The organism is Amycolatopsis regifaucium (assembly GCF_001613935.1).
GTDB classification, from domain to species: Bacteria; Actinomycetota; Actinomycetes; order Mycobacteriales; family Pseudonocardiaceae; genus Amycolatopsis; species Amycolatopsis regifaucium.
This window is the reverse complement of record NZ_LQCI01000034.1, coordinates 1-115,015: the sequence shown is the minus strand read 5'-3', so window position 1 is coordinate 115,015 and position 115,015 is coordinate 1. Positions and strand designations below refer to the sequence as shown.

Genomic DNA, 115,015 nt, shown 5'->3' with positions numbered 1-115,015 from the left:
CCTGTTCGTCACCGGGTACCCGATGGCGAAGCGGCCGTTCTACACGCATCCGGACCCGGGGCGACCCGGGTTTTCGAACAGTTTCGACCTGCTCTTCCGCGGGCTGGAACTGGTGACCGGCGGCCAGCGGCTGCATCGGCACGACGACTACGTCGCCGCGCTGGCCGCGCGAGGGGAGTCCGGCGAACCGTACCGGGACTACCTGGACGTCTTCGCCCACGGGATGCCGCCGCACGGCGGGTTCGCACTCGGTCTCGAACGCTGGACCGCCCGGTTGCTCGGGCTGCCCAACGTGCGACAGGCGACGCTTTTCCCGCGAGACCTGCACCGGCTGACCCCGTGAAAGCCGCGGACCGGCCCCTCGCGATGAGGTGCCGGCCCGCGTGGGGTGAGGTTCAGCGGGTGAACGCGCTCCTGGCGGCCAGGTCGGCCAGCAGGGCGCGGCCCTTCTCGGCGTTGCGCGGCTGGGCCAGGACGTCGTAACGCCGGGCGACCAGCTGGCTCTGCGAGATGAACCCGCGCTTGTTCTTCGACGTCGCGTACCCCAGCGCGCCGAACAACAGGTTGAACCCGATACCGCCGACGAGGCCGACGAAGATCGGCACCAGCCCGGCGCCCGGGTTCAGCAGGCTCAGCACGAGGCCGAGGAACATACCGAACATCGCGCCCGACAGCGCCGAGCTGGTCAGTACCTTGCTCCAGCCCAGCCGCCCGGCGATCCGCTCGACCAGCATCGGTTCGACACCGACGATCGTGACGTCGGTGATCGGGAAGTCCGTTCCCGCGAGGTGGTCGACGGCACGCTGCGCTTCGGAGTACGACTCGTACGAGCCGATCGGCCACCCGCTGGGCAGCGTCGGGAGCTGAGCCCGTCCCTGAGGCTCGGTGAACGTGGTCTGCTGCGTGAATGCCTGTGTCATTCCTTCTCACCTCTCTTGATCCGTACAACGTTCCGGATGTGCGGATCTCCTCCCGATTCGGCGGGATTCACAGCATCTTCTCAGCCGGGCATCACAGACAATCCGCCCAGGGATCAATTGCAGTCCGCAATGGATAACGAAATAGACCATTAACCGGGTTGACCGAGCCGGATCGGCCCGGTAGGAAGAAGCCGCAAAGGTACCGCTTCGAACCTTTAGGTGAGGCTGATGGCGAACAGGCGCGGCATGCTCACGCTGGATCGGCTCCGGGAACTGGTCGAGGACGGCACCGTCGACACGGTGCTGATCGCGATCACCGACATGCAGGGCAGGCTGCAGGGCAAACGCTGTGCCGCCGAGTACTTCCTCGAAGAGGTCGTTCCGCACGCCACCGAAGCGTGCAATTACCTTCTCGCGGTCGACGTCGACATGAACACCGTCGACGGTTACGCGATGTCTTCTTGGGAGACCGGTTACGGCGACTTCGTCATGCGCCCGGACTTCGAGACACTGCGCCTGCTCCCGTGGCAGGAAGGCACCGCCCTCGTCCTCGCCGACCTCGAACGGGTGCAAGGCGGGGCCGTGGCCCCTTCGCCCCGTCAGATCCTGCGCGGGCAACTCGACCGGCTCGCCGCGCGCGGTCTCGCCGCCTACGTCGGCACCGAACTGGAGTTCATCGTCTTCGACGACACCTTCGAGTCCGCCTGGGACAAGCGCTACCAGGGCCTCCGCCCGGCCAACCAGTACAACGTCGACTACTCGATGCTCGGCACCTCACGGATCGAGCCGCTGCTGCGCCGGATCCGCAACGACATGGGCGGCGCTGGGCTGTACGTCGAGTCGGCCAAGGGCGAGTGCAACCCGGGCCAGCACGAGATCGCGTTCCGGTACACCGACGCGCTGACCACCTGCGACAACCACAGTGTCTACAAGACCGGGGCCAAGGAGATCGCCGCGCTGGAGGGCAAGAGCCTCACGTTCATGGCGAAGTACAACGAACGCGAGGGCAACTCCTGCCACATCCACATCAGCCTGCGCTCGGCCGAGGGCGAGGCCGTGCTCGCCGGTGACGGTCCCGGCGGATTCTCCCCGCTGATGGAGCACTTCCTCGCCGGGCAGCTCGCCGGGTTGCGGGAGCTGACCTACTTCCTCGCGCCGAACATCAACTCCTACAAGCGTTTCGTCCCGGGCAGTTTCGCACCGACGGCCGTCGCGTGGGGCACCGACAACCGCACGTGCGCGCTCCGCGTCGTCGGCCACGGCGAATCGCTCCGCACCGAAAACCGGGTACCCGGCGGCGACGTGAACCCGTATCTCGCCGTGGCCGCGCTGATCGCGGCCGGATTGCACGGTATCGAAAACGAACTTGAGCTGGAGCCGGAGTTCCAGGGCAACGCCTACGGCTCCGGCAAGCCGACCGTGCCGACCACCCTGCGGGAGGCCGCCGCGCTGCTGGACCAGAGCACGCTCGCCAGGACCGCGTTCGGGGACGAGGTCGTCGACCACTATCTGAACGCGGCGAGAGTCGAACTCACCGCCTACGACGCCGCCGTCACCGACTGGGAGAGGATCCGTGGCTTCGAACGGCTGTGAACCCGTCATCGGTCTCACGTCCTATCTGGAGCCCGCGAAGTTCCTCGTGTGGGAGACGGAGGCGGCGCTGCTGCACCGGGTCTACGTCGACGGGATAGTCGCGGCGGGCGGGATCCCGGTCCTGCTGCCGCCGGTGAGCGACGCGCACGACAGGCTGGTGTCCGCTGTGGACGGTCTCGTGCTGGTCGGCGGCGCCGACGTCGATCCGGCGCGGTACGGCCAGGAGCAGCATGCGACGACCTATCTCCGGCCGAACCGGGACGCCTTCGAGTTCGGTCTGCTGCGGTCCGCGTTGGCCGACGGCAAGCCGGTGCTCGGCGTGTGCCGGGGGTTGCAGGTGCTCAGCGTCGCGCTCGGCGGGACGCTCACCCAGCATCTCCCGGACACTTTGGACACTCACGATCACCAGCCCGCGCCCGCGACCTTCGGCACCACTACGGTGACCCTTGCCGAGGGCAGCCGGGTCGCCTCGATCCTCGGCACCGAGACCAAGGTGCCGTGTTACCACCATCAGGCGATCGACAAGCTCGGCGACGGGCTGGTCCCGGTCGGCTGGGCCGCCGACGGGACCATCGAGGCGGCCGAACTGCCGGGCGACGGGTTCGTCCTCGGTGTCCAATGGCATCCCGAACAGAATCCGGACGACATCAGGCTCTTCGAGGCGCTGGTGAACGCTGCTAAGGAGCGAGCATGACCACGTTCGAGGTGCTCAACCCCGCCACCGAAGAGGTGGTGAGGTCGGTCGAGCTGACCTCGGCCGAGGAGACCGACGCGGCGATCGCCCGCGCACAGGCGGCGTTCCCCGCCTGGCGTGCGGTGGCCCCCGGCGACCGGGCCCGGCTGCTGCGCCGCTTCGCCGACGCGGTCGACGCCGACATCGAGAACCTCGCCCGGCTGGAAGTCGCCAACTCGGGCCACACGATCGGCAACGCGCGCTGGGAGGCGGGCAACGTCCGCGACGTGCTGACGTACTACTCGGCGTCACCCGAACGGTTGAGCGGCAAGCAGATCCCCGTGCCCGGCGGCGTGAACCTGACGTTCCACGAGCCACTCGGCGTGGTCGGGGTGATCGTGCCGTGGAACTTCCCGATGCCCATCGCGGGCTGGGGTTTCGCGCCCGCGCTCGCCGCCGGGAACACCGTCGTGCTCAAACCGGCGGAACTCACCCCGCTCACCGCGATCCGCCTCGGGGAACTCGCCCGCGAGGCGGGAATCCCCGAGGACGTATTCCAGGTTCTTCCCGGCAAGGGATCCGTGGTGGGACAACGTTTCGTGGACCATCCCGCGGTACGCAAGGTCGTCTTCACCGGTTCCACCGAGGTCGGCAAGCGGATCATGGCGGGCTGCGCCGCGCAGGTGAAGCGGGTGACGCTGGAACTGGGCGGCAAGAACGCGAACATCGTGTTCGCCGACGCAGACCTGGAGAAGGCCGCGGCCACGGCGCCGTACGGCGTGTTCGACAACGCCGGGCAGGACTGCTGTGCGCGGTCGCTCATCCTGGTGCAGGCCAGCGTGTACGAGAAGTTCATGGAACTGCTCGAACCCGCCGTGAACGGCGTCGTCGTCGGGGATCCCCGGCTTGAGATGACCGAGATGGGGCCGCTGATCTCGGCCGGGCACCACGCGAAGGTCTCGTCCTACGTGGACGACTCCGCGCCGGTGGCGTTCCGGGGAAGCGCGCCGCACGGGCCGGGCTACTGGTTCCCGCCGACCGTCGTCACCCCGCCGGATCTGCGGCATCCGCTGGCCGCCGACGAGATCTTCGGCCCGGTCGTCGCGGTGGTCCCGTTCGACGGGGAGGCGGACGCGGTGACCATGGCCAACCACACCGAGTACGGCCTGTCCGGCTCGATCTGGACCCGCGACGTCGGCCGCGCCTTCCGCGTCGCACGCGGCGTCGAAGCCGGAAACCTGTCGGTCAACTCGCATTCGTCCGTCCGGTACTGGACGCCGTTCGGCGGGTTCAAGCAGTCCGGACTCGGCCGCGAACTCGGCCCGGACGCCGTCGACGCCTTCACCGAGATCAAGAACGTCTTTATCAGCACGGAGGACTAGAGCAATGGTGCAGCGTTTCGAGGGCCGCGTCGCGGTCATCACCGGCGGCAGCAGCGGTATCGGACTCGCCACCGCCCGCAGGCTGGCCAGCGAGGGCGCGAAAGTCGTCATCGGCGACATCTCCGCCGAGACGGCCAAGGTCGCGGCCGACGAGGTCGACGGCCTGTTCGTGCAGACCGACGTCACCGACGCCGAGCAGGTCGAAGCCCTGTTCCAGACCACTGTGGACACTTTCGGCTCGGTCGACGTCGCGTTCAACAACGCCGGCATCTCCCCGCCGGAGGACGACTCGATCCTCACCACGGGTATCGAGGCGTGGGAGAAGGTGCAGAAGGTCAACCTGACCTCGGTGTACCTGTGCTGCAAGGCCGTGCTGCCGCATATGCGACGGCAGGGCAAGGGCTCGATCGTCAACACGGCGTCGTTCGTCGCGGTGATGGGCGCGGCGACGTCGCAGATCTCCTACACCGCGTCCAAGGGCGGTGTGCTGGCGATGAGCCGGGAACTGGGCGTGCAGTTCGCGCGGGAGAACATCCGGGTCAACGCGCTGTGCCCGGGCCCGGTGAACACGCCGCTGCTGAAGGAACTGTTCGCGAAGGACCCCGAGCGGGCCGCGCGGCGACTGGTGCACGTGCCGGTCGGCCGGTTCGCGGAACCGGAGGAGATCGCGGCCGCGGTCGCGTTCCTGGCCAGCGACGACGCCTCGTTCATCACGGCTTCGCAGTTCCTGGTGGACGGCGGGATTTCGGGCGCCTATGTCACGCCCCTGTGATCCCGCATTTAGTCCTCTACATGCGGGCTCTGGGGTTTCGGGGTCGTGAGTCAAACCGCACATACGTCAACGGCGCGCCGTGTCTCAGTGGGCGGTATTTGACTGCAACCCGGTCGCGAAGGCCTCCTTCGCTACCGTCAGGGTAAGCAAGGGGGCCTTCACGGCAACGAGCCGATCGCGTGCCACACGCCGCATTTAGTCCTCTACATGCGGAAGCGGGTCCTTCACGCGCTTCGGTCGCACCGGGCCGCGGCGAGTCGTCACTCGTCCCGGTGGCCGGGATGGCGCGCCGCTGACCTGCGCTGTAGGTCTGGGAGCGGGAGCCGCCCGGCTCCCGCGTCCCGGAACAGCGGAGGCACGGAAATGACCCGGCAGATGAGCACCGCCATGCGTGACTGCATCGACCTGTGCAACGAGTGCCACATCCGGTGCGAGGAGATGATGACGCGCTGCATGGAGGTCGGCGGCGCCAAGCTCGGGATGATGATGGTGACCTGCGCGGAGATGTCCCGGATGAGCGCCGACATGATGATGCGCTGTTCGGCCATGGTCGCCGACCTCGAAATGATGCGCATGTGCGCGAAGATGTGCGGGCTGGCCTCCCAGATGATGCGCATGTGCGCCCAGGAGTGCGCCAGGACCGGTGACGCCGAACTCGCCGACGCCGCCGACATGATGACGCGCTGCGCCGAGCTGTGCGGCACCATCACCGCCGAGATGATGATGGAGAACGCCTGATCGCCCCGGCCGCGCCCGGGCACGTCGGGTGTCCGGGCGAACCGCGCAAGTGACGTGCCCCGCCTGAAGTAGACGCGCGCCGAACACGCCAGGTACGGTGTGCGCACAACTACAGACAGGGCCGTTGAGCTGGAGCGGGAGAGCCCTCACGAACGTGGTGGGGCACCGAAGGAGCAAACTCCCCGGAATCTCTCAGGTATCCACTACCGCTTCCGCGAGGCCACTCTGGAAAGCAGGCGCGCAAGTGCGTCTCACCCAAGGTGAAAGCCGCATCACCGTGCGGTGAAACTCTCAGGTGCCATGACAGAGGGGGAGTTCCCGGCGCACCGGTCTATCCGGCGCCTGACCCAAGGAGCTCCCTTGACCAGTACGTCCTTCGACGACCGGCACATCGGCCCCTCGGAGTCCGAGCAGGCCAAGATGCTCGCCGAGGTCGGCTATGGCAGCCTCGACGCCCTGGTGCAGGCCGCCGTGCCGTCCGCGATCAGGGTCACCCGTGACCTCGAACTGCCCCCGGCCGCGTCCGAAGAGGACGCCATCGCCGAGCTTCGCGCGCTCGCCGCGCTCAACAAGCCGATGACGCAGATGATCGGGCTCGGTTTCCACGACACGGTCACCCCGGCGGTCATCCGCCGCAACGTGCTGGAGAACCCGGCCTGGTACACGGCGTACACGCCGTATCAGCCGGAGATCTCGCAGGGCCGTCTCGAAGCCCTCCTCAACTTCCAGACCATGGTCTCCGAACTGGCCGGTCTCGCCACCGCGAACGCCTCCCTGCTCGACGAGTCCACCGCCGTCGCCGAGGCCGTCATGCTGATGCGCCGCGTGTCGAAGGCGAAGTCCAACAAGGTCGTCCTCGACGCCGAGTGCCTGCCGCAGACGATCGCGGTCGTGCGCACCCGCGCCGAGGCGATGGGTGTCGAGGTCGAGGTCCGCGACCTGCTCACCGGCCTGCCCGAGGAGTTCTTCGGCGTCGTCGTCCAGTACCCGGGTGCCTCCGGTGTGCTGCGTGGCGCGGGCTTCTACTCCGCCATCTCCGAGACCGCGAAGGCCGCCGGCGCGCTGTACACCGTCGCCGCCGACCTGCTCGCCCTCACCCTGGTCACCGCGCCGGGTGAGTTCGGCGCGGACATCGCCGCCGGTTCCACGCAGCGCTTCGGCGTCCCGCTCGGTTACGGCGGGCCGCACGCCGGATACCTGGCCGTCCGCGCCGGGCTGGAGCGTTCGCTGCCGGGCCGTCTCGTCGGGGTCTCGGTCGACGCCGACGGCAACCCCGCGTACCGCCTCGCCCTGCAGACCCGTGAGCAGCACATCCGTCGCGAGAAGGCGACGTCGAACATCTGCACCGCGCAGGTCCTGCCCGCCGTGCTGGCCGCGATGTACGCGGTCTACCATGGTCCGGACGGCCTCAAGCGCATCGCGACGCGCGTCCACGAACTCGCCGCCGGGCTGGCCGGCGCCCTCCGCGAGGGCGGCGTCGAGGTCGTCCACGAGGGCTTCTTCGACACCGTTCTCGCCCGTATGCCCGGTCAGGCCGAAGCCGTCGTCGCCGTGGCCCGCGAGAACGGCATCAACCTCGGCCCGGTCGACGCCGACCACGTCCGCATCGCCGTCGACGAGGTCACCACGCCCGCGATCATCGCCAAGGTGCTCGACGCCTTCGGCATCGACACCGCCGCCACCGGCGCCCGCGCGCTGCCCGCCGGCCTCGAGCGCGAGAGCGAGTACCTCACGCACGAGGTCTTCCACTCGCACCGCTCCGAGACCGCGATGCTGCGGTACCTGCGGAGCCTGTCCGACCTGGACTACGCGCTCGACCGCGGCATGATCCCGCTCGGTTCCTGCACGATGAAGCTCAACGCCACCACCGAGATGGAGCCGATCAGCTGGCGCGAGTTCGCGGGGATCCACCCGTTCGCCCCCGCCGACCAGGCCGAGGGCTACCACGTGCTGGTCGAGCAGCTGGCCGGCTGGCTGGCCGAGGTCACCGGCTACGACAAGGTGTCGCTGCAGCCGAACGCGGGCAGCCAGGGCGAGCTCGCCGGTCTGCTGGCGATCCGCGCCTACCACCACGCCAACGGCCAGACCGAACGCGAGGTCTGCCTGATCCCGTCGTCCGCGCACGGCACGAACGCCGCCTCCGCCGTCATGGCCGGGATGCGCGTCGTCGTGGTCAAGTGCACCGACGAGGGCAACGTCGACCTCGACGACCTGCGCGCGAAGGTGGACGCCCACCGCGACAGTTTGTCAGCCATTATGGTTACATATCCGTCCACCCACGGCGTCTACGAGCACGGCATCGACGAGCTGGCCAAGATCGTCCACGACGCGGGCGGCCAGGTCTACGTCGACGGCGCGAACCTCAACGCCCTGCTGGGCCTGGCGAAGCCGGGCGAGTTCGGCGGCGACGTCTCGCATCTGAACCTGCACAAGACCTTCTGCATCCCGCACGGTGGCGGTGGCCCCGGCGTCGGCCCGGTCGCGGTCCGCGCGCACCTCGCGCCGTACCTGCCGAACCACCCGCTGCTGGAGAAGGCCGGTCCCGCCACCGGTGTCGGCCCGATCAGCGCCGCCCCGTACGGCTCGGCGTCGATCCTGCCGATCTCCTGGGCCTACGTCCGCATGATGGGCGCGGGCGGGCTCACCGCCGCGACGCAGGTCGCGGTCCTCGCGGCGAACTACGTGGCCAAGCGCCTCAACCAGCACTATCCGGTGCTTTACACCGGGCAGGACGGCCTGGTCGCGCACGAGTGCATCCTCGACCTGCGCGGGCTCACCAAGGACACCGGCGTCAGCGTCGACGACGTCGCGAAGCGCCTGATCGACTACGGCTTCCACGCCCCGACCATGTCGTTCCCGGTCGCGGGCACACTGATGGTCGAGCCGACCGAATCCGAGGACCTCGGCGAGATCGACCGTTTCTGCGACGCGATGATCGCCATCCGCGCGGAGATCGACGCCGTCGCGCAGGGGCGCTGGTCCGCGGACAACAGCCCGCTGCGCAACGCCCCGCACACCGCGGAGACCCTGGTCGGCGCCTGGGATCTCCCGTACGACCGCGAACTGGCGGTGTACCCCGCGGGAGTGAATCGCAAGGCCAAGTACTGGCCTCCGGTGCGCCGCATCGACGGTGCGCGCGGGGACCGTAACCTCGTCTGCTCCTGCCCGCCGCTCAACGCCTACGAGAACTGAGGCACTTGATGTCGAAAGAGACGTCCCTGCACGGAGTCCACAAAGGACTGGGTGCGCTGTTCACCGACTTCGCGGGCTGGTCGATGCCGATCCGCTACAGCAGCGAACTGGCGGAGCACAAAGCCGTCCGCGAGGCGGCCGGGCTGTTCGACCTCTCGCATATGGCCGAGATCGAGGTGACCGGTCCGCAGGCCGCCGAGACCCTCGACTACGCGCTGGTCGGAAACCTGTCCGGGGTCAAGCCGGGCCGGGCGCGCTACACGATGATCTGCGACGAGAACGGGGGCGTGCTGGACGACCTGGTCGTCTACCGCCTCGCCGACGAGAAGTTCCTGGTCGTCGCCAACGCGGGCAACGCCGACGTGGTCGCGGAAGCGCTGGCCGGGCGGGTTTCCGGCTTCGACGCGGTCGTCGAGAACAAGTCCGAGGACGTCGCGCTGATCGCCGTCCAGGGCCCGAAGGCCGTCGAGATCCTCGGCGCGGTCACCGACGCCGACCTCGGCGCGCTCAAGTACTACGCGAGCGTCCCGGCCGTCGTAAAGGGTCACGACGTCCTGCTCGCCCGCACCGGCTACACCGGCGAGGACGGCTTCGAGTTGTACGTCCCGGCAGGCGAGGCGCCCGCCGTGTGGCGCATCCTCACCGACGCCGGCGAGCCGCACGGTTTGCTCCCCGCCGGTCTCGCCTGCCGCGACACCCTGCGCCTGGAAGCCGGAATGCCGTTGTACGGCAACGAACTCAGCCTCCAGCTGAGCCCGTTCGAGGCCGGCCTCGGCCGCGTCGTCAAGTTCGAGAAACCCGGTGACTTCGTCGGCAAGGCCGCGCTCGAGGAATTGTCCAAGAAGGACGTTCCCCGCGTGCGCGTCGGGCTCAAGGGCTCCGGCCGTCGCGCGCCGCGCCACGGCTACACGGTCCTCTCCGGTGAAACCGAGATCGGCGAGGTCACCAGCGGTGCCCTTTCGCCCACCCTGGGCTACCCGATCGCCATGGCCTACGTCGACCGGGAACACAGCGAACCCGGCACCGAGCTCTCCGTCGACATCCGGGGTCGTATCGAACCCGTCGAGGTCGTCGCCCTCCCCTTCTACTCCCGCGCCTGAAAGGCCCTCGAACGATCATGAGCATCCCCCAGGACCTGAAGTACACGAAGGAACACGAGTGGCTGCGCGTCGAGGACGGCGTCGCCACCGTGGGCATCACCGCCTTCGCCGCCGAGTCACTCGGTGACATCGTGTTCGTCCAGCTGCCCTCGGTCGGTGACACCGTCACCGCGGGCGAGGTGTTCGGCGAGGTCGAGTCGACCAAATCCGTCAGCGAGCTGTACGCGCCCGTGGACGGCGAGGTCGTCGAGGTGAACGAGACCACAACGGACACCCCCGAGGTCATCAACTCGGATCCCTACACCGAAGGATGGCTACTGAAGGTGCGTCTGTCCGGCGACGTGCCCGCCCTGCTCGACGCCCAGGCGTACGCCGTCTTGACCCAGGAGAACTGACATGTTCAACGCTGCCCTGTCCGAAGTGGACCCCGAGGTCGCCGCGGCCGTCGCCGCCGAACTCGACCGGCAGCAGTCGACCCTGGAGATGATCGCCTCGGAGAACTTCGCCCCGGTGGGCGTGCTCGAGGCGCAGGGTTCGGTGCTGACCAACAAGTACGCCGAGGGCTACCCCGGCCGCCGGTACTACGGCGGTTGCGAGCACGTCGACGTCATCGAGCAGCTGGCGATCGACCGCGCGAAGGCCCTGTTCGGCGCCGAGCACGCCAACGTCCAGCCGCATTCGGGTGCGCAGGCCAACGCCGCCGCCATGGTCGCCGTGCTCAACCCCGGTGACACCATCCTCGGTCTCGACCTCGCCCACGGCGGTCACCTGACCCATGGGATGAAGATCAACTTCTCCGGCAAGCTCTACAACGTCGTCGCCTACCATGTCGACAAAGAGACCGGGATCGTCGACGTCGAGGAGATCGAGCGGCTCGCCAAGGAGCACAAGCCGAAGCTGATCATCGCGGGCTGGTCGGCGTACCCGCGTCAGCTCGACTTCGCCGAGTTCCGCCGCATCGCCGACGAGGTCGGCGCGAAGGTCATGGTCGACATGGCGCACTTCGCCGGTCTCGTCGCCGCCGGGTTGCACCCGAGCCCGGTGCCGTACGCGGACATCGTCACCACGACCACGCACAAGACCCTCGGCGGCCCGCGCGGCGGTATCATCCTGTGCCGCCAGGAACTCGCCAAGAAGATCAACTCGGCGGTGTTCCCCGGCCAGCAGGGCGGCCCGCTGGAGCACGTCATCGCCGCCAAGGCCGTCGCGCTGAAGATCGCCGCGAGCGAGGAGTTCCGCGAGCGTCAGCAGCGGGTCCTCGAAGGCGCGAAGATCCTGGCCGACCGCCTTTCGCGCACCGACTGCGCCGAAGCGGGCGTCCGCGTGCTGACCGGCGGTACCGACGTGCACCTGGTGCTCGTCGACCTGGTCAACTCCACTTTGGACGGTCAGCAGGCCGAGGACCGGCTGCACTCGGTCGGGATCACGGTCAACCGCAACGCCGTCCCGTTCGACCCGCGCCCGCCGATGGTCACCTCGGGCCTGCGGATCGGGACCCCGGCGCTCGCGACCCGCGGCTTCGGCGCCGAGGACTTCGCCGAGGTCGGCGACATCATCGCCGAAGCGCTGCGCCCGGACTTCGACGAGGATCTGCGCCAGACGCTGTCCGCCCGCGTCGAACTGCTGGCGAAGAAGCACCCGCTGTACGCGGACCTCAACCGATGAGCGCCGTCCCCGAGGGGCGCAAACTTCTCCGGCTCGAAGTTCGCAACGCGCAGACCCCCATCGAGAAGAAGCCACCGTGGATCAAGACCCGCGCGCGGATGGGCCCGGAGTTCACCGAACTCAAGGGCCTGGTCAAGCGTGAAGGTCTCCACACCGTGTGTGAAGAAGCGGGCTGTCCCAACATTTACGAGTGCTGGGAAGACCGTGAGGCGACCTTCCTGATCGGTGGGGATCAGTGCACGCGGCGGTGTGACTTCTGTCAGATCGACACGGGCAAGCCCGCGGCGTTGGATCGGACTGAGCCGCGCAAGGTGGCGGAGTCGGTGCAGGCGATGGGTTTGCGGTATTCGACGGTTACCGGTGTGGCGCGGGACGATCTGGAGGACGGTGGCGCGTGGTTGTACGCGGAGACCGTGCGGCAGATTCACGCGCTGAACCCGGGCACGGGTGTCGAGTTGTTGATCCCGGACTTCAACGCCGACCCGGACCAGCTGGCCGAAGTCTTCGGTTCGCGTCCCGAGGTGCTCGCGCACAACGTCGAGACCGTGCCGCGGATTTTCAAGCGGATCCGTCCCGGTTTCCGCTACGCGCGGTCGCTGGAAGTGATCACGCGGGCTCGTGAGGCTGGTCTGGTGACGAAGTCGAACTTGATCCTCGGCATGGGTGAGACTCCGGACGAGGTCGCACCCGCGATGCGGGATCTGGTTGACGCGGGCTGCGAGATCTTGACGATCACCCAGTATCTGCGGCCGTCGCCGCGGCATCATCCGGTGGACCGGTGGGTGAAGCCGGAGGAGTTCGTGGAGCACTCCAACGCCGCCGAGGCGATGGGTTTCGCCGGTGTCATGGCCGGGCCACTGGTCCGGTCGTCTTACCGGGCCGGGCGGTTGTTCGCCCAGACCAAGGCTCACCGTGGTGAGCCGCTGTCGGAGAACCTCGCCCACCTCGCCGCCGAAGGCCCCGCGGCACAGGAAGCCAGCTCACTGCTGGCCAGATAGGAAGGAGGGCAGATCAATGGCGATCAGCGTCTTCGACCTGTTTTCGATCGGCATAGGCCCCTCCAGCTCCCATACGGTGGGCCCGATGCGGGCGGCGTTGACCTTTGTGGACGGTCTGGCCGCCGACGGCGACCTGGTGGCCACGACGCGCGTCCAGAGCGAGCTTTTCGGCTCACTGGGCGCGACCGGGTTCGGGCACGGCAGTGACAAGGCCGTGTTGCTCGGGCTCTCCGGGGAGCGTCCGGAGGAGATCGACACCGACACGGTGCCGGGCAAGATCGCCGAGATCCGGGAATCGGGCAGGCTGCGGGTGCGGGGCGAGCACGAGATCGTGTTCGTCGAGGACACCGACCTGACCATGCACCGGCGGAAGTCGTTGCCCGCGCATCCGAACGGGATGATCTTCCGCGCGTTCGACGCCGACGGGAAGGTGCTGCGCGAGCGGACCTACTACTCCGTCGGCGGCGGGTTCGTCCGCGACGAGTCCTACGAGACCGACACCGTCGTCGTCGAGGACTCGACCCGGCTGGAATTCCCGTTCCGCACCGGCGCGGATCTGCTGACCCACTGCGAGAACACCGGGCTGCCGATCAGCGAGATCATGCTGCGCAACGAACTCTCCTGGCGTACGCGTGAGGAGGTCCGTGAAGGCCTGCTGGAGATCTGGCAGGTCATGGTGGAATGCGTGCGCAACGGCTGCGAGCACGAAGGCGTCCTGCCCGGTGGGCTGAAAGTGCCCCGCCGCGCGAAGGCGTTGCACGAGAAGCTGCTCGCTGAGGACGGCGTCGGAGACCCGCTGTACGCGATGGACTGGGTGAGCCTGTACGCGCTGGCGGTCAATGAGGAGAACGCCGCGGGTGGCCGCGTCGTCACCGCGCCGACCAACGGCGCCGCCGGGATCATCCCCGCCGTCCTGCACTACTACCAGCGGTTCATCCGCGGGTCCTCGGACGACGGCATCGTGACGTTCATGCTCACCGCGGGCGCGATCGGCTCGATCCTCAAGCAGACGGGCTCGATCTCCGGCGCCGAGGTCGGCTGCCAGGGCGAGGTCGGTTCGGCCAGCGCGATGGCCGCCGCCGGGCTCACCGAGGTCCTCGGCGGCTCGCCCGCGCAGGTGGAGAACGCCGCCGAGATCGGTGTCGAGCACCATCTGGGGCTGACCTGTGACCCGGTCGGCGGGCTGGTGCAGATCCCGTGCATCGAGCGCAACGCCGTCGGCGCGTCCAAGGCGATCCACGCCGCGCGGATGGCGATGCGCGGCGACGGTTCGCACGTCGTGACGCTGGACAAGGCGATCAAGACCATGCGCGAGACCGGCGCCGACATGAGCGTCAAGTACAAGGAGACCGCGCGCGGCGGCCTGGCCGTCAACGTCATCGAGTGCTGACCTCGGCAGACAGCGAACAGACAGCGGAGGCCGCTAGAAAACCCTGGATACATTCGCACTGATCTGGGGTGAAAATGCGAAAGATCGTCATGGGAATCCTGGCCGTGCTGCTCGCGGGCGGGGGCACGGTCCTGGCCTCCGCACCCGCGCAGGCCGGCCAGCTCAACGGCGTCTGCGAGGACAGCGAGCTCTGCGTTTACCGGGACTCCTATCGTTCCGGAGGTATCGCCGACTTCGAGTGGAGCGTCACCGACTACTCGCAGTGGACCTTCTACGGCTCCTCGACGACGGTGAACGACAACGTGTCCTCGATTCACAACGAGGGCAACATACTCCGCGTCCGGATCTGGGAACACGCGAACTACGGTGGCCGGCTCCTCGACGTCATCGGCCAGAACACCGTGAAGGACACCCTGCCCGGTTACGACAACACGGCCAGCTCCCACCAGTACTTCACCGGGTGATGAGCTCTCGTAGCCGGTTGTCCCTCGTCGCCGGTGTGGTGCTGGTGGTGGCGGGATGCGCGGCGACCGCACAAAGCGCGCCGCCTCCCGCCGAGCCCGTACCGGCGCGAGTGGACACCACCGATCTCAAACGGTTCGCCTTGCCCTTGGACGCTTACGCGCCGAGCCGCGCGGAAAACACCGCAGTCGGAAAGGCGCGGTTCGCCGCGTTCAAGAACTGCATGCTCGGTTTCGGTTTCGACATCGGGCAGCTACCGGAGATCCCGCCTGAAACCGCCGGGGTGAACGAATTCCGCTACGGCCTCACCGACGAGGTCAAGGCGCGGGCATCCGGGTACACGGCGGCCCCGCCGCCCAAGCCCCCGCAGCCCGACATCCCCCCGGAAGGGCGTCCGATCGCCTCCGGCAAGGGTGAGCGCACCTACAAGGACAAGCCCGTCCCCGAGGGAGGCTGCCAGGGCGAGGCCGGGCGCAAGGTCGCGGAGGGGGCCGCCCACGACGAGAGGCTTGTGCTGCGCCTCGGCGACGAGGCGGGGAAGCAGGCCGAAGCCGACAGCCGGGTGAAGGCGGCTTTCCAGGCCTGGAGCGCGTGCATGGCGCGGGCCGGCTTCGACTACGCCGATCCGTGGAAGCCGAACGACAATCCCGAGTTCCAGGGGCAGGAGGCCGGCGCGCGGGAGATCGCCACGGCCACGGCGGACGTGCGGTGCAAACGCGAGGTGGACCTCGTCGGCGTCTGGGCGTCCGTGGAGGCCGCGTACCAGGAACGAAAGATCGGCGAAAACGCCGAAGCATTGAAGAAGGTGAAGGAGGCTATCCGGACCATGCTCGGCAACGCCGCCCGGATCACCGGCGCGAAATGAGGAACATGCGAAAGCGCGTCATCCCGGTCTGACCTCTTCGAGCACGCCAACCAAAGCGGCAGGGACGGCGCGTCACCGTGAAAGCCTTAAACTCACACCGTGGAGTCGAGCACGGTCGTGAACGCGGGTGACGCGCTGTTCCGCCCGGTGCGCGCGGGCAACGCCTTCGAGGAAACCGTCGAAAGGCTGCTCCAGGCGATCCGGCTCGGGGTGGTGGGCGCGGGGGAGCGGCTGCCTTCGGAACGGGAACTCGCCGACCGGCTCGGCGTCAGCCGGGTGACGCTGCGGGAAGCGATCCGCGCGCTGGCCGACGCCGGCTACGTCGAATCGCGGCGCGGGCGTTATGGCGGCACGTTCGTCAACGACGTCCTGCCCGATCCGCCCGTCGCCGACGCGCGGAAGATCGACACCGCCACCCTGGAGGACGCGATCGGCCTGCGGCACGTCCTGGAGACCGGCTCCGCCGAGATGGCGGCGTCACGTTCCCTCACCCCGGCCGACCGGCAGCATCTGACCAGCACGCTCGCCGAGGCCGCCGCCGCTGATGTCGGCGATTACCGGCGCAAGGATTCACGGCTGCATCTCGCGATCGCCGAGGTCACCGCCTCCGGTTCGCTGACCATGGCGATGGCCGACGCGCGGACGCGGGTCAATCAGCTGCTCGACATGATCCCGCTGCTCGAACCGAACCTCGAGCACTCCAACGCCCAGCACGAGGCCATCGTCGACGCGATCCTCGCCGGGGATCCCGAAGCGGCTCGCCGGGCGATGGCCGAGCACGTCGAAGGCACCGCTTCACTGCTTCGCGCCTTCCTCGCCTGACTTCCGTCCGCCGCCCCCACTTCGCGTTTCGTCCTCTGAATGCGGTGGTTCGTGCTGCCAACTACCGCATTCAGAGGACGAAACGCGGGGGAAGCAGGACACGATCCGGTGATTTTCTCACAACCTTTTCCTCCGGTCGGCCGTCTTACCCGGCGTGGAGAACCCGGATGACGAAACCGCACCCGAGTCGATGACCACGGCCACCCCGGCGCCGGAAGGGAAGAAACGCAGGTGGCGCCGGATCGCCGCCTGGACGTTCGGCCTTCTGATCGGCATCCCGGTCGCCGCGTTCGGGATCGCGTATGTCCTGCTCGACGTCCGCAGCCCCCAGGAGGTGCTCGCGGACCTCGACAAGACCGTCGTCCTGCAGAACGCGGACGGTTCCGAACTGCTCAAGGTGGTCCCGCCCGGTGGCGACCGGCTGTTCGTGCCCTACGACGCCATCCCACCGAAGCTGCGCGACGCGATCGTCGCGACCGAGGACCCGACTTTCTGGGACAACGAGGGCTTCGACCTCACCGGACTCGGCCGCGCGCTGGTGACCGGCGTCGGCGGCGGTTCGGGGATCACCCAGCAGTACATCAAGAAGTCCACCGGCAACGAGGACGCCACACTCACCCGCAAGTTCTCCGAACTGGTGCTCGCCACGAAGATCACCCAGCAGCAGACCAAGAAGGAGATCTTCGAGAGCTACGTCAACATCATCTCGTTCGGCCGCGGCACCTACGGCCCGGCGTCGGCGATGAACGCCTACTTCGGCCGCAAGCTCGACAACTCGATGACGTGGAGCGAGGCGGCCTTCCTCGCCGGGATGATCCAGTCGCCTTCGGTGCACGACCCGTACGCCTCCACCCACGAGCACGCCATGAAGCGCTGGTCCTATGTGGTGAACAAGCTCGTCGCCCGCGGTTACGTCAGCCAGGCGGAAGCGGTCACGATGACCTATCCGGAGGACGCGATCCAGGCGCCGTCGGAAACCCGCGCCGGCCGCGTCACCTACGAGAAGTACCACATCAAGCAGCAGGTCCTCGCCGAGTTGGAGCAGGCGGGCTACCCCCTGGACCGGCTCCGCGGTGGCGCGATGAAGGTCGAGACGACCATCGACCCGCGTGCGCAGGCCTCGGCCGAGAAGGTGGTCAAGGAACGGCTGCAAGGGCAGCCGGAGCACTTCCGCGCCTCGCTGGTCGCGGTCGAACCCGGGACCGGTGCCATCCGCGCCTACAACGGTGGCGGCTGGAGTGTGCACGATTACGCGGGCACTCCGTACGGCACCGGCTCGGCCTTCCACCCTTTCACGCTCGCCGCCGGGCTCAGGCAGGGCGTCAACGTGGACGAGCCGCTGAAACCACCCGCACAGGTCGACTTCCTCGGTGAGACCTTCAAGTTCCAGGACCAGTGCGGTGAGGCCGGGAAATGCACGTTGCGCGAGGCGCTGGCACGGGATGCCCAGGGCCCGTTCGTCGACCTGGCGAAGAGGCTCGGCGCGGAAACGGTCCGGAACGGCGCGCGCGCGGCGGGTATCCCGGAGGCCGTCGACGGCGCGGTGACCCTGCGCGAGAAGGACGGGTTCCTGATCGGACCCGGTATCGCGGCCGGCCGCTATCCCTTGCGGCCCAGCGACATGGCCGGTGCCTACGCGACCTTCGCCGCCGAGGGCGTGCGCGCCACCCCGCATCTGGTGTCGAAGATCCGGGACGAGCACGGCGAAATCGTGTGGGAGCGGCCGCCGGACAAGGCGCCCGGGTTCGACGATGACGAGGCGCTGAGCCGCCGGATCGCCGGTACGATCAGCAGCGTGCTGAGCACGGGGCTGCAGGATCGCCCGGCGGCGCTGAAGACCGGCGACTTCCGGTTCAACAAGACCGACGACAACGCCGGCGGCTGGGCGGTCGGTTACACGCCACAGCTTTCGACAGCGGTCTGGGCCGGCTCGGACGAACCGCGCCGGATGCGGGACGCCGCCGGGGAGAAGCTGACCGGCAGAACGATCCCGGCCGAGCTGTGGCAGCGCTTCATGAACGGCTATCACCAGGGACTTCCGCTGCGGTGGCCGGAACTCGTGCAGACCCAGGTGGCTCCGGCACCGACCCGGTGAGCGCGGAGGTACCTACGCGTTGCTGGTGTGAAGTACATGATGGCCCCCTTCCTTGCGCTAGGCGCAAGGAAGGGGGCCATCATGTACCTGGGGCACGGTGGGCACGCTTACCGAACGCCTCGCACCAGGCGCGGGCCAGAACTTGGCCGGGTCAGGACTTCACGAGCGCGATGGTCAGCCCGTCGTAGCCCTTCGCGCCGACGGTCTGGAACGCCGTCGCGTCGACGCGTGGTTCGGTGGAGATCATCTCGTGCAGCCGCCGGATCCCCTGGATGTTCGGGTCGTCGCTGGCGGCGTCGGCCACCGCGCCGCCGCGGACGACGTTGTCGACCACGATCACGCCGCCGGGCCGGACGATCTTCAGCGCCGCCTCGAAATAAGCGGGGTTGTTGACCTTGTCGGCGTCGATGAACGCCAGATCGATCGGGCCCTCGACCGACGGCAGAAGGTCCAGCGCCTTGCCGACGCGAACGTCGACCAGTCCGCCGAGCCCGGCCCTGCCGATGTTCTCCCGCGCGACGGCGGCGTGCTTCGGGTCGAACTCGAGCGTGACCAGTTCGCCTTGCGGCGGCAGGGCACGCGCGAGCCAGATCGTGCTGTAGCCGCCGAGCGTGCCGATCTCCAGGATGGACCGCGCGCCGATCATCCTCGCCAGCAGGTTGAGCAGCTTTCCTTGGTTCGGCGCGACGGCGATCGAGGGGAGCCCGGCCTCTTCCGAAGCCTTCAGCGCGGCTTCGAGAGCGGGATCGGACGGGACGAGCACCCCGGACAGGTACTCGTCCACTTCGGACCACAGTTGCTGTGACATGGCACCTCCGCCGCCAATCTACCGCGATCAGGCGGCGCGGCGGCCGGCCTTCGGGATCACCAGCGGCGTCCCGGTTTCGGGGCACGGCATGACCCGGCACGGCAACTCGAAGATCTTCTCGACGTTGTCGGCGGTCACGACTTCTTCCGGCGCCCCGGTCGCCAGGACCTCCCCGTCCCGCATCGCGATCATGTGCGTCGCGTACCGGGCCGCGTGGTTGAGATCGTGCAGCACCGCGACCAGGGTGCGGCCCTGTTCCCGGTGCAGTTGCGCGCACAGGTCGAGGATGTCCATCTGGTGTGCGATGTCCAGGTAGGTCGTCGGCTCGTCGAGCAGCAGGAGGTCGGTCTCCTGCGCGAGCGCCATCGCCATCCAGACGCGCTGCCGCTGGCCGCCGGACAGTTCGTCGACCAGCCGCTCGGCGAGGTCGTCGACCCCGGTGGCGCGCATGGACTCCGCGACCACGGTGGCGTCCTCACGGGACCACTGGCGCAGCAGGCGCTGGTGCGGGTACCGGCCGCGCGCGACGAGGTCGGCGACGGTGATGCCGTCGGGCGCGATCGAGCTCTGCGGCAGCAGGCCGAGCCGCCGCGCGACCTCCTTGGCGGGGAACGAGCTGATCACCTGGCCGTCGAGAAACACCGAACCTTGGCGGGGCTTGAGCATCCGCGCGAGCGCGCGCAGCAGGGTCGTCTTCCCGCAGGCGTTCGGGCCGACGATGACGGTGAACGACCGGTCGGGGATGACCACCCCGAGGTCTTCGGCCACGGTCCGGCCGTCGTAGGCGAGCGTCAGCGCGTCCGCGTGCAGGCGGGACGTCGTGCTCTGCTCGGTGAGGGTTTCCACGGTCTTCACGCAGGTTAGGCTAACCTAGGAGTCTGCCGTCGTGGTGTTCCGTAGGTCGCAGTCGGCTCACAACCTCCGCCGATGACATCATGAGGCGTGGAGGACTACCGGATAGTCGCGGACGAGATCTCCGCCGATGTCGAGGCCGGCAGGCTTCGCCCGGGTGACCGGCTGCCCCCGCAGCGCAGGTTCGCCCGCGAACGCGGAATCGCGAACTCGACCGCCGCCAGGGTGTACGGCGAACTCGTCCGCAGAGGCGTCGTGGTCGGCGAGGTCGGCCGCGGCACGTTCGTCCGCGCCGCGAGGCCGCCGCTGGAGCCCGCCCTCGCCGAGCCGGGCGGCGCGCTGATCGACCTCGAACTCAACTTCGCCGTCCTCCCGGAGCAAACCGCGCTGGTCGGGAAGGCGCTGGAGCCGTTGCTGCGTGAAGACGTCCTGTCGGCGGCACTGCGTCCGGGGAGTGTCACCGGCTCGAAGCAGGCCCGGGACGCCGTTGCCGGGCTGTTCGCGAAGGACGGTTGGACGCCGGAGATCCTCTTTGCCGGTAGCGGTCGTGAGGCCATCGCGGCCGCCATCGCCGCCTTGGTGCCGATGGGGGAACGGCTCGCCGTCGAGGCGATCACCTATCCGGTGGTCAAAGCCCTCGCCGGACGGCTCGGCGCGCAGCTGGTGCCCATCGAGACCGACGACCAGGGTCTGGTGCCCGAAGCGCTGGAAGCCGCGCACGCCGCCGCACCCGTCCGCGCGCTCTACGTCCAGCCCACGTTGCACAACCCGCTCGGGTCCACAATGGACGAAGGGCGGCGTGCCGCGCTGGCGGAAACCGTGCGACGGCTGGACATCCCGGTGATCGAGGACGGGATCTACACCTTCCTCCGGCCCGAGGTCCGCCCGTTCTCGACGTACGCGCCGGAACGCACGGTGTTCACCGACAGTATGTCCAAACGGCTCGCCCCCGGACTGACCACCGGCTTCCTCGCCGTGCCGCCGGAATGGACGGAGCGGCTCGCCGCGGCGGTGCGCTCGGGCGGCTGGGTCGCGCCCCGGTTCGCCGTCGAAGCCGCCACCCGGTGGATCACCGGCGGCACCCTGGAAACGGTCGAGCGGGCCAAACGTCTCGACGCCGCCGAACGCCAGCGGGTGACGGCGGCACGGCTGGCCGGGTTCACGCTGCGCGCGGATCCTCGGGCGTATCACTGCTGGTGGGAACTCCCCGAGCATTGGCGTGCCGAGACTTTCGTCGCCGCGGCCGCGCGACGCGGGATCGCGGTCACCCCGGCGGCCGCGTTCGCCGTCGTCCCGGGGCACGCGCCGAACGCGGTGCGGCTCGCGGTGTCGTCGCCGCCCCTCGACACGTTGGCGGCGGCTTTGGACGTCCTCGCCGGGCTCGCCGCCGGACGTCCCGAAGACGGCGGCGTCGACTGACGCCCGCGTTTCGTCCTCTGAATGCGGTACTTGCGCGTGCGCCTACCGCGTCGAGAGGACGAAACGCGTCAGGAGCGCGGGCGCGGAGCCCACTTGCCGATGAAGCTGCCGCAGGTGACGGTCTGCCCGGTGAGCCGCGACCGCAGCGCGTCCTCCAGTCCCAGGTAGTCGAAGATCGGCGCATCGGCCGCGACTTCGGCGGGCACCGGACCGCCCTTGGTCAGCGTCGGCATGCTCACGGTCTGGAACAGCACCAGGTAGTCGCCGTCGCGGTTGAGGTCGTCCGCGGTCGTGAGCATCCGTTGTGGAGCGTCGGCGACGATCTCCAGCGGCAGCGGCCATTCCAATGGGAACGGATTGCGCAGGCCGAACGCGGGATAGGCGAACGGGTTGTCCGGCAGGACCGCCGTGCGGGCCGCCGGGAACCGCGAGACGCAGTCCCGGATCTGGGATACGTAGGTGAAAGTGCCGGGGTTGGTCCGGATGCCGCGCATCGACGGTGTCACCGTGCCGAGGTCACCGGTCAGCTTATCGTGCGCCATGTCGAGGTACGCGGCTTCGTCGTGGTGCGCGACCACGGCCCAGCCCGACGCCAGCACCGCGACCAGTCCCGCCGCGGTCGCGCCCGCCAGCCGGATCCGGCGAGGAGGCGCGGGCATCGGCGGCAGCGCGTCCGTCAGCAACAGGACCGCCGTCAGAGCCAGCGTTCCGGTGAACAGCGTCGGAGTGTCGTTCCCCCACGACAGGCTCGTCATGAAGCCGGTCGCGAAGACCAGCGCGCCCATCCGCGGGAACCGCCGCGTCACCACCCAGTTGACCGGCAACGCGACACCGAGGATCCACCAGAGGACGTCCGCCCAGCGGGACGCGCCGGTGAAGTGTCCATCCACGACGGTGCCGACCACCACCGCCACACCGGCCAGGAGCAGCAGCCGGGCGAGGACCGCGCCGGTGAGTCCGGCGCGGTCGCGGAAGATCATGAGCAGAGCGAGAAGCACGCCCGCGATCGCGAAGAAGGTCAAGCCTCGCACCGGTGGCAGCAGGAGGGTCTCGGGATTTTCCACCCACAGCCCGAGAAGTCGTTCGCCGTACGCGGGGAGGCCGCCGGTGAGCTGCTCGGCCATCGCGCCGAGCCCGCCGTCGAACGCGACGATTCCGAAGTAGAAGAGGAGAAACGCCCCGAGCGCCGGCAGATCCCCGGCCAGCCGCCGCCACCAGCGCCCGGTTCGGAAAGCGCCTTCCCGTGTCGAAGGGTGCGACAGCAGCCAGCACAGCGCGATCACCGGCACCGGCGCGAAACTCTGTTTGACGAACACCGCGGTCCCCAGCAGGACCAGCCCGAGCCGTCGTGGCCACGCCTTGCCGTTGCGCAGTCCCGAATCCAGTGCCCAGGCGCCACAGGCGGTCAGGAAGATGCCGTCGATCGTGTGCCACGCCATCAGCGGGAAGGCGTTGAGGTTCAACAGCGACGCGGCCGCCGTCAGGCCGGTGAGCCCCGGCCCCCAGTCGCGGACGCGGCGCCGGGTGACCAGGACGGCGAACGCGATGGTCGCCAGGATGATCTCCAGCATGCTGAGCACGCTGGAGACGAAGAACAACGGTCCCGGCAGGACGAAGTCGACGACGTGCAGGAAAGCCGAACCCAGCGGCCGGGCGGAGATGATGTCGGAGTGCGGCACCTCACCGTGCAGGACCCGCCACGCCTGGGCGAGGATGAAACCCTGGTCCGAGGGATGGAAACCGAAGCGCCCCACGCGGAGTTCGGTGGCGACGGCGAGCGCCAGAACCCAGGCCACGTGCAGGGAAAGCCGCAGCACTGTCCTGGACGGACGGACCACCGCCGAGTCCGGTCCGGTCGGCAGCGGGGGACTGGCGACTTCCACACTGCCCCTTCCCGGCTCGTCCCTACCTCGGCCCGTGCCCGCCGACCCCGGCGTATCGGAAACCGATGGTAGCGGCCGGGGGCCTTCCCCGATCGAGCCCGGCCGCGGGGAAGTCAGGGACGGCGGCGCCACACCAGCTTCGTGACCGCGCCCGCGACCGACGCGAGCGGAGCCTTCCTGGGCAGGCCACGGCTTTCCGGGGCCGATTCCGGCATCGCGCGGTAGACGAGATGCGCGAAGAACCGGGTCGTCTTGGGTGCGACGAGCGTCACCAATTCGGCGGCCTTGCCTTCGGGCAGATTCAAGATCTCCGGTCGTTCTTCGAGCGCCTTCACCACGAGGCCGGCGGCGCGCTCGGGCGAACTCGCCGGCATGCCGCGGTAGGAGCCGGTCGGCGCGATCATGTCCGTGCGCACCAGTGGCATCCGCACGGAGGTGAAGGTGATCCCGTCGGAAAGCGTTTCCCGGCCGGCGGTCAGCCCGAACTCTTCCAGCGCCGCCTTCGAGGCCAGGTAAGCGGAAAACCGCGGGGTGTCGGTCTGCAGTCCTTGCGTGGTCACGTTGACCACGTGGCCGAAGCCGCGTTCCGTCATCGACGGCAGCAGGCCGAGGATCAGCCGCACGGGGCCGAAGTAGTTGATCGCCATCGTGCGCTCGAAGTCGTGGAACCGTTCGGTGGACAGCGAAAGCGAGCGCCGGATCGAGCGGCCCGCGTTGTTGACCAGCATGTCGACCGCGCCGTGCGCGGCGAGCACGTCCTTGACCAGAGCGTCGACCGCGTCGCCGTCGGTGAGGTCGCACGGATACGCGGACGCCTTCCCACCCGCCGCGACGATCTGTTCGCGGACCTCTTCGAGCTGGTCGGCCCGCCTGGCCACCAGGATCACTTCGGCGCCCTTCGCCGCGACGGCCAGCGCGGACGCGCGTCCGATACCCGAAGAGGCGCCGGTGATCAGCACCTTGCGGCCGTCGAGCGGTTCGGGCCCCGGACGGCGGCGGCCGCGATCGGGGTCGAGATGCCCGAGCCAGTACCGGTAGAGCGGCCCGGCGTACTCGTTCAACGGGGGCAAGGTGATTCCGCTGCCTTCGAGCGCGGCCGTGGTCGCGCTCGTGTCGAAGTCGACGTCCATGCTCAGATGTGGCAGGACTTCGAGCGGGATGCCGAGTTCCTTCAGCACCGCCGCCCGGGCCGAACGGCCGCCGGGAACCCGGTCCACACCGGCCGCCGCGGACTTCGCGAGGCGGGTTCCGGCGCGCTTGAGCGCTCCGGACGGTCGCGGCGGAAGGACGGCGGAGATCTTCGGCGCGCCCGCGGCCCGCGCGAAGGCGTTGTAAACCTCGTGCAGCGGCTGGGGACGCGGCGACGCGAGGTGGTACGTGCTGCCACTGGGCGCGTCGACGTGCATGAGGTATTCCATCGCTTCGACGACGTAGTCGACCGGCACGATGTTCGTGGCGCCGAGATCCGGGGCGGCCAGCGGAAGGCGGCGAGGCAACGCGGCGAGGCGCGAGATCGCTGGCAGGAAGTAGTACGGGCCGTCGATCTTGTCCATCTCGCCGGTGCGCGAATCACCGGCGACGGCGGACGGCCGGTACACGCGGAACGGCGTTTTCCCGTGCCGTCGCACGAGTTTCTCGGCCTCGAACTTCGTCGCGTGATACGGCGACGCGAAGCTCTGGCCGAGGTCGAAGTCGGCTTCGGTGAACCGCCCGGAGTACTGCCCGGCGACCGCGATCGAAGAGACGTGGTGGAAGAGCCCGGCGTTCGCCGCGGCGGCGAACTCCAGGACGTTGCGGGTGCCGTCGACGTTGGCGGCGCGGTTGGCCGCCTCGTCCGCGGTGAGGTCGTAGATCGCGCCCAGGTGCACGACGTGGTCGAGGGGTCCCACCTTGGCGGGGTCGATGCCCAGCGTGGGTTCGGTCAGATCGCCGGTGACGGGAATCAGCTTCTCATGGCTCGGGAGCTTCCCGCGTGAGGTCTCTCTCACGAGCACGTGGACGGCTACGGTCTCAGGTCGCCGCAGTAGGCGCGCGACCAGGCGTTTTCCCAGAAAACCCGTCGCGCCCGTCACGAAGTAGGTGGTCATGGCCTGCTCCTTCCCGAACGGAGCAGACTCTACCTACTCGGAAGTAGGAACGGTAGTTGTCATTCGTGGTGGTCCGGATGTTCGCCCACCGCGACCACGGCGTCGCGGAGCGCGGCGCGCAGGCGCCCCACGTCCAGCGGCCCGAGTACGGCGGCCTCTCCGGGTGGCGCCACGAGCACGATCTTGTCCGCGCTCACGAACACCGTCACGTCCCTGCGCCTGCCTGCCAGATCCCGGCAGCCGACCGACCATTCGTCGCGGGGTGCCAAGGTCCTCATCCTCCCGTTTCCCATGATCTCCCTTTCTCGTCCGAGGCTGGGACGAGGCGGTCCGGAGGCCGTGACGCGGATAACCCGACGTTCCTACTGATGGGTTAACCGATCCTTCGGATCGTGATCGACTTCCGGCTTCGCTGGGCCGGACGAGGCGGAACGGGAGTAGCGTCCGAGGGAAAGCCTGCTTGGGAGGTCATCGATGTCCGAACCCAGGAAGATCGTCATCGTCGGAGCCGGTCTCGCGGGCGCGACGGCCGCGGGAACGCTGCGAGAACGTGGCTACGCGGGCGAGATCCTGCTGCTCGGCACCGATACGCACCGCCCGTACGAATTACCGGCGTTGTCCAAAGGGCTTTTGCTGGGCAACACCGACGAACCCGATTGGGTGCACGACGCGGGTTTCTACGAAGAGAAGGACATCGCGCACAAGAGCGGGGCGACCGCGACCAGGATCGAACTCGGCGCGCGCCTCGTGGTCGACGACGCGGGCGGCGAGCACCGGTTCGACCGGCTCGTGCTCGCGACCGGCTCCCGGCCACGGTCGCTGCCGGTCCCCGGTGGTGATCTGCCGGGTCTGCGGACCCTGCGCACCCTCGATGACGCGCTGGCACTGCGTTCGGCGTTCAAGGACGCCGAACGGGTGGTGATCGTCGGTGCCGGCTGGATCGGGACCGAGGCCGCGGCGGCCGCCAGGGAACACGGTGCCGAGGTGACCGTGGTCGACCAGGTCGGCTCGCCGCTGCTCGCGGTGCTGGGCGAGCAGATTTCCGGGGTATTCGAAGCCCTTCACGCCGAACACGGCGTGAAGTGGCGACTGGGGGAAGGCCTCGCCGGATTCACCGGCGGTCCGGACGGCGTGACCGGTGTCCGCCTGAAGAGCGGTGACGAGCTTCCGGCGGACGTCGTCCTGGTTGCCGTCGGCGCGGCGCCACAAGTCGACCTCGCGCACGCGGCCGGCTTGGAGCTGTCCGACGACGGTGGTGTCTGCGCCGACGCCGGACTGCGGACCGCGGCGCCCGACGTCTACGCCATCGGCGACATCGCCGCGCATTTCCATCCGCGCTACGGAAAACGCGTCCGCGTCGAGCACTGGGCGAACGCCAAGTGGCAGGGCGAGCACGTCGCCGGGAACCTGCTGGGGGAGAACGAGCCTTACCGGAAGAGCCCGTACTTCTTCTCGGACCAGTATGACACCAACACGGGTGGCCCAGCGATCGGCTGTGAGTACCGAGGACTAGCCGACCTTGAGCGCGATCACCTGGTGGTGAGGGGTGACCTCAAGGCGTTCAACTTCACGGCGTTCTGGGTGAGCCCTGACGGGGAAGTACACGCCGCTATGAACGTCAACCAATGGGATGATGGCGACGCGTTGAAACGCCTGGTCGATTCGCGTGTGAAGGTCACAGATGACGCCTTGAAGTCGGGGAGCCTCGCTGACCTTGGCTAGCCGTCCAACTCCGTGAGCTTCAATCTCCGCTCAGCCCATTCACTCTCACGCCATGATGTAGGCATGGCAGCGATTGCGTCACGGGCGACGCGTGCTGCCTGCTTGTCGTCGCCGAGTGCGTGGAGGACGAACGCACGCTGACCTTCGAAAAACGACGGGACATACCAATAGGAGGATGCAGGTAGTTCGTCGCTGTCCTCGGGTAGGCGATTTACGAGACGATCGGCATCACTCAGAACCTTCACCGCCTCACGCTTGACCCCATCACGCGCCAACAGCTCGGCGCGCTGAAACTCCGTGTAGGTGCGGAGGCCGATGTTCACGCGGTCATCTCGTCCTGCCGCAGCGTTCAACGCTTCCGCGCTACGTAGGTCGTTGCGCCGCAGGTTGCGATATGCCGAGAACGACAGTGCCATCGCCAGGCGTTCAGGGTCATCGGCCTCAAGGGCTAGCACAGACGCCCGATCGAGGTGACGCTTCGAATCGTCCCAACGCTCAAGCGGGATGCTCAACCACCCAAGGTATTGCTCAAGCTCAGACAACAGCCCTACGGCGTCCGGGCGAACGTCACCACGTGCGTTATCCGCGAGGCGCGTAACCATAGAGCGCTGAGCCTGCACAGTTGAGAGGACGTCGGCGGCACTGGTGGCATCTTCCAAGCGCCTAACGCTGGCTAGAACGTCGGCAATCGCTGCAAGGGCCTTGTGATCGGTGTGAACGTGTCCTGAGAGGGCCTGAGAGACGCGCTCAGCGTCCTTCGAGGAGACGAAACCTAAGTCTGACTCGTTGGCGTCGAGGGTGGCGCACAGAGCGGCGCGGATGATGGGGGACGGGCGGTGAACGATGCCGCGTTCGAGCTTCCCGAGGTGATTGCTGTCGAACGCTGAGAGGCGACCCTTCGGATCGTTCGCCGTAATCCAGTCCCGCACCAGGGCGGCTAGTTCGTCACGGCCCATCGACGTGCCAGGGTGAAGGCGCGACGACATGCCCTCACGTGCCAGACGAAGACGGTCGTTCGCGCTGGTGGACACAGGTCCGAGGATACAGCTTCCCCAACCTTCCCTCACGCCTTCCCTGTGCAGACTGTCACCTAGGTTCGACGCTCTGCGCATGCTCCCTATACCGAACCCTTGGGGGCCGCTGATCAGCATCGGGGTGTTGATCGTGCTGCCTCTGTCCGTGCTCATCGTTCCGGCCGTCCGTGATCGCTTGGCAGAGAGGAGGCGCAACCATGGCACTCGCGTTCGTCCGGCTACGGCCCGGCATCGTTGGTGAGACGAAGCGCACGACACATCTCGTGGAAGTCGTTGCAGAGACAGGGAAACTCATGTTCCTGCCCGGCTTCGGATACCCGACGTTGTGCACGCTTTACTTGCAGCCCAACAGTTTCGATATCCTAGATGGCGTGCAAGGCATGCCGTGTGATCGCTGCCTGCTCAAGTCCCCGTCCCCTGAGCCTCCACCCGCGTTGGTGTTGGACGAAGCTTCCTAATCCATACAACAAAAACCCTGTCACCTGAGCGTGTTCATGGCGCTAGGTGGCAGGGTTTTTGTTTGCACACATGGGGTTTGGCGAGAGGAAAGGACCGCATCCCACGGTGCGTGGCACAGGACACGTGACAGGGAGGAGGTGAACATGTCCCGTGCTTTGTGCCTGAATCGTCGGGGATTCGAGTCAGGCACATGGCGCAAGCGCATCAAAGGGCAAAGGATCAAACCCCTGAGCGCTCAAGCACCCGTCTTACTGAATCGTGGTTCCGGACCAAACAGGGAACTCAACGCCTCCCGGCAAATCACGGGCTTCATTGGCAGGGATCAAACGTCCATCCTGCTCAGTCCAATTTAGTGCCTGACCGTTCAATTCGTTCTCAACTGCGTGCCGAGCATCAAGCGGGTGTACACAAAAGAACACGTTGAAGTTCTTTAGGTACGTGGCCATCTCAACGGAGACAACGGGGACGTTCGGGAGGTTGCGCGCGATCTCAACCAACATAGGTGACTGTACGCCCGTGAAGTCGTAGAACGGGATCAGGTCCTTAACGGCCTGCAACTCGCGCTGCTTTCCAACACGCACAGGCGCGAGGAATTCCACAAGCTCAGTCAAGAGGGCGACAAGCTCAGTGAGCGCCGGAACGGCAACGCGAAGACGCTTTAGGCCGTCGATTGAGTCGCGCTCCTGCCTGTCCCATAGGGCAGGGTTCATGGTGAAGGCATGTGGAACGGCGCAAACGTCCGTGGTCAGCTTGTCCAACTCCTTGTGAAGCTTTACGGCAATGGCGTCGTACATTACTGCTGTGTGCTCAACTAGCGCGTTGTACAGGTCAAGGTCAAAGACATTGCGAGCATTCTGCATCTGCTGCTGAGCACCCGGAGAAGAAACGGAGGCAGCGCGGACAATGCGATCCAACAGCGCAGGCGCATCCTTCGCTGCTACGGCCGCTAGTTCAGCATTTGTTGGCGGAGTGGCTAGGTTGTTTAGGGACTCGGCGCGCTTCAACTTATCGACCAATGTAGCCGATAGCTTAAAGCCCAATTCCTTGTAACGCAAAAGGATGGAGTTCGTGCGTGTCGTGCGTAGGATGATTTCGGGGGTCGTCATTTTGGTTGTGTCCTTTGCTGTGTGTTGTGTATTCACGTCAACCTGTGACGTGTCATTGTGTGCCCGCCAGGGGCGAAAGGGGTGGAGATGAAACCCGTACATCTGCGACCCCAAACAATCAAAGTCCGCGACGCTTACGCGATGCTCGCTTCTCTTCCTCGGAGCGGGGGTCCAATTCGTCACGTCCCCATGGTGCGGGAACGGGGTCTAGCAGCCATTCATAGCCCTGTGTTGCGGGACCACGGTCGAACGCAATTCCCTTGTCCCACTGAGAGCGATACTCCATGATCCATGCGATATGAGAGCAGGGAGCGCAAGCGTTATGGGCGCGTCCTCGGAGCTGTACAACACGCGTGGAAGTGCCTGCGCAATTCTCGCCCTCAACCTGACAACGTGCCATCACTTGTCCCCGTTCTTTTGCTCTGCGCGCTTGCGTCGCATTCGGTCGCGATGACAGGCGCGGCAATAGCGATAGCCCTTGGCGTCAGTGCGCGTGTTCTCTTCGGTGAATTCGTGCCCGTTAATGCACGTTGGATATTCGGCACGGTAGCCGCCACGGCCCATGCGATAAATACCTTTCAGAATTGTGCGAAAAATTCATTCAAACTCCCGCGCGACCCGGAGCCTGTTATACGGGGCGAGTCAGAGGCCCCCGTCAGGGGCACACCCCCCTGGGTAAACGTCCACGAGGACGCGTTTTCCTGTGCCCTGCGAACGCACATAAAAGCGAAAATAAAAAGTGCGCGCAGAATGCGAAAGCGTAAAGCGAAGCGTGCGCGGTGTCCTGTGCACTGTGCCTATCCTCGCTCTCTCATTCGCTCATGCCTACTGACTCTGTCTCAATGTGCGTGTGCTGTGCTCGCACCTCACGTGCCACGCGTCGTGTGCCATGTGTACGCGAGTAGCGAGGAAGGTGCGCAGAGGCAATGCGAATGGCTGTATCTGCATTACGGTCGTTCATGGTGCGCATTACCCCTGTGCGTTCGGGAACATTGGGGGCTGATATGTCCCACGTGCAATGTGCGACGTTGTAATGCCCCTGGGGATTACTTGATACGTCCCTTTGTGCTCTTGACGTATGTCTGCTCGCTACGTGCTGGCCCGTAGTACAAATTCTCTAGACGTGCATCGGTGCTAATTCCATTCTTGAAGTGAACGGACATGCCCTTTGGGCGTTCGCCTAGGAATGCGTTAGCCACGAGAACGTGAACGGCTCGTTGTGTAGGAACCCTATCGTCATGCAAAGTGACGCGTGACCACGGACGCCTATCAGGGTGCGTGTTGTATTTGTACTGAGCTAGCACCCTGCCGTTGCGTCGAACGCGCCCTAGGGTAGATACCTCATAGCTTGGGAAACCATCGATAGGTGCCCAATGCTCGTTCTTAGACATGCTTCACGCCCCCTTTCAAAGGCTAAGTAGGCTGGGTTATCGGCCACCATGTGGCCCGCAATATAAGACTACATATAGGGGTCTCCGGGCCGTGATTCTTATAAGAAGAAATGGGGTCAGGTGGCCGGCTAACAGGGCCAATAGCTGAAGCCGCGGTGAGGGTCATTAATGGGTTAAGAGGTATCAGAAGTAGGTGCGCTAGGATCTCGCTATGAACAACGCGAGTCAGGCGCCGTGGTGGCTCTCAGTCCTTACGGCCTTCATTGCGGCATCCGCAACGTTAGGTGCAGTGTGGGTCACGAACAAGTACAGCTCTCGGCGGTCAAATGCCGAGCTATCCAACACGCGGACACAATTTGAGAAGCAACTGAGTACGCAGAGGGAACAGTTTGTAACTCAGATGGAGGCACAGAGAGAGACGGAGCGACGCAAATTGGTGCACGATACGCGTCAAGCGCTCTATCTGGAGGTTTGTGAGGCGTTTAACAGCGCTGACTTAAAGATCGCTGAGATGTGGCAAGAGCTGAATGTTGAGACGGAAGAGGAAGATGAGGAGTGGCACATAACGCCTAACCCTGTACCAACTATGTCCGAGCTTTATCGACTGCGTACCGCATGTTTGATCATGGCATCTCAAGAAGTTGGGGAATTGGTAAATGAAATCTGGATAGAGTTTCGTGATCTGAGTGCGAAGTACCACGGGGCATTGCAAGAACATGCACCATTGGATGTTCTTGAGATCTGGAAGCCTGCGGTCGGGAAGTTCCGTAAAACGATCGATCTTATGCGCCGTGACCTAGGAGTGGTCGAATGAACAACACACCGGCGTGGCTGACAATCGCAGTTGCTGGGAGCACGGCCCTAGTTGCGATCCTGACGGCATCAATTACGACGTGGTTGAACGTGAAGAGTGCGAATAAGCGCTCCAAGGAGGAACTGGCTAGTCAGCGAAGGCAGTTTGCCGAAGAGCTTGAGCATCAGCGCGCTCAAGAACGCTTCAAGCTGCTATTCGATCGCAAGGTTGAACTCTACACAAACACACTAGGTGCTATTCGCGAGCTTTCAGATGTCTACGTCAGGATTGAAGCAGCGTACGACACCGCCTTAGAGCACGGCGAATTCCCAGTAAGCTTGCAGGAAAGGGCTGTGGCGGATAATGAGCGCCTCAAGGGTATAGGGTCGACCCTGTCGGATCTAGCCATAGAGTCGTTCATTACCTCAAGTATTGACGTGTCGTTGGTTATTCAACGCATTGGGCACGACGTTGGAACAATAGCGAGTTTGGTGCGTAAACATCATGAGGCAGGAACATGGGCACAGCTTGACGTGAGGAAGATCCGTGACTTCCTGATGAGAAACCACGGGGTTTGCATTCAATTGATGGCATCCGATGTTGGCGCGGATGGTAGTGGACCAAAGGAAAATATCCCTGAGCCAACGCCTGAAGAGCTTGCCGGGTTGTTGAGGCCGCCGAACGTGGAAAATTGAAGTAGGCGATTCGGGGGTTTGCTTCGCTTCGTCAGCACTAGGAGGGGTTTGCAAGCCTTTGACCTGGGGTTTGACGGTTTGACGGTTTGACGAAGAGTTCGGAAAGTATTCCTGGGGAAAATTCAATCTTAAATCCCTGAAAGGGTTCCCAAACCTTTCGTCAAACCGTCAAACCGTCAAGGTGCAGGTCAGAGCGTTGCGAACTCCTAGAATCCTGACGAAGCGCTAGAAGTTCCACGATTCGTTAACGCGCCACCCAAGGAACTCCTGTCCATTCACGCCCTTGACAGCCTCTCCTAGGAGTGGTTCGAGTGCGGGACGGAGGCGACGTGATGACATACGCCCGGCAGGCTCCCTAGCTGAGTTGTCGTAAAGGCCCTTCAACGTTGAGAGGGTCACCTTGTCACTTGGGTTCCCTGTCTCCGTGAGGAAGCGCTCTACAAACGTCTGCTGCCATGCTTGCTCATTCCTTGCCTCTTCGGTTGCAGCACGAACAGAGTCAGGAATGATCAGCCCGTTCTTGAAGTAATCGGCGAGCCCTGCGATAGCCCATGCCAAGATCACGGGTGCCTGCTCGCTCATAAGACGATTCATAGTCGTCTTGTCCATGCGCTCATTCACCGGGATTACTTCGGCGAACTCCACGACGAACACGCGACGCCAAATCGCCTCATCACCCTGAAAGTCGGGCAGGCTATTCGACGTTGCCCACGGGACGAACTGCGGCAAGAATTCAATCTCAGACTGATACAGCGCACGGGCACTGATCTTCTCGCCACCTGTCCATGCCTTAATCATCTCCACGTCGACATTGCCCGAAAGCTCACCCACGTACACCATGCGCTTTCCTAGCAATCGTGCCTTGTCCGGGGATGCGTCACCACCTGATCGCTTGGATTCACGGATAGTCCCATGGCTCACCTGTGCTGTAAGGGAGTCGCCAAGAGTCGCGGTAATGGCCGTAACAATCGTGCTCTTACCCGTGGCAGGTTCGCCGTGGCAGATCACCATGATTTCCTTACGGTTGTCGCCAAGCAACGTTAGCCCTGCAACCATTGCTAGGAATCGCTGCACCTCTACGTCAGGCTGCAAACGGTCGAGGGTGCTCTGCCAATATGAACCCTCCACGCTTACGTCAGGGTCATACTTCACGGGTGCCTTGCGTGCAATCAAGTGCGAAGGGTCATGCGGCAGTAGCTCGACATTCCCAGTTTCTGGGTCGAACTTCAACGTCCCATTTTCCACGGTGAGCATTTCAGGGTGTGTGTCGAAGTCTGACACGTCCGCCGCTAGATAATCCTCGGCGTGCTGAACAACACCATTGCGCCACTGGGTGGACTGCACACGTTCCAACAAGTCGGCCCAACGGCTTACGTCCGCGCGGAGGCTCACCCAATCAGAGTTGTTCTCGTATCGGCGCTGCAACTCCTTGGCGTCAAGTGCTGGGTTCTGTACCTTAATGTCGTTCTCAATGCGACGTGTCTCGCTGCTCAGGCTGAACAGTTCATCGCGAATCTCAGCCGTGAGCGAGTCAACAGCGATTCGCACATCACCCACATTCTGAGGCTGCCAATATCCGCCCTTGTATGTCCTCCACCCGTCACCATTCACGTACTTCAACCACTGCCCATAGCGCTCCCTCAAGCGAAGTGCAACGCCCTGCTGTGTCGGCTCCAAGAGCCCATCACGGCGTGCCTTTTGCTCAACGATCCGAGCGTCGTACCAAGGAAGGATTTCCCCGGCATCGTCGGGCGATTCCTTGGCGTCCATCGTTTCAAGCTTCGTGCGCTCAGCTCGTGGCGTGTAGCGCTTAGGGTCGCTTTCCGCCCACTCCTTAGCCTGCTCCACGATGTTGTCACGATCCTTTGTGTCTGTGCCTCCGCTCACGTCGTAGGCCGTTTCAATTGCTGCCTGCACATCTTCCCAATCATCTCCACTCCATGCGGCACATCGGAAAGCGTTAGGGATTTCGCGGAGCATGACCCCATGCCTTTCCCCGTCTCCCGCTTCGCTGATAATCTGAATGCTCTTTAGCATCCACTCGCGCATCTGGTCACGCTCTTCATCGCTCAGCTTTGCGGGATCAGGAAGATTCTCGGCGGCCACGCGCTCAGCCTTACGAATGAACGGGATCAGTCCATCGGGCGCATCCGTGATTTCGTGGTCATCCTCAACGACGTAATCGTTTCCGTCCACGGTTGAGGTAGGAGCAACTACGTACCCGCCATCTCCGCGCACGTCCAAACCAACGCTGAGCTTTCCAATACTGTTGTTGACCTCAAAGCCCGGATAGTTGAAGAACACATGCCACCCGCCGCTAGGAGTGCGGTGAATGCGTGTCCTCGGTAGAGCGCCCCCGCATAGCTGCGCTAGTGATTCGAGCGTGCCTCCGTGCTTAGGATCGATATCAATGACGAACAGGCCAGAGTCGCGCCCTGTCTTAATTGCGATGTTCGCCGTGGCATCGTTCAACTCAGGTAGGAAGTCCTGCGAATCACTTACGTTCCATGTATTCCACCCTGGGATCGTGGCACGCTTCGCGTTCGCTGTCACAGGGATTAGAACCCATCCGCGAGCATGTGCGTACGCAGTGAATTCATTCCTCAACATGTAGAATCTCCTTAGTAGGTTCGTTTCGTGGGACCTGTGTCCCTGTGTGTGTTGTTCTCTTGTCGTGTTGCGTTGAAGCGCCTTGCTATGTCATTGGAAACGATGGTGTAGCAGGGCGCTTTTCATGTCCTTGCACGCTTAAGCTCTTCCACCTGTTCGCGTAGCTCGGAAACAATGTCCCAAAGCTCCCCGATTTCGCGTTCACACATGGTGTGGTCACAGTCGTTCATTGTCATTTACTCCTAGAATTTGGGTGCCCTGAGCCGGCGAATTTTGCAGGGAATTGCATAATGTGTTGGTGCTGTGTCGCTTCATCTCCGTGAGGAACAAGAGGACGATGCACAGTCCAAAGGTTGTGATCATGTGACACGCTCACTTTCGAGCAACGTAACACGTTCGCTCAGTTCATCAAGCAACGCCTTTAGCTGATCGATGTTTGCGCGGTTCTGATTCACGCGTGCGCGCTGGCAGATCTTGCAGCGACCATCCTTGTATCGGTTGGTTGGGGCGTCGGGGTGTCCACACCTAAGCATCTTGGAAGTTACCTTTCTTGGCCGGAAAACGCCCCCGCAATCGGGGGCTTACAAGTAATCTACATTCACCAGGTCATCCCTCAGGTTTTCCTCAGGATTCACTTTGGTCATGTGCGAAATGACCCTTTATCAATCGTTCCGCGGCTTCATTTATGACAAGCCTCAATCACGGATATTCGAATGCCATGTGTCACGCGATCATCTCGCCCGTGGAGTAGGGGCGTGGCATCGGCCGTGAGCGTCCCGTGAAACGTCGTATGCATCAAGTGCGCGCCGAAGCTCGCAGGCCACGTACTCAGCGTCCGGCGACTCTCTGAGCGTTTGCTCTACGTGTCGCGTGGGGACGTCCACGCGTGCCCTGATCGGTCCCTTGGCATGTGTCATGTTGATCTTGTTCCTTCCCTGTCGTTGTGTGCCCCTCCCCGTTGGCTCTCCGTCGCTGAGCGGTGCTGGTTCCCCTTGACTACATGCAGGGGTTGTCACGCTGGTGACCTGCGATTTTCGTGGACAAGGAAAGTTGTCGGTGTCGGCATACCTCGCCCGCTCATGTGCAAGTGCAAACATGACGATGACGTGTGCGTGTGCGAACGTCACCTTGCGTCGACTCGCTGACCTGCGAAAATGACGTTTGCATTTGTTCACGTCACCTCGAAATGTGGTCTTGACCAGGGGAAGTGACACTTCAGGGAGGTGACGGGTGGATTTTTCTTCCCTACGCACGCGTGCGCAGGGGCGCGCAAGGATCAAACCTCAAAGTGGCGTCTAAACCGTCACCCGTCACCTCCTGCGGCGTCCGCGCTCTCAGGTGTCCAGGTTGTCGGCAGAGGCAGCGTCAGGCGCTCAGAGGGCACGTGAGACGGCAATGCGAGGCGGTTGGGCGTTGCTGGCACCATGTGCCGTCGGCATGGCCACGGCTCACGGGGGAGTAGCAGAGTGAAGCGGGATGAACACGGATCGTTAGTGCCCACGCGAGGCGGTCACCTGTGGCGCGTGAAGGTGCAACGGCCGAATGGGAAGCGTGCCGAATATCGGATCGTGGAGGCGCGTGACGCTGCCTCAGCTCGGCGCAAGGCTGGTCGTATGGCTGAGAGCGCCACCCTGTACCGCCGCTCCGACGAATGGCCGCCGAAGACCTTCCCCGCTGTGCGTGCAGCAGGCCGCGTGATCGCTCGTGTCGGCAAGGGTGTGGGGCGTGCGGGTGTGAAGGCATGGCGTTGGTGGCGGAACAACGATGCACGGCCGTATGGCGGTTAAATCGCCGTCAAGTTTCCAGGCGTGAGAATTCCTTGCGCGAGTTCCACGAAGTCCGCCATAAACTGCGGTAGTGCTGATTCGTGGACGATGTGCACCTCTGCGCTGTGGTCGTCAGTTTCATGTGTTGGAACGATCACGGAGTCGCGGTCAGTCTCGGTGACCTTTATGTCGTTGTTCTCGTCAAGTTCGGCAACGAATAGACGGCATGTGGTAACGACTAGCGGAAGGCAGTACTGCGCTCTCAGTATGTCGTTTGTCTTGGTGACGTTTTGAAGTACGCCAAATGCTCCTGACGCTGCTTGGCGCGTGGCTTCATATGCGTGGTCCTTGCCTCTTCCGTCGCCCTTCTGAGTAATTCCGTAGCATGGATTATGTTCACCTTGAAGCAAGGCGGGAACGGGGCTTTGTGTATAGGCGGTTGCGATTGGTCCACTGTCGGGCTGAGCAAAGTTGCTTGGCGCTGACCTCAAGAACATGATGTGGCGTCCATTTGCGACGTAATCTTCATCTCGGTGGCGAAACAGAATCCAAACACCGTCCGGGCCTTTGTATTCAACGACTAGATGAATCCATTTGTGCTCGTCACCGATGACGCTAGCCCATGACGCCATGATGTCGACTTCGCGTAGCTCGTTTGTTTTCGGGTCAGTGTAATACTGGGATTGACCATAGACGTCGGGACCGGCGCTGCGGATTACTTTGGCTGCGCGCATCTCCAGCGGGAAGCCGCTTTTGTTCAACCAGTCGACGACGGACGATTCAAGACTTTTGTGGCCTGACTGTGCTGCACCCTTTGTCATGATGCACTCCTTTCGTCTACTGAGTGTCACGCTTCGGCGGGTTCGACTTGGGTACGTCTCCGGGGATCTTCACGACGACACCGCCGACCGTCCCGACGCTTCCGGGTTTGCTCCACCAGGGCCTAAAGGTATCCCCAATGGCATCCCATCCCGTACGCGGTTCGAATGTCAGGATCGCAGGGTTCATCAAATCAATGCGGCGTTGAGTCGGGGCACGATGCAACTTGATTGTGAATCCATCGATCAACCATCCGCGTCGTGTCGTGAGCTCGGCCTCATCCCACATCGCCTGCGTCATCTCGCGTATCTCATCGCCGTACTGCAACTCAACAAGCGTCGGAGTCATGTCCTTCGCGGTGGGGTCGATGCTCATGCGTTCCAAGTTGAGTTGGGTCACGACCTCACGCAGTTCCTCCAAGAGGGGGTCCTTGCGAGTGGTCGAGGTTCGCGCTAGGGCTTCAAGCTCTGCCTCTGCCTCTTCAACTTGCTGGTTATAACTCACGAGAGTGCTGACGACGATGGCAGCGGAGAGTCCTTGCTTTGATGCTTCGGCTTGAAACTCTGACAGTTGTTCGCGCGCCGTTTTCAATTTGGCGGTGGCGGTCTCGAAGTCACCTGCGTTAGTGACTTCGGGGTCGTATCCTCGGATAGTGTTCGAAATTTCATCGCGTAGTGAAGCGCCGAGATAGGCGATGCAAGCTTCGGTCGCGAGGACGTCGCACCAACCCTGTTTCTTGACGACGCAATATTTCGCGCGGCACGTGTAACTGTCACCTTTGGTGCGCAACTTATCCCCGCATACCGCGCACATGGCAACTGCTGCAAGTAAGGTCTTGCTCTCGGGGCCTGGACTCGTGCGACGTTCGGGGTCCGTCAGCTTGCCGTAGAGCGTGTAATACGTGTCATCATCAAGGATCGCTTCCCAGTTTCCTTGAACCGTGCCACTGCCAACAACACGTCGACCGATTAGCGAAGGGTTCATGAGTGCCTTGCGCACTGACGACGTGTTCCACTTGTTGCGACGCTCAATCTGACGCTTCCGGCGTGTGTATTCAGTGTCGGTCTTCTCCCAGTGATTCGTCACAGCCTGCTCATCGAGCGCTTCCAGCAGCTCTTTGCGCTCGTTCTCCGCTGCTTCGTTCCAGAGGCGTTCGACGTCGCCAAGACTTATCTCGTCGGCAATAATCCCGTTCGCGGCCACTTCAACAAGTAGGGCGTTCTTCTTGTGCTTGAACTGCCGTGCCTTTTCGCCAATATCGCGGGGAGGGCGGAAGTAGCCGAACGGTACACGTCCTGCGGGAGGACGCCCATCCGCTACTGACTTGATAACCCCCTTCTTGACACGGTTCGAGATGCGTTGCGCCTCCTGTGCCGCTAGGAGGACTTCAAGGCCAAGTTGAAATGAGTCAGTCTCATCGGCGGGGTCGAGGTTCTTACCCTTCGCGTTGATGATGACTTTGTGTTTGATGCACAGTTGGGCAAGGCGTTGATACTCGACCTGTTCGCGGGTCCCTCGGCTGACCTCCGAGAGGATCACCGTGTGGATTTGATCGCCTTCACGGTCAAGGGTGTCTAGGAGGCGTTGCCACCCTTCACGTTCAACGCCTCGCTGCGTCCCGAAGATGCTCGCGCTGTCAACGTCCTGGAACTCATCGGCAGGGGCGAGTGTGAGCGCTTCGCGATCGGCGGTTTGATGCGCTTCGCTCTGCTGGCGCTCGTTACTACGCCCGACCTCTGTAGGGTCGTTCGACGTCCTGTAGTAAGCGAGAGCCCGGCGTGACGGCATGTTGGCAGCGTACGTCGTCCCAGTGCCGTTGTTCTGTATCAGGTTGACCACGGTTGACCTCGTTTCGCCTGGTGACGGGCCACGTCGAGGCACCCGTGTTCTGGTCGTACTGAGATCAATACGACCTGGGCTGCGAATACCGCGGCCTCGCCGATCCCGAAAGCGACGAACTCGTGGTGCGGGGCGATCTCGCGGCGCGGGACTTCACGGCGTTCTGGTTACGCGACGGGCAGGTGGCCGCCGCGATGAACGTCAACCAATGGGATGACGGGGACGCGTTGAAGGCCTTGGTCGACGGAGGCGTGACGGTGACGGCGGATCAGTTGAGGACGGCTGATCTCGCGACCCTCGTTTGACCCGCGCAATGAAGGGGCCTTTCATCGCAAATTTTGCGATGAAAGGCCCCTTCATTGCGCTCTACGAGGGCTTAAACCTCCTGAGGGACCAAAGCACGCGAAGACCGCGTCATGGTCCCGAAGGCCAGCAGCGCGAGGACGCCGAACGCCGCCATCGTGATCCCCATCGGGACCGCGGTGCCCGCACCGCCCAGCCCGACCAGCGGCGTCGCCAGCCCGCCGACGACGAACTGCAGCACCCCCAGCAACGCCGACGCCGAACCGGCGGAGCGTGCCTGTTCGGCGAGCGCCAGCGAACTCGCGTTCGGGGCCACCATGCCGATGCTCGACACCAGGACGAAGAGCGGGATCAGGAGCCCGACGAGGCTCAGGTCCAGCGCGACCGCGGCCAGCACGCCGAAACCGGCGACCGCCGCGACGACGAGGCCGACGGTCAGCAGCGTCCGTTCCGGGAATCGTCCGACGATTCGCCCGTTCAGCTGGCCGACGAGCACGATGCCGATGCCGTTCAGGCCGAAGACCAGGCTGTACGCCTGCGGGCTCAGGCCGTAGACGCCCTGCAGCGCGAAGGACGATCCGGAGATGTAGGCGAAGAGGCTGCCGAACATCAGCCCGGAGGCCAGCGCGTAACCGAGGAAACCGCGATCGCGGAGCAGGCCGGCGTAGGTCCGCATCACCGAGCCGAACCGGGCGGGCGTCCGGCGTTCCTCGGGGACGGGTTCCGGCAGCAGGAAGAACACGACGGTGAGCAGGATCGCGCCGAACACGGTCAGGCAGACGAACACCCCGCGCCACGAGGTCCAGTTCAGGATCTGGCCGCCGATGATCGGCGCCAGGATCGGCGCGAGCCCGTTGACCAGCATGAGCAGCGAGAAGAACTTCGTCATCGCGGTGCCGGAGTAGAGGTCGCGCACGGTCGCCCTGGCGATGACGATGCCGGCCGCGGCACCGAAGGCCTGGACGGCGCGGGCGGCGATGAGCAGGTCGGCGCTCGGGGCGAAGGCGCACAGCAGCGACCCGACGATGTAGAGCGCCAGACCCGCGACGAGTGGTTTGCGACGGCCGATCGCGTCGGACAGCGGTCCCAGGATCAGCTGACCGAGGGCGAGACCGATGATGAACGCGCTCAGCGTGAGCTGGACGGTCGCGTCCGCCGCGTGGAGTTCGCCCGCCATCTGCGGCAGCGCGGGCAGGTACATGTCGATGGACAGGGGCCCGAAGGCGGACAAGCCGCCGAGGATCAGGACGAACCGGGCGCGTCCGGTCGGGATCGGGCGCTCGACGGGTTCCGCCATTCGCTCGGGCGCGATGGTCATGCTCTTCCTTTCCCCAGTGATGGTTCCGCGAGGAACAACTTGCTTAGAGTAGGTAACTATTCCGGCTGTGACCCATGACACTCGAACGCCGGACGACTGATCCGATCACTTTTCCGGACAAATCCGGGCGACCTCTAGATCTTGCCGGAGGTCGTCGGGTATACATCGGATGTCTGTTCGTTGCTGTTGGAGCCGTTGATTGTTGACGGTTCGGCCGGAAGGGAAAATCCGTGCAGCTGTTGCGTCTCGGGGAGCCGGGAAGTGAGCGTCCGTTCGTACGTGCCGGGGATGGCACGCTGCGCGACCTCGCGGGTCTGACCGCCGACATCGATGGCACCTTCTTCGCGAGCGACGGCGTCGCCAGGGTTGCCGCCGCGCTCGCCGCCGGTGAGGTGCCGGAAGCCGGTGCGGAAGCGGCGCGTGCCAGGGTCGGCGCGCCGATCGCGCGGCCCGGCAAGGTCGTCTGCGTCGGTCTCAACTACCGGCAGCACGCCGAGGAGTCCGGCGCGGCCGTGCCCACCGAGCCGGTCGTCTTCATGAAGGCCTCCGACGTCGTCGTCGGCCCGGAAGACGACGTGCTCGTGCCGAAGAAGTCGACCATGACGGACTGGGAGGTCGAGCTCGGCGTCGTCATCGGCAAGACCGCGCGCTACCTCGACAGCGTCGAAGAAGCCCTTGAGTACGTCGCCGGGTACACCGTCTCGAACGACGTGTCCGAGCGCGAGTTCCAGCTCGAACGCGGCGGCACGTGGGACAAGGGCAAGTCGTGCGAGAACTTCAACCCGCTCGGCCCGTGGCTGGTCACCGCCGACGAGGTGCCCGATCCGCAGGCACTCGGCCTGCGGCTGTGGGTCAACGGCGAGAAGAAGCAGGACTCGTCCACCAAGGACATGATCTTCCCGGTCGCCGAGATCGTGCACTATCTGAGCCAGTTCATGGTGCTGCGCCCCGGCGACCTCATCAACACCGGCACTCCGCAGGGCGTCGCGCTCGGTCAGCCGGACCCGAAACCGTACCTGCGCGAGGGTGACGTCATCGAACTCGAAATCGACGGCCTCGGCCGTCAGCGCCAGAACGTGAGGCAGGCGTGATGGCGAAGATCGTCGGCATGGAGGTGCTCGACGTCCGTTTCCCCACCTCGCGGGAGCTGGACGGCTCGGACGCCATGAACCCGGACCCGGATTATTCGGCCGCGTACGTCGTGTTGCACACCGACGGCGGTCCTGACGGGTATGGCCTCGCCTTTACCATCGGTCGCGGCAACGACGTCCAGGCCGCGGCGATCCGCGCGCTGGAACCCCACGTCGTCGGCCGCGAAGTACCCACCGGCGCCGCAGGGCTCGGCGAGCTGTCCCGTGCCCTGATCGGTGACTCGCAACTGCGGTGGCTCGGCCCGGAGAAAGGGGTCGCGCATATGGCGATCGGCGCGGTGGTCAACGCCGCCTGGGATCTCGCCGCGCGCGTCGCCGGGCTCCCGGTCTGGCGGTTCGCCGCCGAGATGTCGCCGGAGGAGCTGGTCTCCCTCGTCGACTTCCGCTACCTCTCCGACGCGCTGACCGAACAGGAGGCGCTCGACATCCTCCGTGCCGCCGAACCCGGCCGCGCCGAGCGGATCGCCCGGATCGAGCGCGACGGATACCGCGCGTACAGCACGTCTCCCGGCTGGCTCGGCTACTCGGACACGAAACTCACCCGCCTCGCCGAACAGGCGGTCGCCGACGGTTTCGAGATGATCAAACTGAAGGTCGGCGGCAATCTGGAGGACGACGTCCGCCGGATGAAGCTCGCCCGCGAGACGGTCGGCCCGGACATCCGGGTCGCGGTCGACGCGAACCAGCGCTGGGACGTCGGGACCGCCGTCACCTGGATGACCGCGCTCGCGCCGTACGACCCGTACTGGATCGAGGAGCCGACCTCGCCGGACGACGTGCTCGGGCACGCCGCGATCGCCAAGGCGCTCGCCCCGATCCGCGTGGCCACCGGTGAGCACGTCCAGAACCGCGTGATCTTCAAGCAACTCCTGCAGGCTGGTGCGATCTCGGTACTGCAACTGGACGCCGCCAGGGTCGGCGGGTTCAACGAGAACCTCGCGATCCTGTTGCTGGCCGCCAAATTCGGCGTCCCGGTGTGCCCGCACGCCGGCGGGGTGGGGTTGTGCGAACTCGTGCGGCATCTGTCGATGTTCGACTTCGTGGCGGTCTCCGGTTCGGACACCGACCGGTCGATCGAATGGGTCGACCACCTCCACGAGCATTTCACCGACCCGGCCGTCGTGGCCGGTGGACGGTATCTCGCCCCGTCCGCGCCGGGCTTCTCCGCGCGGATGCACGACGCGACGCTGCGCCGGTTCACCTTCCCCGACGGTCCGGAATGGACGGAGACTGCCAGTGAGTGAGTTCGAAGGCCTCGTCGCCGCCGTCACCGGTGGCGCGTCCGGGATCGGCAGGGCCACCGCGGATCTGCTCGCCTCCCGCGGGGCGACGGTCGCGGTGCTCGACCTGAAACCGGACGACCTCACGGAAGGCCTGACCGGCTTCCGCTGTGACGTCGGTTCCGACGACGAAGTCCGCTCCGCGATCGCCGCGGTGGCCGAGCGCTTCGGCAGGTTGGACATCCTGGTCAACAACGCCGGTATCGGCGCGCAAGGCGACGTAACCGCCAACGACGACGATGAATGGCACCGGGTGCTCGACATCAACGTCGTCGGCATGGTGCGGCTGGCGCGGGCGGCGCTGCCGCATCTGAAGGACTCGCCGTCGGCCGCGATCGTCAACACCTGCTCTATCGCCGCGTGGGCGGGCCTGCCCAACCGCGCGCTGTACTCGGCCAGCAAGGGCGCGGTGCTCTCGCTGACCCTGGCGATGGCGACCGACCACCTCGCCGACAAGATCCGGGTCAACTGTGTCTGCCCCGGTACCGCGGACACGCCGTGGGTCGGCAGGCTGCTCGACTCGGCGGGTGACCCGGAGGCCGAACGGGCCGCGCTGGCCGCCCGCCAGCCGATGGGCAGACTGGTGACCGCGGACGAGGTCGCGAACGCGATCGTGTACCTCGCCAGTCCGCTGTCGGCTTCGACCACCGGCACGGCGCTCGCCGTCGACGGTGGGATGTACGGGCTCCGTCCGCGCGGTCCGGTCCAGCAGTAGCTCCCTACTCCGGTTCCCGGCTGTCATCAAGGAGGATGCGGTGCGTACGAGGGTGATCAAGGTGGCCGCCACGGCCACCGCGCTCGGGCTGGCGCTGTCGGCCTGTGGGTCCACAAAGGACAACGCTGCCGCACCGGGAGCCGGTGGAGCCCAAGGCGGCAAGGTCGGCGCGACGATCCCGTTGCTGACCTCGCCGTTCTGGCAGGCCTACAACAACTACGTGCCGGCGAAGGCCAAGGAGCAGGGCGTCGACGCGCTGCCGACGGTCAACGCGGACAGCGACTCGGCGAAACAGATCACCGACATCAACACCCTGCTCAATCAGGGCGTCAAGGGGCTCGTCGTGACGCCACTCGACTCCGCCGCCGTCGTGGCGGGCCTGAAGGCGGCGGAGAACAAGGGCGTCCCGGTGGTGGCCGTCGACGTCGCGCCGGAGAGCGGCAAGGTCGCGATGGTGGTGCGCGCGGACAACAAGGCCTATGGCACCAAGGCCTGTGAGGCGATCGGCGCGAAGGTCACGTCGGGCAAGGTCGTGCAGGTCATGGGGGATCTCGCCTCGGTCAACGGCCGCGACCGCTCCGAGGCGTTCCGGCAGTGCGTGAAAACGAAGTTCCCGGATGTCCAGGTGCTGGAGCTCGCCGCCGAGTGGAAGGCGGACAAGGCCTCGTCCGGTTTGGACAGTCTCTTGACCGCCAACCCGGACATCAAGGCCGTGTACATGCAGGCGGGCGGCGTCTACCTGGCGCCGACCCAGCAGGCCCTCAAGCGCAAGAACCTGTACTTCCCGGTCGGCGACCCGAAACATGTCGTGCTGGTCAGCAACGACGGGATCCCGCAGGAATTGGCCGCGATCCGCGCGGGCGAACTCGACGCGACGGTCTCCCAGCCCGCCGACGACTACGCCAAGTACGGCATGTACTGGGTCAAGAAGGCGATGGCGGGGGAGACCTTCAAGGCAGGTCCTACCGACCACGGCAGCACCGTCGTCGAGGTCCGGCCCGGGATACTGGAAGACCAGCTTCCCGCGCCCGTCGTCACCAAGGACAACGTGGACGACAAGGCCTTGTGGGGGAACAACCTGTGAGCGCGCTGCCCGCCGGCTCCGCCGCCGTACCGGTGGTCAGCGCACAGGGCGTCGGTAAACGCTACGGCCCGACCGTGGCGCTCTCCGACGTCAGCCTCACCGTGCGTCCCGGCGAGTCGCACGCGCTCGTCGGCCGCAACGGCGCGGGGAAATCCACGCTGGTCTCGATCCTCACCGGATTGTCCAAAACGGACACCGGGTGGGTCGAATTCGGCGGGGTCCCGGCCCCTCCTCTGTACAAACAGGACGACTGGAAACGCGCGGTCGCCTGTGTCTACCAGCACGCGATGGTCGTCCCTCAGCTGACCGTCGCGGAGAACCTGTTCCTGAACCGCCAGTCCGGGAAGGGATTCGCGATCGGCTGGCAGCGCCTGCGCCGCCAGGCGAGGGAGCTGCTCGACTCGTGGGACGTCCACGTCGACGTCGACACCCCGGCCGGTGAGCTTTCGGTGGAGGACCGGCAGTTCGTCGAGATCGCCAGGGCCCTTTCCCACGGTGCCCGGTTCATCGTGCTCGACGAGCCGACCGCGCAGCTGGACAGCCAGGCGATCGAACGGCTTTTCGAGCGGATGCGCCAGATGCAGGCGAACGGGGTGACCTTCCTGTTCATCTCGCATCACCTCCACGAGGTGTACGAGGTCTGCCAGGCGGTCACCGTGTTACGCGACGCCAAGCACATCCTCACCGCGCCGGTCTCGGAGGTCGGCCGCGCGGAGTTGATCGACGCGATGACCGGGGAGCAGGGCGGCCTTTCCGTCCGCGACGCTTCGACACGGGAGGCGCTGGATTCCGACGCGGACGAGGTGCTGGCCGTCGACGGGCTGTCCGGTGACGGGTTCACCGACGTGACCTTCCGGATCCACCGCGGCGAGGTGCTCGGGCTCGCGGGCAGCAACGCCAGCGGGAAACACCAGGTCGCCGAAACCGTGTACGGACTGCGTCCGGTGTCTTCCGGGACGATCCAGGTCGAGGGGAAGCCGTTGAAACCCGGCGACATCCCGGCCGCGATCCGCGCCGGGATCGGCTGCGTGCCGAGGGACCGGCATCAAGAAGGACTGGTCCTCGAACACTCCATCATGGACAACGCCACCCTGTCTATTTTGGACCGGATGGGCAAGGGTGGTATCGCGTCACCGAGTGCCCGGTACGAGCGGGGTTCGAAGGCGCTCGAGGACTACGACATCGTCGCGGCGGGCGCCGATCAGCCGGTGTCCGATCTTTCCGGCGGCAACCAGCAGAAGGTCGTGCTGGCCCGCGCGCTCGCCGGGGATCCCCGCGTGGTCGTGCTGATCAATCCGACCGCCGGGGTGGACGTCAAATCGAAGGAGGCCCTGCTCGCCGTCGTCGACCGGGTGCGGGCCGAGGGCAAGGCGGTGCTGATCGTCAGCGACGAGCTGGACGATCTGCGTCTGAGCGACCGGGTGCTGGTGCTGCGCGCCGGTGCCGTGGCCGCCGAACACCGGGCAGGCTGGTCCGACGGCGACCTGGTGGCCGACATCGAAGGAGTCGAACGGTGACCGAGTCGATGACCGATCCGAAGACTTCGACGCTCGCGGCGCCGCCGAAACGTCGGAAGTTCCGCTGGCTGCGGGAACTGGCCCTGGTACCGGCGCTCGTCGTGGTGCTGATCATCGGAGGACTGATCAGTGACACGTTCCTGACCTTCGGCAGCATCGTCGGCATCCTGTCCGCCTCGGCGGCGCTGTCGATGGTGGTGCTCGGCGAATCGCTGGTCCTGCTCACCGGGAAGTTCGACCTGTCGCTGGAATCCACCATGGGCATGGCGCCCGCGCTTGGCGCGATGCTGGTGATCCCGGTGGCGTCTTCGGGCTTCGGCACCGAATTCCCCGGCTTCGCCGGCATTCTCGCCGTGCTGGTGGCCGGTGCCGCCGTCGGCTTCGTCAACGGTTTCCTGATCGTCAAACTGAAGCTGAACGCCTTCATCGTCACGCTGGCGATGCTGACGGTGCTGCGCGGTACGCAGATCGGGTCCACGCAAGGGAAGACGCTGTTCGATCAGCTGGACGTGTTCACCGCGCTGGCGACGACCACGTTCATCGGGCTGCCGATGTCGGTGTGGCTGGCCGCGGCGCTGTTCGCCGTGTTCGGGCTGGGGCTGCGGTATCACCGGATCGGCCGGTCGCTCTACGCCATCGGCGGGAACCGGGCGGCCGCGCGGGCCGCGGGTATCCGCGTCGACCGGATCTCGTGGGGTGTTTTCGTGGTGGCCGGTGTGCTGGCCGCGCTCGGCGGCCTCGCGTACACCGGTTACGTCGGCGCGCTCGGCGCCGATCAGGGCGACGGATTGATCCTTCAGGTGTTCGCGGCCGCGGTGATCGGCGGTGTCTCACTGGACGGTGGGAAGGGCACCCTGGTCGGGGCGCTCACCGGCGTGCTGCTCCTGCAGACGGTCACCAACCTGCTGCAGGTCGCGCAGGTGCCGCCGGAATGGCTGAAGGCGATCTACGGCGTGATCATCCTGGTCGCGTTGATCATCTCCCGCTATGCCGGCGGGAAGGCCCAGACGTGACCCACCGATGCAATGAAGGGGCCTTTCATTGCAAATTTTGCGATGAAAGGCCCCTTCATTGCACGCCGTAGAGCTATCGGAAGCCTTGGGAGGGACTGTGTCAGGAAGCTTCGGCGGCCGCGGTGGGGTCGTCGGCGGTGCCGAGTGCGTTGCGGAGCCACTGTTCGACACCCGCCACGTGCACGGTGGCCCACGAACGCGCCAGTTCGGGTTCGCGGGCGGCGATGGCCTCGTAGATCGCCGTGTGCTGCTCGCGGGTCTTCGCGACGGCGCCCTCCTGTGTGAGCCCGCGCCAGATGCGGGCCCGCGCGGTGGGGCCCGACAGGCTGTCCAAGAGCGAACACAGCACCGGATTCCCGGAGCCGTCGGCGATCTTGCGGTGGAACTGCAGGTCGTTCGCGACCAGCGCCTCCACCGTCGGCGATTCGGCCAGCTCGTCGAGCAGGCGGCCTAGTTCCGCGATGTCCTCGTCGCTCATGTGCATCGCGGCCAGCGCCGTCGCCGCCGGTTCGAGGATCCGGCGGACGGCGAGGAAGTCCAGCACGGTGTCGTCCCGGTGGAAGTCCACCACGAACGTCATCGCGTCGAGAAGGAGATTCGGTTCGAGGCTGGTGACGTATGTCCCGTCGCCCTGGCGGACGTCGAGTACGCGGATCAGGCACAGCGCCTTCACCGCCTCGCGCAGCGAACTGCGGGACAGGCCGAGCCGCTGGGCCAGTTCGGCCTCTTTCGGCAGCCTGTCGCCGGGAGCAAGCTCACCGGAGATGATCATGCCCTTGATCTTGTCGATCGCGACATCGGTGACCGGCATCTTCCACCGCCCTCCCCGAAGACCTCGGATGTTTGTGTGTCAGTTGACAGAGTGCCATGTTCCAAGCTGAGGAGGAGCGTTGACCCACGGTGTCGCACTACAAAGGGTGGCACTCCACACCCGGTTGAAGCCGGGCAAGGAGGCCGAATACGAGTCCGTCCACGCCGTCATCCCGCCCGATCTCGACGCCGCGCTGCGGGCCGCGGGCGTGCGTTCGTGGCGGATCTGGCGAGACGGTCTCGACCTGTTCCACCTGGTGGAGGTCGAGGACTACGCGAAGATGCGCGCGATCCTGCGTGATCATCCGGCCAACGTTCCCTGGCAGGCGCGGATGGCTGAACTGCTCGACGTCGAAGACGACTACTCCGGTAACGACTCGGGTCTCGGCCTGGTTTGGGAGCTTCCGTGAAGATCTCCCTGTCCCCGCTCGGGCTCGGCTGCGCGCAGCTGGGCAATCTGTACCACGCCATCACCGACGAGACGGCCGAAGCGACCGTCCGGCGGGCATGGGACGAAGGCGTCCGCTATTTCGACACCGCCCCGCACTACGGTCTCGGCCTGTCCGAACGACGGCTGGGGGCGGCGCTCGCGGCGTACCCCCGCACGGACTACGTGGTGTCGACCAAGGTCGGCCGCGTACTGGAGCCCGATCCCGGCGGTGCTTCACGGACCGACAGCCAGGGTTTCGTCGTACCCGCGGCCTACAAACGCCGGTGGGACTTCAGCCGTGACGGGATCCTCCGGTCGCTTGAGGACAGTCTCGAACGGCTCGGGCTCGACCGGGTGGACGTCGTCTACGTGCACGATCCGGACGAACATTTCGAAGACACCGTCAACGGCGCGTTCCCCGCGCTGCTCGAACTGCGCGAGCAGGGTGTCGTCGACGCCATCGGCGCCGGGATGAACCAGGCGCCGATGCTCGCGGAGTTCGTCCGCCGCTTCGACCTCGACGTGATCCTGCTGGCCGGCCGGTACACCCTGCTCAACCAGCCCGCGCTCGACGATCTTCTGCCGCTGTGCGCGGAACGCGGGGTGGACGTGGTCGCCGGGGGAGCGTTCAACGCCGGGATCCTGGCCACGGCGTCGCCGGGAACGATGTACGACTACGCAGAGGCCCCCACCGAGCTGGTCGCGCGGGCGCAGGCCATCGCCGAAATCTGCGAGCGGCACGGCGTCGAACTCCCTCAAGCCGCTTTGGCGCTGCCCGCCGCGCATCCGGCGGTCGTGTCCGTCGTGGTCGGCGCGCACGATCCCGGTCAGGTACGGCTCAACGCCGAGCGCTTCCGGCGGCCGGTACCGCGCGAGTTGTGGACGGACCTGATCCGTGCGGGACTGTTGCGTGAGGACACCGTGCTGCGACCGGAAGGACAGTCGTGATCGACGCGCACCACCACCTCTGGGATCCCACGCGGCGGCACTATCCGTGGATGGCCGGTGCCGCCCTCGATCCGCTCCGCCGTCCGTACACAGTGGACGATCTCCGCGCGGTGACCAAGGCCGCGGGAGTGAAGGGGACCGTGCTGGTGCAGACGGTCTCCTCGGTGGAGGAGACGCGGGAATTCCTCGCGACCGCTTCCGTGGAACCCTTGATCGCCGGGGTCGTCGGCTGGGTCGATCTCACCGCCCCCGACGTCGCGGACCGCGTCGCCGCCTTTTCCGGGCCACTGGTGGGAATCCGGCATCAGGTGGAGGACGAGGCGGATCCGTCGTGGCTGACCAGGCCCGAGGTCCTGCGTGGTCTCGCCGTCCTCGGCGAGACCGGGCTGGCGTACGACCTGTTGGTGAAGCCACCCCAGCTCGCGGCCGCCCTCGCCGCGGCGAAGTCGCTGCCTGATCAGGTTTTCGTTCTCGACCACGCCGCGAAGCCCCCGATCTCCTCCGGGGAATGGCAGCCTTGGGCGGACGGGCTCGCGGCCTTGGGCGCCTTGGAGAACGTGTACTGCAAGCTCTCGGGACTGGTCACCGAGGCGGACTGGGCACAGTGGAAGGTCGGGCATCTGGCGCGCTGGACCGAGCACGTGCTGGAGTCCTTCGGCGCTTCGCGGCTGATGTTCGGCTCCGACTGGCCTGTTTGTGAACTCGCGGCCGCGTACGAGGTGGTCGTGGACACGGCGGTTTCACTGACCGGTTCGCTGAGCGACGCCGAGCGGCTGGAGTTCTTCGACGGCACCGCTCGACGGGCCTATCGGCTCACGTGAGCGGCGGGTCGGAAGTAGGAGGCGCGGGGTCCAGGCGCCGGGTAGCCGCCGATCGACGATCCGCGACAGGGGGAGGAAAGATCAGAATTCGTCGTGGTTGACCATCGTCCGCAGGCGGGCCAGTGCGCGGTGCTGCGTCACGCGCACGTTGCCGGCGGAGATTCCGAGCGCCTCGGCGGTCTCGGCGGCGGAGAGGCCGACGGCGATCCGGAGCGCGAGGATCTCCTGCTGCACTCGCGGAAGGGTGGCGAGCAGGCGGTTGAGCCGGGCACCGAGGTCCAGGTGCAGGGCGTGTGTTTCGGGCTCGTTGTCGCCGATGGGCCGTTCCGGCAGCTCCGGTACCGGTTCCGACCGGTCACGGGAGACCGCGCGGTAGGCGTCGGCGACCTTGTTGGCGGCGATCGCGTGCACGAGGTAGAGGAACGAACCACCGCGATCCTGGTAGCCCGGCAGTGCTTTCAGCACGGCCATGCACACTTCCTGCGCGACGTCGTCCGCCGACAGGTAGGACAGGTCGCGGCCGCCCATCCTGGCGCGGCAGTAGCGGACCACGACCGGGCCGATCATCCGCAGCAGGGACTGGATCGCGGCGGGATTCCCGTCGCCCGCGTCTCTGACGAGAGGATCGAGATCCTCCTTCGTCAACCGTCCGCCCGGTCGAGGCAGGTTCTCCGGTGTCGTATAGCCGGGGACCGCATCGGTGGTGACGGTTCTGGACGCGCTGGAAATCGCTTGCATGGTCGTCCTCCCCGGCCGACCCGTGACCGTCGCCGTCGAGGGGTCAACACTCCGTAACGATTGCGGGCGGCAGATGCTCCGTACGATCAGATTCATCTGCCACCGTTGCGACGCAGCGTAATCGTAGGCGCCGATCGGACGGCAGTAAAGATTTCAACTAGAGATAGCCCATTCGCCGGAGTCGGCTTAATAGAACCGAGACTCCGCGTCGCGGAAAGGACGTTCGTGATCGCTGGATGTGCCCGGCGGTTAGCGCACCGCGATCAAAGTGGCCGCCGTCGCTACGACGAGTGCCGACACGGTGACAGCCAAGGCGGGGTTAAGAGGTTTCGGGGTACCCGCCCGGCGCAGTGCCCGTTCACGAACCGCTCCGGTGACGGCGAGGGTGATCACCATGGCCCCGGCGAACACGACCGGGATGACCGCCGTCCCCCAGCCCCGGCGGGCGGCCAAATGCAGCAGCAGGAGTGTGCAGGCAGTAGCCGCGAGCGCGGTCCGGCGCCAGGCCAGCCCCGTCCGCTGCGCTTGCGCTCCGTGATCGCTCACGCGCTCGCCAGGTTCACGAGAAGACCACCAGTGCCGCGGCTGTCAGTGTGATCGCGAGAATCCCCGCGGTCAGCACGATCAGCATCCCGCTCTTCGGCAGCGGCCGTCCCGCGCGCATCGCGGTCTGGACCTGCCGCCAGCGGGGATACGCGCTCGCCGCGAGTACGGCCGCCAATACGACGCAAAGTCCGGTGAGGACGGTGCTCAGCGCGGTCGGGGCCGGTACCAGCTGGTGCACGGCGACGCCGCCGGCGAGCAGGCCCAGCGCCGTCCTGAGCCAGGCGAGGAAGGTCCGTTCGTTGGCGAGGGTGAATCGGTAATCGGGTTCCGAACCGCCGTCGTGCGGTCCGTTGATCTTTGCCACGCGACGAAGACTAAGCCTTTTGACGGGGGAAGACCCACCAGCGGAGGACCGCGAAGCGCGCGATGCCGCCCACGACGCTGGCCGCGAGCAAGGCACCCGTCTGCTCCAGCGCGGTGGGCTCGGTGATCACCGCGTCGAGGGACGCGAGCACGATCGAGCCGTACACGGCGTAGAAGGCGAAGGTCACCACGTCCTGGAAATGTCGTTTGCCCGCCTGACTCTTCCGGGTGGCGAAGGTGACCCGTCGGTGGAACTCGGTGTTCCCGGCCGTCGTGACCGCGAGCGCGACCAGATTGGCCGGCTGGGGGCCCAATACCGGCTGGAGGACAAGGAAGAGCACCGCTTGGAGGCCGGTGGCGGCGACCCCCGCGACGACGTACCAGGCGGCATGGTTGCCGAGCTCGTGATGCCGTTCCGGCGCGCGCCGGATGATCCGGTGCCCTGGCGCCCACCTGGTGGTGGTCATGAAGACGACGCTACCCCTTGTTTCACAAATTTGTGAAGCTGCTAAAGCCACTGAGAACTGTGATCCCCCCGACAGCGTCGTCGTTTGGCCTCCGGCGGCGGCGGGTAGGCCACAGGGACCGGGTCGAGTACAGCACGGCCCGGCGAACGTCCGACGAGGAGGGAACGGCCGATGGACGACCGCGAGACGGCAGAACCGGAAACCTTGAGTCCCAGTGAGGCGCTCGACGAGGACGAACTCCGTGTCGATCCCCTCGAAGAAGGTATCGAGCCACCCGAGCACTGGAGTGCTGCCGACCGGTTCGGGACGACGCCCGCGGAGATCCGCGAAGGCGAATCACACGCCATGCGACTGGCCGAAGAGGAGCCTGACGTCGGCGAGAAATGATCTTCATTCAGACGGCGGGCCCTGCCGTCACCCCCTAGCGTGGGTCCGTCAAGTGCAAGACCGCGACGAAGGAAGGCAGAGATGCTGACAGTCACCGAAGCCGCCGCCGAGGCGATCACCGCACTGACCGGGCAGGAGGGAATCGACGACGGCAGCGGACTGCGGTTCGCGATGCACTCGCAGCGGGGAGACAGCCCGCAGCTCGCGGTTTCCGTTGCCCCGCAGCCCGAAAGCGGCGACAAGGTGCTTGGCGCCGACGGGGGCCCGAAGGTCTTCCTGGAGCCGGAAGCGGCCGAGTTGCTCGACGACAAGGTGCTCGACGTTCAGCAGGACGAGACCGGCGAAGTCGCTTTCGCCGTACTTCCGCAGCCTCAGCCGGGAAGCTGAGCCGGCGGTTCAGACTTTTGCTTGACCTGTAAGGCACATCTGGTGCTCTCCGCGAGCGCTCGAGCTGCGCCTTGCCCGTAGTTCCGTGAAGGCCTCCTTCCCTACTCTGAAGGTAGGGAAGGAGGCCTTCACGGACTTCAGAGCGCCTTCGCGTGACCCCTCAGACGGTCCGAGCCCAGGCGCGGACCAGTTCTCCGGCCCGCTCGCGCAGGAGTTCCGCCGCGTGCGCACGCGCGTGGTCGAGCGAAGGCGCGTGGTCGATCAAAGCGGCGCTGCCCACGACACCGAGACCGGTGAGCTGGCGCTCGTCCAGCTGGATCCGACCGGCAAGCACCATCAGCGGCACCGAATGCTCGTGCGCGCGGGCCGCGATGCCCGCCGGGGCCTTGCCGTCGAGGCTTTGCTCGTCGAGTGAGCCTTCGCCGGTGATGACCAGGTCGGCGTGCTCGATGGCGTCGGCGACCCCGGTGAGCCCGGCGATGAGCTGGAAACCGGATTCCACTCGACCGCCGAGACCCGCGATCGCGCCGGCGGCCACCCCGCCGCCCGCTCCCGCCCCGGGGAGGTCGGAGACGTCGGCGGTCCCGGCGTTCCGCAACGCTTGTGCCCAGCGGGCCAGCGACGCGTCCAGTTGCTCGACCTCGCGTGGCCCGGCGCCCTTCTGCGGCCCGAAGACCGCGGCCGCGCCGCGCGGGCCGAGCAGCGGATTCGTCACGTCGGTGGCGACGGCGACCGCCACGGAGCCGAGGCGTTCGCGCACCGGCCCGAGTTCGGCCGAGGCGACGCGGCCCAACGTGCCACCGCCGAGCCCGACCGGCGCCCCGAACGCGTCGAACACTCCGGCGCCCAGCGCCGCCAGCATCCCGGCGCCGCCGTCGGTGCTCGCGGTGCCGCCGACGGTCAGCACCAGCCGCCGCGCGCCGTTGTCGATCGCGTGCGCGAGCAGTTCGCCGACACCCCAGGTGTGCGCGGCCAGCGCCACCTCGGGGTTCGGCTCGACGAACTCGATCCCGCACGCGCGGGCCGATTCGATGTAGGCCGTTCCGTCGAGTGTCACGTAGCGCGCGTCGACGGTTTCGTCGAGCGGCCCGCGAACCGGGAGTTCCACGAGACTTCCGCCCGCCGCCACGAGGACGTCGAGCGTTCCCTCGCCGCCGTCCGCGACCGGGCAAGCGGAGATTTCGGCCTCGGGCAGTGCGTCGCGGACGCCGTGGGCGATCGCCTCCGCGGCCTCGACCGCGGTCAGGCTTCCCTTGAATTTGTCGGGCGCGATGACCACACGAGTCATGGACGAACCTCCGTCAGCGGGTTTCCGCCGGTGAGCACCGACGCGACGTTCTCGGCCGCGAGCACGGCCATGGCGGTACGGGTCTCGACCGTCGCCGATCCGAGGTGCGGCGTCAAGACGACGTTTTCCCGGTCCAGCAAGCGGGGTTCGACCTCGGGCTCGGCTTCGAACACGTCGAGTCCCGCTCCGGCGATCTCCCCGGCTTCGAGCGCGTCCGCCAGCGCCGCTTCGTGCACGACGGGCCCGCGTGTGGTGTTGATCAGACAGGCGCCCGGTTTCATCGTCTTCAGCGCGTCCGCGTCGATGAGGTGGCGGGTTTCCGGTGTGAGGGGGCAGTGCAGCGAGACGACGTCGGCACTTTTCAGCAGTTCGTCGAAGGACACGTACTTCGCGCCCAAGGTCCTTTCGACCTCTTCGGCGGCCCGTGACCGTCCTGAGTAGACGATCCGCATGCCGAAACCGAGTGCCCGCCGCGCGACCGCCTGCCCGATCTGGCCGAGCCCCACGATACCGAGCGTCTTGTCCTGCAGTCCGGAGCCGAGCAGGAAACCCAGGTGGAACGACCACGGCGTGCGCGAGCGGAGCAGTCGTTCGCCCTCGCCGAGCCGTCGCGTGACCGCGAGGATCAGCCCGAACGCCAGATCCGCGGTGGCGTCGGTGAGCACGCCGGGGGTGTTGGTGACCGTGACGCCGCGTTCGGCCAGCGCCGGGACGTCGATGTTGTCGTAGCCGACGGCCACGTTCGCCACGACCTTCAGCGCCGGGCCCGCCGCCTCGGCGACCTCGCCGTCGATCCGGTCGTGCAGCATGCCGACGATCGCGGCCGCGCCTTGGACGAACTCACGCAGTTCGTCCGGCGTCAGCGGCCGTTCGGCGCGCGACAGTTTCACCTCCCCGATGTCGGCGAGCACTTTCAGCGCTTCGTCGGGAATCCACCGGGTCACCGCGATAGTCGAGGTCACGCCGTCAGCCTAGTGGGCGGGGATTGGTATCCCAAACGCGCGAATCCCCGCTATGAGGGAGGCGCTTCCCCTGCGTGGGGGAGTCGTCACCACCCGTCGCGCCGGGATGGTCGTAGTCGCGGAAAGGTTCCGCGAGCAGGGGATTCCAGGGGTGGAAATGAAACGATCACGAGAACTCGCGGCGATCGGAGCCGCGATGGTCATCGCCACGACCCTCGTCGCGTCAGGCTCGGCCTCGGGGGCGGAAGAGGGCAAGGGGAAGCCGACCGAACCGAGCCTGATCGGCAGCTCCAAGATGCTGCGCAAGGACGGCCAGGACGTCCGGTTCACTTTCGACGCGCGTGGTCTCTACCCGGAAAGCGAGGGGACGTTCCGGGTGAGTCACGCGGGCGAGGGGTTCTCCGGGTCGGGATGACGGTCTACGACCACGGCAAGCACGACAGGGTCGGCTACTGCTGGGGTCCCGACCCCGACCACAAGCAGATCGTGCCGCCGTGTCTGAGCAGTGCGACCTTCGAGCGGGTCGAGACGGGCGACTTCAAGGCCGTCGAATGGTTCCCGCCCGGCAGCGGGATCGGCTGAGCCCTTACTCCGGTCGCAGGAGGGCGTGCTCGACACCAGCTTGATCAACGGAAGATCGAGGACGTCGAGTGTCCCGGATCTTCCGTTGATCAAGGGGTGGGACCGCGGCGATGCCCGCGAACAAGGAGTTACCCGGACCCAGCCGGTTGTGCTATGTTCATATGCAGAACATGTGTGCGCGATCCGAACGGGCCGGGAGTGGGGATGGCTGAGCTGCTGTCGTTGAAGGAGGCCGTGGCACGGCTGGTGCGCGACGGGGACACCGTCGCGCTGGAGGGCTTCACGCACCTCATCCCCGTGGCCGCCGGTCACGAGATCATCCGGCAGCGCCGCACCGGGCTGACGCTCGTCCGCATGACCCCGGACATCGTCTACGACCAGCTCATCGGCGCGGGTTGCGCGAGCAAGCTGATCTTCTCCTGGGGTGGCAATCCCGGCGTCGGCTCGCTGCACCGCTTCCGTGACGCCGTCCAGCACTCCTGGCCGGTACCGCTGGAGATAGAGGAACACAGTCACGCGGGCATGGCGAATCGGTACGTAGCCGGTGCTTCGGGCCTGCCGTTCGCGGTGCTGCGCGGCTACACCGGCACCGATCTCGCCGCGCACACCGACACGATCAAGCCCATCACCTGCCCCTTCACCGGCGAGCGACTCGCCGCCGTCCCCGCGCTCAACCCGGACGTGTCGATCGTGCACGCCCAGCGCGCCGACCGGTCCGGCAACGTCCAGATCTGGGGCATCACGGGCGTGCAGAAGGAGGCGGTGCTCGCGGCGAAGCGCTCACTGGTCACTGTCGAGGAGATCGTGGACGAGCTGGAGCCCCGGCCGGGCGCGATCGTGCTGCCGTCGTGGGCGGTCACCGTCGTCGCCGAGGTTCCCGGTGGCGCGAGGCCGTCGTACGCGGCGGGGTACTACGAACGGGACAACGACGCCTACCAGGCATGGGACGCGATCGGCCGGGACAGGGAGAGCTTCACCCGCTGGCTCGACGAGCTGACGGGAGTGAAGGCATGACCGAGTACACCTCCGACGAGATGATGAGCGTCGCCGCCGCTCGCGCGCTCGGCGACGGGATGTCCTGTTTCGTGGGCATCGGCCTGCCGAGCACGGCCGCGAACCTCGCCCGGCGCGGACACGCGCCGAACCTCACGCTGATCTACGAATCCGGTTGTCTCGGCGCCAAACCGAGCCGCCTCCCGTTGTCCATCGGCGACGGCGAACTCGCCGATACCGCGGACGCCGTGGTCAGCGTCCCCGAGGTCTTCAACTACTGGCTCCAGCCCGGCCGGATCGACGTCGGCTTCCTCGGTGCCGCCCAGCTGGACAAGTTCGGCAACATCAACACCACCGTGATCGGCCCGGACTACGCCCACCCCAAGGTGCGCCTGCCCGGCGCGGGCGGCGCGCCGGAGATCGCCGCGTCCTGCCGCGAGGTGTTCGTGGTGCTGCGGCAGAGCACCCGCACCTTCGTCGAGAAGGTCGACTTCGTGACGTCGTTCGGCCACGGCACCGGGAAGGGCGACCGTGCGCGGCTCGGCCTGCCCGGCGCCGGGCCGACGCTGGTGGTCACCGACCTCGGCCTGATGCGGCCAGACCCGGAGACCGCGGAGCTCACGCTCACCGAACTGCATCCCGGTGTCGAGGTCGATCAGGTCGTCGCGGCGACCGGGTGGAAACTGAAGGTGGCAGGCGACCTGGGTACCACCCCGGCGCCGACCGAGGCAGAACTCCGCATCCTCCGAGACCTCAAAAGGGCGAGCGCATGACCGACGTCTTCCTGTTCGACGCCATCCGTACCCCGTTCGGCAAGTACGGCGGCGCCCTGTCCGGGGTCCGCCCGGACGATCTCGCCGCCACCGTGCTGCGGGCACTGGGCGAGCGCAACGACCTCGACCCGGCCACCGTGGACGAGGTCGTCCTCGGTGACGCCAACGGCGCCGGCGAGGACAACCGGAACGTCGCGCGGATGGCGGCGCTGCTGGCGGGCTGGCCGACGAGTGTCCCGGGCGCCACGGTCAACCGGCTGTGCGGCTCCGGCCTCGACGCGGTCATGCAGGCCAGCCGCTCGATCCAGGTCGGCGACGCTTCGCTGGCCGTCGCGGGCGGGGTCGAGTCGATGAGCCGTTCGCCGCTGGTCATGCAGAAGCCGGAAAAGGCCTTCCCCGCCGGCAACCAGACGCTGTACTCCACCGCGCTCGGCTGGCGCATGGTCAACCCGAAGATGCCCGAACAGTGGACGGTCTCGCTCGGCGAATCCACCGAACAGCTCGCCGAGCGCTACGGCATCGGCCGCGACGAGCAGGACGCGTTCGCCGTCCGCAGTCACGTCAACGCCGCCCGCGCCTGGGACGAGGGTTTCTACGACGATCACGTCGTCGCGGTCGAGGGCGTCGAACTCACCCGTGACGAAGGCATCCGGCCGGACTCCAGCCCGGAGAAACTCGCGAAGCTCAAGCCCGTCTTCCGTCCACAAGGGACGGTCACGGCCGCGAACGCCTCGCCGCTCAACGACGGCGCGTCCGCGTTGCTGCTCGGTGACGAGGCGGCCGGGAAACGGCTCGGCAAGGCGCCACTGGCCAGGATCGCCGGCCGGGGCGCGGCGGGCGTCGATCCCGACGTCTTCGGCATCGGCCCGGTGCGTGCGGCCGAAATCGCCCTGGAGCGGGCCGGGATCGGCTGGGAAGACCTGGCCGCCGTCGAACTGAACGAGGCGTTCGCCGCACAGTCGCTGGCGTGCCTGCGTGACTGGTCGAAACTCGACCCGGAGATCGTGAACGTCAACGGCGGCGCCATCGCGATCGGGCATCCGCTGGGCGCCTCCGGCGGCCGCATCCTCGGCACCCTGGCCCATCATCTGCGCCGCTCCGGTGGCAGGTGGGGCCTGGCGGCCATCTGTATCGGCGTCGGCCAGGGGCTGGCCGTCGTCCTCGAAGCCCAGTGATTTACGGACCCGCGCTGGAGGGAACAGTATGTCCGCACCCGCCGAACTGAGGCTCCCGCGCTACCGGCGCGATCCGGAGGGGACACATCCGCCGCTCGACTACGCCGGTTACCGGTCGACGACCCTGCGGCACCCCAAAGAACCGCTGGTCGTGCTTCCGCAGCTGCTGACGGAGGTGACCGGACCGGCGTTGGGGCCGGGGCGGATCGGTGAATTCGACAACGACCTCACCAAGGGGCACGCGGGTGAGCCGCAGGGACAGCGGATCATCGTCACCGGCCGGCTGCTCGACGGCGACGGGCGGCCGATCCGGAATTCGCTCGTGGAGATCTGGCAGGCGAACGCGGGCGGCCGGTACCGGCACACCGGGGACCGCTGGCCGTCGCCGATCGACCCCAACTTCGACGGCGCGGGCCGGACGCTGACCGACAGCGAGGGCCGCTACACCTTCACCACCATCAAGCCGGGCGCGTACCCGTGGAAGAACCACGACAACGCCTGGCGCCCGGCGCATATCCACTTCTCCGTGTTCGGCAGCGCGTTCACCCAGCGGCTGGTCACGCAGATGTACTTCCCGGAAGATCCGCTGTTCTCCCAGGACCCGATCTTCAACTCCATCCCGGACGAGAAGGCGCGGCAGCGGATGATCGCGCGGTTCGACCTCGATCGCACCGAAGCCGAATGGGCGCTCGCCTTCCAGTTCGACATCGTCGTCCGCGGCCGCGAGGCGTCGGTCTTCGAGGACGAGGAGGACGAGCACTGATGCCGGAGACGACGCCTTCCCAGACCGTCGGCCCGTATCTGTCCATCGGCTTGCCCTGGCCGGACGGGCCCGATGTCGTCCCCGCGGACGAACCGGCCGCGATCCGCGTCCACGGCCGCGTCCTCGACGGCGCGGGCGACCCCGTGCCGGACGCGATGATCGAGACCTGGCAGGCCGACGGTGACGGCCGGTTCGATCACCCAGACGACCCGCGCGGAGCCGTCGCGAGCGGATTCCGCGGCTTCGGGCGCTGCCCGACGGACCCGGACGGGAACTACGAGATCCGGACGATCAAACCCGGGCCGGTGCCCGGTCCGGCGGGAACCACCCAGGCTCCGCACATCGACGTCTCGGTACTGGCCCGCGGCCTGCTGCACCGCGTCGTCACCCGGATTTACTTCGAGGACGACGACAACTCCGGGGATCCGGTACTGGCTTCGGTCCCGGAGGCGCGCCGGGGCACGCTGATCGCCGCCATGACCGGCGACGGCTACCGGTTCGACATCCGGTTGCAGGGCGAAGGGGAGACGGTGTTCTTCGATGTCTGATGCGGTGCAGGTGCACAGCGTCGCGGACGGACCGGCGGACGGCCCCGTCGTGGTGTTCAGCGGATCGCTCGGCAGTGACCACCGCATGTGGGAACCGCAGGTGAAACCCTTGACGGACAGAGGTTTCCGAGTCCTCCGCTATGACACCCGCGGGCACGGCGCGTCCCCGGTACCGCCGGGACCGTACACACTCGAGGACCTCGGTGGCGACTTGCTCGCGTTGCTCGACGAGCACGGTGTCGAACGCGCCCACTTCGTCGGGCTCTCGCTCGGCGGGATGACCGGGATGTGGCTCGGCGTGAACGCGCCGGACCGGGTCGAGAGCTTGGTGCTGTGTTGCACGTCCGCGAAACTCGGGCCGCCGGAGATGTGGGCGGACCGGGCGAAGACCGTCCGGGAGAAAGGCACCGGAGCGGTCGCCGAAGCCGGAGTCGGCCGCTGGGTGACGCCGGGCTTCGCCGCGGCCCATCCCGACAAGGTCGCGTACCTGCGCGAGATGATCGCCGCCGTCCCCGCCGAGGGATACGCGGCCGCCTGCCGCCCCATCGAACGGATGGACCTCGTCGGCGACCTGCCCAAGATCTCGGCGCGGACCCTGGTCATCGCCGGGGCCGAGGATCCGGCCACCCCGGTCGAGCACGCAGAGGTGATCGCGGACGGTATCCCGGGTGCCCGGCTCGAGACCGTCGAAGGCGCCGCCCACCTGGGGAATTTCGAGCAACCTGAGCGGTTCACCGCGCTGATCCTCGACCATCTGGAGGTCGCCCGATGACCGAAGACCCCTACGAGACGGGCATGCGGGTGCGGCGCGAAGTCCTCGGAGACGCCCACGTCGATCGCGCGGTGGCCCGCACCACCGAATTCAGCCGCCCGTTCCAGGACTACATCACCCGGGGAGCATGGGGCTCGGTTTGGTCGCGCGACGGACTCGACCGCAAGACCCGCAGTTGCGTCACCCTGGCCGCGCTCACCGCGTTGCACGCGCACGACGAACTCGCCATGCACGTCCGGGCCGCTGTCCACAATGGACTTACCGCGCAGGAGATCTCCGAGGTCCTGCTGCACACCGCCGTCTACGCGGGCGCCCCGGCCGCCAACGCCGCGTTCGCCGTCGCGCAGCGCGTACTGGCCGAACTCGGTGAGCCTGCCGCCCAGGAAGAAGGTGGCGGCTAAGTCGTGTCCGGTAAGTCGTGTTCGCGGTCTTCGCGCCCAGGCGGCCCCTGACGGCACGGACCACGAAGCCCATCGAACAGACTTACCGGACACGCCTTAGGGTTCTCATATGGACGAAGGCGAGGTGACCGAGCGCGGAGCGCACCATGTCCAGTCGCTGGAGCGCGGACTGGCGGTGATCAAGGCGTTCAACGCGGACGCGGCGGAGCTGACCTTGAGCGACGTCGCCCGTGCCACGGGACTGACCAGGGCGGCCGCCCGCCGGTTCCTGCTCACCCTCGTCGACCTGGGATACGTGCGCACGGACGGCAAGTACTTCTCGCTCACCGCGCGGGTTCTCGAACTCGGCTACTCGTACCTGTCGAGCCTGTCGCTGCCCGAGGTCGCCCAGCCACATCTGGAGCGGTTGTCCGCCGAGGTGCACGAGTCCAGTTCGGTCTCGGTGCTCGAAGGCCCGGACATCGTCTACGTCGCCCGCGTGGCCGTCTCGCGGATCATGACCGTCAGCATCAACGTCGGCACCCGCTTCCCGGCGCACGCGACGTCGATGGGGCACGTTCTGCTGGCCGACCTCGACGGCGAGGACCTGCACGGCTACTTCGACGCGGCCAAACTCGAGAAACTGACCGCGCACACGCTGACCAGGCAGCAGGATCTGCTCGCCGAGCTGGAGCGGGTGTACCGGCAGGGGTACGCGATGGTCGACCAGGAACTCGAAGAAGGCCTCCGCTCGATCGCCGCGCCGATCCGCAACCGGCGCGGCCGGGTCGTGGCCGCGGTCAACCTCTCCACGCACGCCAGCCGCACGACGCGGGAGTCGGTCGAGCGCGAACTGCTGCCGCCGCTGCTCGAGGCGGCACGGGCCATCGAAGCCGACCTGGCCTCCGCGCCGCCGAGCAAGGCAGGACTTGGCTGAGAAGGCAGGACATGGCTGAGATCGCCGGGCTGCTGCTCGCGGCCGGGGCCGGGCGCCGGTTCGGCGGGCCGAAGGCGCTGGCCGTCCTCGACGGCGAGCCGTTCGTCGTCCGGGCACTGCGGGTGCTCACCGACGCGGGCTGCGCGCCGGTCCGGGTGGTGCTGGGTGCCTCGGCAGCCGAGGTCCGTGCGCTCCTGCCCGATCCCGAGTCCGCCGTCGTGGCCGCCGACTGGGCGTCCGGTATGGGGGCGTCCCTGCGTGCGGGCTTGAAAGCACTCGAAGCGACCACCGCCGAAGCCGCCGTCGTGCACTTGGTGGACCTGCCAGGCGTCGGTGCCGAAGTGGTGCGCCGGGTCGCCGACGGCGCCGGCGCGGGCAGCGTCGCGCGGGCGGCCTACGACGGCGTCCCCGGTCATCCCGTCGTGCTCGGCCGCCGCTGGTGGCCGGAGATAGTGGCGGGGGCGTCCGGGGACAAAGGGGCGCGCGACTGGCTCAAGGGCCGCCCGGAGCTGCGGCTCGTCGAATGCGGCGACCTCGGCACCGGTCACGACGTGGACCGCCGCGAGGATCTTCCAGGCTGATCTCCGGCTCCGCGAGGCCTACGATCGGGGCGTGACCGTCGAATCGCCGGAGAAACTGGCCGAAGCCCTCGAATCGGTCGGCTACCTCGCCGACGACGGCATCGCCACGGCCGGGTTCCTCGCCTTGCGGCTCGGCCGCCCGCTGTTCTGCGAGGGCGAACCGGGCACCGGCAAGACCTCGCTCGCACTGGGACTGGCCGAGGCGCTCGGCATGCCCCTGATCCGGCTCCAATGCCACGAGGGGATCGACGCGGCACAGGCGCTGTACGAATGGGACTTTCCCCGGCAGCTACTGCATTTGCGCGCCCTCGAAGCCTCCGGGGACGGCGGTCTCGACGTCGAGACCGCCGAGCAGTCCCTCTACACCGAGCGTTTTCTGCTCTCCCGGCCGCTGCTGAAGGCGTTGCAGACCTCGCCGTGCGTGCTGCTGGTCGACGAGATCGACCGGGCTGACGACGAGTTCGAAGCGTTCCTGCTGCAACTCCTCGACGAGAACGCGGTGACGATCCCCGAGTTCGGCGAGGTGCGGGCCGAGCATCCGCCGCTCGTGGTGCTCACCTCCAACCGGACCAGGGAAGTGCACGACGCGCTGAAGCGCCGCTGCCTCTACCACTGGCTCGAACACCCCGGCCTCGCCCGCGAAATCGAGATCCTGCGCCGCAAGATCCCGAACCTGGGCGAGGACCTCGCCGCGCAGGTCGCGACGGCGGTGCACCGGCTGCGGACGATGGAGCTGCTGAAGCCGCCCGGCGTGGCGGAGTCGATCGACTGGGCTCAGGCCCTCCTCGCGCTGGGCAGGTCCGAACTGGACGCCGCGGTGGCCGCGCGGACGCTCGGCTCGGTCCTCAAGTACAGCGAAGACCTCGACCGGGTCCGGGCCAAGCTGGACAAATTGCTCGCCTGAGCAGGCGTGCGGGTTACCATGGCCAAGCGGAACGCCGATCCGGTAACCGCGAGGTGGCGAGGAGCGACGTGGTGAGCAACGGCGAGGGTCGCAGGTCGAAACGGGCGGACGCCCGGCGCAACGAGAAGACCCTGCTCGACGCGGCCGCCGCCGTCTTCGTCACTTCGGGCGTCGAGGCGCCGGTCCGCGACATCGCGGCCAAGGCCGGCGTCGGGATGGGCACGATCTACCGGCACTTCCCGACCAGGGCGGATCTCATCGTCGCCGTCTACCGGCACCAGGTCGACGCCTGCGCCGAAGCGGGCCCGGAACTGCTGGCGTCGAGCGATTCCCCGTACGAGGCGTTGCGGCGCTGGATCGACCTCTTCGTCGATTTCCTGGTCACCAAACACGGTCTCGCCGCCGTGCTGCAGTCCGACAACGCCGGATTCGAGACGCTGCACACCTCTTTCCTCGACAGCCTCCTGCCCGTCTGCACCCGGTTGCTCGAAGCGGCGGCCGAAGCGGGCGAGATCCGCGCCGATCTCCAGGCGTACGAGGTCATGCGCGGGATCGGGAACCTTTGCATCGGCGCCGACAGCGATCCCCGCTACGACGCGCGCCGATTGGTCGGCGTGCTCATCGCCGGGTTGCGCGCCTAGCCGTTGCGCATAGGTGCGGCCCGCCGTCCTGGATATAGGGCGTCAGTTGCCCGGGGACGTCGAAGGCGCCGCACATCACCGCGAGTCGCGAAATCCCTTGTGCGGCTGACCCCGCGTTTCGTCCTCTGAATGCGGTACTTGCGCGGGCAACTACCGCATTCAGAGGACGAAACGCGCGCACAATGAGGGTGTGAGCGATCCAGTGGCGGGTTTCGTCGGCTTCGCGGAGGCTTTGCGCGAAGCGGGCTTGCCGTGTGACGCGCACCGGGTCCAGGCATACCTCGCGGCCGTGGGTGAGGTCGACCTCGCCGATCCCGACCAGCTGTACTGGGCAGGACGGCTGACGCTGTGCGCCGACCCCGACGACCTCCCCCGCTACGACGCCGCCTTCGACGGCTGGTTCACCGGCACGGAAACCGGACCACGCCGTCGCGGCCGGGAAGCGGCCTCAAAGCGCGCCAGGATCGCCACACTCGTGCAGGCGCCAGGCCAAGGTGAGTCCGGCGCGGAGCCCGACCGGCTCCGCGTGGCGGCGAGTGAGGACGAGCTCCTGCGGCACCGAGACCTCGCCGAGCTGACCGTCGCCGAGCGCGCTCACCTGCGGGAACTGCTCGCGAAACTGCGACCCGCCCTCCCACCGCGCTCGTCCCCGCGCCGCCGCGCCGCCCGGCGAGGCACCCTTGATCCTTCGCGCACGCTCCGGGCGATGCTGGCGGGCGGCGGCGAGCCCGTACGGCTGGCATACCGGCGAAGGAGCGTGAAGCCGCGCCGTCTCGTCCTCCTGATCGACGTCTCCGGCTCGATGGGTCCGTACGCCGACGCCCTGCTGCGGTTCGCGCACGTCGTGTCCCGGAGCGCTCCGGGCCGGGTCGAGGTCTTCACCCTGGGCACCCGGCTCACCCGGGTGTCCCGCCAGCTGCGGTTGCGCGATCCCGAACACGCGATGTTCGCCGCGGCCGCCGCGGTCCCCGATTTCGCGGGCGGGACCAGGCTGGGCGAGACCTTCCGGGCCTTCCTCGACCGCTGGGGGCAACGCGGTGTGGCCAGGCGTTCCGTGGTCACCGTGTTCTCCGACGGCTGGGAACGAGGTGACCCGGGACTGCTCGGCGAGCAGCTCGCCAGGCTGCGCCGGCTCGCGCACGCCGTATTCTGGGTGAATCCCCATGCGGGACGGGCGGGTTACGCGCCCGTGCAGTCCGGCATCGTGGCCGCGCTCCCGTACCTTGATCGGTTGCTGGCCGGGCACAGCCTGGCCACGTTGGAACGACTGCTTGTGGAGATCGCCGATGCGTGACGTACTGGACGAACTGCACCGCCGCTGGACCGCCGGTGAGACGGTCGGGGTCGGCACGGTGGTGGCGACGTTTTCGTCGGCGCCGCGGAGCCCCGGCGCGGCGATGCTCGTCGCCCCGGACGGCACGGTCACCGGCAGCGTCTCCGGCGGCTGCGTCGAGGGCGCGGTCTACGAACTCGCGCAGCAGGTGGTCGCCGACCGCGCGCCCGTGCTGCAGCGCTACGGCGTCACCGACGACGACGCCTTCGCGGTCGGGCTGACCTGCGGCGGGATCATCGACATCTACGTCCAGCACGTCGACCGCGATTCGATGCCGGAACTCGGTGACGTCGTCGAATCGGTCCACAGTGGACAGCCGGTCGCCGTGGTGACGGTGGTCGAGCACGAGCGGCCGGGGCTGGTCGGGGAGCACCTGATCGTCTGGCCGGACCGCGTCGCCGGTTCGCTCGGCTCCTCGCGGATGGACGACGCCGTCGTGGACGACGCGCGCGGCATGCTCGCCGCCGGCCGCACCGGCACGCTGCACTACGGGCCGGACGGGCAGCGCCGCGGCGAGGGGATGACGGTCTTCGTCAATTCCTTCGAACCGCCCGCGCGCCTGCTGGTCTTCGGCGCGATCGACTTCGCCGCCGCGATGGCGAAAATGGGCGCGTACCTGGGATATCAGGTCACGGTCTGCGACGCGCGACCGGTGTTCGCGACGAAGAGCCGGTTCCCGGACGCGCACGAGGTCGTCGTCGACTGGCCGCACCGGTACCTCGCGGCCGAAGTGGAAGCGGGCCGGATCGACGGCCGGACCGCGATCGCCGTGCTCACCCATGACCCGAAGTTCGACGTGCCGCTGCTGGAGGTCGCGTTGCGTCTCGACGTCGGCTACGTCGGCGCGATGGGCTCGCGCAAGACCCACGACGACCGGTTCGCGCGGCTGCGCGAGGCCGGGCTGACGGAGGCGGAACTCGAACGGCTGTCTTCGCCGATCGGCCTGGACCTCGGCGCGCGGACGCCGGAGGAGACGGCGGTGTCGATCGCGGCGGAGATCATCGCGCTGCGGTGGAGCGGTTCGGGTTCGCGGCTCGCCGAACTCACCGGCCGGATCCACGGCTGACACCGGGCACCGGGACGGCCTGACTCGTCTTGACCACTTCGAAGGCGGGCAAGGTTTCGAAGCGTTTGACGTGCTCCTCGAACAGCTCCCTGGACAGATACCGGCTCGCTTTGAGATCCGGGGTGAGCAGGACGACGACGTAGTCCCACTGCCCGACGATGCTGTAGCAGTGCTGGACGCGGGGTTCGGCCAGCATGCGCTCGCGAAAAGCGGTGTGGTGCTTCTCGTCGTCGTGGGTCAGCGCGACCAGGATGACCGACGCCATCCCCGCGCCCAGCGCCTCCGGATCGAGCACGGCGACCTGCGCGCGGATCACGCCCGCGGCGCGTAACCGGGTCAGCCGTCGCTGGACCGCGCTCGGGGAAAGACCGACGGCGTCACCCAGCTCGTGCAGCGGGCGGGCCGCGTCCACCTGGACGAGGTCGAGCAGCAGGTGGTCGATCTCGTCCAAGGGCACGCAAAATTTTTGCACGTGGTCGGGAGAATTTACAATCGGGATGATCGGCTTCCCGCCTAACTTCGACGGCATGACCGACATCGACCTGCAGCTGGACCACGTCGCCGAAGCGGCGAAGGTGATCGACCCCGTTTTCCTGAACTCCCCGCAGTACAGCGACGAACAGCTGAACGAGCGCCTCGGCAGGCGCGTGCTGGTGAAGATCGAGACGCTGAACCCGTTGCGCAGTTTCAAAGGCCGCGGGGCGGAATACTTCGCCGCCGGACTGGAGCCGGGGACGACCCTGGTCTGCGGGACCAGCGGCAACTTCGGGCAGGCCATCGCGTTCGCCGCCAGGAAGCGCGGCCTGCGAGCCGAAATCTTCGTCCGCGCCGACATCTCGCCGGTCAAGCTGCGGCGGATGAAGGCACTGGGCGCGCGGGTGCGCCGGGTCGACGGCGAGGCGAAGGTCGCCGCGGCCGCCTTCGCCGCCGAAGCCCCGGATCGCGTCTTCGCGGTCGACGGCCGTGACCCCGCGATTTCCGAGGGGGCGGGCACGATCGGCCTCGAACTGGCGGCGGAGCGCGGAATCGACACGGTCGTGCTCCCGGTCGGCGACGGCGCGCTGATCGCCGGCGTCGCGCTCTGGCTCAAGGCGCATACGCCGGACGTCCGGATCATCGGTGTCGGGGCCAAGTCGGCGCAGGCCATGGTGACGAGCTGGCGGGCGGGTGAGCCGATCACCGTCGAGCGGGCCAACTCGTTCGCCGCCGGGATCTCGATCCGCACTCCCGAGCGGGAATCCGTGCGGCGCCTGCGGTCGCTGGTCGACGACTTCGTGCTCGTCGACGACGACGAGCTGCGCGCGGCCATGCGGCTGGGCGCCGAGACCCTCGGCGTCGTCCCGGAACCCGCGGGGGCGGCCGGCCTGGCCGCGCTGACCGTGCACGACATCCCTGGCGACCTGGTCGCCACCGTGGTCACCGGGGCGAACGCGGATCTTTCGGTGCTCGGCATGGCGAGGTGAGCCCGGTGGCGACCGTGCGGGAAAGGACTCCTTCAGGTTGCCGGTCCACAGGTTGTGCTCGCACACGAGCTTGCTCAACGGAGGATCGGGGACGTCGGCTTCCAGCCGGGTGGCGGACTCCAGTACCAAGTGGACTGTGCGGCGCCGCCCGGTTCACCGCCTTCGGTCAATGTCGGACGGAGGCTCACGAGTCCGCACCTGCGGTGAAAACCCCATACCCGCAACGCGGTTGCGGTTCCGGTTTGGAGTGACCCCCTGGTGGGGGTTGTCCCGGCCCGGCAGAAGTAGCACGCTCGACTGTGAGTCCGATCACGGTCCGCCCGTGACCGCCGACTGACCGGCCGCTCCCGAACGACCCCGGATCCAGCGCGGGGTTTCTCTCGCTCTTGGAGGCCTGATGCGCATCACCGTCACCGTCGACGGCACCAGCTACACAGACGACGTCGAGCCCCGCACCCTCCTCGTGCATCATCTGCGCGAACGGGCCGGGAAGGTAGGCACCGTGGTCGGTTGCGACACCAGCAACTGCGGGGCCTGCACCGTCCACCTCGACGGGCACAGCGTGAAATCCTGTTCGGTACTCGCGGTGCAGGCAGATGGGTGCGAGGTCACCACGATCGAAGGACTGGCCCGCGACGGCGAACTGCATCCGGTGCAGAAGGCCTTCCACGAGAACCACGCGCTCCAGTGCGGTTTCTGCACGCCCGGCATGATCATGCAGTCGATAGACCTGCTCGCCGACAATCCCGATCCGGACGAGAACGCCGTCCGGGAGGGGCTCGAAGGCAACCTGTGCCGCTGCACGGGCTACCAGAACATCGTCCGCGCGGTCCGCGACGCCGCCCATCAGATGCGGCCCGGCGCCGGTCCGGAGGCCGAACGGCTCGCCTCGGACACCGCTTCCCGTGTCGGCGCGGGTGGTGAGTGATGACCTCCACGATCGAACCGGAGGCCGGCCCCGAGATCGGCAAGGCCCGCCGCCGCAAGGAGGACGAGCGGCTCATCACCGGCAGGACCCGCTGGACCGACAACCTGACGCTGCCGGGGATGCTGCATCTCGCGGTGCTCCGCAGCCCGTTCGCGCACGCCAAGATCGTGTCGATCGACGTCGCCGGGGCGAAGTCCGCGCCAGGGGTCGTCGCGGTGTTCACCGGGAAGGACCTCGATCCCGAAAGCGCCATCGGCATGCCGTGCGCGTGGCCGATCACGCCGGACATGAAGTCGCCGCGGCGGCCGATCCTCGCTTCGGACACGGTCAACTTCGCCGGTGAAGGCGTCGCGGTGGTCGTCGCCCGCACGCCGGCCGAAGCGCACGACGCGCTCGAAGCGATCGACGTCGAGTACGACGAACTGCCGGTCGTTCTCGGACTCGAGAACGCGCTCGCCGAGGGCGCCCCGCTGGTGCACGAAGAGCTGGGCACCAACCAGAACGCCGTGTGGGTCTTCGATTCCGCCGACGCGGGCACGGGTTCCAGCGTCGAGGACGCGATCAGCAACGCGGAAGTCGTGGTCAAACGCCGGTTCCGCCAGCAGCGGCTGATCCCGGCGTTCATGGAACCGCGGGCGTGCGTCGTCGATCCGACCGGCAGCCAGCTGGTGATGTGGTCGGCCACCCAGGTCCCGCACATCCTCAAGACGATGACCGCGGCGACGCTCGGCCTGCCCGAGCACAAGGTGCGGGTGATCGCGCCGGACGTCGGCGGCGGGTTCGGCGGCAAGATCGCCGTGCTGCCCGAAGAAATGATGTCGACGCTCATCGCGCGGCGGCTCGGCAAACCGGTCAAGTGGACCGAGACCCGTTCGGAAACGATGGTCGCCGCGCACCACGGCCGCGACCAGATCCAGGACCTCACCATCACCGCGAACCGCGACGGCACGGTGACCGGCCTCAAGGTCGAACTGCTCGCCGACATGGGCGCGTATCTCGGTCTCGTCGGCCCCGGCGTGCCGATCCTCGGCGCGTTCATGTTCAACGCCATCTACAAGTTCCCGGCGTACCACTTCGCCTGCACCAACGTGTTCACCAACACCACGCTCACCGACGCCTATCGCGGCGCCGGGCGGCCGGAGGCCACGTTCGGCATCGAGCGGATCATGGACGAACTGGCCGTGGAACTCGGGATGGACCCGATGGAGCTGCGCGAGAAGAACTGGATCAACCACGAGGAATTCCCGTTCACCACGGTGGCCGGGCTGACCTACGACTCGGGGAACTACGAGGCCGCCACCGCCAAGGCCAAGGAACTGTTCGATTACGACGGCCTCCGCCGCGAACAGAAGGAACGGCGGGAATCGGGTGACCCGGTCCAGCTCGGCATCGGCATCTCGACGTTCACCGAGATGTGCGGTCTCGCGCCGTCGCGCGTGCTCGGTTCGCTCGACTACGCGGCCGGCGGCTGGGAACACGCGGAGATCCGGGTGCTGCCGACCGGCAAGATCGAGGTGATCACCGGTGCCTCCGCGCACGGCCAGGGCCACGAGACGGCGTGGAGCCAGATCGTCGCCGACAAACTCGGCGTCCCGTTCGAGGACATCGAGGTCCTCCACGGCGACACCCAGTCCTCGCACAAGGGCATGGACACTTACGGTTCGCGGTCGCTGGTCGTCGGCGGGATCGCGGTGATCAACGCCGCGGACAAGGTACTCGCGAAGGCGAAGCCGATCGCCGCCCATCTGATGGAGTGCTCCGAAGACGACCTCGAATTCGAGGCGGGCGCGTTCTCCGTCAAGGGCACCGATTCGTCGACCTCCATCCAGGACATCGCGTGGGCCGTGTTCTCGGCGCACAACCTGCCGGACGGCGTCGAACCCTCGCTGGATTCGGCGGACACCTTCGATCCGGAGAACTTCTCCTTCCCGCACGGCACGCATCTGTGCGCGGCCGAGGTCGACACCGAGACCGGGCGGGTGCGGTTGCGGTCCTACGTCTGCGTCGACGACGTCGGCGTGGCCGTCAACCCGCTGATCGTCGAAGGCCAGGTGCACGGCGGGCTCGCGCAGGGCATCGCGCAGGCGCTGTTCGAGGAGGCCGTCCACGATGAAGGCGGAACGCTGACCACCGGGACCTTCGCCGACTACCTGCTCCCGTCGGCGGCGGACCTGCCCGAGTTCACCACCGACCGCACCGAGACGCCGTCGACCACGAACCCGTTGGGCGCCAAGGGCGTCGGTGAGGCGGGCACGATCGCCTCGACGCCGGCGGTGGTCAACGCCGTCATCGACGCCGTCCGGCACTTCGGCGTGAACGACATCGAAATGCCGTTGACCCCGATGCGGGTCTGGCACGCCATCCGGCACGGGTCGACCTCGGCGGGCGGCCTCGGTTCCGAAGCCGGTGGCGGTCTCGGCTCGATCGACGCCTCCGGAGGTGCCCAGTGATCCCCGCCCCGTTCGACTACGTCGCCCCGTCCACAGTGGACGAAGCGATCAGCGCGCTCGCCGAGGCGGGCGAGGACGCCAAGGTACTGGCGGGCGGGCAAAGTCTCCTGCCGGTGCTGCGGATGCGGCTCGCCACGCCGACCACGCTGGTCGACCTCGGGAAGATCGGCGAGCTGCGCGGGATCACCGAAGACGGTGACACGCTGGTCATCGGCTCGATGACCTCGCATTACGACGTGCAGCGGGACCCGCTGGTCGCCGAACACGCCGCGCTGCTCAAGGCCGCCACCGACACGGTGGCCGATCCGCAGATCCGCCACCGCGGCACGTTCGGCGGCGCCATCGCGCACGCCGATCCCGCCGGTGACCTGCCGGCGCCCGTGCTCGCCCTAGGCTGCGAACTCGTCGTCGCCGGGCCGGGCGGGCGGCGGACGGTGCCCGCGGCGGACTTCTTCCAGGACATGTTCACCACCGCGCTCGCCGCGGACGAGATCCTCGTCGAGGTCCGCGTCCCGAAGCACACCGGCTGGCGTGCCCACTACGAGAAGTTCAACCGGGTCGCGCAGGCGTGGTCGATGGTCGCCGTCGCGGCCTGTGTCCGCACCGAGGCGGGAACCATCGAGGAGGCGCGGGTCGCGCTCACCAACATGGGCTCCACACCGGTGCGGGCGGCCGGGGTCGAAGCGGCGCTGGTCGGCTGCGCGGCCACCGCCGAGGCGATCCGCGGTGCGGCGGAACACGCGGCCGAAGGGACGAACCCGACGGCCGACGGCAACTCCGACGTCGAATACCGGCAGCACCTCGCGCGGGTGCTGACCGGCCGGGCGGTCCTCGCCGCGGCAGGTTCGTGACCACGAGAAGGGAGGTCGGCCTGTGCGGCTCGACCACGCATTCACCGTCCAGGCCCCGGTCGACGAGGTCTGGCAGGCCGTCGCCGACCCGGAACGGGTGGCGCCGTGCATGCCGGGCGCCACCGTCACCGGGGTCGAAGGCGACACCTTCAACGGCACGGTGAAGGTCAAGCTCGGGCCGATCTCCCTGCTCTACAAGGGATCCGGCGAGTTCGTCGAGAAGGACGCGGACGCGAAACGGGTGGTGATCAAGGCGTCCGGCAAGGACGCCCGCGGCGCGGGGACGGCCTCGGCGACGGTGACGCTCACCTTGACCGAGAGGGACGGCGTCACCCATGGCGCCGTCGCCACGGAGCTTTCGGTCACCGGCAAGCCGGCGCAGTTCGGGCGCGGGATGATCTCCGAGGTCGGCGGCAAGATCCTCGACTCGTTCGCGGACTGCCTGTCCGGCAAGCTCAGCACGCCCGAGCCCGGACCGGAGAAGACCGAGGAACGCCCGCCGCTGCAAGCGGTCAAGCCGGTGTCGGAGGGCGAAGCCATCGACCTGATGGAGTACGCGGGCGAGTCGGTGGTCAACCGGGTCGCGCCGGTGCTGATCGCCGTCACCGGGGTGCTCGTGATCGTCGCGATCGTGCGGGCGCTGAAGCGCCGGGTGTGACCTAGGCGGCGCTGTGACAGGAAGAGAAATATCGGGAGTCCGCCACCGTTGAACCCGGTATGAAGGCGGATCACGAAGTCGACGTGGCGGTGATCGGCGCGGGACAGGCCGGCCTGTCGGCGGCGTACCATCTGCGCCGCGCGGGATTCGCCAACGAGGCGGGTTTCGTCGTGCTCGACCACGGCAAACGCCCCGGGGGCGCGTGGCAGTACCGCTGGCCTTCGCTGGTGATGGAGAAGGTCCACGGTGTCTACGACCTTCCCGGGATGGCGTTCGGCGTCCCGGATCCGAAGCTGCCCGCGGCCGAGGTCGTCTCCGAATACTTCGGTCGCTTCGAACGCACCTACGACCTTCCCGTCCACCGCCCTGTCGACGTCCTCTCGGTGAGCGCCGAGGAAGACCGCCTGATCGTGGCGAGTGCGACGGAGACGTGGGCGGCTCGCGCGGTGATCAGCGCGACCGGCACCTGGGACCGGCCGTTCTGGCCGTACTACCCGGGCCAGGAGACCTTCCGCGGCCGCCAGCTGCACACCGCCGACTACACCGGCGTCGGCGACTTCCGCGGCAAACGCGTCGTGGTGGTCGGCGGCGGTTCGTCGGCGGTCCAGCTGCTGCTGGAGATCGCCCCCTTCGCCCGGTCGACGCGCTGGGTGACCCGGCGTCCGCCGGTCTGGCGCGACGAGCCGTTCAGCGAGGACTGGGGCCGTGAGGCCGTGGCCAGGGTCGACCGGCGGGTCCGAGAGGGCCTGCCGCCGGAAAGCGTGGTCAGCGTGACCGATCTGGCGGTGACGCCCGAGGTGCGGGCGGGGCTGGCCGCGGGGACCCTCGACCGCCGCCCGATGTTCGAGCGGATCACCCCGGACGGCGTGAGGCGGGCGGACGGGACCTTCGAGCCGGCCGACGTCATCCTGTGGGCCACCGGTTTCCGCGCCGCCATCGACCATCTCGCGCCGCTGCGCCTGCGCGCCGCGGGCGGCGGGATCCGGATGGACGGCACCCGGGTCGTCGCCGAACCGCGGCTGCACCTGGTCGGCTACGGGCCGTCAGCCAGCACCGTCGGAGCGAACCGCGCGGGCCGGGCGGCCGTCACCGAGATCCGGCGCCTGCTCGGACGCTGAGCGCGTCGAGAATCTCGGCCAGCCCGGCGGGCTTCCGGAGGAAGCCGGCGTGACCGCTGTCGAGTTCGCGGACGTCGAACGGGTTGTCCGGCGTGAGCGCGTCGCCCTCGGTGATGTAGAGGTTTTGCACGGCGAGCGGCATGGACCGGTCTTCGGTCAGTTTGACGAAGGTGCGGGGGATCCGGCCCCAGGTCTCCTTGTCGGCGCGGAGGTCCCATTCGGGTCCGGTCAGCCAGAACACCTCGTCCGGCTGGCTGGTGACGACGACCTGGAGGTACTCCTCCTCGGTGAGTTCGGCGGCGACGGCGTTCCGGAGCGCGGCGCGCTGCTCGCGGTCGGCGCCCCGCCAGTTGACCCGGATGAAACCCTGTCGCGCCGGATCGCCGACGAGGAGCGGCGCCGTCGCGGTGAACAATTCGGCGGACGACCATTCGGGCAGCGCGGGATATTCCCCCGGCGCGCGGTCCACCGGGCACTGGGCGGCGATGTAGACGATCCGGTCGATCAGCTCGGGAATCGCGTTGGCCGCGCCGGTGACCGGGAGTCCGCCGAAGCTGTGCGCGACCAGGATCACCGGGCCGTGGTGGCGTACTCGACGGACGGCGTCGATGACCTGTCCGACGAAGTCGTCCAAGGTGAGTTCACTCATCACCGACGGCTCGGCCGCGAAGGTTTCGAGGTCCTGTTCGTGGTAGGCGCGGGTGAAACCCGCGCCGCGGCCGGGGAGATCGATCGCGAGCGTCCGGTAGCCGCGCGCCGCCATTTCCCGCTGGGTCGCCGTCCAGCCGTGCGCCGAACTCGCCGAACCGTGCACGAAGACAAAAGTGGGAATCATGGTTTCGATTGTCGTGGCTTCGGACGCCGGATGAGCGTTCCCGCCCCAAAGGGTGGCAAAGAGGGGACGGCCGGGCGCTGTTCGGATTCTCGTTTGTCGGCCGGTATCCCGTGAAGGCCGCACCCCTCCTTTGACACTGGGAACGAAAACCACGGAATTCGCACTGGGGGATGACCATGACCTCGACCGACAACGTCACGCCGCATCATCGCGTCCGTTCCGGCACCTGTCTCACGGATCTGCTCGGCTACTGGTCGGGAACGCGGCCGGAGGCGGTGGCCGTCGTCGATGGTGACCGCGAAGTGACTTTTCGCGGACTCGAAGAAGCGGCTACGGAACTCGCCGCGCACCTCGCCGGACTGGGGATCGGCACGGACGATCCCGTCGGTCTTTACGTCGAGCCATCCGCGGACCTGATGGTCGGAGCGTGGGGCATCCTCGCCGCCGGTGCCGCTTATCTGCCGTTGTCCCCGGAGTATCCGGAAGACCGGCTTCGCTACATGCTCGAAGACAGCCGCACCGGCGTCGTCGTCACACAGCCCCACCTCGCCGCGCGGCTCACCGGGCTGGCGCCCGCCGGGACGCGGATCGTTTCCGTGGCCGACGTCCGTGGCGAGACCGGCGGGATCCCGCGTGAGCCTCGCCCGGATGCGCTCGCCTACGTCATCTACACCTCGGGCAGCACCGGCAAACCGAAGGGCGTGATGATCGAGCACCGCGGCGTCGTGTCCCAGATGCGCTGGCTGCGGGCCTGCGGTCACCTGGCCCCGGATGTCACGGTGCTGCAAAAGACACCGATGAGCTTCGACGCCGCACAGTGGGAGATCTTGGCGCCTGCCGCGGGCGCCCGCGTGGTGATGAGCGCGCCCGGCGCGTTCCGGGATCCCGAGGCCCTGATCGACGCCGTGGTGGAGCACGACGTCACGACGCTGCAGTGCGTTCCGACGCTGCTGCAGGCTCTGCTCGACACGGAGCGCTTCGGCACCTGCACCACGTTGCGGAAGGTGTTCTCCGGCGGCGAAGCGCTCTCGCGTCAGCTGGCCAGGGAACTCGCCCGTGAGCTGCCGTCGGCGCGGTTGGTCAACCTCTACGGGCCGACCGAATGCACGATCAACGCGACCGCGCACCTCGTCGACCCGGACACGATCGACGAAGGCGCCGGGACGATCTCGATCGGTGTGCCGGTCGACAACACCCAGTGCTTCGTGCTCGACAGCGATCTCGCGCCGGTCGACATCGGGGAAACAGGTGAGCTGTACATCGGCGGGATCCAGCTGGCCCGCGGGTATCTGAACCGGCCGGAGCAGACGCGCGAGCGGTTCGTGCCGAATCCCATCGCGGCGACCGAGCGGCTCTACCGCACCGGCGACCTCGCCTACTGGAACCCGGACGGCACCATCCAGTTCGTCGGCCGCGCCGACAACCAGGTCAAACTGCGTGGCCACCGCGTCGAACTGGACGAGATCACCGTGGCGATCGAGGAACACACCTGGGTGCGCCGGGCCGCGGCGGTGGTGATCGACGACGCGCGGACCGGCTCGAAGGCACTCGTCGCCTGCGTGGAACTGAATCCGCGGGAGGCCGCGCTGATGGATCAGGGCGACCACGGCGGGCATCATCAGTCCAAGGCCAGCAAACTCCAGGTCAAGGCACAGCTGTCGAATCCGGGGGTACGTGACACGGGGGATCGCCCGGTCACCGTGTTGCCGGGCAAGCAGGAGACCGGCCGTCAGCGGCGGGAGGTGTTCGCCCGCAAGACCTACCGGTACTACGAAGGCGGGGCGGTCACCCGCGACGACCTCGCCGCGCTCCTGACGCCGGGCCCGGTCAGCACGTACTCCCGCGAACCCGGCGAGCTCTCGTTCGCCGAACTGGGGGAGCTGCTGCGGTGGTTCGGCAGATTCACCAGCGACGAGCGTCTGCTGCCCAAGTACTCCTACGCCTCGCCGGGCGCGCTGTACGCGACGCAGTTGTACCTGGAGACCAGTGGTCTCGAGGGGCTCGGCGCCGGGATCTACTACTACCACCCGATCGACCACACGCTGATCTTGCTCGCCGAGAGTGCGACCATCGGGCACTCGGTGCACTTCCTCGGCCGTACCGGAGCCATCGAACCGGTCTACCGGAACAACATCCGGGAGGTCCTCGAATTCGAGGCCGGCCACATGGTCGGTGTCTTCGAGGAGATCCTGCCCGGGTACGGCCTCACGATCAGCCCGGCGGCGTCCGACAGCGGGGTGGCCGGCCGCGTCGGTGCCGCCGACGACGACCACTATCTCGGCACGTTCTCCTGGCACGCCAACGACGGCACGCCGCGGCGGGACGACACCGAACTGTTCGTCCAGGCCCATCCGGGCCGGGTCGAAGGGCTGCCCGCCGGTACCTATCGGTGGCGGGACGGGGATTTCGAGCGGCTCTCCGGCAAGCTGATCGAGCGCAAGCACGTGATCGCGATCAACCAGCAGGTGTACGAGCGCGCGGCCTTCGGTATCACCGCCGTCAGCCGCGCGGCCGACGAACGGCTCGTATACCTCGGCCTCGGCAAGAAACTGCATCACTTGCAGCGCAACGGTTCGGCGCTGGGCCTGATGTCCTCGGGCTACAGCTCGAAGAGCGGGAACCCGTTGCCCGCCGCCCGGCGGATCGACGACATCCTCGCCGGACAAGGGATCGCGCCCGGGCCTTCGTACTTCTTCGTCGGCGGCAAGGTGAGCCAGGCGCAGATACGCGACGAGGGTATGCGCGAAGACGCGGTGCACATGAAGGGGCCGGCGGAGATCATCCGCGACGAGCTGGCCCACACCTTGCCGGACTACATGATCCCCAACCGGGTGCTGGTGCTGGACGAGTTGCCGTTGACCGCCAACGGAAAGGTCGACGCCAGGATGCTGGCGGAGAGCGACGCCGTGCGTTCCGCGAGCGGCGACACGCCGTATGTCGCACCCTCGACGGCCCACGAGCGATGGCTGGCCGAGGTGTGGGGCGAGGCGCTGAAGTACGACGACGTTTCGGTGCGGGACGACTTCTTCGCCGTCGGCGGCAACTCACTGACCGCGGTCTCGCTGGTGAACCGGATCAATCGCGAGTACGGCACCCGGTTGCCGCTGCAGGTCGTCTTCGAATGCCCGAAGCTGGCCGATCTCGCCGCCCGCATCGGTGAGGATTCCGCCGAGCCGTCGTCGCGGCTGGTTCCGCTGGCGACCGGCGGCGGCAGCCCGGTGTTCTGCTGGCCCGGACTCGGCGGCTACCCGATGAACCTGCGGCCGCTCGCCGCGCGAAACGGCCTCGGGCGGTCGTTTTATGGCGTGCAAGCACACGGCGTCAACGAGGGCGAGACGCCCTACGCGACCGTCGCGGAGATGGCGGAGGCCGACGTCGCCGAGATCCGGCGTGTCCAGCCGGAAGGCCCCTACACACTGTGGGGTTACTCGTTCGGCGCGCGGGTCGCCTTCGAAACGGCGTGGCAGCTGGAGCAGCAGGGGCAGCGGGTGGACGACCTGCTGCTGATCTGTCCCGGCAACCCCGAGGTCGGGGACGGCGGCGAACGGATGGCGAGCTATCCGAATCCGGCCTACCTGACGATCCTGTTGTCGGTCTTCCTCGGCTCGATCTCCGGACCGGAGCCGCGGGCCTGCCGGGAAACCGTCCGCGACGAAGAAGGTTTCGTGGCCTTCGTGGCGAACCTGCTGCCCGCCCTTGACGAGCGGCTGATCCGGCGGATCATCCGTATCGTCGAGGAGACCTACGAGTTCGACTACACCTTCCGCGAACTGGCGCGGCGGCGGATCGCGGCTCCAGTGACCCTCTTCAAGGCCGACGGCGACGACTACTCGTTCGTCGAGAACAGCTCCGGGTACTCGGCCACGCCACCGGAGGTGATCACGCTCCAAGGCGACCACTACAGCGTCCTCAAGGAGGACGGGGTCGGCGAACTGGTGTCGGCGATCCGCGCCCGGGTCAGGAAATCCGCTTAGACGAAGGAGAACCGCCGTGCCCGACTCCCTCGGTCCCCGCCTCAAGGTCGGCGTCGTCGTTCCGTCCACCAACACCTCGGCCCAGCCGGAACTGGACGCGATGCGCCCCGACGGCGTCACCAACCACACCGGCCGGATGATCATCGACGACGACTCCATGGTCGACCAGCCCGGATTCGAGCACGTCATGCACGGCATCCGGGAATCGACGCATCCGGCGATCCGGGGTGTCGTCAGTTGTGATCCAGGCTGCGTGATCATCGGTGTCTCCCCGGAAAGCTATTGGGAGGGAACGGAATCGCACGCCCGTGTCCTCGGCTCGATGCGGGAGGCCGCGGGCGGGCGCCCGGTGACGATGAGCCCGGACGCGCTCGACGCGGCACTCGCGGTCCTCGAAGCCCGGCGGATCGCGGTCATCACGCCGTACCCGCCGGTCGGCGACGACCCGGTGAGCCGCTTCTTCACCGGCAGCGGCTACGACCTGCTGGGCGTCCAGGGGCTCGGCGCGCCAAGCCCGCTCCAGATCTCCCACGTCTCCGAAACCGGCCTCCGGGACGCGGTCAAGGAGATCGACGGCGCCGACGTCGAAGCGATCGTCCAGGTCGGCACCAACGTCGCCATGGCGCGCCTCGCCGCGGCCGCCGAGTTCTGGCTCGGCAAACCGGTGGTCTCGAACAACGTCGCCCTGTACTGGCACGCCCTGCGCCAGAACGGCATCACCGACCGCGTGCGCGGCTTCGGCTCCCTGCTGGCGGAGCACTGACCGGCGCCTCTCGTCCCGTTACAAGCGGACCGGCACAATATTTGACCGAGCGTTACAGAACGTGCGATGCTGGGCTCATGCCACGGCCGAAGGGATTCGATCCCACCGAAGTACTCGACGCGGCCGTCGACACGTTTTGGCGCAAGGGGTACGCGGCCACGTCGGCCCAGGACCTGGTGGACGGCACCGGTCTGGGCCGCGGCAGCCTGTATCACTCCTTCTCGGGTAAGCAACAGCTGTTCAGCGAGGCGCTGCGCCGCTACGAGGAGACGTCCGCCACCCGGGTCGAGGAGATGCTGGCCGCGCCGGGCACCATCCGGGCGCGGATCAGACGCGTTTTGATGGACGTGGTCGAGGACGAGACGAACTCCTCAGCCGGGCATCGTGGCTGTCTCGCCGTCAACGCCGCCCTGGAACTCGGCGGGACCGACGAGGAGGTCACCGCCCGGGTCCGCCACAACTTCCAGCGGGTGGAGGACGCCTTCCACGTCGAGTACGTCGCCGCGCGGCAGGAGGGCGAGATCGGCGCGAGCCGGGATCCTCGGGCCTTGGCGCGGTTCACCCTCGCCGCGATGTACGGCCTGCGGGTGCTGGGCAAGACCGCGGACCGGCAGGTGCTCACCCAGGTCGTCGAAACCACCGTTCAGGCGTTGTGATGTTCCAGGTTTCGTAGCGAATTCCCCCCAGCCCACGCGTGGTCTTTCGCACGCGTGTTCTTTAACGAGCGTTCCACAAGGAGTGAAGGCCAGTCATGACGGAATCCGTCGCGGTGCTCGGCACCGGCATCATCGGTGCCGCGGTGGCCCGCAACCTGAGTAAGGCAGGCTTCGCGGTCCGCGCTTGGAACCGCACCCCGGCCAAGGCCGAAGCCCTGACCGGGGACGGAGTCCAGGCGGTCGCGAGTGCCGCGGAAGCGGTGGAAGGCGCGCGGGTCGTGATCACCGTCCTCACCGACGGCCAGGCGGTGCTCGAAGCGATCCGCGCGGCCGCCCCCGCCGCCGGCACGATCTGGGTCCAGCTCAGCACTGTCGGTGACGCCGTCGACGAACTCGTCGCCTACGCCGACGAGCAGGGCCTCGTCTTCGTCGACGCGCCGGTCCAGGGCACCCGCCAGCCCGCCGAACAAGGGCAGCTGATCGTGCTGGCGGCGGGCGCGCCCGAGGCGCGCGAGACCGTCCGGCCGCTGTTCGACACGATCGGCAAGCGCACGCTGTGGGTGAGCGACGACAGCCGCTCCGGCGCGGCGAGCCGGCTCAAATTGGTGCTGAACACCTGGGTGATCGCGCTGACCCACGGCGTCGGCGAGGCACTCGCGCTGGCCGAAGGCCTCGGTGTCGACCCGAAGCACTTCGTCGACGTCGTCACCGGCGGCCCGATGGACAGCGGCTACTTCCAGGCCAAATCCGCCGCTATCCTCGACAACGACTACACGACCGCCTTCTCGGTCGACAACGCCGAGAAGGATTCCCGGCTGGTGCTCGAAGCCGCGGCTCGCGCGGGTGTCCGGATGGACGCCGTCGAGGCAGGCCGGGCCCGCTTCGCCCGCGCGTCCGAGGCCGGGCACGGCGACGAGGACATGGCGGCCGGCTACTTCGCCAGCTTCGTGAAGTGAGTCAGCCCGTCAGGTAACCGCCGCTCGCGTCGACGTCGGTCCCGGTCACCGCGCTCGATTCCGGGGAGCTGAGCCACATCACCACGGTCGCCAGCTCCTCCGGCCGCACGATGCGCTTGATCGGGTAGTCCCGCTCGATCTGTTCGCAGGTCAGCCCGAAGGCCTCCGCGGCGCGGCGGAGCATCGGGGTGTCCACGGCCCCCGGAGCGAACGCGTTGACCTGGATGTTCTTGTCCGCGTACTCGAGTGCCGCGACCTTCGTCAGCGAGATGACCCCGTGCTCGCTCGCGTTGGAGGGCGCGATGGTGGCGAATCCGGCTCGGCCGATCGTCGACATCGAGCCACTGTGGATCGTGCTGGCCTGGCCGAAGGAGAGCACCAGCCCGCTGGGGGGATTCGTGCGGCGGTGCGTCTCGTCAGCCCTTCAAGTACCTGAGCTGCGTCGCTTTGCTCTCCTCGAACTCTCCTCGGCCGGAAAGATGCTCCGGAACGCCGACCTCCCACCAGGCGCCCGCCTCGGTCCAGGAGTTCGGCCGGGTCCGGACCACGACCACCGCCGGCCGGTTTTCGGCCACCGCCGCTTTGCGTGCCTTCGCGTAGGCCTCCCGCACATCGTCAGAAGAGGACGCGGTGAACACCGTGCACCCCAGCGATTCCGCATGGCGTGCGAAGTCGACTCGCGGCGGTGAGGCGTGCGCTGTGCGGCAGTCGGCTAGGAAGTTGTTGTACGGTTTGCCGCCTTGGCCCTCCTGTAGCCGGGCGATGACCGCGTAGCCGTCGTTGTCGCAGACCACCGCAACGAACGGATGCCCGGCGAAGGCGGCCGAGAACAGTTCCGAGTTCAGCATCAGGTACGAGCCGTCGCCGAGCATCGTGGTCACCAAGCCGCCGGTATGCGCCATCGCCGCGCCCCAGGCGCCCGCGAGTTCGTAGCCCATGCACGAGAACCCGTACTCGACGTCCATGCTGATCGGCCCCGAGCCCCGCCAGCCGCCGATCAGTTCTCCCGGCAGCCCGCCGGACGCGGTCATCACGTAGTCGTGCGGTTCGGAGAGGTCGTTGACCACGCCGACGACCTGCGCATAGGTCGGAACCCCGCCGGAAACGGCGCGCAGGGAATCGACATGCGCGTCCCAGCGGCCGCGTTCCGCCGTGGCGCGTTCTGTCCACAAAGGATCGACCTGCCAGCTTTCCAACTGGGCGGACAGCTCCGAGAGACCGGCGTCGGCGTCACCGACGACGGCCAGCGCGCCGTGCTTGACCGCGTCGAACCGGGCGGCGTTCAGGGTGATCAACCGGACATCGGGGGAGAACACCGTCCACGACGCGGTGGTGAAGTCCTGCAACCGGGTGCCGACGGCCAGGACGACATCCGCTTCGGCGGCCAGGACGTTCGCCGACGTCGAGCCGGTGACACCCAGCGGGCCGGCGTGCAGTGGATGTCCGTGGGGGACCAGGGTGCGCCCTGCCGTGGTTTCGGTGACCGGAATGCCGTGGTGTTCGGCGAAGGCCAGCGCGCGCCGGCCGGCACCGGAATACCGGACGCCGCCCCCGAGTACCAGCAACGGTTTCCGGGCCGCGCGCAGCACGCCCGCCGCCTCGGTGAGGGTCCGCCGGTCGGGCCGGGGACGCGGCGGGCGATGGGTCACCGGTTCGAACAGCGCGTCCGGGAAGTCGTAGGTCTCCACCTGGACGTCCTGGGGCAGTGCGAGGGTCACCGGACCCGCGTCCGCCGGATCGGTCAGCACCCTGGCGACCTGCGGCAGTGTCGAAAGCAACTGTTCCGGCCGGGTGATCCGATCGAAATACCGGCTCACCGCCCGGAACGCGTCGTTGACCGTGGCTGTCGGATCGCCGAAATGCTCCACCTGCTGCAGTACCGGATCCGGTGCGCGGCTGGTGAAGGTGTCGCCGGGAAGCAGCAGTACCGGCAGCCGGTTGGCGTGCGCGACCCCGGCCGCGGTGACCATGTTCAGCGCGCCGGGCCCGATCGACGACGTCACCACGCCGACCTGGCGCCGGTGCGTCGCCTTGGCGTAGCCGACGGCCGCGAGCGCCATGCCCTGTTCGGTCTGGCCACGCCACAGCGGCAGTTCCTCGCGGTGTTCCTCCAGCGCGGTGCCGAGCCCGAGTACGTTGCCGTGCCCGAAGATCGCGAACACGCCGGGGAACAACGGGACCTCCCGGCCGTCCATGGCCTCCGACCGCTGCGCGAGCAGCCAGCGCACCAGCGCCTGTGCGGTGGTCAGTTTCATGACACCCGTCCTTCGTGGCTCGTGACCGGGCAGCGCGGGTCGAGTTCCTGGTCATCCCAGGTCTCGCGGACCCAGCCGTGCGCGGGGTCGTCGCAGAAGGCCATCGACCGTTCGGCCGCGGGCCCGGCCAGGACGTTCAGGTAGTACATCGGATAACCCGGGGCGGCGACACAAGGACCGTGATAACCGCGCGGGATCAGGAAGACGTCACCGTCCCGGACCGCGACGTCCTCGTCCAGCTCACCGTCCGAAGTGTACGTCCGATGGAGACCGAAGCCCTCGCGTGAAGGGGTCACGCCGTCACGGCCGGCGATGCGGAAGTAGTAGATCTCCTCGTTGACGACCTCGCATCCGGACGCCTCGTCGTGTTTGTGCGGCGGGTAGGACGACCAGTTGCCGCCGGGGGTGATCAGCTCGCACGCGTTCAGCTTCTCCGCGTGGTCCCAGACCCCGGGCACACCGAAGTTGGTGACCTGTCTCGTCGCCTGCCCGGCCCCGCGCAACTCCACCGGGACGTTCTCGGCCGGGCCGTAGCGCGGTTCGAGACGGCGGGTGCAGCGAGCCATCGGCAACGCCACCTCGATGCCGTCCACCGTCGACAATTCGACTTCGGCATCGCGGGGCACGTAGGCGAAATCCGTGACCCGCGTGAACACCGAGTCACGTCCGGCGAGGTCGAAGACCTGTCCATCGACGCGGACCGTGCACGCGCCGGACAGCGGCAGGACGAACGCTTCGTACTCGCCCGTGCGCACGGCCCGCTTCTCGCCCGCGCGCAGCGAAAGCACCCGAAGGCCGCTGTAGGCCCAGCCCGCCGAATCGGGGGTGAGCCGGACCGGGTCCCGCTCGTCGGAAAGCGTCCCGTGTGGACGGTGCAGCTTGCTCACAGCAACTCCTCGATCTCGTCGGCGGTGGGCATGGCGTCGGCGCAGGCCAGCCGGGACGCGACGAGCGCGCCCGCCGCGTTGGCGTAGGTCGCGATGCGCACCGGATCCCAGCCGGACAGCAGGCCGTGGATCAGCGCGCCGCCGAAGCCGTCACCGGCGCCGAGCCCGCACACGACCTCGACCCGTTGCGGCGGCACCGTCCAGCGCCCCTTGGCGGTGGCCACCAGAACACCTTCGGCGCCCTTCTTGATCACCGCCAGTTCGACGCCCCTGGCCAGCATCCGGGACGCGGCCTCGTCGGGATCCGCCGTTCCGACGGCGACCTCCGCCTCGGCGCGGTTGCCGACCGCCACCGTGACGTGGTCGAGCATCCAGCCGATCTCCACGCGCGCGGTTTCGGCGTCGGCCCAGAACATCGGCCGGAAGTCGAGGTCGAGCACGGTATGCGACCGCCGTCCGCGGCGCCGGAGCATCTCGCGCTGGGTCTCGCGTGCCGGTTCGACCGACACGCCGGTCCCGGTGACCCACAGCAGCGGCACCGCTTCCACGATGTCCCAAGGCACGTCGGCTTCGTCGAGTGTCAGGTCCGGCGCGACCGGTGACCGGTAGAACAGCAGCGGCGGATCCGCGGGCGGGTTCAGTTCGCAGAACACCACCGGTGTCTGCAGCCCCGCCGAGGTCCCGACGTGGTCGGGTGACACGCCGAACTCGCGCAGTGCCTGCCGTACGTAGTCGCCGAACCCATCGGGGCCGACCTTCGTCAGCACCGAGGTCGAGCGACCGAGCCGCGCGGCGGCGACCGCGACGTTGGTCGCGGTGCCGCCGAGCGATTTGGCGAAGGTGCTGACCCCGGCCAGCGGCACGCCGCTCTGCTCGGGATAGAGGTCCACCCCGACCCGGCCGACGGTCAATGCTTCGAGAGCGGTCATGAAGGAGACTCCGCGGCGCGCAATTCGTGTTCGAGGGCTTCCAGTTCCGCGCCGCCCGCCATCTGCCGGGTCAGCTCCGCGAGGTCGATCTCGGACTTCTCGTAGGAGCCGAGCGGCGCGCCCCGTTTGAGCAGCAGGAACCGATCGGCCACGGGATAGGCGTGATGCGGGTTGTGCGTGATCAGCACGACGCCGAGCCCGCGATCACGGGCCTGCGCGACGTACTTGAGCACGACACCGGCCTGTTTCACGCCCAGCGCCGCTGTCGGCTCGTCGAGGATCAGCACCTTCGCTCCGAAGTGGACCGCCCGCGCGATGGCGACGCACTGTCGCTCGCCACCGGACAGGGTGCCGACCGGCTGCTCGACGTCACGCAGGTCGATGCCCATGTCGGACAACGCCTTCTTGGTCGTCTCGCGCCCCTTCTTCCGGTCCAGTGCCCGGAACGGGCCGAAGCCGATCGTCGGTTCGGAGCCGAGGAAGAAGTTCCGCCACACGCTCATCAGCGGCACGACCGCCAGATCCTGGTACACCGTCGCGATACCGCGATCGAGCGCCTCACGCGGGGACGCGAACTTGACCGGCTCGCCCTCGACCAGGAACTCGCCCCTGTCGTGCTGGTGGACTCCCGCGAGAATCTTGATCAAGGTGGACTTGCCCGCACCGTTGTCGCCGAGAACGCAGGTGACCTCGCCCGCGTTGACCACGGTGGACACGTCCCGCAAGGCGATCACGCTGCCGTAGGTCTTGCCGACTTCCTTGACCGAGAGCAGCTCTTCGACTTGGCTATGGCTCATCGCCGTACCCTTTCCGCGCGCCGCCGGAAGGCGTTGTTGACCAGGACCGCGGACAGCAGCATGACGCCGAGGAACAGCATGAACCAGTCGCTGTCCCAGCGGGCGAAGACGATGCCCTGCCGCGCCATCCCGAAGATCAGTGCGCCGATCGCGGCGCCGATCGCCGAACCGAAACCGCCGGTCAGCAGGCAACCGCCGATCACGGCCGCGATGATGTACTGGAATTCCAGCCCGATGCCCTGGTTCGCCTGGACGCTCGCGAAGCGCAGGATGTTGATCGAACCGACCAGCCACGCGGCGAGCGCGGTGGTCATGAACAGCATGATCTTGGTGCGCATCACCGGCACCCCGACCGCGCGCGCACTGGGTGCGGAGCCGCCGACGGCGAAGACCCAGTTGCCGAACCGGGTACGGACCAGCAGCCAGGCCGCCAGGACGGCGAACCCGATCCACCAGACGATCGAGATCTGGAACGCCGTCCCCCCGACGTCCACTGTGGACGCGAAGACGAAGCCGGCGGACTCGTAGCCGTCGGTCGAGCGCATCCCGGACACCTGGACGGTGCCGGTGACCAACCGCGTGACGCCGAGGTTGAGCCCTTGCAAGGCGAGGAACGTGCCCAGGGTGACGATGAAACTGGGCAGCCCGGTGCGCAGCACCAGCCAGCCGTTGAACGCGCCGACCGCGAGGGCGAAGACCAGCGACGCGAACAGCGCCAGCCAGACGTTCCAGCCCGCCTGCGTCGCCAGTGTCGCGGTGACGAGGGCGGTGGACGCGGTCATCACGCCTGCCGAGAGGTCGAATTCGCCGCCGATCATCAGCAGCGACACGGCGACCGCCATGATGCCGAGGGTCGAGGCGTCGTCCAGCCAGGTCGCCACCCCGCTGCCGCTGAAGAACTGATCGGTGACGAGGGTGAAGAACAGGAAGACGACGACGGCGCCGAGCAGCGCGCCGATCTCGGGGCGGACGACCAGCCTGTCGAGCAGCCGGGGTTTCGCGATCCGTTCGTCGAGGGTGGTGGTTGTCATCGCGTGCCCCTTTGCACGTACTGGCCGACGGTGTCCACAGTGGATTTGTCGACCAGGTCGGGGCCGGTGAGCACCGGCTTCCCGCCGCCGACGACATTGGCGTTGTCCCGGTAGAGCTTGAGGAACTGCACCGGGAGATAGCCCTGTTCGTACTGCTGCTGGTCGACCGCGAACACCACGTCGCCCGCCTTGATCGCGCCGACCACGTCGGTATTCAGGTCGAAGGTGCCGACCTGGGCCTTCGAGCCGACCGCCTTGATCGCGCTCACCGCCCGAGCCGCGACTTGGGAGTTCAAGGTCAGAACGGCGTCGAGGGAGGAGTCGGTCCGCACGGCGCCCCTGATCCGGGATTCCGCGTCGGTGGGGTTGCTGATGTCGACCTGCAGGGTCTGCACGTCATCCGCGAAGCCGGTCTTGGCGCCGTCGCACCGTTGCGCCTGCCCGACGTTGCCCGCTTCGTGGACCACGCAGAGCAGTTTCTTCTTGCCGAGTTCCTTGAACTTCTTCCCGGCCTCCTCGCCGGCGATGGTCTCGTTCTGCCCCACGTGGGTGAGCGCGCCGTACCCGGCGCTCTTGTCCTCGCCGGAGTTGATGGTGATCACCGGGATCCCGGCGCGCACCGCGTTCTCGATCGAGGTCTTGAGCGCCTCCGGGTTCGCCATCGACACCACCAGCCCGCCGACCCGCTGGGCGACCGCGTTGTCGATCAGCTTGGCCTGGTTGCCGGGGTCTCCGTCGGAGTTGTACTCGACCTGGACATCGAGCTGCCTGCCCGCCTCCTCGGCGCCGTTCTTGACCACGTTCCAGAACGCGTCACCCGCCGTGCCGTGCGAGATGACCGCGACCCGGAGCGGCCCGCTGGGCTGGGTCGACGCCGGACCGGCGCCCTCGGCGGGTTTCTCCTCGGCCTTCGGCCCGGTGCACGCGGACAGGAGCAAGAGCCCCGCCGCGGCCACCAGAACCGCCTTAAAGCGATGGGACATCGTCGTCTCTCCTCGCTTCTTTCCTACTTGGCAGCCGGGAGCCGGCTGACGATTTCCTCGAGATGCGCCAGGCTCCTGGCCACATCCCGCTTCGGCAGATCTTCCGGGCTTCGCTCGCTCAACGCGGTGTCCTGTTCGAGCACGTACCACCCGGCATAGCCCGCCTCGTGGACGGACCTGATCATCGCTTCGATGTCGACGTCCCCGTCACCGAGCGGGACGTACAAACCTTGGCCCACCGCTTCGGCGTAGGGAAGCCTGCCGGCGCGGACGTCTTCGGCGAGTTCGCCGCGTACGTCCTTGAGGTGCAGATGACCGATCCGATCCGGGTGGCGGCCGGCGAGCGCGACCGGATCGGTGCCGCCGATCAGCAGATGTCCGGTGTCCAGGCACAACGGGAGAACGGAATCGGCGAGGAAGCGCTCGACCTCCGCCTCGGTCTCCACCTGCGTCCCGACGTGGGGATGCAGCACAGTGCGAAGACCGTGGCGCTCGGCGATTTTCGCGATCTCGCCCGAGGTTTCGATCAAGGTCGCCCATTCGGCGTCGGTCAGCTTCGGCTTGTCGTCGTAGCCGTCGAGCCCCGTCGCGGCGGCGAGCACGAGCAGGTCGCCACCGCAGGCGGCGAACAGCGCCGCCGACTCCTCCGCCTCGGCCAACGCGGCTTCGGGATCCTTGTGCAGCACGACGGCGAGAAAACCGCCCACCAGGTCGAGCCGGTACCCGCCGAGCAGTTCGCGCAGCGCGGCCGGGTCACGCGGCAGATATCCCGGAGGGCCGAGTTCGGTGGCGCGGACGCCCAGGTCCGCCATTTCACCCAGAACGGTCCCCGTGTCGAGCACACGACCCCAGCCGGGGACTTCGCACACGCCCCAGGAGATCGGGGCGGCGGCGATTCGGATCCGGGATGTCATCGGCGACCTCCGGTAGGGAGTGGATTAGAGCGCTCTATTGATTAGAGCGCTCTAATCATGTAGCGTCCGTCACAGCAAAGTCAAGGGCGGGTTTCGGCAGGCAGACCGGATAGACGAGACAGGGGAGATGCGGCGATGGCACGACCGACGATGGAGGACGTCGCCGCGAAAGCGGGGGTTTCCCGTGCGCTCGTGTCACTGGTGATGCGCAACGCGCCGAACGTCTCCGACGAACGGCGGACGCGGGTGCTGTGCGCGGCCCACGAACTCGGCTACGAGCCGCACGCCATGGCCAGGTCGCTGGCCAGCCGGACCTCCACCGTGCTCGGCGTGATGGTCTCCGATCTGCGCAACGCCTTCTTCGCCGACGTCGTCGAAGGGCTCGACGCGGCGGCCGAGGCCGCCGGCTTCAACCTGATCCTCAACACCGGTGGCCGTAGTCCCGCGCGCGAACGCGCCGCGCTGCGGAACCTGCTCTCCTTCCGCCCGGCGGGGGTGATCCTGCTGTCGCCGGTGCTGCCCGCGATGGCGATCGAGGAAGCGGCCGCGCAATGTCCGGTCGTCCTCGTCTCGCGCACCTCGCGCGTGCGGGACGTGGACACGGTGAACGACGACGGCGAGGCGGGTTCCGCGCTGGCCGTCGAGCATCTCGTTTCCCTGGGGCACCGGCGAATCGCCCATCTGGACGGCGGCGTCGCGGCCGGGGCGGCCGCCCGGCGCCGGGGATACCAGCAGGCGATGCGACGGCACCGCCTGCATCCGATCATCGTGCACAGTGAACACACCGACACCGCCGGGGAGAAGGCCGTGCACGAACTGCTCGGCGACTACACGCGGGCCCAGCTGCCGACGGCTTTGGTGGCGGGCAACGACTTCAACGCCGTCGGCGCGATCTCCGCGCTGGAGGAGGCGGGCCTGCGGGTGCCGGAAGACGTTTCCGTGGTCGGCTACGACAACACCTCGCTCGCCGCGTTGCGTCATCTCTCACTGACCACAGTGGACCAGCCGCGCACCGAAATGGGACGGCTGGCCGTCGAGGCCCTGCTCGAACGGATCCGGGGCGAACGCACCGAACCGGTCCGGCATCTGCTGCATCCGTCGCTGGTGGTCCGCTCGACCACCGCCGCGCTCTAGAAAGGGCAAGAGAATGAGGTTGGGACTTGCCGGCACCGGCCGGATCGGCACTTCGCACGCCGAAACCTTGAAGGGCTTCGACGAGGTTTCGTCCGTGATAGTGGCCGACGTCGACGGCGGGCGCGCCCAGGCGGCCGCGGCCAAACTCGGTGTCGAAGCGGCGGCGGACCTATCCGCGCTCTTCGCGTCCTCCTTGGACGGACTGGTCATCGCGGCCGCGACGGACGCGCATCCGGAACTGATCCTCCGGGCCGTGGACGCGGGCATCCCGGTGTTCTGCGAGAAGCCCGTCGCCGCCGACATCCCCGGCACGCTCGCGGTGATCGACAAGATCTCCGGTTCGGCCGTGCCGGTGCAGATCGGTTTCCAGCGCCGATTCGACGAGGGCTACGCGGCCGCCCGCGCCGCGGTGGTGTCGGGTGAACTGGGCTGGCTGCACACCCTGCGCGCCACCACCTTGGATCCGGCGCCCCCTCCCGCGGAGTACGTCGCGCATTCCGGTGGCCTGTTCCGTGACTGCGGGGTGCACGACTTCGACGCCGTCCGATTCGTCAGCGGCCGTGAGGTCGTGGAGGTCTACGCCGTCGGGGCGAACAAGGGTGAGCGGTTCTTCGTCGACGCCGGTGACGTCGACACCGCGGCCGCGACCCTGACGCTGGACGACGGCACGCTGGCCGCGGTCTCGCTGACCCGCTACAACGGCGCGGGCTACGACGTCCGGCTGGAGGTGCTCGGTTCGGCCGGGAACGCGGTGGTGGGCCTGGACGAGCGCACGCCGCTGACCTCGGTGGAGCCCGGTGTACAGCCGTTGCCCGGTCCGGCTTGTCCCGGGTTCATGGAGCGGTTCCGCCCGGCGTATGTCAGCGAGCTGAAGGCGTTCCTGGAGGTCGCGGCCGGGCGTGCGCCGAGTCCGTGCGGTGCCGCCGACGCGCTGGAGGCCTTCTACATCGCCGAAGCCTGCGAGGTCTCCCGTCGCGAACGCCGACCGGTCCGCGTGGACGAAGTGCGGGTCTGACCACGAAGGCGCGAGGCGGTTGTACCTACGGCGGTGAGCTTGAGCAGGGTCTTGCCGAGCGGACGAGGGCGGCACGGATGTCCTCAGCGCCTCGCCGGGGATGGTCACCGTCTCAACGTGGCGCTCGATAAAGGGACACTTTGCGACGGCCGACCGCCCGACTTGGCACTTTGCGAGGTTTCGGGAGGGTGTCGTGGGTCTTGCTCGTCAAAGGTGTTTTTGTCGCGGAAGGTCATCACAAGCGCCAGTAGCACCATCAGCCGCAACGACGGCGCACGTGAAGGCCCCTTCACGCAGCCAGCGCAGGAATTCGACCTTCACCCCTTGCCCAGTACATGATGGCCCCCTTCCTTGCGCCTAACGCAAGGAAGGGGGCCATCATGTACTTCACGTGAGCAAGACTGGTGACCACGCCCAGGTATCCAGAAGGGTGAGCCAAATGTGGCGTGCTCTCTTGCGGGTCCGGACTGGCTCCGGAAGCCGGGACGAGGGCAGTGTGTCCACAAAGGACATTTTCTGGCAAGTATTGTCCGGCTTGAGCAGAGTGCGTGGTTTCCGAGGGGGTCGTGAGCGCCAAGTGGGGTTCTCATCCTAATCGGGTCCAAATCGGACACGGAGTTTCGCGCCGTGTCTCAGTGCGGCAACCAAGTAGCGAAGGCCTCCTCCGCTACCTTCAGGGTAGGCAAGGGGACCTTCACGGCAACGAGCCGATCGCGCCATATTTGCCTTACACCTGAATAACTGTATTTAACACTCAAGACGCCGCAGAGAACCGGACATGAAGTCTTCAACCGGACGCTCAGCGTTCAGGGAATGTCCGTTGTGGACACCGAGGGCGCGATCGGCTCGTCGATCAGTGCCGCCCCACGTCGCGAAGGCCTCATGTACCTCACCGCGAGCGCGGGCACCGGAGACGCCGGAAGTTCGGCGCCCACCAGCAACGATCAACTCTCTACAGCTTGTCGAGGATCAGCTTCGCCCGTTCCTCGGCGAGCCGGTACCCGGAGCGGGCGGCGAGTTCGAGCGCCAGCTCGCCGTGCGTCCGGGCCTCGTCGAGTTTCCCGAGTTCCAGCAGCGCTTCCGCGAGCCCGGTCCGCGCGGCGGCCTCACACCAGAAGAAGCTCGTCGTGCGCGCGATCGACAACGCGAGCCGCTGATGTTCGGCGGCCTCCTCGGGCAGGCCGAGGCGCAGGCAGACTTCGCCGAGTCCGGCGAGGGTCCAGGCCTCGGTGCCCCGGTCGCCGATCTTGCGGGTGAGTTCGACGGCTTCGAGGGCGTCCTCGCGGTTCTGCTCGCTGGGGTCGAGCCTGCTTTCGAGGACGGCTCTGCCGGACAGGGCCGTGGCTTCACCGTAGGTGTAGCCGAGTTCGCGGTTGGCCGCGAGCGCTCGGGTGTAGAAATCGTAGGCCTCGTCGGTCAGGCCCAGATCACGGTGCACGTTGCCGAGGTCGACCAGCAGGACCGCGACGCTGAACCGGGCGCCGTCGCGTTCGGAGACCGCGAGCGCGCGGGTGAAGTTGGCGAGCGCCTCGTCGAGCTGGCCGGTCTGCCAGTACGGGAAACCGAGGTTCGCGAGTGCCATCGAGATGCCCGGCATGTTCAGTTCTTCGCACAGCCGGAGGGATTCCAGTCCGCAGCGGATCGCCTCCTGCGGATCGCCGAGGCGTTGGTGCACGGCGCTCAGATTGTTGAGCACGGCCGCGCGGCCCGCGTCCCAGCCGTCGAGCAGATCTCCGCGCAAGGCGCTGGTGAGATGTTCGCGTGCCTCGTCGTAGCGGCCGCTGTTGACGCAGGCGAGCGCGATGCTCAGGTGCATCGCCGCCTGTGCCTGTCCGGCGCCGCTGCGGCGGGCGGCCTTGAGGGCGGTCGACGCGGTGTCGATCCATTCCGCGTGATGGCCGCGCTGGTGGAAGAAGGCGCGCAGCGCGTCGGCCAGATGCCAGGAGAACTCGGGCGGGCCGTGTTCGGCGCTGTGTTCGACGGCGGCGGCGAGGTTCGGCCACTCGGCGTCCAGCCAGGCCAGTGCCTCGTCGGTGTCGGCGAAGGGGGTGTCCTGCGGTTCTTCGCGCGGCAGTCGCAAGAAGTGGGGGATGAGGACGCGGCCGGCGGCGTCGGCGGTGGTCAGGTAGCTCTCGAGGAGCCGCCTCTCCGCCGTGTCGCGTTCGGATTTCGTGTCTTCGGAGAGCGTGCGGCCCGCCGCGAAACTGCGCAGAAGGTCGTGGAACCGATAGCGGCCAGGGGTGTAGCGCTCGACCAGATGCGCCGCCGCGAGCGCCTTGAGCTGTTGGTTCGCCCGGGAAAGCGGGGCACCGGTCAGCGCCTGCGCGGCGGGAGCGGTGAACGTCTGGCCGGGGACGAGCGCGAGCCTGCGGAACAGGAGGCGGTGTTCCTCGGGCAGCGCCCGGTAGGAGACGCCGAACGCGGTGGTCACGGCGCTTTCCTCGGCGCCGTCGACGGTCAGCTCCGCCAAGGGGTCGCCACCGGCTAGCTCACGGGCGAGTTCGGCGATTTCGGGTTCACCGCTCGCGCCGAGGTTGGCCGCCGCGATCCGCAGGGCGAGCGGGAGATGTCCGCACAGGCGGGCCAGTTCCGCCGCCGCGCCCGCCTNNCGCGCCCGCCTCGGCCGCGACGAGTTCACTGCCGAGCACGGCCTCCAGCAGATGTCGCGCGTCCTCGGCGGGCAGCACGGACAGCGGGAGCGCGCGGGCGCCCGTGCGGGCGATGAGGTCGCCGAGCCGCTGGCGGCTGGTGACCAGGACGGTGCCCGACGGCGGCAACAGCGGCATCACCTGACCGGTGTCGCGCACGTTGTCGAGGACCAGGAGGACCCGTTTGTCGGCGAGGAGGGAACGGAGGAGCGCGGCCCGTGCGTCGGTGTCCGGTGGGATGGCCTTCGGCGCGGTGCCGAGCGCCTGGAGGAGCTGCGTGAGCGCGACCGCCGGGGTGAGCGGTTCGTGGTCGGGGTCGAAGCCCCGCAGGTCGAGGTAGAGCTGACCGTCGGGGAACGCGTCGCGGACGCGGTGTGCCCAGCGGACGGCCAGCGCGGTCTTGCCGACGCCGGCGGTCCCGCTGATCACCCAGATGTCGGTACCCTCACCCGCCGGACGGGTCGCTTCGTCGAGCCGCTCCAACTCGGCCGCCCGGCCGGCGAATCCCCGGACGTCGTGGGGAAGCTGCGCCGGGCGCACCGGCTCGGGTTTGACCGGGCCTGCCGCCGGTTCGAGAGCGGGATCCGCGGCCAGGATGGCGGCTTCGAGTTTGCGCAGCTCCGGGGACGGGTCGAGGCCCAGCTCGCCACCGAGCCTGTCCCTCAGCGCACGGAAGGCTTCGAGCGCGTCATCGGTGCGGCCTTCGCGGTGCAGGGCGAGCATGAGCTGCCCGACGAACCGCTGGCGCAGAGGATGCGCGGCGACCAGTTCGGTCAGTTCCGCGAGCACCTCCCGGCCGCGGCCGAGCCGCAACTGGGCCTCGGCGCGATCCTCCAGCGCGGTCCAGCGCGCCTCGTTCATGCCGCCGCACAGGCGCTGGGCGACTTCGCCGCTCACGACGTCGGACAACGCCTCGCCGCGCCACAATCCGAGCGCCTCGTCCAGAAGTTCCACGGCGGTCTCGTCGTCGGCCTTGCGGGCCCGCGCGGTCAAGTCGGTGAACCGGTGCAGGTCGACCTGGCGCGGATCGACCTTCAGCAGGTAACGGGTCCCTTCGGAAACGATCTCCGGACCGCCCGCGCCGCGGAACACCGCCCGCAACCGGGACACCAGCGCTTGAACGGTGTTCCGGGCACTGACCGGCGGTTCTTCGGGCCAGAGCAGGTCGATGATCCGGTCGCGCGGGACCGGTTTGCCCGCCTCCAGCAGCAGAACCGCCAGCACGAGCCGCTGTTTGGGCGAGCCGAGATCGACCGGGCCGCCGTCGGCACACGCCTCGACGGCGCCGAGGACGCGGAACTCCACCCGGCCACCTCCGCCCACACCTCGTCAGAGCCTGCAAGCGTAGTGCAAGCGCCCTGCATCCGGCCCCGGTGATCCTTGGGCTGTGTCCACCGAGGACCCGTCGCCGGAACCGTGCCCAACCAACAAGACGGGCAGGACCCCCCATTCGGTTCCGGTACGACGGTGGACACCTTCACTCTGCACAGGCACCGCCGGCTGACGGCGGTGGGGGTTGGGGGTAGTGCCAGCTCGACGTGACCCCTCGTGTCGTCGAACTGGCGCTCTTCGTGACTGGGGTTCCTCGTCGCCGTCTCTCGGCGACATCCTGGGGAGGGCCGGGCGGGCCGGGTGCGGCCCGCCCCCTCCAGGACTCTCCGCGGTCGAAGAACCGCGTTTAGAGGACGAAACGCGTTCTCGTCTTGACAAGCACGCCCACCTGCCTTCACCCTTTCACTACTTAAATAGTGAAAGGGTGTTGCCAGTGGTCACCTTCCACCTGGACAAGGGCTCGGGCGTCGCCACGTACGTCCAGCTCGTCCAGCAGGTCAAACACGCCATCCGGCTGGGATTGCTGGAGCCGGGCGACCGGCTGCCGACGGCGAAGGAAGTGGTCGCCGAGCTGGCGATCAACCCCAACACCGTCCTCAAGGCCTATCGCGAGCTGGAGCGCGAAGGGCTCGTCGAGGGAAAGCCCGGCCTCGGCACCTTCGTGCAGAAGACGCTCGGGGGTGCTTCGTTCACCGAGCACGCGCGGTTGCGGAAGAGCCTGGGGGTCTGGGTCCGCGACGCCCGCGAATCGGGACTGGATCAGGAAGACGTCGAGGCGTTGTTCACCTCTGTGGTGGTCGACGGCTTTCGAGGGGAGCGAACCGCGTGAATGAGAAACCCGTCATCGAAGCCACCGGCCTCGGCAAGCGCTACCACCGCAAATGGGCACTGCGCGACTGTTCCCTGTCCGTCCCGAAAGGACGGGTCGTGGCACTGGTCGGGCCCAACGGCGCGGGCAAGACGACCTTCCTGCACCTGGCCGTCGGGCTGCTCGACGCGACCCTCGGCTCGGTCTCGATCCAAGGAACCACCGCGTTCCTGGCGCAGGACAAACCGTTGTACCCCGGCTTCAGCATCGCCGAGATGCTCGAATTCGGCAGGCGGCTGAACCCCGGCTGGGACGACGAGTTCGCGCACAAACGCATCGATTCGCTGCGGCTTCCCTTGAAACACAAGGTGAGCAAGCTTTCGGGCGGGCAGCGCGCGCAGGTCGCGCTCACCCTCGCGCTCGCGAAACGCCCGGATCTGCTGGTGCTCGACGAGCCGCTCGCGAACCTCGACCCGCTGGCCCGGCACGAGGTCATGCGCGGGCTGATGGAGGCGGTCGCCGAAACCGGCATGACCGTGCTGCTCTCCTCGCACGTCGTCTCCGACCTGGAGAACACCTGCGATTGGCTGATCGTCCTCAACGGCGGCCGTGTCCAGGTCAGCGGGGACATCGACGAACTCGTGGCGGGGCACCGGATCCTTTCCGGGCCGACCGAGGAGGCCGACGCGCTTGCCAACCGTGTCGTGGTCGTGGACGAGGCCAGAGCGGGCAGGCAGGCGACCGTCTTCGCCCGTACCGTGCCGGTCCCCTTGGGTCCACAGTGGACCGAACGGCCGGCGAACCTGGAGGAACTGGTGCTCGCCTATCTCAGACGGCCCGACTCCGCGAGTCTGCCGCGGCCCACACTGGCTTCGGCGTAAGGGGAAACGATGTTCTGGCTCACCTACCGTCAGCACCGCATGCAGCTGATGGTCACCGCGGGCCTGCTCGTCGTGGTCGGAATCCTGTTGCTGATCAACGGGAACGCCGCGGCGGACAGCCCGGATCCGGCGAAGCACTTCGCCGACCTCTACACCTATTTGTCCTGGCTGCAGGTCACCCCGGTCGCGATCGGGGTGTTCTGGGGAGCGCCGCTGCTCGCCGCCGAATACGAGCGCGGCACGACGAAACTCGCCTGGACCCAGTCGATCTCGCGATTCCGGTGGCTCGGCGTGAAACTGGGGTTCCTCGCCTCCCTCGCCACGCTGGCCGGACTCGCGTTCGGCGCGATGATGCAGCGTTGGCTGGAGGTCTTCCCGACCGATCGCGGGGACACGAAGTTCACCGATCACTTCGACAATCCGGTCCTGTTCGCGATGACCGGCGTGGCGCCAGGCGCGTGGTGGCTCTTCGGCTTCGTCATGGGCACGGCGGCGGGCGCGGTCATCCGCAAAACGCTTCCGGCCATCGCCGTCACCATCGCGGTGACCGTGGGGCTCATGATCGGCGTGACCAGTGTGCGCGACTTCTACGCCGAACCGAGGCTCGTCGTCCCGGGCGCGGCGGGTCCGACCGGGCAGGATCCCGGCGGCCGGGTCGTCGACATGGTCATGGACGCCGCCGGTCAGGTCACCGCGCTCAAGATCCTGCCGCAGGACTTCTACTGGCGCTTCCAGTGGACCGAGGCCGCGATCCTGGCGGGTGTTTCGCTACTCCTCGCCGCCACCGCGACCTTCGCCATCCGGCGACGTTCCTAGAAAGGGAAACGTTCTTGCTCTGGCTCACCTGGCGGCAGCATCGCACTCAACTGCTCGTCACCCTGGGGTTTCTGGCCGCGGTCGGCGGAGTCCTGCTCGTGTCCGGCCGGATCGCCCTCGACGCGGCGAACGGACTGCTCACCTCATACTGCTACGGAGGCGGCGTCCCGTGCCGCGAACGCGACGAGGGGCTGGAAGACCTCTACCAGAAGATCTACCCGCTGGTGGTGATGCTGCCGTTCGTTCCCTTGCTGGCCGGCGTCTTCTGGGGCGCGCCGCTGCTCGCCAAGGAGTACGAGCGCAACACCCATCAGCTCGCGTGGACGCAATCGGTGAGCCGGGGACACTGGCTGGGGGTCAAGTCCGGTGTCCTGGCCGGTTGCGCGGCGCTCGCCGGGCTCGCCTCGGGGCAGATGTTCGGCAGCTGGCTGGAGATCTTCCCCGGCAGGGCCGGAACGCTCACTGAGACCTCGTACTTCGGCGCCGTCGGTATCGCTCCCGCGGCGTGGTGGCTGTTCGCCTTCACCCTCGGCGCCGCGGCCGGGGCGCTGGTGCGCAAGACGGTGCCCGCCATCGCGATCACGGTCGCGGTGTTCGTCGCGGCTTCGATCGCCTTGCTGCTCCTGCGGCCGCACTACGCCGAACCGGTGCGCACGATCGGCGCGGATCCCTCCGCCGAGGGCGCCCTGATCGTCCAAGTGGGCAGGGTCGCCCCGGACGGGCGTGAGCTGCGTTTCACCGACGACGTTCCCGGATGTCCTCGCGGCCAGGGAACGAACGCTTGCGCGGAGGCGGCGGGCTACCGCGACTTCACCGTGTACCAGCCGTCCAGCCGCTTCTGGCGGTTCCAAGGGACCGAGGCGGGCATCCTGCTCGCCGCGACCGCGGTACTCGGGGGTGTCGCGGTAGGGGGAACGGTCCGCCGCCGTCGCTGAGACGACGGCGGCGGACCGGCCGGCGCTGGAAAACTCAGTCGAGCCGCAGCTCGGGGGAGTACAGGTCGAACCAGTGGTAGAGGTCCAGCGCCCGGTCGATGCCGGAGCGCTGGGCCGAGGACATCGTCGCCGGGTCCACTTCGGACGCCCGGTGTAGCCAGTCGCGGTCCACCAATGCGAACACCGGGTTGTCCCGTTCGGTCAGTGCCTCCTTGGCCTGCTGCTGCAGAGCCGCCGCGTAGCCGGGGTCCTGAGTGGACGGATACGGGCTCTTGACCCGGTCCCGAACCGACGCGGGCAGCACGTGTTTCGTGGCGTGCCGCAGCAGGCTCTTCTCCCTGCCGTCGAATGTCTTCAGCGACCACGGCGTGTTGTAGACGTACTCGACGAGCCGGTGGTCGCAGAACGGCACGCGCACCTCGAGCCCGACGGCCATCGATGCCCGGTCCTTGCGGTCCAGCAGCATCCGCACGAACCGGGTGAGGTGGAGGTTGCAGACCGTCCGCATCTTCCGGTCCTGCTCGCTTTCGCCGTCGAGATACTCGACCTGTGCAACGGCGGTGCGGTACTGGTCGGCGATGTAGGCGGGCAGGTCCAGCTTGCTCCGGACGTCCTCCCGCAGCAGGGTTTCCCGCTCGGTGGTGAGGCCCATGCGGAACGCGAGCCAGGGGAACGTCCCGGAGTTCACCGCGGCTTCGTCGTGGAACCAGCGGTATCCGCCGAACACCTCGTCGGCGGACTCGCCCGACAGCGCCACCGTGGATTCCGCGCGGATCGCCTTGAAGAGCAGGTAAAGCGAGGTGTCCATGTCACCGAGGCCGGCCGGGATGTCCCGCGCGGTCAGGACCTTGCGGCGGACCTCCGGATCGCTGAGGGCGGCCGGATCGAGCATGACGTCCTTGTGGTCGGAACCGACCAGGTCCGCGACGTCGCGGATGTAGGGTGAGTCCGGGGTGTCCCGCACCTCGTCCGGTTTGAAGTTCTCTTCCTGGCCGAGGAAGTCGACCGAGAACGTGCGCAGTCGTTCGCCCTCTTCGGCGAGCCGCGCCGCGGCGAGACCGGTGACGGCGCTGGAGTCGAGCCCGCCGGACAGCAGGACACAGCGGGGAACGTCGGCGATCAGCTGGCGGTGCACGATGTCGGTCATCAGCTCGCGGACCCGCTCGACCGTGGTCTCCTGGTCGTCCGTGTGCTGCTTCGCGTCGAGCTTCCAGTACGTCCGCGTGCGGATCCCGGAGCGGTCGACGGTGACGATGGTGCCGGGGCCGACCTCGTGCATGCCTTTCCACAGCGACCAGCCCGGGGCCTTGGTCATCGCCATCAGTTCGCGCACGCCGTCGGTGTCGACCACCTTGCGCGCCAAGGGATTGGCGAGGATCGCCTTCGGCTCGGAGCCGAACAGGACGCCGTCCGGGGTGGGGTAGTAGTAGAACGGCTTGATGCCCATGCGGTCACGGATCATCACGAGCTTCTCATCGCGCTCGTCCCAGATGGCGAAGGCGTACATCCCGTTGAGGTGATCGACGACCGCGTCGCCCCACTCCAGGTAGCCGTGCAGCACGACCTCGGTGTCGCTGTCGGTCTCGAACTTGTGGCCCCGCTGGGAAAGTTCCTGGCGCAGCTCGGTGAAGTTGTACGCCTCGCCGCTGTAGACCATGGCCGCGAGCCCGGCTTCGGCCATGGGCTGCCTGCCGCCCGGCAGGTCGATGATCGCCAGCCGCCGGTGGCCCAGTGCCACGTTCGGCCGGACCCAGGTGCCCGAGTCGTCAGGGCCGCGGCAGGCCATGGTGGCGGTCATCGCGTCGACGACCTCTCGGCGCTGCGTCAGGTCCGTGCCGAAGGAGACCCACCCTGCGATTCCGCACATCGCTAACCTCCTGTTGCTTAGCACATACAACTATCTGTAACTCCGGTGTAACACGCTTCGCGCCGGTTGTCTGCCCGAATTGCACGCTCCGTCCGCAGTCGGTCACGGACTGTGGGGCACATCACTGGCCTCAAGAAGCCGTAAAGGCACCCGATCGGGGCATCAAGACGCCATCAGTTCTCGGTCTCGATGGTCTGAACCAGGCGCACTGTTGCGGAGTCCTGGTCACCGATGGGGTGACCTGTCCTGAGAGGTGCCTAGTGGCCGACTTGTTCTACGCCGTGCTCCTGATCGGCGTATTCGTGGTTCTCGCCCTGACCCTGCGTGGTCTGGAGAAGCTGTGACCGGCACGGGAGCCGTGGCCGACGTCGTCGGCGGACTGCTGGCGCTGGGGCTGCTCGTCTATTTGTTCATCGCACTGGTCAGGCCGGAGAAATTCTGATGTCGGACGTCATGGCCGGCCTCTTGCAGGCCGGCCTCCTCCTCGTCGCGCTCGCCGTGGTCCACCGGCCACTGGGCGACTACATGGCGCGCGTGTTCACCGTGTCCTCCACGGAGAAGCACACCAAGGCCGAACGCGGCCTGTACCGCCTGTTCCGGGTGAACCCCGGATCGGAACAGCACTGGAAGACCTACGCGTCCGCCGTGATCGGCTTCTCGTTCGTCTCCGTCGTCTTCCTGTACCTGCTTCAGCGGCTCCAGGCGGTCCTGCCGTGGAGTCTCGGCAAGGACCCGGTCTCGCCGGCGGTCGCCTTCAACACCGCCGTCAGCTTCGTGACCAACACGAACTGGCAGTCCTACAGCCCCGAAGCGACCATGGGCCACTTCGTGCAGATGGCCGGGCTGACCGTGCAGAACTTCCTGTCCGCCGCCGTCGGGCTCGCGGTCGCCGTCGCGGTGGTGCGCGGATTCGTCCGTTCGAAGACCGACCGCCTCGGCAACTTCTGGGTGGACCTGACCCGCGGCACGATCCGGATCCTGCTGCCGATCGCCTTCGTGGCGGCGATCCTGCTGATCACGCTAGGCGTCGTCCAGAGCCTCAAGAGCGGCGTCGACGTCCTCAACCCGGACGGCAGCACCAGCAAGATCGCGCTCGCCCCGGCCGCGAGCCAGGAGGCGATCAAGGAACTCGGCACCAACGGCGGCGGGATCTTCAACGCCAACTCGTCGCATCCGTTCGAGAACCCCAACGCCTGGACCAACCTGATCGAGATCTTCCTGATCCTGGTCATCCCGGTCTCGCTCACCCGGACCTTCGGCAAGCTCGTCGGCAACACGCGGCAGGGTTACGTCCTGCTGTCGGTGATGGCCGGGCTGTTCACCGCGATGCTCGCGGTGACCTGGCTCGCCGAAGCCCACGCGAGCGGTCCGGCGCCGCTGGCCGCCGGGGCGAACCTGGAGGGCAAGGAACAGCGGTTCGGCATCGGCCTGAGTTCGCTGTTCGCCAACGCCACCACAGGTACCTCCACCGGCGCGGTCAACAGCATGCACGACAGCTACAGCGGACTCGGCGGCGGCGGAGCGCTGCTCAACATGCTCCTGGGCGAGATCTCGCCGGGCGGGGTGGGCACCGGTCTTTACGGCATCCTGGTGATGGCCGTGATCGCGATGTTCCTCGCCGGGCTGATGGTCGGCCGGACGCCGGAGTACCTGGGGAAGAAGCTCGGCAAACGCGAGGTCACCTGCGCGGCGGTCTCGATGCTGGCCATGCCGACGGTGGTGCTGCTCGGCGCGGGGATCGCGTTGCTGAACCCCGGCAACCTGGCCGCGTTGAACAACCCGGGCGCCCACGGGCTTTCGGAGGTGCTCTACGCCTACGCGTCGGCGGGCAACAACAACGGCAGCGCGTTCGGCGGGCTCACCGTCACCGACGACTGGTTCCAGTCCTCACTCGGCGTCGCCATGCTGCTCGGCCGGTTCATCCCGATCCTCGCCGTGCTGTGCCTGGCCGGATCCCTCGCCTCCCAACGGAAGGTCCCGGAGACCGCCGGCACGCTGCCCACCACCGGACCGCTCTTCGGCACGATGCTCGCGGGCACGATCGTGCTCGTCGCGGCGCTCACCTTCATCCCGGCGCTCGCGCTCGGGCCCATCGCAGAGGCACTGGCATGACTGTGACAGAGCAACGCACCCCTGAAGAAACGACGCAGCACCACGTGGAGAACACCGGCCGCGTCGGTGCGGGGATCTTCAGCCCACGCCAGCTGCTGACCTCCCTTCCCGAGGCGCTGCGCAAACTGAACCCCAAGCATCAGCTCGGCAACCCGGTCATGTTCGTGGTGTGGATCGGCTCGGCACTGACCACGGTCTTCGCGGTTACCGATCCGAGCGTGTTCACCATCCTGATCGCGATCTGGTTGTGGTTCACCGTCCTGTTCGCGAACCTGGCCGAGGCGGTCGCGGAGGGCCGGGGCAAGGCGCAGGCGGAAACCCTGCGGCGCGGCAAGAAGGAGACCATCGCCCGTCGTCTCACCGAGGACGGCGACGAGGAGCAGGTACCGGGCGCGGACCTGCGCGTCGGAGATCTCGTGGTCGTCGAAGCGGGCCAGGTCATCCCCGGTGACGGTGACGTGGTCGAAGGGATCGCGACCGTCGACGAATCGGCCATCACCGGCGAATCGGCTCCGGTCATCCGCGAGTCGGGTGGCGACCGGTGCGCGGTCACCGGCGGCACCACGGTGCTCTCGGACCGTGTGGTCGTGAAGATCACCACCAAACCCGGCGAGTCCTTTGTGGACCGCATGATCGCCTTGGTGGAAGGCGCTTCCCGACAGAAGACGCCGAACGAGATCGCGCTGACGATCCTGCTGTCGACGCTCACGATCATCTTCCTGCTCGCCGTCGTGGCCCTGCGGCCGATGGCGGGGTACTCGGGCAGCCAGCAGTCCGTGATCGTGCTGACCGCGTTGCTGGTCTGCCTGATCCCGACGACGATCGGCGCGTTGCTGTCCGCGATCGGCATCGCCGGGATGGACCGGCTGGTGCAGCGCAACGTGCTCGCGACGAGTGGCCGCGCGGTGGAGGCCGCCGGTGACGTCTCGACCCTGCTGCTGGACAAGACCGGCACCATCACCTTCGGCAACCGCAAGGCCACCGAACTGATCCCGGTCGGCGATTCCACTGTGGACGACATCGCCAGGGCCGCGCGGCTGTCCAGCCTCGCCGACGGCACACCGGAAGGCCGCAGCATCGTCGAACTCGCCGCGAAGGAGCACGGTCTCGCGGCGACGGCCTCCGACGACGAGAAGCTCGCGGACTTCGTCGAGTTCACCGCCCAGACCCGGATGAGCGGCATCGACATCGGCGACCGTCAGGTCCGCAAGGGCGCGGCCGCCGCCGTCCGCGACTGGGTCCGCGACCGCGGTGGCGACCTGCCGGACGAGACCGAACGCGTCGTCGACGAGATCAGCCGTCAGGGCGGGACCCCCCTGGTGGTCGCGGAGTACGACGGCGGGAAAGCCTTCGTACGCGGCGTGATCCGGCTGTCCGATGTGGTCAAACCGGGGATGCGGGAGCGGTTCGTCCAGCTCCGCGCGATGGGCATCAAGACCGTCATGATCACCGGGGACAACCCGCTGACGGCCAAGGCCATCGCGCAGGACGCGGGTGTCGACGACTACCTCGCCGAGGCCAAACCCGAAGACAAGATGGCGCTGATCCGCGAGGAGCAGGAGGGCGGGCGGCTGGTCGCGATGACCGGCGACGGCACCAACGACGCCCCCGCGCTGGCGCAATCCGACGTCGGCGTCGCGATGAACACCGGGACATCCGCCGCCAAGGAGGCGGGGAACATGGTGGACCTCGACTCCGACCCGACGAAGCTGATCGAGATCGTGGAGATCGGCAAGCAGCTGCTGATCACCCGCGGCGCGCTGACCACCTTCAGCGTCGCGAACGACCTGGCGAAGTACTTCGCCATCCTGCCCGCGATGTTCACCGGCATCTTCGCCCAGCTCGGCGCGCTCAACATCATGCACCTGGCGACGCCGAAGTCGGCGATCCTGTCGGCGGTCGTCTTCAACGCCCTGATCATCGTCGGGCTGATCCCGCTCGCCCTGCGCGGCGTCCGGTACAAGCCGTCCTCGGCCTCGGCGCTGCTGCGCCGGAACCTGCTGGTCTACGGCCTCGGTGGCATCGTCAGCCCGTTCCTCGGGATCTGGCTGATCGACCTCGTGGTCCGTCTCATCCCTGGAATCGGATAACCCATGAACGCACTGTTGAAGCAGACCCTCGCCGGGCTGCGTGTCCTGCTCGTCTTCACCGTCCTGCTGGGTGTCGTCTATCCGCTGGGCGTCTGGGCGATCGCCCGGATCCCTGGCCTCGAAGGCAACGCCGAGGGCTCGATCGTCACCCGGAACGGGCAAGCCGTCGGCTCGTCGCTGATCGGGATCGACCCGGTCGCCGCCGACCCGGCCAAGGACCCGTGGTTCCACAACCGCCCGTCCGCGAGGTCGAAGGACGTGCTCGGCCCGGGTGACCCGTCGTCGTCCGGTGCCTCGAACAAGGGCACGTACAACGAGGACCTGGTCGCCGCGATCGGCGAACGCGAGAAGCTGATCGCCGCCCGCGAGGGCGTCCAGGAGTCGCGGGTGCCCGCCGACGCGGTGACGGCGTCGGCGTCCGGGATGGACCCGGCGATCAGCGTCGCCTACGCGGACCTGCAGATCCCGCGTGTGGCGCGGAACACCGGTCTCTCCGAGGAGAAGATCCGGCAGCTCGTGGCCGAGAACACGGGCGGCGCCGGGATCGGTGTGCCGGGCGTCAATGTGCTGAAGGTCAACTTGGCCGTGCGCGACGCGGCCGGAGGAGCACACTGACAGACGTGGACGAGAACACGGCCAAGCCGCGCCGGGGCGAGCTGAGGATCTACCTCGGCGCGGCCCCTGGCGTCGGGAAGACCTTCGCGATGCTCGGCGAGGCACGCCGCCGCCTCGACCGGGGCACCGACGTGGTCATCGGCCTGGTCGAGACGCACGGGCGGAAGAAGACCGCGGAGCTCGTCGAGGGTCTCGAGATCGTGCCGCGCCGCCGGTCCGCGCACCGCGACCGCGAGTTCGAGGAGCTGGACCTCGACGCGCTGCTCGCCCGCGCGCCCGAGGTCGCCGTCGTCGACGAACTCGCGCACACCAACGTACCGGGATCGCGCAACGAGAAGCGCTGGCAGGACATCGACGAGCTGCTCGACGCCGGCATCGACGTCCTCTCCACGGTCAACGTGCAGCATCTGCAGAGCCTCAACGACGTCGTCGAGCGGATCACCGGCGTCACCCAGCAGGAGACGGTGCCCGACGAGGTCGTGCGGCGTGCCGAGCAGCTGGAGCTGGTCGACATCACGCCGGAGGCGCTGCGCAGGCGGCTGGCGCACGGCAACGTCTACCCGGCCGAACGGATCGACGCGGCGCTGGGCAACTACTTCCGCCCCGGCAACCTCACCGCGCTGCGGGAACTGGCGCTGCTGTGGGTCGCCGACCAGGTGGACGTCGCCCTGCAGCGGTACCGGGCCGAGCAGAAGATCACCGACACCTGGGAAGCACGCGAACGGGTGGTCGTGTCCATCACCGGCGGGCCGGAGAGCGAGACACTGATCCGCCGGGCGAGCCGGATCGCGAACCGCGCGGGCGCCGAATTGCAGGTGCTGCACATCCTGCGCGGCGACGGGCTGGCCGCGATGGGGCCGACGGCCGTCGGGAAGTACCGGAAGCTGGCCGAAGAGGTCGGCGCGACCTTCCACACCGTCGTCGGCGACGACGTCCCGACGGCGCTGCTCGACTTCGCCCGGGGAGTGAACGCCACCCAGTTGGTGGTCGGGACCTCGCGGCGGTCACGGGTCGCGCGGCTGTTCGACGAGGGCATCGGCGCGGCCGTGGTCCAGCGGTCCGGTCCGATCGACGTCCACATGGTCACGCACGCCCAAGCGGGCGGACGGCTGCGCGCCCGGTTCAGCCGGAGCCCGCTGACGCCCTCGCGACGGCTGGTCGGCTGGGCGCTCTCGCTGGTCCTGCCGGCGCTGGCGACGCTGATCGGTGTCCTGCTGAAGGATCAGCTCGACTTCTCCACCGACGTGGTCGACTACGTGCTCGCCACCGTGCTGGTCGCGCTCGTCGGCGGGCTCGGGCCCGCACTGGTGGCGGCGGTGTTCTCGGCGGGACTGCTCAACTTCTTCTTCACCCCGCCGCTGTACACCCTGACCGTCCACGAGCCGCGGAACGTGATCACCCTGGTCGCGATGGTCCTGGTGGCGATCCTCGTCGCGGCGGTGGTCGACACCGCCGCGCGGCGCGCCACCCAGGCCGCGCGGGCGCGGACGGAGGCGGCGCTGCTCGCGTCCTACGCGCGGACCGTGCTCGCGCACACCAACCCGATCGAGCGGCTGCTGGAGAAGGTCCGCGAGAACTTCGGGATGACTTCGGTGACCCTGCTGGAAAAGCGGGACGGGAAGTGGAAACGGGTGGCGAACGCGGGGACGGATCCTTGCGCCGACCCGGACCAGGCCGACGCCGACATCGCGGTGACCGCCGACGTCCACCTCACCCTGCGCGGCCGCACCCTGCCCGCGTCCGATCGCGGGGTGCTGGAAGCCGTCGCCGGGCAGGCACTGCTTTCCCTGCGGCAGCAACGGACGACGAAGGCGGCCGTCCGCGCCGAACGCAAGGCCGAGGCGACCGAGCTGCGCACCGCCCTGCTTTCCGCCGTGGGACACGACCTCCGCACGCCGCTGACGTCGATCAAGGCTTCCATCGGCAGCCTCCGCGCGAACGACATCTCACTGTCCGAAGAGGACACCGACGAACTGCTGGAAGCGATCGAGGAGTCGGCGGACCGGCTCGCCGGACTGATCGACAACCTGCTCGACTCCTCCCGGCTGGCGACCGGCGCCGTCCGTCCGCATCTGCGTCCGGTCGGCTACGACGAGGTCGTCTCGCACGCCCTGTCCAATGTGGACAACTCGGATTCGGTCGTGGTCGCGATCGACGCCCGGCTGCCGTCGGTCTGCGCCGATCCCGGCCTGCTGGAACGGGTCGTGGCCAACGTGATCGACAACGCGCTGCGGCACGGGAAGTCCGGCGAGCCGGTCTCGGCCCGCGCCAGCACCCATTCCGACCACGTCGAACTGCGGATCGTCGACCACGGGCGCGGGCTGAAGAAGGGCACCGCGGACTCGGCGTTCGCGCCGTTCCAGCGACTCGGCGGGGACCGGGACACCGTGCCGGGCGTCGGGCTGGGGCTTTCGGTCGCCAAGGGGTTCACCGAGGCGATGGGCGGGCGGATCCGGGCGGAGGACACGCCCGGCGGCGGGCTCACCGTCGTCATCTCGCTGCCCGCGTATGTCGGTCAAGACCCGGAAAAGAACCTCCTCGCTTTCGACGACGAGGGCTTTGAAAACGAAGAGGAGGAGCGAGTGCGATGAGTGCCGAAACCGTGTCGGCGACCGTGCTGGTCGTCGACGACGAACCGCAGATCGTGCGAGCCCTGCGGATCAACCTGTCCGCCCGCGGCTACAAGGTGATCACCGCGCACGACGGGACGGCCGCCCTGAAGGCCGTCGCCGAGACCAAACCCGACGTCGTCGTGCTCGACCTCGGCCTGCCCGATCTCGACGGCACCGAGGTGATCGCCGGACTGCGCGGCTGGACGACGGTGCCGATCATCGTCCTGTCCGCCCGCGGCGACTCGGCCGACAAGGTCCAGGCGCTCGACGCCGGTGCCGACGACTACGTCACCAAACCGTTCGGCATGGACGAACTGCTCGCCCGGTTGCGGGCGGCGGTCCGCCGGTCGTCGACGTCCAGTGTGGACGGTGCGGACGCGGTGGTGGACACGGGTTCGTTCCGCATCGACCTGGCGGCGAAGAAGGTGCGCCGGGACGGCAAGGAAGTGCACCTCACCAAGACCGAATGGGGTGTGCTGGAACTGCTGGTGCGCAACCGGGGACGGCTGGTGGCGCAGAAACAGCTGCTGCACGAGGTGTGGGGGCCGACGTACGAGACCGAGTCGCACTACCTGCGGGTGTATCTGGCGCAGCTGCGGCGGAAACTGGAACCGGAACCTTCGCGGCCGCGGCACCTGCTGACGGAGCCGGGGATGGGGTACCGCTTCGAAATGTGAGCCGGTGGTTGTCAACCCTTTAGTGAGATGAAGGGGCCTTTCATTGCAAATTTCGCAATGAAAGGCCCCTTCATCTCACTTGAGGAGGCTTACCGAGGGCCGCTCACGCGGGTCACGGTGGTGGAGGTGCTCCCGCGAAGTAGTGAAGGCCTCCTTCCCTACCCTCAAGGTAGGCAAGGAGGCCTTCACGGACCAGAGGCTTACTGGGCGCTGCTCGTGCTCGTGTCGACGCCCGAGGTGCTGGACCTGCCCGAGGAGGAGTCGGGCGCGCCGCTGGTGCTGGCGCCACCGCCCGTAGTGGTCGTAGTAGTAGTCGGTGGATTGCCGGTCGAAGTGTCCGGTGGGTTGCTGGTCGGGGGCTTCTCCGACGGCGGATTCGACGAGGACGGCGGCTTCGACGGCGGATCGGGGTTCGGTCCGGGGCCAGGACCCGGCCCGGGGTTGGGGATCGGGATCGGAACCGGCGGCGGGGTGACGACGCGCGTCGTCTCCTTGCCGTCCGCGCCGACCGACGTCACCGTGGTCGGCGGCGGGGTGGAGCTGGTGGGCGCGCCGGGGATCGGTTCGCCGCTGACGGTCATCGGGCCGCCGGGGACGGCGTTGCCGGGGACCAGCTGGATGCCGGCGGGTGAGGTGTGCTGCCCGCCGGGGATGCCGGTGCCGCCCGCGGTGGCCGAGACGCCGGGGCCCGCCAGTTCGGCGATCGCGGCGAAGGCCGTCGCCACCACGAGGCCACTGACGCCGAGGACGGCGTAGCCGCTGCGGTTGAGCTTGCCGGTGGCGCCGCGCGGAGGCGCCACGGACACGCGTGCGCTCGGGTCAGACCCGTCGGGACGGGGCATGTGCTGGCTCCTCGGATGGGGGACTTCGGGGAGTGCGAGACAGCAGGCGAGTATGCCAAGCCGTCTCCGGCTACCCGGGCGAGGTAGCCCAAGTGGGGACCCGGCGCGGAGATTATCACCGTCACTTCACCGTCCGCGAACGCCGGCGGACCGGATGCTCACCCTCCGCGTTCGCCCGCATGGTGCACGATAGGGGTCGTGAGTGAGGAAGAAACACACATCAGGCTGACCGCGTGGGTCCACGGCCGGGTTCAGGGTGTCGGTTTCCGCTGGTGGACCCGTAGCCGCGCGCTGGAGCTGGGGCTGGTCGGGAGCGCGGCCAATCTGGCCGACGGACGTGTCGAGGTGGTAGCGGAGGGTGTTCGTGAACACTGTGAGCGGCTGTTGACGGCTCTGCGTTCCGGGGAATCACCCGGAAGTGTGGATCGCGTCGTCGAGCGCTGGTCACCGGCGAAAGGTGGGCTCCAGGGCTTCGTGGAGCGCTGAGGCCCCGCGTCCCACGATCACCGTGAGCACACAGGTAGCCTGGCCCGATTGAACGACCGGTTCCCGCGGCAAGAGGGGTCAGCACGACGTGCACCTGAAGAGCCTGACGCTCAAGGGCTTCAAGTCCTTCGCCTCGGCGACGACGTTGCGTTTCGAGCCGGGCATCACCTGCGTGGTCGGACCGAACGGCTCTGGCAAGTCGAACGTCCTCGACGCGCTCCGCTGGGTCATGGGCACCCAGGGCGCGAAAGACCTGCGCGGCGGCAAGATGGAGGACGTCATCTTCGCCGGGACCGCCGGCCGTGCCCCGCTCGGGCGCGCCGAGGTGACCCTCACCATCGACAACGCCGACGGCGCGCTGCCCATCGAGTACTCCGAGGTCTCGATCACCCGCCGGATGTTCCGCGACGGCGCGAGCGAGTACGAGATCAACGGTGATCGCTGCCGCCTGATGGACGTGCAGGAGCTGCTGTCGGACTCCGGTATCGGCCGCGAGATGCACGTCATCGTCGGGCAGGGCCAGCTCTCGGCCATCCTCGAATCCAAGCCCGAGGAGCGCCGCGCCTTCATCGAAGAGGCCGCAGGCGTCCTCAAGCACCGCAAGCGCAAGGAACAGACCTTGCGCAAACTCGCGAACATGCAGGGCAACCTCGATCGCCTCGGCGACCTCACCACCGAGCTGCGCCGCCAGCTCAAGCCGCTGGGCAAACAGGCCGAGATCGCCCGCAAGGCGCAATGGGTGCAGTCCGAGCTGCGTGACGCCCGGCTGCGGCTGTTCGCCCACGACCTGGTCACGCAGCGCGAAGGCCTCGCCAAGGAAGAGGCCGACGAGCGCGTCGCCCGCCAGCGCCGTGCGGAGGTCGAGCAGGCGCTGGAGATCGTCTCCGCCGAGGAAGCCGAACTCGAAGCCTCGCTCGCCGAGGACGCGCCGCGGCTGGCCGCGGCCCAGGAGACCTGGTACAAGCTTTCCGCGTTGACCGAGCGGCTGCGCGGCACCGTGCGGCTCGCGCTGGAGCGTCAGCGGCATCTGTCGTCCGACGTGCAGCAGGCGAGCACCGGCCGCGATCCCGACGAGCTGCTCGCCGAGGCCGAGCAGGTCGCCGAGCGCGAGCAGGAGCTCAACGAGGCCGTCGCCGAGGCGCGGATGCTGCTCTCGGAGACCGTCCAGCGCCGTGAGCAGCTCGAACACCTCGTCCAGGCCGCCGAGCGCGCGCATATGGCCGCCGTCCGCGCGATCGCCGATCGCCGGGAGGGGCTGGCGAAGCTCGCCGGGCAGGTCGAGGCACTGCGCAGCAAGAACGGCGCCACCTCCGACGAGATCGACAGGCTCACCGTGTCGCTCGAAGAGGCCGCCGAGCGCGCGGAGATCGCCGTCGAGGAACTCGAAGAGGCCAAGGCCGCCGGCGGTGTCGAGGAATCCGACGACTCCGAACTGCAGGCCCACCACGATCGCGCGGTGGAGGCCAACAACGCCGCCAAGGCGCGGGTCGAGGAGCTGGTCAAGGCCGAGCGGGCCGCCGAACGCGAGATCGCGTCGGAGAAGGCACGTGTCGAGGCCCTGTCGATGGGCTTGCGCCGCAAGGACGGCGCCGGTGCGCTGCTCGGCGCGCAGCACGAACTGCCGGGCCTGCTCGGCTCGGTGGCCGCGCTGCTCACCGTCGAAGCCGGCCACGAGGTCGCGCTGGCCGCGGCGCTCGGCCCGGTGGCCGACGCGGTCGCGGTCAACGGCGGCGCCGACGCGCTCGCCGCGCTGAAGTTCTTGAAGGAGAACGACTCCGGCCGCGCGGGCATTCTGCTCGGTGGCCCGGAATTCACTGTGGACACCAGCGCCTGGCCGTCGCTGCCCGACGGCGCGCGCTGGGCACGCGAAGTGGTCACGGCGCCGCCCGCGCTGCGCTCCGCCGTCGAGCACGCGCTCGACCGGGTGGCCATTGTGGACGGTCTGGAATCCGCGCGCCGTCTGGTCGAGGTCCACCCCGAGGTCAGCACGGTCACGCCGGAGGGCGATGTCTTCGGTGCCCGCTGGGCGGTCGGCGGTTCGGCCCGCAGCGAGAGCGTCATCGAGGTACAGGCCGCCGTCGACGAGGCGGGTGACCGGTTGCGGACCGCCGAGCGCGCGCTGGAACGCGCCGCCGCGGAACTCGAAGGCGCCCGTGCCGGGCAGCAGGCCCGCCGCGAAGAGGTCAGCAGGGCGAAGGACGCGCTCGGGGAGGCGAAGGTCCGCAAGGCCCGCTCGTCCGAGCGGCTGAACCGGATGCAGCAGGCCGCGCGTGCCGCGCAGGCCGAGATGGACCGGCTGAGCAATCAGCGGGCCAAGGTCGAGCAGAGCCGCGAGGAGGCGCTGCGGCAGCTCGCGGAACTCGAAGAGCGGCTGGCCGCCGTCGCCGACCAAGAGGTCGACGAGGATCCGGACACCGCCGAACGCGACCAGGCCGCCGAAGACCTCGGCACGGTCCGCCAGGAGGAGATGGAATCCCGGCTCGCGCTGCGCACCGCCGAGGAGCGCGCACGGAGCATCCAGGGCAAGGCCGAATCGCTCCGCCGGGCCGCGCACGCGGAACGGCAGGCCCGCGAACGCGCCGAAAAGTCCAGGGCCGCGCGGAAACGCGGCGCCGAGATCGCCAACGCGGTGGTCAACGGCGGCGAGATCGCGCTGGAGCGCATCGAGGTCTCCGTGCAGCGCGCCGCCCACGAACGGGACGAGGTGCAGGCGCGGCGGCAGTCGAGGGAGACCGCGCTGACCCAGGTCCGTGGCAAGGTCCGCGAGCTGACCGGGGAACTGGAGAAGCTCACCGACGCCGTGCACCGGGACGAGGTGCTGCGCGCCGAGCAGCGGTTGCGGCTGGAACAGCTCGAAACCAAGATCGCCGAGGACTTCGGCATCGGACTCGACGACCTCGTCTCCGAGTACGGCCCGGACGTTCCCGTGCCGCCGAGCGCGGGCGAGATGGCCGAATACGAAGCGGCCAAGGAACGCGGCGAAGACGTCACCCCGCCGCCGGCCATGCCGTTCGACCGCGACACCCAGGCCCGCCGGGCGAAGCGCGCCGAGAAGGACCTGAGCCTGCTGGGCAAGGTCAACCCGTTGGCGCTGGAGGAGTTCGCGGCGCTGGAGGAGCGGTACAAGTTCCTCTCGACCCAGCTCGAAGACCTCAAGGACACCCGCAAGGACCTCGAAGCCGTCATCAAGCAGGTCGACGAGAAGATCCTCGAGGTCTTCGCGTCGGCGTACGAGGATGTCGCGCGCGAGTTCGAGACCGTGTTCAGCGTGCTGTTCCCCGGTGGCGAGGGGCGCATGGTGCTCACGCAGCCCAACGACCTGCTCTCCACCGGCGTCGACGTCGAAGCGCGCCCCCCGGGCAAGAAGGTCAAGCGGCTCTCGCTGCTCTCCGGTGGCGAGAAGTCGCTCGTCGCCGTCGGCATGCTGGTGGCGATCTTCCGTGCCCGGCCTTCGCCCTTCTACGTCATGGACGAGGTCGAGGCCGCGCTCGACGACACCAACATGCGGCGGCTCATCGGCTTGCTGGAGCAGCTGCGCGATTCTTCGCAGCTGATCATCATCACCCACCAGAAGCCGACCATGGAGATCGCCGACGCCCTGTACGGCGTTTCGATGCAGGGTGACGGCATCACGAAGGTGATTTCGCAGCGGCTGCGGACCGCCGAAGAGGACCCGGTTCCCGCCTAGCGCGTGCTATGAAAGGCCCCTTCATTGCAAATTTTGCAATGAGCCTTTTTCATCTTGGTGGTGGGGTGGGCGTGTTGGTGCTG

104 protein-coding genes, 1 pseudogene and 1 riboswitch (1 of these 106 cut by a window edge) are annotated in these 115,015 nt (G+C 67.6%); of the genes and pseudogenes, 72 read left to right on the top strand and 33 right to left on the bottom strand.

The features are described from left to right. A protein-coding gene (gene aspS, locus AVL48_RS24305) for an aspartate--tRNA(Asn) ligase (protein WP_061986837.1) crosses the window boundary here: on the top strand, positions 1 to 343 show its end. The gene continues 911 nt to the left of window position 1, outside the view; 343 of the gene's 1,254 nt are visible here — the last part of the coding sequence; the start codon falls outside the window, past its left edge; the stop codon is at positions 341 to 343. A 52-nt stretch (positions 344 to 395) separates the two neighbouring features. Here aspS and AVL48_RS24300 read toward each other — a convergent pair whose 3' ends face one another. Continuing rightward, complete coding sequence (locus tag AVL48_RS24300; RefSeq protein WP_061986839.1) at positions 396 to 920, bottom strand: YflT domain-containing protein; 525 nt, start codon at positions 918 to 920, stop codon at positions 396 to 398. Positions 921 to 1,148: 228 nt separating this feature from the next. Here AVL48_RS24300 and AVL48_RS24295 point away from each other — a divergent pair, with 228 nt between their 5' ends. The 15 genes from AVL48_RS24295 to AVL48_RS24225 all read left to right on the top strand — a co-directional run bounded on the left by AVL48_RS24295 (position 1,149) and on the right by AVL48_RS24225 (position 18,667). Beyond that, complete coding sequence (locus tag AVL48_RS24295) at positions 1,149 to 2,513, top strand: glutamine synthetase family protein (RefSeq protein WP_082857800.1); 1,365 nt, start codon at positions 1,149 to 1,151, stop codon at positions 2,511 to 2,513. Then, positions 2,494 to 3,207, top strand: coding sequence for a gamma-glutamyl-gamma-aminobutyrate hydrolase family protein (locus tag AVL48_RS24290; RefSeq protein WP_061986840.1), 714 nt, complete (start codon positions 2,494 to 2,496; stop codon positions 3,205 to 3,207). The genes AVL48_RS24295 and AVL48_RS24290 overlap by 20 nt, the downstream gene beginning before the upstream one ends. After that, positions 3,204 to 4,568, top strand: a complete 1,365-nt coding sequence (locus tag AVL48_RS24285) for an aldehyde dehydrogenase family protein (RefSeq protein WP_061986841.1) — start codon at positions 3,204 to 3,206, stop codon at positions 4,566 to 4,568. Before AVL48_RS24290 ends, AVL48_RS24285 begins: the two co-directional genes overlap by 4 nt. Before the next feature lie 4 nt (positions 4,569 to 4,572). Next, positions 4,573 to 5,340 carry a 3-oxoacyl-ACP reductase gene (locus AVL48_RS24280; protein ID WP_061986842.1) on the top strand — a complete coding sequence of 256 codons (768 nt, stop codon included), beginning with the start codon at positions 4,573 to 4,575 and terminating at the stop codon, positions 5,338 to 5,340. Positions 5,341 to 5,703: 363 nt separating this feature from the next. Then, a complete protein-coding gene (locus AVL48_RS24275; protein WP_061986843.1) occupies positions 5,704 to 6,078 on the top strand; it encodes a four-helix bundle copper-binding protein in 375 nt (124 codons plus the stop codon). 215 nt (positions 6,079 to 6,293) lie between these two features. Next, positions 6,294 to 6,395: riboswitch (glycine riboswitch) on the top strand. 43 nt (positions 6,396 to 6,438) lie between these two features. Further along, complete coding sequence (gene gcvP / locus AVL48_RS24270) at positions 6,439 to 9,270, top strand: aminomethyl-transferring glycine dehydrogenase (RefSeq protein ID WP_074038262.1); 2,832 nt, start codon at positions 6,439 to 6,441, stop codon at positions 9,268 to 9,270. An 8-nt stretch (positions 9,271 to 9,278) separates the two neighbouring features. After that, a complete protein-coding gene (gene gcvT / locus AVL48_RS24265) occupies positions 9,279 to 10,370 on the top strand; it encodes a glycine cleavage system aminomethyltransferase GcvT (RefSeq protein ID WP_061986844.1) in 1,092 nt (363 codons plus the stop codon). A 17-nt stretch (positions 10,371 to 10,387) separates the two neighbouring features. Next, positions 10,388 to 10,765: a glycine cleavage system protein GcvH gene (gcvH, locus tag AVL48_RS24260; RefSeq protein ID WP_061986845.1), complete on the top strand. Its 378-nt coding sequence runs from the start codon at positions 10,388 to 10,390 to the stop codon at positions 10,763 to 10,765. A 1-nt stretch (position 10,766) separates the two neighbouring features. Further along, the gene (gene glyA / locus AVL48_RS24255; RefSeq protein ID WP_061986846.1) at positions 10,767 to 12,035 is read left to right on the top strand and encodes a serine hydroxymethyltransferase; all 1,269 of its coding nucleotides are present in this window, start codon (positions 10,767 to 10,769) and stop codon (positions 12,033 to 12,035) included. After that, positions 12,032 to 13,033 (top strand): lipoyl synthase, encoded by a 1,002-nt coding sequence (gene lipA, locus AVL48_RS24250; protein WP_061986847.1) that lies wholly within the window; start codon positions 12,032 to 12,034, stop codon positions 13,031 to 13,033. Before glyA ends, lipA begins: the two co-directional genes overlap by 4 nt. Before the next feature lie 16 nt (positions 13,034 to 13,049). Further along, entirely contained in the window at positions 13,050 to 14,423 is a 1,374-nt protein-coding gene (locus tag AVL48_RS24245; RefSeq protein ID WP_061986849.1) for an L-serine ammonia-lyase, read from the top strand. A 74-nt stretch (positions 14,424 to 14,497) separates the two neighbouring features. After that, a complete protein-coding gene (locus AVL48_RS24240; protein ID WP_061986851.1) occupies positions 14,498 to 14,887 on the top strand; it encodes a peptidase inhibitor family I36 protein in 390 nt (129 codons plus the stop codon). Next, positions 14,887 to 15,750 (top strand): hypothetical protein, encoded by an 864-nt coding sequence (locus AVL48_RS24235; protein ID WP_143104734.1) that lies wholly within the window; start codon positions 14,887 to 14,889, stop codon positions 15,748 to 15,750. The genes AVL48_RS24240 and AVL48_RS24235 overlap by 1 nt, the downstream gene beginning before the upstream one ends. A 99-nt stretch (positions 15,751 to 15,849) precedes the next feature. After that, on the top strand, positions 15,850 to 16,572 hold the full coding sequence (locus tag AVL48_RS24230) for a FadR/GntR family transcriptional regulator (RefSeq protein WP_061986855.1): 723 nt from the start codon (positions 15,850 to 15,852) through the stop codon (positions 16,570 to 16,572). Between the two features lie 154 nt (positions 16,573 to 16,726). Further along, complete coding sequence (locus AVL48_RS24225; protein WP_061986857.1) at positions 16,727 to 18,667, top strand: transglycosylase domain-containing protein; 1,941 nt, start codon at positions 16,727 to 16,729, stop codon at positions 18,665 to 18,667. A 151-nt stretch (positions 18,668 to 18,818) separates the two neighbouring features. Here AVL48_RS24225 and AVL48_RS24220 read toward each other — a convergent pair whose 3' ends face one another. Continuing rightward, on the bottom strand, positions 18,819 to 19,475 hold the full coding sequence (locus AVL48_RS24220; protein WP_061986859.1) for an O-methyltransferase: 657 nt from the start codon (positions 19,473 to 19,475) through the stop codon (positions 18,819 to 18,821). A 27-nt stretch (positions 19,476 to 19,502) separates the two neighbouring features. After that, on the bottom strand, positions 19,503 to 20,330 hold the full coding sequence (locus tag AVL48_RS24215) for an ABC transporter ATP-binding protein (RefSeq protein WP_061986860.1): 828 nt from the start codon (positions 20,328 to 20,330) through the stop codon (positions 19,503 to 19,505). A gap of 87 nt (positions 20,331 to 20,417) precedes the next feature. Here AVL48_RS24215 and AVL48_RS24210 point away from each other — a divergent pair, with 87 nt between their 5' ends. Further along, a complete protein-coding gene (locus tag AVL48_RS24210) occupies positions 20,418 to 21,746 on the top strand; it encodes an aminotransferase-like domain-containing protein (RefSeq protein ID WP_061986862.1) in 1,329 nt (442 codons plus the stop codon). Positions 21,747 to 21,814: 68 nt separating this feature from the next. Here the strand turns inward: AVL48_RS24210 and AVL48_RS24205 are convergent, their stop codons facing one another. The 3 genes from AVL48_RS24205 to AVL48_RS24195 all read right to left on the bottom strand — a co-directional run bounded on the left by AVL48_RS24205 (position 21,815) and on the right by AVL48_RS24195 (position 25,994). Further along, positions 21,815 to 23,629: a hypothetical protein gene (locus AVL48_RS24205; protein ID WP_061986864.1), complete on the bottom strand. Its 1,815-nt coding sequence runs from the start codon at positions 23,627 to 23,629 to the stop codon at positions 21,815 to 21,817. A 113-nt stretch (positions 23,630 to 23,742) separates the two neighbouring features. Continuing rightward, on the bottom strand, positions 23,743 to 25,716 hold the full coding sequence (locus AVL48_RS24200; protein WP_061986866.1) for an SDR family oxidoreductase: 1,974 nt from the start codon (positions 25,714 to 25,716) through the stop codon (positions 23,743 to 23,745). Between the two features lie 59 nt (positions 25,717 to 25,775). Next, the gene (locus AVL48_RS24195; RefSeq protein ID WP_063054139.1) at positions 25,776 to 25,994 is read right to left on the bottom strand and encodes a hypothetical protein; all 219 of its coding nucleotides are present in this window, start codon (positions 25,992 to 25,994) and stop codon (positions 25,776 to 25,778) included. Positions 25,995 to 26,190: 196 nt separating this feature from the next. Between AVL48_RS24195 and AVL48_RS24190 the strand changes: the two genes are divergently transcribed. Continuing rightward, a complete protein-coding gene (locus AVL48_RS24190; protein ID WP_061986868.1) occupies positions 26,191 to 27,438 on the top strand; it encodes an NAD(P)/FAD-dependent oxidoreductase in 1,248 nt (415 codons plus the stop codon). Here AVL48_RS24190 and AVL48_RS24185 read toward each other — a convergent pair. From AVL48_RS24185 to AVL48_RS40875, 3 genes are all read right to left on the bottom strand, one after another. Then, complete coding sequence (locus tag AVL48_RS24185; RefSeq protein WP_244162584.1) at positions 27,435 to 28,469, bottom strand: NsdA family TPR-like regulatory protein; 1,035 nt, start codon at positions 28,467 to 28,469, stop codon at positions 27,435 to 27,437. The two genes, AVL48_RS24190 and AVL48_RS24185, sit on opposite strands and share 4 nt — an antisense overlap. A 710-nt stretch (positions 28,470 to 29,179) precedes the next feature. Beyond that, positions 29,180 to 30,037 carry a hypothetical protein gene (locus AVL48_RS39175; RefSeq protein WP_061986872.1) on the bottom strand — a complete coding sequence of 286 codons (858 nt, stop codon included), beginning with the start codon at positions 30,035 to 30,037 and terminating at the stop codon, positions 29,180 to 29,182. Between the two features lie 1,046 nt (positions 30,038 to 31,083). Then, positions 31,084 to 31,428, bottom strand: coding sequence for an HNH endonuclease (locus AVL48_RS40875; protein ID WP_074038261.1), 345 nt, complete (start codon positions 31,426 to 31,428; stop codon positions 31,084 to 31,086). A gap of 211 nt (positions 31,429 to 31,639) precedes the next feature. Between AVL48_RS40875 and AVL48_RS39170 the strand changes: the two genes are divergently transcribed. Next, positions 31,640 to 32,242 (top strand): hypothetical protein, encoded by a 603-nt coding sequence (locus AVL48_RS39170; RefSeq protein ID WP_143104735.1) that lies wholly within the window; start codon positions 31,640 to 31,642, stop codon positions 32,240 to 32,242. Continuing rightward, complete coding sequence (locus tag AVL48_RS39165; RefSeq protein WP_143104736.1) at positions 32,239 to 32,916, top strand: hypothetical protein; 678 nt, start codon at positions 32,239 to 32,241, stop codon at positions 32,914 to 32,916. Before AVL48_RS39170 ends, AVL48_RS39165 begins: the two co-directional genes overlap by 4 nt. A 225-nt stretch (positions 32,917 to 33,141) precedes the next feature. Here AVL48_RS39165 and AVL48_RS24170 read toward each other — a convergent pair whose 3' ends face one another. The 3 genes from AVL48_RS24170 to AVL48_RS38560 all read right to left on the bottom strand — a co-directional run bounded on the left by AVL48_RS24170 (position 33,142) and on the right by AVL48_RS38560 (position 39,950). Continuing rightward, positions 33,142 to 35,526, bottom strand: a complete 2,385-nt coding sequence (locus AVL48_RS24170) for a phage/plasmid primase, P4 family (protein WP_074038260.1) — start codon at positions 35,524 to 35,526, stop codon at positions 33,142 to 33,144. Between the two features lie 1,783 nt (positions 35,527 to 37,309). Beyond that, positions 37,310 to 38,113 carry a hypothetical protein gene (locus tag AVL48_RS39160; protein ID WP_143104737.1) on the bottom strand — a complete coding sequence of 268 codons (804 nt, stop codon included), beginning with the start codon at positions 38,111 to 38,113 and terminating at the stop codon, positions 37,310 to 37,312. A 16-nt stretch (positions 38,114 to 38,129) separates the two neighbouring features. Beyond that, positions 38,130 to 39,950, bottom strand: a complete 1,821-nt coding sequence (locus AVL48_RS38560) for a recombinase family protein (protein WP_061989096.1) — start codon at positions 39,948 to 39,950, stop codon at positions 38,130 to 38,132. A gap of 62 nt (positions 39,951 to 40,012) precedes the next feature. Here AVL48_RS38560 and AVL48_RS38555 point away from each other — a divergent pair. Further along, a pseudogene (locus tag AVL48_RS38555) lies at positions 40,013 to 40,255 on the top strand (oxidoreductase C-terminal domain-containing protein); the annotation flags it as partial. A gap of 71 nt (positions 40,256 to 40,326) precedes the next feature. Here AVL48_RS38555 and AVL48_RS24155 read toward each other — a convergent pair. Next, positions 40,327 to 41,571 (bottom strand): Bcr/CflA family multidrug efflux MFS transporter, encoded by a 1,245-nt coding sequence (locus AVL48_RS24155; RefSeq protein WP_061989091.1) that lies wholly within the window; start codon positions 41,569 to 41,571, stop codon positions 40,327 to 40,329. 230 nt (positions 41,572 to 41,801) lie between these two features. Between AVL48_RS24155 and AVL48_RS24150 the strand changes: the two genes are divergently transcribed. Genes AVL48_RS24150 through AVL48_RS24125 form a run of 6 tightly spaced genes read left to right on the top strand, consistent with a single transcriptional unit; the run spans position 41,802 to position 48,331 of the window. Then, positions 41,802 to 42,662 carry a fumarylacetoacetate hydrolase family protein gene (locus AVL48_RS24150; protein WP_061989089.1) on the top strand — a complete coding sequence of 287 codons (861 nt, stop codon included), beginning with the start codon at positions 41,802 to 41,804 and terminating at the stop codon, positions 42,660 to 42,662. Beyond that, a complete protein-coding gene (locus AVL48_RS24145; protein WP_061989087.1) occupies positions 42,662 to 43,966 on the top strand; it encodes an enolase C-terminal domain-like protein in 1,305 nt (434 codons plus the stop codon). The genes AVL48_RS24150 and AVL48_RS24145 overlap by 1 nt, the downstream gene beginning before the upstream one ends. Beyond that, entirely contained in the window at positions 43,959 to 44,717 is a 759-nt protein-coding gene (locus AVL48_RS24140) for an SDR family NAD(P)-dependent oxidoreductase (RefSeq protein ID WP_061989086.1), read from the top strand. The genes AVL48_RS24145 and AVL48_RS24140 overlap by 8 nt, the downstream gene beginning before the upstream one ends. Before the next feature lie 40 nt (positions 44,718 to 44,757). Next, positions 44,758 to 45,801, top strand: coding sequence for a sugar ABC transporter substrate-binding protein (locus AVL48_RS24135; RefSeq protein WP_061989083.1), 1,044 nt, complete (start codon positions 44,758 to 44,760; stop codon positions 45,799 to 45,801). Next, entirely contained in the window at positions 45,798 to 47,318 is a 1,521-nt protein-coding gene (locus AVL48_RS24130; protein ID WP_061989081.1) for a sugar ABC transporter ATP-binding protein, read from the top strand. Before AVL48_RS24135 ends, AVL48_RS24130 begins: the two co-directional genes overlap by 4 nt. Beyond that, on the top strand, positions 47,315 to 48,331 hold the full coding sequence (locus tag AVL48_RS24125; protein ID WP_061989079.1) for an ABC transporter permease: 1,017 nt from the start codon (positions 47,315 to 47,317) through the stop codon (positions 48,329 to 48,331). The genes AVL48_RS24130 and AVL48_RS24125 overlap by 4 nt, the downstream gene beginning before the upstream one ends. 100 nt (positions 48,332 to 48,431) lie before the next feature. Here the strand turns inward: AVL48_RS24125 and AVL48_RS24120 are convergent, their stop codons facing one another. Next, entirely contained in the window at positions 48,432 to 49,142 is a 711-nt protein-coding gene (locus tag AVL48_RS24120) for a FadR/GntR family transcriptional regulator (RefSeq protein ID WP_061989077.1), read from the bottom strand. Between the two features lie 106 nt (positions 49,143 to 49,248). On the opposite strand from AVL48_RS24120, the gene AVL48_RS24115 reads away from it, so the two are divergent. The 3 genes from AVL48_RS24115 to AVL48_RS24105 are packed head-to-tail and all read left to right on the top strand — an operon-like array spanning position 49,249 to position 51,340. Further along, the gene (locus AVL48_RS24115) at positions 49,249 to 49,551 is read left to right on the top strand and encodes an L-rhamnose mutarotase (protein ID WP_061989075.1); all 303 of its coding nucleotides are present in this window, start codon (positions 49,249 to 49,251) and stop codon (positions 49,549 to 49,551) included. After that, entirely contained in the window at positions 49,548 to 50,519 is a 972-nt protein-coding gene (locus AVL48_RS24110; RefSeq protein WP_061989073.1) for an aldo/keto reductase, read from the top strand. Before AVL48_RS24115 ends, AVL48_RS24110 begins: the two co-directional genes overlap by 4 nt. After that, complete coding sequence (locus AVL48_RS24105; RefSeq protein ID WP_061989071.1) at positions 50,516 to 51,340, top strand: amidohydrolase family protein; 825 nt, start codon at positions 50,516 to 50,518, stop codon at positions 51,338 to 51,340. Before AVL48_RS24110 ends, AVL48_RS24105 begins: the two co-directional genes overlap by 4 nt. An 81-nt stretch (positions 51,341 to 51,421) precedes the next feature. Here AVL48_RS24105 and shbA read toward each other — a convergent pair whose 3' ends face one another. From shbA to AVL48_RS24085, 4 genes are all read right to left on the bottom strand, one after another. Beyond that, positions 51,422 to 52,078, bottom strand: a complete 657-nt coding sequence (gene shbA / locus AVL48_RS24100; RefSeq protein ID WP_061989069.1) for an RNA polymerase sigma factor ShbA — start codon at positions 52,076 to 52,078, stop codon at positions 51,422 to 51,424. A 249-nt stretch (positions 52,079 to 52,327) separates the two neighbouring features. Next, entirely contained in the window at positions 52,328 to 52,624 is a 297-nt protein-coding gene (locus AVL48_RS24095; protein ID WP_061989067.1) for a DUF202 domain-containing protein, read from the bottom strand. Positions 52,625 to 52,637: 13 nt separating this feature from the next. After that, positions 52,638 to 52,988 carry a YidH family protein gene (locus tag AVL48_RS24090; protein ID WP_061989066.1) on the bottom strand — a complete coding sequence of 117 codons (351 nt, stop codon included), beginning with the start codon at positions 52,986 to 52,988 and terminating at the stop codon, positions 52,638 to 52,640. 10 nt (positions 52,989 to 52,998) lie between these two features. Continuing rightward, positions 52,999 to 53,454, bottom strand: coding sequence for a GtrA family protein (locus AVL48_RS24085; protein WP_061989064.1), 456 nt, complete (start codon positions 53,452 to 53,454; stop codon positions 52,999 to 53,001). A 171-nt stretch (positions 53,455 to 53,625) separates the two neighbouring features. Here AVL48_RS24085 and AVL48_RS24080 point away from each other — a divergent pair, with 171 nt between their 5' ends. Both AVL48_RS24080 and AVL48_RS24075 read left to right on the top strand, forming a co-directional pair. Further along, the gene (locus AVL48_RS24080) at positions 53,626 to 53,841 is read left to right on the top strand and encodes a hypothetical protein (RefSeq protein WP_061989062.1); all 216 of its coding nucleotides are present in this window, start codon (positions 53,626 to 53,628) and stop codon (positions 53,839 to 53,841) included. Between the two features lie 81 nt (positions 53,842 to 53,922). Then, positions 53,923 to 54,228 carry a hypothetical protein gene (locus tag AVL48_RS24075; RefSeq protein WP_061989060.1) on the top strand — a complete coding sequence of 102 codons (306 nt, stop codon included), beginning with the start codon at positions 53,923 to 53,925 and terminating at the stop codon, positions 54,226 to 54,228. A gap of 160 nt (positions 54,229 to 54,388) precedes the next feature. Here AVL48_RS24075 and AVL48_RS24070 read toward each other — a convergent pair whose 3' ends face one another. Together AVL48_RS24070 and AVL48_RS24065 are read right to left on the bottom strand one after the other, a co-directional pair. After that, on the bottom strand, positions 54,389 to 55,516 hold the full coding sequence (locus AVL48_RS24070; protein WP_061989058.1) for a glycerate kinase: 1,128 nt from the start codon (positions 55,514 to 55,516) through the stop codon (positions 54,389 to 54,391). Then, on the bottom strand, positions 55,513 to 56,478 hold the full coding sequence (locus tag AVL48_RS24065) for a 2-hydroxyacid dehydrogenase (RefSeq protein WP_061989056.1): 966 nt from the start codon (positions 56,476 to 56,478) through the stop codon (positions 55,513 to 55,515). Before AVL48_RS24065 ends, AVL48_RS24070 begins: the two co-directional genes overlap by 4 nt. A gap of 157 nt (positions 56,479 to 56,635) precedes the next feature. Between AVL48_RS24065 and AVL48_RS40260 the strand changes: the two genes are divergently transcribed. The 15 genes from AVL48_RS40260 to AVL48_RS23995 all read left to right on the top strand — a co-directional run bounded on the left by AVL48_RS40260 (position 56,636) and on the right by AVL48_RS23995 (position 67,926). Then, positions 56,636 to 56,893, top strand: coding sequence for a hypothetical protein (locus AVL48_RS40260; RefSeq protein ID WP_244162583.1), 258 nt, complete (start codon positions 56,636 to 56,638; stop codon positions 56,891 to 56,893). Continuing rightward, positions 56,890 to 57,060, top strand: a complete 171-nt coding sequence (locus AVL48_RS40255; protein WP_244162582.1) for a hypothetical protein — start codon at positions 56,890 to 56,892, stop codon at positions 57,058 to 57,060. The genes AVL48_RS40260 and AVL48_RS40255 overlap by 4 nt, the downstream gene beginning before the upstream one ends. Positions 57,061 to 57,264: 204 nt before the next feature. Next, a complete protein-coding gene (locus tag AVL48_RS24055) occupies positions 57,265 to 58,074 on the top strand; it encodes a CoA transferase subunit A (protein WP_061989054.1) in 810 nt (269 codons plus the stop codon). Continuing rightward, positions 58,071 to 58,826: a CoA-transferase subunit beta gene (locus tag AVL48_RS24050; RefSeq protein ID WP_061989052.1), complete on the top strand. Its 756-nt coding sequence runs from the start codon at positions 58,071 to 58,073 to the stop codon at positions 58,824 to 58,826. Before AVL48_RS24055 ends, AVL48_RS24050 begins: the two co-directional genes overlap by 4 nt. After that, positions 58,823 to 60,001, top strand: a complete 1,179-nt coding sequence (locus AVL48_RS24045; protein ID WP_061989050.1) for a thiolase family protein — start codon at positions 58,823 to 58,825, stop codon at positions 59,999 to 60,001. Before AVL48_RS24050 ends, AVL48_RS24045 begins: the two co-directional genes overlap by 4 nt. A gap of 28 nt (positions 60,002 to 60,029) precedes the next feature. After that, on the top strand, positions 60,030 to 60,764 hold the full coding sequence (gene pcaH, locus AVL48_RS24040; RefSeq protein WP_061989048.1) for a protocatechuate 3,4-dioxygenase subunit beta: 735 nt from the start codon (positions 60,030 to 60,032) through the stop codon (positions 60,762 to 60,764). Then, positions 60,764 to 61,312: a protocatechuate 3,4-dioxygenase subunit alpha gene (pcaG, locus tag AVL48_RS24035; RefSeq protein WP_061989046.1), complete on the top strand. Its 549-nt coding sequence runs from the start codon at positions 60,764 to 60,766 to the stop codon at positions 61,310 to 61,312. Before pcaH ends, pcaG begins: the two co-directional genes overlap by 1 nt. Beyond that, positions 61,305 to 62,084 (top strand): 3-oxoadipate enol-lactonase, encoded by a 780-nt coding sequence (pcaD, locus tag AVL48_RS24030; protein ID WP_061989044.1) that lies wholly within the window; start codon positions 61,305 to 61,307, stop codon positions 62,082 to 62,084. The genes pcaG and pcaD overlap by 8 nt, the downstream gene beginning before the upstream one ends. After that, positions 62,081 to 62,485 carry a 4-carboxymuconolactone decarboxylase gene (gene pcaC / locus AVL48_RS24025; protein ID WP_061989042.1) on the top strand — a complete coding sequence of 135 codons (405 nt, stop codon included), beginning with the start codon at positions 62,081 to 62,083 and terminating at the stop codon, positions 62,483 to 62,485. Before pcaD ends, pcaC begins: the two co-directional genes overlap by 4 nt. Before the next feature lie 109 nt (positions 62,486 to 62,594). After that, the gene (locus tag AVL48_RS24020; RefSeq protein WP_061989040.1) at positions 62,595 to 63,401 is read left to right on the top strand and encodes an IclR family transcriptional regulator domain-containing protein; all 807 of its coding nucleotides are present in this window, start codon (positions 62,595 to 62,597) and stop codon (positions 63,399 to 63,401) included. 11 nt (positions 63,402 to 63,412) lie between these two features. Continuing rightward, positions 63,413 to 63,982, top strand: a complete 570-nt coding sequence (locus AVL48_RS24015; protein WP_061989038.1) for a nucleotidyltransferase family protein — start codon at positions 63,413 to 63,415, stop codon at positions 63,980 to 63,982. Positions 63,983 to 64,013: 31 nt separating this feature from the next. Continuing rightward, positions 64,014 to 64,886, top strand: a complete 873-nt coding sequence (locus AVL48_RS24010) for an AAA family ATPase (RefSeq protein WP_061989036.1) — start codon at positions 64,014 to 64,016, stop codon at positions 64,884 to 64,886. A gap of 71 nt (positions 64,887 to 64,957) precedes the next feature. Further along, complete coding sequence (locus AVL48_RS24005) at positions 64,958 to 65,527, top strand: TetR/AcrR family transcriptional regulator (RefSeq protein WP_061989101.1); 570 nt, start codon at positions 64,958 to 64,960, stop codon at positions 65,525 to 65,527. Between the two features lie 190 nt (positions 65,528 to 65,717). After that, complete coding sequence (locus AVL48_RS24000; protein ID WP_061989033.1) at positions 65,718 to 66,821, top strand: vWA domain-containing protein; 1,104 nt, start codon at positions 65,718 to 65,720, stop codon at positions 66,819 to 66,821. After that, positions 66,814 to 67,926 carry an XdhC family protein gene (locus AVL48_RS23995; protein ID WP_061989031.1) on the top strand — a complete coding sequence of 371 codons (1,113 nt, stop codon included), beginning with the start codon at positions 66,814 to 66,816 and terminating at the stop codon, positions 67,924 to 67,926. Before AVL48_RS24000 ends, AVL48_RS23995 begins: the two co-directional genes overlap by 8 nt. On the opposite strand, the gene AVL48_RS23990 is transcribed toward AVL48_RS23995, so the two are convergent. After that, the gene (locus tag AVL48_RS23990; protein WP_061989030.1) at positions 67,904 to 68,383 is read right to left on the bottom strand and encodes an Lrp/AsnC family transcriptional regulator; all 480 of its coding nucleotides are present in this window, start codon (positions 68,381 to 68,383) and stop codon (positions 67,904 to 67,906) included. The two genes, AVL48_RS23995 and AVL48_RS23990, sit on opposite strands and share 23 nt — an antisense overlap. A 70-nt stretch (positions 68,384 to 68,453) precedes the next feature. Here AVL48_RS23990 and AVL48_RS23985 point away from each other — a divergent pair, with 70 nt between their 5' ends. From AVL48_RS23985 to AVL48_RS23960, 6 genes are all read left to right on the top strand, one after another. After that, positions 68,454 to 69,389, top strand: a complete 936-nt coding sequence (locus AVL48_RS23985; RefSeq protein ID WP_143104738.1) for a threonine ammonia-lyase — start codon at positions 68,454 to 68,456, stop codon at positions 69,387 to 69,389. Positions 69,390 to 69,786: 397 nt separating this feature from the next. Continuing rightward, positions 69,787 to 70,317: a (2Fe-2S)-binding protein gene (locus AVL48_RS23980; protein ID WP_061989026.1), complete on the top strand. Its 531-nt coding sequence runs from the start codon at positions 69,787 to 69,789 to the stop codon at positions 70,315 to 70,317. Next, positions 70,317 to 72,767 carry a xanthine dehydrogenase family protein molybdopterin-binding subunit gene (locus AVL48_RS23975; protein WP_061989025.1) on the top strand — a complete coding sequence of 817 codons (2,451 nt, stop codon included), beginning with the start codon at positions 70,317 to 70,319 and terminating at the stop codon, positions 72,765 to 72,767. The genes AVL48_RS23980 and AVL48_RS23975 overlap by 1 nt, the downstream gene beginning before the upstream one ends. Further along, positions 72,764 to 73,618, top strand: a complete 855-nt coding sequence (locus tag AVL48_RS23970) for an FAD binding domain-containing protein (RefSeq protein WP_061989023.1) — start codon at positions 72,764 to 72,766, stop codon at positions 73,616 to 73,618. The genes AVL48_RS23975 and AVL48_RS23970 overlap by 4 nt, the downstream gene beginning before the upstream one ends. 22 nt (positions 73,619 to 73,640) lie before the next feature. Beyond that, complete coding sequence (locus AVL48_RS23965; RefSeq protein WP_061989021.1) at positions 73,641 to 74,276, top strand: SRPBCC family protein; 636 nt, start codon at positions 73,641 to 73,643, stop codon at positions 74,274 to 74,276. A gap of 59 nt (positions 74,277 to 74,335) precedes the next feature. Next, positions 74,336 to 75,394, top strand: a complete 1,059-nt coding sequence (locus AVL48_RS23960; RefSeq protein ID WP_061989018.1) for an NAD(P)-binding domain-containing protein — start codon at positions 74,336 to 74,338, stop codon at positions 75,392 to 75,394. Here AVL48_RS23960 and AVL48_RS23955 read toward each other — a convergent pair. Beyond that, positions 75,363 to 76,229, bottom strand: a complete 867-nt coding sequence (locus tag AVL48_RS23955) for an alpha/beta hydrolase (protein WP_061989017.1) — start codon at positions 76,227 to 76,229, stop codon at positions 75,363 to 75,365. The two genes, AVL48_RS23960 and AVL48_RS23955, sit on opposite strands and share 32 nt — an antisense overlap. Before the next feature lie 176 nt (positions 76,230 to 76,405). On the opposite strand from AVL48_RS23955, the gene AVL48_RS23950 reads away from it, so the two are divergent. The 4 genes from AVL48_RS23950 to AVL48_RS23935 all read left to right on the top strand — a co-directional run bounded on the left by AVL48_RS23950 (position 76,406) and on the right by AVL48_RS23935 (position 82,578). After that, positions 76,406 to 80,203, top strand: a complete 3,798-nt coding sequence (locus AVL48_RS23950) for an amino acid adenylation domain-containing protein (RefSeq protein WP_061989100.1) — start codon at positions 76,406 to 76,408, stop codon at positions 80,201 to 80,203. A 16-nt stretch (positions 80,204 to 80,219) separates the two neighbouring features. Next, positions 80,220 to 80,966: a maleate cis-trans isomerase family protein gene (locus AVL48_RS23945; RefSeq protein ID WP_061989015.1), complete on the top strand. Its 747-nt coding sequence runs from the start codon at positions 80,220 to 80,222 to the stop codon at positions 80,964 to 80,966. A gap of 77 nt (positions 80,967 to 81,043) precedes the next feature. Further along, the gene (locus AVL48_RS23940; RefSeq protein ID WP_061989014.1) at positions 81,044 to 81,622 is read left to right on the top strand and encodes a TetR/AcrR family transcriptional regulator; all 579 of its coding nucleotides are present in this window, start codon (positions 81,044 to 81,046) and stop codon (positions 81,620 to 81,622) included. Between the two features lie 95 nt (positions 81,623 to 81,717). Then, on the top strand, positions 81,718 to 82,578 hold the full coding sequence (locus tag AVL48_RS23935) for an NAD(P)-dependent oxidoreductase (RefSeq protein ID WP_061989012.1): 861 nt from the start codon (positions 81,718 to 81,720) through the stop codon (positions 82,576 to 82,578). Position 82,579: 1 nt separating this feature from the next. On the opposite strand, the gene AVL48_RS23930 is transcribed toward AVL48_RS23935, so the two are convergent. The 8 genes from AVL48_RS23930 to AVL48_RS23895 form a co-directional block, all read right to left on the bottom strand. Further along, entirely contained in the window at positions 82,580 to 82,915 is a 336-nt protein-coding gene (locus AVL48_RS23930) for an SDR family NAD(P)-dependent oxidoreductase (RefSeq protein WP_082857799.1), read from the bottom strand. Between the two features lie 79 nt (positions 82,916 to 82,994). Next, entirely contained in the window at positions 82,995 to 84,833 is a 1,839-nt protein-coding gene (gene iolD, locus AVL48_RS23925) for a 3D-(3,5/4)-trihydroxycyclohexane-1,2-dione acylhydrolase (decyclizing) (protein WP_177242290.1), read from the bottom strand. Further along, on the bottom strand, positions 84,830 to 85,720 hold the full coding sequence (gene iolB / locus AVL48_RS23920) for a 5-deoxy-glucuronate isomerase (RefSeq protein WP_061989007.1): 891 nt from the start codon (positions 85,718 to 85,720) through the stop codon (positions 84,830 to 84,832). Before iolB ends, iolD begins: the two co-directional genes overlap by 4 nt. Further along, the gene (iolC, locus tag AVL48_RS23915) at positions 85,717 to 86,649 is read right to left on the bottom strand and encodes a 5-dehydro-2-deoxygluconokinase (protein ID WP_061989005.1); all 933 of its coding nucleotides are present in this window, start codon (positions 86,647 to 86,649) and stop codon (positions 85,717 to 85,719) included. Before iolC ends, iolB begins: the two co-directional genes overlap by 4 nt. Beyond that, the gene (locus AVL48_RS23910) at positions 86,646 to 87,446 is read right to left on the bottom strand and encodes an ATP-binding cassette domain-containing protein (RefSeq protein WP_061989004.1); all 801 of its coding nucleotides are present in this window, start codon (positions 87,444 to 87,446) and stop codon (positions 86,646 to 86,648) included. Before AVL48_RS23910 ends, iolC begins: the two co-directional genes overlap by 4 nt. Next, positions 87,443 to 88,477 carry an ABC transporter permease gene (locus tag AVL48_RS23905; protein WP_061989002.1) on the bottom strand — a complete coding sequence of 345 codons (1,035 nt, stop codon included), beginning with the start codon at positions 88,475 to 88,477 and terminating at the stop codon, positions 87,443 to 87,445. The genes AVL48_RS23910 and AVL48_RS23905 overlap by 4 nt, the downstream gene beginning before the upstream one ends. Further along, positions 88,474 to 89,460 carry a substrate-binding domain-containing protein gene (locus AVL48_RS23900; protein WP_061989000.1) on the bottom strand — a complete coding sequence of 329 codons (987 nt, stop codon included), beginning with the start codon at positions 89,458 to 89,460 and terminating at the stop codon, positions 88,474 to 88,476. Before AVL48_RS23900 ends, AVL48_RS23905 begins: the two co-directional genes overlap by 4 nt. Positions 89,461 to 89,483: 23 nt before the next feature. Beyond that, positions 89,484 to 90,374, bottom strand: coding sequence for a sugar phosphate isomerase/epimerase family protein (locus AVL48_RS23895; RefSeq protein WP_061988998.1), 891 nt, complete (start codon positions 90,372 to 90,374; stop codon positions 89,484 to 89,486). Between the two features lie 135 nt (positions 90,375 to 90,509). Here AVL48_RS23895 and AVL48_RS23890 point away from each other — a divergent pair, with 135 nt between their 5' ends. Next, positions 90,510 to 91,508, top strand: coding sequence for a LacI family DNA-binding transcriptional regulator (locus tag AVL48_RS23890; RefSeq protein WP_061988996.1), 999 nt, complete (start codon positions 90,510 to 90,512; stop codon positions 91,506 to 91,508). A 13-nt stretch (positions 91,509 to 91,521) separates the two neighbouring features. After that, the gene (locus AVL48_RS23885; RefSeq protein ID WP_061988994.1) at positions 91,522 to 92,523 is read left to right on the top strand and encodes a Gfo/Idh/MocA family protein; all 1,002 of its coding nucleotides are present in this window, start codon (positions 91,522 to 91,524) and stop codon (positions 92,521 to 92,523) included. A 952-nt stretch (positions 92,524 to 93,475) separates the two neighbouring features. Here the strand turns inward: AVL48_RS23885 and AVL48_RS40250 are convergent. Together AVL48_RS40250 and AVL48_RS40245 are read right to left on the bottom strand one after the other, a co-directional pair. Then, positions 93,476 to 94,339, bottom strand: a complete 864-nt coding sequence (locus AVL48_RS40250) for a tetratricopeptide repeat protein (RefSeq protein ID WP_248846479.1) — start codon at positions 94,337 to 94,339, stop codon at positions 93,476 to 93,478. A 700-nt stretch (positions 94,340 to 95,039) separates the two neighbouring features. After that, a complete protein-coding gene (locus AVL48_RS40245) occupies positions 95,040 to 96,395 on the bottom strand; it encodes an AfsR/SARP family transcriptional regulator (protein ID WP_428839396.1) in 1,356 nt (451 codons plus the stop codon). Positions 96,396 to 96,936: 541 nt separating this feature from the next. Between AVL48_RS40245 and AVL48_RS23875 the strand changes: the two genes are divergently transcribed. From AVL48_RS23875 to AVL48_RS23860, 4 genes are read left to right on the top strand one after another with little or no spacing between them, the layout of a single operon-like run. Next, positions 96,937 to 97,332 (top strand): GntR family transcriptional regulator, encoded by a 396-nt coding sequence (locus AVL48_RS23875; RefSeq protein ID WP_061988989.1) that lies wholly within the window; start codon positions 96,937 to 96,939, stop codon positions 97,330 to 97,332. Further along, positions 97,329 to 98,192 (top strand): ABC transporter ATP-binding protein, encoded by an 864-nt coding sequence (locus tag AVL48_RS23870; protein ID WP_061988987.1) that lies wholly within the window; start codon positions 97,329 to 97,331, stop codon positions 98,190 to 98,192. The genes AVL48_RS23875 and AVL48_RS23870 overlap by 4 nt, the downstream gene beginning before the upstream one ends. Positions 98,193 to 98,201: 9 nt before the next feature. Further along, a complete protein-coding gene (locus AVL48_RS23865; RefSeq protein WP_061988986.1) occupies positions 98,202 to 99,008 on the top strand; it encodes a transmembrane transport protein in 807 nt (268 codons plus the stop codon). 14 nt (positions 99,009 to 99,022) lie between these two features. Then, positions 99,023 to 99,943, top strand: a complete 921-nt coding sequence (locus AVL48_RS23860; RefSeq protein WP_061988984.1) for a transmembrane transport protein — start codon at positions 99,023 to 99,025, stop codon at positions 99,941 to 99,943. Positions 99,944 to 99,977: 34 nt separating this feature from the next. Here the strand turns inward: AVL48_RS23860 and asnB are convergent, their stop codons facing one another. Next, complete coding sequence (asnB, locus tag AVL48_RS23855; RefSeq protein WP_061988982.1) at positions 99,978 to 101,810, bottom strand: asparagine synthase (glutamine-hydrolyzing); 1,833 nt, start codon at positions 101,808 to 101,810, stop codon at positions 99,978 to 99,980. 340 nt (positions 101,811 to 102,150) lie between these two features. On the opposite strand from asnB, the gene kdpF reads away from it, so the two are divergent. From kdpF to smc, 9 genes are all read left to right on the top strand, one after another. Then, the gene (kdpF, locus tag AVL48_RS23850; protein ID WP_061988981.1) at positions 102,151 to 102,252 is read left to right on the top strand and encodes a K(+)-transporting ATPase subunit F; all 102 of its coding nucleotides are present in this window, start codon (positions 102,151 to 102,153) and stop codon (positions 102,250 to 102,252) included. Continuing rightward, the gene (gene kdpA / locus AVL48_RS23845; RefSeq protein WP_061988979.1) at positions 102,252 to 103,922 is read left to right on the top strand and encodes a potassium-transporting ATPase subunit KdpA; all 1,671 of its coding nucleotides are present in this window, start codon (positions 102,252 to 102,254) and stop codon (positions 103,920 to 103,922) included. Before kdpF ends, kdpA begins: the two co-directional genes overlap by 1 nt. Then, positions 103,919 to 106,012: a potassium-transporting ATPase subunit KdpB gene (kdpB, locus tag AVL48_RS23840; protein WP_061988977.1), complete on the top strand. Its 2,094-nt coding sequence runs from the start codon at positions 103,919 to 103,921 to the stop codon at positions 106,010 to 106,012. Before kdpA ends, kdpB begins: the two co-directional genes overlap by 4 nt. Positions 106,013 to 106,015: 3 nt before the next feature. Beyond that, positions 106,016 to 106,627, top strand: a complete 612-nt coding sequence (locus AVL48_RS23835) for a potassium-transporting ATPase subunit C (RefSeq protein ID WP_061988975.1) — start codon at positions 106,016 to 106,018, stop codon at positions 106,625 to 106,627. Positions 106,628 to 106,632: 5 nt separating this feature from the next. Next, complete coding sequence (locus AVL48_RS23830; RefSeq protein WP_063816598.1) at positions 106,633 to 109,218, top strand: sensor histidine kinase; 2,586 nt, start codon at positions 106,633 to 106,635, stop codon at positions 109,216 to 109,218. Continuing rightward, the gene (locus AVL48_RS23825; protein ID WP_061988971.1) at positions 109,215 to 109,916 is read left to right on the top strand and encodes a response regulator; all 702 of its coding nucleotides are present in this window, start codon (positions 109,215 to 109,217) and stop codon (positions 109,914 to 109,916) included. The genes AVL48_RS23830 and AVL48_RS23825 overlap by 4 nt, the downstream gene beginning before the upstream one ends. Positions 109,917 to 110,138: 222 nt before the next feature. Next, entirely contained in the window at positions 110,139 to 110,672 is a 534-nt protein-coding gene (locus tag AVL48_RS38550; RefSeq protein WP_074038263.1) for a hypothetical protein, read from the top strand. A 284-nt stretch (positions 110,673 to 110,956) separates the two neighbouring features. Continuing rightward, a complete protein-coding gene (locus AVL48_RS23815) occupies positions 110,957 to 111,244 on the top strand; it encodes an acylphosphatase (RefSeq protein WP_061988967.1) in 288 nt (95 codons plus the stop codon). Between the two features lie 88 nt (positions 111,245 to 111,332). Then, positions 111,333 to 114,932, top strand: coding sequence for a chromosome segregation protein SMC (gene smc, locus AVL48_RS23810; protein WP_061988965.1), 3,600 nt, complete (start codon positions 111,333 to 111,335; stop codon positions 114,930 to 114,932). Positions 114,933 to 115,015: the final 83 nt, after the last annotated feature.

Excerpts from the sequence above, each read along its gene's own strand:
- AVL48_RS24300 (WP_061986839.1), bottom strand. The coding sequence starts at position 920 with ATGACACAGGCATTCACGCAGCAGACCACGTTCACCGAGCCTCAGGGA.
- AVL48_RS24295 (WP_082857800.1), top strand. The coding sequence starts at position 1,149 with ATGGCGAACAGGCGCGGCATGCTCACGCTGGATCGGCTCCGGGAACTG.
- AVL48_RS24285 (WP_061986841.1), top strand. The coding sequence starts at position 3,204 with ATGACCACGTTCGAGGTGCTCAACCCCGCCACCGAAGAGGTGGTGAGG.
- AVL48_RS24280 (WP_061986842.1), top strand. The coding sequence starts at position 4,573 with ATGGTGCAGCGTTTCGAGGGCCGCGTCGCGGTCATCACCGGCGGCAGC.
- AVL48_RS24275 (WP_061986843.1), top strand. The coding sequence starts at position 5,704 with ATGACCCGGCAGATGAGCACCGCCATGCGTGACTGCATCGACCTGTGC.
- gcvT (WP_061986844.1), top strand. The coding sequence starts at position 9,279 with ATGTCGAAAGAGACGTCCCTGCACGGAGTCCACAAAGGACTGGGTGCG.
- gcvH (WP_061986845.1), top strand. The coding sequence starts at position 10,388 with ATGAGCATCCCCCAGGACCTGAAGTACACGAAGGAACACGAGTGGCTG.
- glyA (WP_061986846.1), top strand. The coding sequence starts at position 10,767 with ATGTTCAACGCTGCCCTGTCCGAAGTGGACCCCGAGGTCGCCGCGGCC.
- lipA (WP_061986847.1), top strand. The coding sequence starts at position 12,032 with ATGAGCGCCGTCCCCGAGGGGCGCAAACTTCTCCGGCTCGAAGTTCGC.
- AVL48_RS24245 (WP_061986849.1), top strand. The coding sequence starts at position 13,050 with ATGGCGATCAGCGTCTTCGACCTGTTTTCGATCGGCATAGGCCCCTCC.
- AVL48_RS24240 (WP_061986851.1), top strand. The coding sequence starts at position 14,498 with ATGCGAAAGATCGTCATGGGAATCCTGGCCGTGCTGCTCGCGGGCGGG.
- AVL48_RS24235 (WP_143104734.1), top strand. The coding sequence starts at position 14,887 with ATGAGCTCTCGTAGCCGGTTGTCCCTCGTCGCCGGTGTGGTGCTGGTG.
- AVL48_RS24220 (WP_061986859.1), bottom strand. The coding sequence starts at position 19,475 with ATGTCACAGCAACTGTGGTCCGAAGTGGACGAGTACCTGTCCGGGGTG.
- AVL48_RS24200 (WP_061986866.1), bottom strand. The coding sequence starts at position 25,716 with ATGACCACCTACTTCGTGACGGGCGCGACGGGTTTTCTGGGAAAACGC.
- AVL48_RS24195 (WP_063054139.1), bottom strand. The coding sequence starts at position 25,994 with ATGAGGACCTTGGCACCCCGCGACGAATGGTCGGTCGGCTGCCGGGAT.
- AVL48_RS24190 (WP_061986868.1), top strand. The coding sequence starts at position 26,191 with ATGTCCGAACCCAGGAAGATCGTCATCGTCGGAGCCGGTCTCGCGGGC.
- AVL48_RS39175 (WP_061986872.1), bottom strand. The coding sequence starts at position 30,037 with ATGACGACCCCCGAAATCATCCTACGCACGACACGCACGAACTCCATC.
- AVL48_RS40875 (WP_074038261.1), bottom strand. The coding sequence starts at position 31,428 with ATGTCTAAGAACGAGCATTGGGCACCTATCGATGGTTTCCCAAGCTAT.
- AVL48_RS39170 (WP_143104735.1), top strand. The coding sequence starts at position 31,640 with ATGAACAACGCGAGTCAGGCGCCGTGGTGGCTCTCAGTCCTTACGGCC.
- AVL48_RS39165 (WP_143104736.1), top strand. The coding sequence starts at position 32,239 with ATGAACAACACACCGGCGTGGCTGACAATCGCAGTTGCTGGGAGCACG.
- AVL48_RS24170 (WP_074038260.1), bottom strand. The coding sequence starts at position 35,526 with ATGTTGAGGAATGAATTCACTGCGTACGCACATGCTCGCGGATGGGTT.
- AVL48_RS39160 (WP_143104737.1), bottom strand. The coding sequence starts at position 38,113 with ATGACAAAGGGTGCAGCACAGTCAGGCCACAAAAGTCTTGAATCGTCC.
- AVL48_RS24155 (WP_061989091.1), bottom strand. The coding sequence starts at position 41,571 with ATGACCATCGCGCCCGAGCGAATGGCGGAACCCGTCGAGCGCCCGATC.
- AVL48_RS24145 (WP_061989087.1), top strand. The coding sequence starts at position 42,662 with ATGGCGAAGATCGTCGGCATGGAGGTGCTCGACGTCCGTTTCCCCACC.
- AVL48_RS24120 (WP_061989077.1), bottom strand. The coding sequence starts at position 49,142 with ATGCCGGTCACCGATGTCGCGATCGACAAGATCAAGGGCATGATCATC.
- shbA (WP_061989069.1), bottom strand. The coding sequence starts at position 52,078 with ATGCAAGCGATTTCCAGCGCGTCCAGAACCGTCACCACCGATGCGGTC.
- AVL48_RS24085 (WP_061989064.1), bottom strand. The coding sequence starts at position 53,454 with ATGACCACCACCAGGTGGGCGCCAGGGCACCGGATCATCCGGCGCGCG.
- AVL48_RS24080 (WP_061989062.1), top strand. The coding sequence starts at position 53,626 with ATGGACGACCGCGAGACGGCAGAACCGGAAACCTTGAGTCCCAGTGAG.
- AVL48_RS24075 (WP_061989060.1), top strand. The coding sequence starts at position 53,923 with ATGCTGACAGTCACCGAAGCCGCCGCCGAGGCGATCACCGCACTGACC.
- AVL48_RS24070 (WP_061989058.1), bottom strand. The coding sequence starts at position 55,516 with ATGACTCGTGTGGTCATCGCGCCCGACAAATTCAAGGGAAGCCTGACC.
- AVL48_RS40260 (WP_244162583.1), top strand. The coding sequence starts at position 56,636 with ATGAAACGATCACGAGAACTCGCGGCGATCGGAGCCGCGATGGTCATC.
- AVL48_RS40255 (WP_244162582.1), top strand. The coding sequence starts at position 56,890 with ATGACGGTCTACGACCACGGCAAGCACGACAGGGTCGGCTACTGCTGG.
- AVL48_RS24055 (WP_061989054.1), top strand. The coding sequence starts at position 57,265 with ATGGCTGAGCTGCTGTCGTTGAAGGAGGCCGTGGCACGGCTGGTGCGC.
- AVL48_RS24050 (WP_061989052.1), top strand. The coding sequence starts at position 58,071 with ATGACCGAGTACACCTCCGACGAGATGATGAGCGTCGCCGCCGCTCGC.
- AVL48_RS24045 (WP_061989050.1), top strand. The coding sequence starts at position 58,823 with ATGACCGACGTCTTCCTGTTCGACGCCATCCGTACCCCGTTCGGCAAG.
- pcaH (WP_061989048.1), top strand. The coding sequence starts at position 60,030 with ATGTCCGCACCCGCCGAACTGAGGCTCCCGCGCTACCGGCGCGATCCG.
- pcaG (WP_061989046.1), top strand. The coding sequence starts at position 60,764 with ATGCCGGAGACGACGCCTTCCCAGACCGTCGGCCCGTATCTGTCCATC.
- pcaD (WP_061989044.1), top strand. The coding sequence starts at position 61,305 with ATGTCTGATGCGGTGCAGGTGCACAGCGTCGCGGACGGACCGGCGGAC.
- pcaC (WP_061989042.1), top strand. The coding sequence starts at position 62,081 with ATGACCGAAGACCCCTACGAGACGGGCATGCGGGTGCGGCGCGAAGTC.
- AVL48_RS24020 (WP_061989040.1), top strand. The coding sequence starts at position 62,595 with ATGGACGAAGGCGAGGTGACCGAGCGCGGAGCGCACCATGTCCAGTCG.
- AVL48_RS24015 (WP_061989038.1), top strand. The coding sequence starts at position 63,413 with ATGGCTGAGATCGCCGGGCTGCTGCTCGCGGCCGGGGCCGGGCGCCGG.
- AVL48_RS23995 (WP_061989031.1), top strand. The coding sequence starts at position 66,814 with ATGCGTGACGTACTGGACGAACTGCACCGCCGCTGGACCGCCGGTGAG.
- AVL48_RS23985 (WP_143104738.1), top strand. The coding sequence starts at position 68,454 with ATGACCGACATCGACCTGCAGCTGGACCACGTCGCCGAAGCGGCGAAG.
- AVL48_RS23980 (WP_061989026.1), top strand. The coding sequence starts at position 69,787 with ATGCGCATCACCGTCACCGTCGACGGCACCAGCTACACAGACGACGTC.
- AVL48_RS23975 (WP_061989025.1), top strand. The coding sequence starts at position 70,317 with ATGACCTCCACGATCGAACCGGAGGCCGGCCCCGAGATCGGCAAGGCC.
- AVL48_RS23960 (WP_061989018.1), top strand. The coding sequence starts at position 74,336 with ATGAAGGCGGATCACGAAGTCGACGTGGCGGTGATCGGCGCGGGACAG.
- AVL48_RS23955 (WP_061989017.1), bottom strand. The coding sequence starts at position 76,229 with ATGATTCCCACTTTTGTCTTCGTGCACGGTTCGGCGAGTTCGGCGCAC.
- AVL48_RS23950 (WP_061989100.1), top strand. The coding sequence starts at position 76,406 with ATGACCTCGACCGACAACGTCACGCCGCATCATCGCGTCCGTTCCGGC.
- AVL48_RS23940 (WP_061989014.1), top strand. The coding sequence starts at position 81,044 with ATGCCACGGCCGAAGGGATTCGATCCCACCGAAGTACTCGACGCGGCC.
- AVL48_RS23935 (WP_061989012.1), top strand. The coding sequence starts at position 81,718 with ATGACGGAATCCGTCGCGGTGCTCGGCACCGGCATCATCGGTGCCGCG.
- AVL48_RS23930 (WP_082857799.1), bottom strand. The coding sequence starts at position 82,915 with ATGTCGACGATCGGCCGAGCCGGATTCGCCACCATCGCGCCCTCCAAC.
- iolD (WP_177242290.1), bottom strand. The coding sequence starts at position 84,833 with ATGAAACTGACCACCGCACAGGCGCTGGTGCGCTGGCTGCTCGCGCAG.
- iolC (WP_061989005.1), bottom strand. The coding sequence starts at position 86,649 with ATGACCGCTCTCGAAGCATTGACCGTCGGCCGGGTCGGGGTGGACCTC.
- AVL48_RS23910 (WP_061989004.1), bottom strand. The coding sequence starts at position 87,446 with ATGAGCCATAGCCAAGTCGAAGAGCTGCTCTCGGTCAAGGAAGTCGGC.
- AVL48_RS23905 (WP_061989002.1), bottom strand. The coding sequence starts at position 88,477 with ATGACAACCACCACCCTCGACGAACGGATCGCGAAACCCCGGCTGCTC.
- AVL48_RS23900 (WP_061989000.1), bottom strand. The coding sequence starts at position 89,460 with ATGTCCCATCGCTTTAAGGCGGTTCTGGTGGCCGCGGCGGGGCTCTTG.
- AVL48_RS23895 (WP_061988998.1), bottom strand. The coding sequence starts at position 90,374 with ATGACATCCCGGATCCGAATCGCCGCCGCCCCGATCTCCTGGGGCGTG.
- AVL48_RS23890 (WP_061988996.1), top strand. The coding sequence starts at position 90,510 with ATGGCACGACCGACGATGGAGGACGTCGCCGCGAAAGCGGGGGTTTCC.
- AVL48_RS23885 (WP_061988994.1), top strand. The coding sequence starts at position 91,522 with ATGAGGTTGGGACTTGCCGGCACCGGCCGGATCGGCACTTCGCACGCC.
- AVL48_RS40250 (WP_248846479.1), bottom strand. The coding sequence starts at position 94,339 with ATGCACCTGAGCATCGCGCTCGCCTGCGTCAACAGCGGCCGCTACGAC.
- AVL48_RS23865 (WP_061988986.1), top strand. The coding sequence starts at position 98,202 with ATGTTCTGGCTCACCTACCGTCAGCACCGCATGCAGCTGATGGTCACC.
- asnB (WP_061988982.1), bottom strand. The coding sequence starts at position 101,810 with ATGTGCGGAATCGCAGGGTGGGTCTCCTTCGGCACGGACCTGACGCAG.
- kdpA (WP_061988979.1), top strand. The coding sequence starts at position 102,252 with ATGTCGGACGTCATGGCCGGCCTCTTGCAGGCCGGCCTCCTCCTCGTC.
- kdpB (WP_061988977.1), top strand. The coding sequence starts at position 103,919 with ATGACTGTGACAGAGCAACGCACCCCTGAAGAAACGACGCAGCACCAC.
- AVL48_RS23835 (WP_061988975.1), top strand. The coding sequence starts at position 106,016 with ATGAACGCACTGTTGAAGCAGACCCTCGCCGGGCTGCGTGTCCTGCTC.
- AVL48_RS23825 (WP_061988971.1), top strand. The coding sequence starts at position 109,215 with ATGAGTGCCGAAACCGTGTCGGCGACCGTGCTGGTCGTCGACGACGAA.